The sequence below is a fragment of the Arthrobacter sp. NPDC056886 genome (genome assembly GCF_042788715.1).
GTDB lineage: Bacteria > Actinomycetota > Actinomycetes > Actinomycetales > Micrococcaceae > Arthrobacter.
The window spans coordinates 350567-462391 of record NZ_JBHUBT010000001.1 but is presented as its reverse complement, the minus strand read 5'-3'; the positions used below and the strand labels follow the sequence as shown (position 1 = coordinate 462391).

Genomic DNA, 111825 nt, shown 5'->3' with positions numbered 1-111825 from the left:
TGGCGGTCTGCAGTTCCTGATGGCGGCTACCATCGATGACCTCATGACCGTGGACGGGATCGGTGACCAGCGCGCCAGGACCGTCAGGGAAGGACTGAGCCGCATGGCCGAGGCCAGCCTGCTGGACCGGTTCCTCTAGCCCTCCACCCCCTCCAACACCCCTCGATTGCTCCCACCAACCCCCTCGTCCCGCAATCTCGGCCAGGGAATCCCCGTCGATTGCTCCGTAGGTGCCCTTTTGAGCGCCCAAAAGGGCACTTACGGAGCAATCGACGGGGTTTAGTGGGGATTCCGGGGATTAGTTGAGTTGGAACACGGCCTTGGGGCTGGTTTTGTTCGCCAGCCGGGCGGTGAAGACATAGTAGGCGCCGCCGGCTCCGGGCTTGGCGTCGACGGGTTCGCAGCCCTGCACCGTGCGGTTGCGCTGCCACGGGAAGTTCGCTGTCTCGCTCTTGCCCGGAGCAATGGTTTTCGTCAGGTCCGTGCTCTCCGCCTGGCAGTCCTTGGAGGAGAAGATCCGGTCCGAGCCGCTGGTGATCATGTACTCCATCTGCGATGTGCCGATGTTGACCTCGCAGGGCACCTTGTTGTTGTTGGTCACCGTGAGGCTTAGCAGCGGCTTCTCACCGGCGGCATAGAACTGTTTGTCGGTGGCAGCCGTAACGGCCACCAGATTCTGCTCGCAGCCATCGCCCGAGGTGGCCGTGGGTGAGGCCGAGGGATCCCCGGACGCCGTACGGCTCACCGAGGCGGACGCAGTCGGCTGGCCCGCCGGCGCTGCGGCCCCTGAAGGCTGGCCGCCGCCGGATGGCTGGCCCCCACTCATGGCGCTCGAGAGGGCGACGAAGCCGCCGAAAGCCACGGCGAGAACGAGCAGCAGGACCACGCCGGCAATCAGCCGGCGGCGGCGGTACACCGGGCGGAGCGGGGGCCGCCCGGATTTCCGCCCGGATCGTCCTGGGGGCGAACCTTTCGGCCGCGAACCACCCGTTCCTGAATTGCCTTGCCTGACCATTCTTCTAGCCTAGAGAACCGCGCGGGCTATGCCGCACGACCACGCCGCAGGACCTGCCGCCGTCCCGATCCGTTGCCCCGATCTATTACGCTGAATGGATCGAAACTTTAACCCCAACGTCCCCAGTATCCGCCGCGATGCAGCGGGAGCCCCTGCCCGCCGGGCAGGGCGCGCGCGCCGCGGATCTTCCCGCGCTCCATGCCGCCCTGGACGACTGGTTCGCACTTAATGCGAGGGAACTGCCGTGGCGGGCCGCGGAGTGCACCCCCTGGGGCGTGCTGGTTAGCGAGGTCATGCTCCAGCAGACGCCGGTGGTCCGGGTCCTGCCGGTTTGGGAGGAGTGGCTGCGCCGCTGGCCGGAACCGTCCGCGCTGGCCAACGAACCCGCCGGGGAAGCCGTCCGGTCCTGGGGCCGGCTGGGGTATCCCCGGCGCGCCCTGCGCCTGCATGCGGCCGCCGTCGCCATCAGGGACAGCCACGGCGGGACCGTCCCTGGCGCCTACACCGAGCTCTTGGATCTCCCCGGCGTGGGCAGCTACACGGCCGCGGCCGTCGCGGCGTTCGCCTATGGACGCCGGGAAACGGTGGTGGACACCAACATCCGCCGGGTCCACGCCCGGCTGGTCTCCGGTTCTGCCCTGCCGGCGCAGGCCCTGACCGCTGCCGAAATGCGGCTGGCGGCGTCCCTGCTCCCCGACGACGACGGCGCCTCGGTGCGCTGGAACGCCTCAGTCATGGAACTCGGCGCCCTGGTCTGCACGGCGCGTGCCCCCAAGTGCGGCCAGTGCCCTGTCAGGGAGTCCTGCGCCTGGCTGGCGGCCGGGGAGCCGGCGCCAACGTACACGCCCAAGGGACAGGCCTGGCACGGCACAGACCGCCAGGTCCGCGGCGCCGTAATGGCCGTCCTGCGGGTAGCCGAGGATCCCGTGGCGCCGGTACTGTTCCATCAGGCTGCCGCGGACCTGGGCTTCGAACCGCAGGGAATCGGGATCCCGCTCGCGGCCCTGCACCGGCTCAACGCCGCTCCCGAGCAGCTGGAGCGGGCACTGGCCGGCCTGCTGGACGATGGCCTCGCGGAACAGCACCAGGGCGGCTTCCGGCTTCCGGGCTGAGCATCTACGCTGAAGCATGCGCAAGCTGGCGGCCGCGGCCGCTCTGGCCCTCACTGCCGTCCTGGTAGCCTCGTGTCGGGCGGAGGCCGCCTGCCCGGCGATCGGCCAGGCGCCTGTTCTGGTCTTCACCGTCGCCCGGGAGTATGCCCCCTCAGTGCGGGCCATCCACCTACGGGCCTGCCAGGACGGGCGTTGCAAGGAAGCGGACCTGGAACTCGTGCCCGGGAGCACGGCCGTGGACCAGGGCTGTGAACCGGTTCGCTACGGCGGCGACGGCGTCTGCTCAGCCACTTCTTCGCCCGACGGCACCCTGACCGGCATGCTGATGATGGAGACGCTGACGGCCAGCCGCATGGAGGTGACGGCCACGGGCACGGATAGCGCCGGCAACCCGCTGCCGGCACGGACCGCGGCCTTCACACCCCGGTCGGCCCAGCCGTTTGGCGAGCAGTGCGGAACCTTCATCACGGCCGGCGTGGTGCTGGACGCGGCCGGCCTCCGGCAGGCACCCTAGCCCCGGCCGCCTGCCAGTCACGCGAGGCCCGCCCCTCCGGACTGGCTTCGAAAATTCGGGCCCCGCCTACGGTTCCCCGAACCCCGAGCCGACCAGGCGCTCCAGGTAGCCGACCGCTTTGGCGGCGTCCGGGCCGCTGGCTTCCACATGCAGGATGGTTCCCTTGCCGGCGGCAAGCATCATGAGCTCCGTCATGGAGGCGCCATCGGCGCCGTTGACGGTCACGTCCGCGTCCATGGCGGACAGGCCGCCGGCTATCTTCGCCGCCGGCCGGGCGTGCATGCCGGCCTGGTTGACGAGCTCGAAGTCCCCTGTGGCGTCCGGCGGCTGTTGGTGCACATGCTCGGCCTCCGCGGGGTGGGCCGGGGGCCGGTAGACGGCCTCGGCTGCGTCCTTCACCGCAGCCGCTTCGGCTCCGGCCTGGGCAGCCACCGCTGCCGCCACCAGTCCTTCCACCAGGGGCGCGTCCGCGAGCAGCACGGATTCCGGATCGGCTGCGAACTCCGCTGCGGACTCGGCCGTCATCACCGCCGATCCGAGGTCGGCGAGCACCACCACCCCGTCACCGGCGGCCTGCTCCAGCGCCGCCATGACCTTCTCCAGGCTCGTGCCGATGCGGCCGTCGTCGGTGCCACCGGCGGGGAGGATCAGGACATCAGGGGCCATCTGGGCGGCGAGCTCGGCGGCGCCGTCGGCGATCTTGGCGCTGTGCGAGACCACCACCAGCCGGACTGTCATTCGGTCGCTCCGGCCGCGGCGCGCAGGATCAGTGCGCTGGAGACGGCTCCGGGGTCGCGGTGGCCGATGCTGCGCTCCCCCAGATAGCTGGCGCGGCCCTTGCGGGCGAGCATCGGATCGGTGGACACTGCGCCGGCTTCGGCGGCCTCCGCCGCGGCGAGCAGCACCTTCCGGACGTCGCCGTCGCCAGCCGCGGCAGCGGCTGCCTCGATCGCGGGCGTCCAGGCGTCCACCATCGTTTTGTCCCCCGGCTCGGCCTTTCCGCGGACGACGATCCCGTCGCGGGCGGCCTGCAGCGCGGCAGCCAGGGTGGCGGCGTCGACGTCGGAGGTGTCACCGAGTGCCGTGGCGGCCCGCAGGAACGCTGTGCCGTACAGCGGGCCGGCCGCGCCGCCCACCTTGGACATCAGCGTCATGGCCGTCAGTTTCAGGGCCGCCCCCGGGGTTTCCGGCGGCGCCTCGGAAAGCTTGTCCATCACGGCCTTGAAGCCGCGGTCCATGTTCTCGCCGTGGTCCGAGTCCCCGATGGGCCGGTCCAGCTCGATTAGCTCCACCCGGTGTTCCGCCATGGCCTGTGCTGAAAGGGTCAGCCAGCGCACGGCCCAGCCGACGTCCAGCCCCACGGTCAGACGCCCCAGCGGAGGGCAGGAGTGTGCACGGGAGCGTCCCAGAGTGTCGCCATTTCATCGTCGAGGCGCAGGACAGTGATGGAGCAGCCCTGCATCTCCAGGGAGGTTATGTAATTGCCCACCAGGGACCGTGCCACGGTGACGCCTTGCTCGGCCAGTTTCTGCGCGGCCCGGCGGTACACGATGTACAGCTCGCTGGCCGGGGTGCCCCCCATGCCGTTGACGAACAGGAGAACCTGGTCCCCGGAGCTAAGTCCGAGGTCGCTGGCCACCGGGTCCAGGAGGCGGTCGGTGATGCCGTCGGCGTTTTCCATGGGAATTTTCTGCCGGCCCGGCTCGCCGTGGATGCCGATCCCGATCTCGATCTCGTTTTCCTCGAGATCAAAGCTGGGGACCCCCGCGTGCGGAACGGTGCAGGCGGACAACGCCACGCCCATGCTGCGCACGTTCTGGTTGACGCGGTCACCGATCGCGGCGACGGCGTCCAGGTTGTCGCCGCGTTCGGCGGCCGCACCGGCGATCTTCTCGACCAGGACCGTTCCGCCAACGCCCCGGCGGCCGGCCGTGTACAGCGAATCCTGCACGGCGACGTCGTCGTTGACCAGTACCGTGCGGACCTCAACGCCTTCGGCCTGCGCGAGTTCGGCGGCGGTCTCGAAGTTCAGGACGTCGCCGGTGTAGTTCTTCACGATGTGTACGACGCCGGCGCCGGAGTTCACGGCGAGCGTTGCCGGCAGGATCTGGTCCGGGGTGGGCGAGGTGAACACGGCGCCCGGAACGGCGGCGTCGAGCATGCCCAGGCCCACGTACCCGCCGTGCAGGGGCTCATGTCCGCTGCCGCCGCCGGAGACGAGTCCGACTTTCCCTGCCACCGGGGCGTCCTTCCGCACGATGTATTTCGGGTCCGGAAAAACGGTCACGAGGTCGGCGTGTGCAAGCCCGAACCCTTCCACTGACTCGTCGACCACGGCTTTGGGATCATTGATGAGTTTCTTCATGGCGGTGCTCCCTGGATGGTGTCCTGGCTGCTTGCTTAGACCCTACTACCGGGGCACGGCCGGCGGTAGGCTCCCGATTCCCTCTGCCCGGGGCTCCCTGGCGGGGCCGGAAATCCCGGACCGGCGGATTGTTGCGGTGCGTTCCCTGGTCCTGCGGATGCTTCAGGCTTGTTTGTCGGCCCACGCCGGGAAGTGCGGCCAGGCGTCGACGCCCAGCCAGGAGAACGGCGGCGCGGCGAGCCGGCCAATACGGGTGCGGGACGTGGCCGGCGGCCCTGCCGCGGCCGGCCCAGCGTTTTGTCCGGCCACGGGAATAGCCGTGCCGGGCGACGAGCGGTTGGTGGATTCTGCCGGTGGCGCTTCCAGCGGCTGGACCGGCGGCACTGCCGGAGCGCTGGCGATTGTCATTTGGAAAGCTGAGAAATCGGGAAAAATCACGGCTTTATGCAATTTTCTGCCTCCGAAAGTATGGCGGCCCACCCCCTGGACCGGGATCAGTTTATCCACCAAATTTATTGAAGGGAAGCCCCGGGCGGGCGGGGAAGTCCTGGCCGCTGCCGGTGCGGGCCGGAACCCGCCGGCCGCCCCCGGACCGGGCGCAGCCGGCGGGCGCTACAGCTCTTTGATCATCCTGGTGTTGCCCAGCGTGTTCGGCTTGACCCGCGCCAGGTCCAGGAACTCGGCCACGCCTTCGTCATGCGAGCGCAGGAGCTCGGAATACACCACGGGGTCGACGGCGGTCTGGTCAGCCATGACCTCAAAGCCGTGCTTCTTGAAGAAATCCACTTCGAACGTCAGGCAGAAGACGCGCGAGACGCCCAGCGCGCGGGCATCCTCCAGCAGACGCTCCACCAGCACGTGGCCCACGCCCTTGCCGCGCCAGGCGTCCGAGGCCGCGAGGGTGCGCACCTCGGCCAGGTCCTCCCACATGACGTGCAGCGCTCCGCAGCCGATCACCTCGCCGTCTTCCGTTTCGGCGATCCGGAATTCCTGCAGGCTCTCGTAGTAGGCCACGGTTTCTTTGGCCATGAGGATCCGCTGGTCGGCCAGCGGCGCCACGAGCGTCTTGATGGCGCCAACGTCGCTGGTACGGGCAGGGCGGATGCGGATCGAGTCAGTCACAGCCCAATCCTACGGGGGCCCCGGGCCGGGCCGGCTCGCGGACGGGCCCGGGGCCGCCCTGTCAGAGACCCAGTTCGTCGGGGACAGGAATGTCCTTGTCCAGCAGGTTCCGGGCCAGGAAGTGCTCCACCACGCCGTACCAGACCTTGGCGTGCTGCGGCTGCAGGATCCAGTGGTTCTCGTCCGGGAAGTACAGGAAACGGTGGTTCGTTTCGCCGTTCGCGTCGGCCGCCAGCTGTGACTTGGCAAGCAGTTCGTACCAGAGCCGGAGCCCCTCGCCGATCGGCACGCGGTAGTCCTTGTCGCCGTGGATGACCAGCATGGGAGTCCGGATGTTTTCCACGTGCAGATGCGGGGAGTTCTCCAGCGCCATCTCGGCGGTCATCTCCTTGAGCCAGTACTGCGCGGCGTCCGTGGTGGGACCGAACTGGTCGAGGGCCCAGAGGCTGGCGTGCGTAACTATTGCCTTGAAGCGGTCCGTGTGGCCGGCCACCCAGTTGGCCATGTATCCGCCGAAGGAGCCGCCCATGGCGGCGGTGCGCGTCTCGTCGATGTCCGGGCGCTGCACGACGGCGTCGGTAATGGCCATCAGGTCCGTGAATGGAGCCTTGCCCCATTCCCCCCAGCCGCGCTGGATGTGCTCCTGGCCGTAGCCGGTGGAGAGGGCAGGGTCCGGGAGCAGCACCGCGTACCCGCGGGCCACCAACAGCCACGGGTTCCAGCGCCAGGTCCAGGCGTTCCATGAGCCCAGCGGGCCGCCGTGGATCCAGAGCAGCAGCGGGGCCGGGCTCGCGGCAGACGCGCCCTCGGGCAGGGCCAGGTACGCGGGCACACGGGCGCCGTCGGACGCCGTCGTCTCCACGCGCTCCAGCGTTCCCTTGAAGTGGGGGCGCTCCGCGGGCGAGGGCAGGCGGACGACGCCGCGGTCGGCGAGGTCGATCCGTACAGGTTCGGCGGGGAATTCGTAGGAGCTGCGCAGGGCGTAGGCGCTGCGTCCGTCCGGCGCGACGACGACGTCGGTGTACGCGGCGGCGTCGTCCGTCAGGCGGAGCACCTGGCCAGCCTGGTCCCCGGCGGCACCGATCCGGAACACCGGCGAGGCGCCGTCCTCGTCGGCGGTGACCAGCAGCGCCGATCCGTCCGGCAGCCACGCTGCCGGGCGGGCCCAGCGGTCCCAGTCGTGGGCGAGCGGCGTCAGCGCATCCGCCCCTGCTGCCGGGCCGGCGACGTCGAGGAGGTGCAGCAAGACCCGCGGGGCCTCCAGCGGCGTGGTGTCGCTTTCACTGAGCACCACCAGGCTCCGGCCGTCCGGACTGACCGGGCCCGGGAAGTAGCTCAGGCCTTCCGTGTCCATCAGAACCGTCCGGGTGCCGGTGGCGACATCGATGCCGACCAGCACGTAACGTGAATCGGCATTCGCGAGGGGCTTGGCGAAGCTGCTATAAATCATCGTGCCGTCGGGGCTGACCACCGATTCGGTGTCTCTGAGCCGGGTGCCGGCGTCGGGCGTCAGGTTGCGGAGCTTCAGTGGCGGCGCGGCGTCGACGGTGGTCGGCTTGCCGGCCTCCAGCGGCCCACCGGATTCGACGGCGAACAGCCGCGGCTGCCCCGGACCCAGGTCCGCGTCCCAGTAGCGGACGGGGTAGCCGCTGTGCAGAATGGCCGCGACCTTGTTGTCCTTGCGCGCCTTGCGGCGTTCCTCGTCATTTTCCTCGTCCGTGGAGCCAGCCAGCACCGAGGCCGCGACCACCACGGTGTCGGCGTCCTTGGCGGCATGGACCCCGCCGATTCCGCCGGCGCGGGACAGCGCCACCCGGGCTTCGCCGCCGTCGGACGGGAGGATCCAGAGGGCGCTGACGGGGTCAGCCTCGGGGCTCTCGGGATCGGGGCGGGCAGAGGTGAAGTAGAGGTCGCCGTTGGCGGCGAACACCGCACCCGCCTCGCCTTTGGCGCTGCGCGTGATCCGGCGGGCCTGTTTGACCCCGCCCGGGTCCACCTCCCACAGCGCAGTGCAGTATTCCGTGCCCTTCGCGCCGAGTGTCGCCACGGTAGTGACCAGGCGGGTCCCATCCGGGCTCAGCGTCAAACCGCTCACTTTGGGGATGGCGAGGTAATAGTCCAGATCGTGGAAGGGGGTCTCGGGTTGTTCGCTCAGGGTCTCTGAGTCCTTGGCAGCCATGCACCGATTCAACACCGTATGTGGCATCGATCACAGGAAGTTCACTGAGAGTGAAACACTGCTTTCAGATACGGAGGGTCGCCGAGCTGGATGCCGGGGGCAAACGCAAAGGCCCCGCCGTCCCTTTCGGGACAGCGGGGCCTTGGTCGTGATGCCTAGACGCTCGGAGCGATCTCCGGGATGCGCGGCTTGGCGTTGCCGGCGAAGGTGAACTTCGCGTTGTCGCCTTCGCCTTCCACATCCACCACCACGATGTCGCCGGAGTGCAGTTCGCCGAAGAGGATCTTCTCGGAGAGCTGGTCCTCGATCTCGCGCTGGATGGTGCGGCGCAGCGGCCGGGCACCCATGGCGGGGTCGTAGCCGCGGGTCGCCAGGAGCACCTTGGCCGCGGACGTGAGCTCGATGCCCATGTCCTTGTCCTTGAGGCGCTTCTCGAGGCGGCCGACGAACATGTCCACGATCTCGATGATCTCGTCCTGGGTCAGCTGCGGGAAGACCACAACATCGTCAACACGGTTCAGGAACTCGGGGCGGAAGTGCTGCTTGAGCTCCTCCGTGACCCGGGCGCGCATCCGGTTGTAGCCGGTCTGCGTGTCCGTGCCGGACTGGAAGCCGGTGGCGACACTCTTGGAGATGTCCCGGGTGCCGAGGTTCGTGGTCATGATGATCACGGTGTTCTTGAAGTCCACCACGCGGCCCTGGGAGTCAGTCAGGCGGCCGTCTTCCAGGATCTGCAGCAGCGAGTTGAAGAGATCGGCGTGCGCCTTCTCCACTTCGTCGAACAGGACCACGGAGAACGGACGACGGCGGACCTTCTCGGTCAGCTGGCCGCCCTCCTCGTAGCCCACGTAGCCCGGAGGGGCGCCGAAGAGCCGCGAAACCGTGTGCTTCTCCGAGTACTCGGACATGTCCAGGGTGATCAGCGCGTCCTCTTCGCCGAACAGGAACTCGGCGAGGGCCTTGGCCAGTTCGGTCTTGCCGACGCCGGTGGGGCCGGCGAAGATGAACGAGCCGCCCGGACGCTTGGGGTCCTTGAGGCCTGCACGCGTGCGCCGGATCGCCTGGGACAGGGCCCGGATGGCCTCGTCCTGGCCGACAACGCGCTTGTGGAGTTCGTCTTCCATCTTCAGCAGGCGCGAGGACTCTTCCTCGGTCAGCTTGAAGACCGGGATGCCGGTGGAGTTCGCCAGCACTTCGGCGATGAGGTCCTCATCAACTTCGGAGATGTCGTCCATGCCGCCGGTCTTCCACTGGCGTTCCTTCTCGGCGCGCTCGGCAATGAGCTTCTGCTCCTTGTCGCGCAGCGATGCGGCGCCTTCGAAGTCCTGCGCGTCGATCGCGGATTCCTTCTCCAGCTTCATGGCGGCGATCTTCTCGTCCATGACCTTGAGCTCGGGCGGCGCGGTCATGCGGCGGATGCGCAGCCGCGCGCCGGCCTCGTCGATCAGGTCGATCGCCTTGTCCGGCAGGAAACGGTCCGAGATGTACCGCTCGGAGAGGCTAGCCGCCGAGGCGAGGGCGCCGTCGGTGATGGTGACGCGGTGGTGTGCCTCATACCGGTCGCGGAGGCCCTTCAGGATCTCGATCGCGTGCGCAACGGAGGGTTCCTTGACCTGGATCGGCTGGAAGCGGCGCTCCAGCGCGGCATCCTTCTCGATGTGCTTGCGGTATTCGTCCAGCGTGGTGGCACCGATGGTCTGGAGTTCGCCGCGGGCCAGCATGGGCTTCAGAATCGAGGCCGCATCGATGGCGCCTTCGGCGGCTCCGGCACCCACCAGGGTGTGGATCTCATCGATGAACAAGATGATGTCGCCGCGGGTGCGGATCTCCTTGAGGACCTTCTTCAGGCGCTCTTCGAAGTCACCGCGGTAGCGGGAGCCGGCCACGAGGGACCCGAGGTCCAGCGTGTACAGCTGCTTGTCCTTGATGGTTTCCGGGACATCCCCACGGACGATCGCCTGGGCAAGGCCCTCGACGACGGCGGTCTTGCCGACGCCCGGTTCACCGATCAGCACGGGGTTGTTCTTGGTGCGCCGGGAAAGGACCTGCATGACGCGTTCCATTTCCTGCTCGCGGCCGATCACGGGGTCCAGTTTGTTCTCGCGCGCCGCCTGGGTGAGGTTGCGGCCGAACTGGTCCAGGACGACGGAACCCGCAGGGGTACCCTCGGCCTGCCCGGGGCCGACGCCGGCGCCCGTGGTTTCCTTGCCCTGGTAGCCCGAGAGCAGCTGGATGACCTGCTGGCGGACCCGGTTCAGGTCGGCGCCGAGCTTGACGAGCACCTGGGCGGCAACGCCCTCGCCCTCCCGGATGAGGCCGAGGAGGATGTGCTCGGTACCGATGTAGTTGTGGCCCAGCTGCAGGGCCTCGCGGAGCGAGAGCTCCAGGACCTTCTTGGCACGAGGGGTAAAGGGGATGTGGCCGGAAGGTGCCTGTTGGCCCTGGCCGATGATCTCCTGGACCTGCTCGCGGACACCGTCGAGCGAAATGCTCAAGGATTCAAGGGCTTTGGCGGCAACACCTTCACCCTCATGGATCAGACCCAAGAGGATGTGTTCGGTACCAATGTAATTGTGGTTCAGCATGCGTGCCTCTTCTTGGGCAAGCACAACTACGCGACGGGCACGGTCCGTAAATCGCTCAAACATTTCGCCACACTCCTAGCTACGACGTACTTTGATGCTACGTGGCCCGGTTCCAGATTTGGGGCTTGTTCGCCACAGGGGAAACCGGAGGGTTGCGCATCACCGCCCGGACGCCTCTTCCGGCGGGGGCGGGAGGGGCCGTAACGCTTCCCGTGCGGGGCAACCTGCGGGGCCAGACGACTCCTTCCGGCGCTTACGGGCGGCCAAGCGGCCGGGCCGGGCGGCTCTTTCCGGCGCTTAATGGCGGAGCGGGTGCGGGTCCGGCCCGGCAGGCGTGCCGGCGTAGGCATGGCAATGCCCCCGCTACTTAACGGGGGCATTGGCATTTGACGACGGCGTCATTGCGACTTCACCGCGAATGCACTGCGACTTCATTGCGACGTGATTGCGGCCTGATGACTTGATGAGACTTGATTGCCTCTTGAAGTCTCATGAACCCGGGCCCGTGATACTGCCCCGCTCTGAGCGAGTCCCTGGCTAGGAATTCGCCTTTTGGTAGGCTTCCTGAATTTCGGCCTGGATACGTCCCCGACTGTTTACCGCATAGCCGTTGTCCCGTGCCCACTGACGGATCTGGGCAGAGTCCTGATTCCGTCCGCTGGAAACTTTCGTGCGCGTGGCGCGTCCGCTTGACGTCTTGCGTGCGTGCGACACAAATCGCTCCACAGCAGAGCGCAGTTCTGAAGCATTGCTTGACGACAAGTCAATTTCGTAGCTGACGCCGTCAAGGCCAAACCGGACAGTTTCGTCCGCGGATCCCCCATCCAGATCATCAACGAGGATGATTTTTACTTTCTGTGCCATAAAGGACTCTCTTTCCAAAGATCGAGCGTTAAGAAAAGCAGGATGTATCTGGAATAAGTATCCTCCGCGTTACAGCAGGGAGTCAAAGCGTAAAACTTCTGTTCAAAGGAAAACCACAGGCGGCAATAGGGAACTATTACTTCGTTCTGGGTAATTAGCCCCCGAGGGCCCCGGAATCCTGCTCCCGGTTTTGCGCTTCCGCCCGGGCTTCCGCTTCTGCATGGGCGCGGGCTTCTGCCTGCCGCTCCGATTTATCGGCATTGAATATGGATTTCATGGCAAACCAGAAAAGCAGGCCCACCACGATGGGGGGCAGCAATACGGCGATATAGTCCATGTTCAGTGTCCTTCGGGCTTCAACAGGGGGAAGAGGATCGTTTCGCGGATGCCGGCGCCCGTGAAGAGCATCACGAGGCGGTCGATGCCCAGGCCGATTCCGCCCATGGGCGGCGCGCCGTACTCGAGCGCACGGAGGAAGTCTTCGTCCAGCTGCATAGCCTCCACGTCGCCCGCGGCGGACCGGCGCGACTGTTCGGTGAGGCGTTCGCGCTGGATCACCGGGTCAATCAGTTCGGAGAACGCGGTGCCCCGCTCCATGCCGCCGATGATGAGGTCCCAGGCCTCGATCAGGCGGCCGTCTTCGCGGTGCTGGCGGGCCAGCGGCTGGGCGGACGGCGGATAGTCGTAGACGAACGTGGGGTTGATCAGGGTGGGCTCCACCAGTTCGCCGAAGAGTTCGACGACGAGCTTCTCGGCGTCCCAGCCGGCGTCGACCTTGACCTCATGCTTGGCGGCCAGTTCCAGCAGTTCGGCAACCGGGGTGTCCGGCGTGACTTCCTGGCCTACGAATTCGGACAGCCCCGGGTAGACCGCCAGCCAGGTCCAGTCGCCGTCGAGGTTGATCTCCCCGGCCTCGGTCTGCAGCACGCGGCCCACACCGGCGGCGTCGGCGGCGTCCAGGATGATCTCCTTGATCCGGTCCGCCATGACGAACTGGTCCGCCCACGCCTCGTAGGACTCCAAGGTGGTGAACTCGGGGCTGTGCGTGGAGTCCACCCCTTCGTTGCGGAAGACCCGGCCCATGTCGTAGACGCGGTCGATCCCGCCGACCACCGTGCGCTTGAGGTAGAGCTCGGTGGCGATGCGCAGCGTCATTTTCTGGTCGAAGGCGTTCATGTGCGTCTCGAAGGGACGGGCCGTGGCGCCGCCGTGAACCAGCTGCAGCATGGGGGTTTCCACCTCGACGTAGCCCTGGCGGTGCAGGGTTTCGCGGATGGAGCGGGTGATCGCGGCGCGGGTGTAAACCATCTCGCGGGCTTCGTCGCGGACAATGAGGTCCACGTAGCGCTGGCGGACGCGCGTTTCTTCGTTCAGGTCGGCGTGCAGCACGGGCAGCGGGCGCAGCGCCTTCGAGGCCATGGTCCAGGAATCCGCCATGACGGACAGCTCACCGCGCCGCGAGGAGATGACCTCGCCCTTGACGAAGACGTGGTCGCCGAGGTCCACGAGGGACTTCCACTCCGCGAGCGCCTCCTCACCGATGTTGGCCAGGCTCAGCATGACCTGCAGCCGCACGGCCTTGCCGTCCACACCGCCCTCTTGGAGGGTGGCGAAGCAGAGCTTGCCCGTATTGCGGATGAAGACAATGCGGCCGGTCACGCCGACCGTGTCGCCGGTGGTTTCATCGGCCTGCAGGTAGGCGTATTTCTCGCGGATTTCCGTGAGCGAGTGTGTGCGTTCGACACCCACCGGATATGCCTCGACGCCGCGTTCAATCAGCTTGGCGCGCTTCTCCATGCGGATGCGGGTCTGCTCGCTGGCATCGTGCGGCTCGGCGGCGGTGTTCGGGGCGGGGGTGTTTTGGGAAGTCACAATCCCCAAGTTTACCGTCGATTTGCGCCCGGGCAGGTTCCGGGCCGGTTCTGCCGGGCGCAGCCGGGCGGACAGGGCGCGGGAATAGACTCGGAGCTGTGGAGACATGGACTGTGAGGACCGACGACGGCGAGGGGCACCTCGAGCTGCACACAATCCGTCCTGCGGCGCGGGCGCCGGGCGGGCCGGGCGCATCCGGCACCGCCGCTGCGGCGCAATCTCCAAAACCGCGCGGCGAAGGGTCCGGCGTCGTCATCGTGCACGGGACGCTGATCACCGATCAGCTCTACCGGTCGTTTGCAAGGAAGCTCGTCCGGCTGCTGGGCAGCCCGGTGCACTGCTACAACCGGCGCGGGCGCGCCGGTTCCTCGCCCCAGCCCGCCGACTATTCTGCCGCCACGGAGGTGGCAGACCTGGCCACAGTGCTCCGCGTGACCGGCGCCAGCGACGTCGTGGCCCACAGTTATGGCGGGTTTGTGGCCCTGCAGGCCGCCCGTAGCCTGCCGATCCGCCGGATGGTGACCTACGACGCGGCCGTCAGCCTTTCCGGGAACCTCAGCCAGCGCTGGCGGCCGGAGCTTGAACGTTCCGTGGCCTCCGGCCAGCTTGACGACGCCTGGGCGCATTTGGTGCAGGGCCTGGAGACAGCGGGGCCGGTGTCCCGGCTGCCCCTGGGCGCGCTGCGCATGCTGAGCATCCTCTCCGCCCGGACCAACCTGGGGGCGGAAATGCGGGAACTGCTGCCCACGGCTGTCGCGGAGATGCGGGCCGTGCTTGCCGCCGACGCCGAACTCGGCGAGTTTGCCGCCATCACCACGCCCACGCTCATGCTCAGCGGCGGCTGGAGCCCTCCCTACTTCGCCGAGACGGGCCGCCAGCTCGCCGAGGCCGTCCCGGCCCTCAGCTTCGCAGTGGTTCCCGGGCAGCTCCACGAGGGCCCCATCCGGCCGGGGAACCGGCTGGCCCTCCGCGCGGCGCGGTTCCTGCTCGGCGGGTCCGGCGCTAAAACGCCGCCCTCTGGCAGCCTGGTTGGCAGCCTGACGGCCGGGGGCATGGCCGGTATCGCCGGACGCGTGCCGGCCCGGTGGCGGCGGACCGGGGGCGGCGGCTGACGGCAGCGCAGCGGCCGACCGCTAGAATCGGGGGCGACCCTTTCGAAAGGACCCCCTTGGCCAAGCTCTACTTCCGTTTCGGCGCCATGAACTCCGGCAAATCTACGGGGCTGCTGCAGGCGGCGTTCAACTACGAGGAACGCGGGCAGCGGGTTCTGCTGGCCAAGCCGGACGTGGACACCAAAGGCGACTCCGACGTAGTGTCCCGCCTGGGCATGACCCGTTCGGTGGACTTCCTGATCCCCGCCGGCGCATCGGCCCGCAAGCTTTTCACCGCCCAGGCCCACGGAGACGATCCCGACGCCCTTTTACAGCACGTGGACACCGCGCCGGTGGCGTGCCTGCTGGTTGACGAGGCCCAGTTCCTGGAACCGGAGCAGGTGGACGATCTTTTCCGCATCGCGGTCCTGGACAACGTCCCCGTACTCGCCTACGGCATCCGCACCGATTTCCGGACCCGTGCCTTCCCCGGTTCCCTTCGGCTCCTGGAGATTGCGCACACCGTCGAAGAACTCAAGACCATCTGCCGCTGCGGCCGGAAGGCTATCTTCAACACCCGCCGGATCGGGGACCAAGTGGTCTTCGACGGGAACCAGGTTGCGATCGACGGCCAGGACGTCTGGTACGAGTCGCTCTGCGGCGCCTGCTATCTCGAGGTCTCCGGAGGCCGGCTGGGCAACTAGCCGCACTGCGCCGGGCAGTGCCGTGCCCGATTGAACTGTGCCGTACGGAACTGCGGCCTAGTGAGTTGTGGCTTACTGCAGTGGGGCGCGGCCTCGGCTAGGCTCGGAGCATGACCCGCGAGAACATCAGAACCCCCGACGGCGGAACGATCGAGCTTTTCAGCACGGGCGCCGAGCTCGCCTCGGCGGGTTCGGGTATCGTCGTCGTGCCGGCCTCGATGGTGACGGCCGCCGATTACACACGTTTCGCGCAGAAACTCAGCGCATCACTGGGCCGGCCGGTGCACACGTTCAACCGTCGCGGCCGCGGCTCGTCCTCCCCGCAGCCGGAGGACTACACCCTGGACGTGGACATCCACGATCTCGACGCCGTCATGAAGCAAACGTCCAGCACGGACGTCTTCGGCCACAGCTTCGGCGGGGCGGTGGCCCTGCACGCGGCCCGCACCCTGCCGGTGGAAAGGCTGGCTGTGTACGACCCCGCCGTGTCCGTCAACCACAGCGTAACGGCGGACTGGACACCCGAATACGAGCGGGCCACCGCGGCCGGCGACGACGACCGCGCCCTCGCCGTCCTGCTCAGGGGCCTGGAGACCGGCAGCGCCCTGTCCCGGATGCCGCTGTCAATGCTGACGCTGGCGAACAAGCTTTCGGCGGGCACCCCGATGGGCAAGCAGCTGCGCGACCTCATGCAGACCGGTGTCCGCGAGATTAAGGCGATCATCGCCGCGGACATGCCGGCCGAACCGTTCCTGGAACTTCCGCTGGAGACGCTGATCATTGTGGGCGAGAAGAGCCCGGCATACTTCGGCGTGGCCTGTGCCCAGATCCACGATGTCCTCTCCGGTTCCAGCTACACCATCCTGCCCGGCATGGGCCACGACGGTGTCAACAAGGCGCCGGACAAACTGATCGCCGAGCTCAGCGCGTTTTACGCGGGCTGACCCGCAACAAAGCAACGCGAATCAAACAACGCGGGTCACGTCCCGCTCCCCTCCGGCTGAGGACAGGGGCGCGACGTGACCGGCTTTTTTCTGTAGTGGCGTTGCTCTTAGTGTGCGGGCTGGGCCGCGCCTGCGGTCTTGCGCATCATGGCGGACAGCACGACGGCGGCGAGGGCTATGACGGCCGCCGTCAGGAATGCGGCGTGCATGCCGGCCACCATTCCCGAGGACTCGGCCACGAAAGCGTAGATCGAGACCAGCAGCGCCGTGCCGGCGGCGCCGGCCACCTGCTGCAGTGTGCTCATGATGGCCGAGCCGTGGGAGTACAGGTGCGGCGGCAGCGGGTTCAGGCCCGTGGTGAACGCGGGGGTGAACAGCAGGGCCAGGCCCAGGCTCAGCGCCACGTGCAGGGCAATGATCCACCCCACGGGTGAGCCGGCATCCAGCATGGAGAACTGCCAGAGGGACAGCACCATCATCACCGAGCCCGTCACTGTCAGCGGCAGCGGCCCGACCCTGTCGAACACGCGTCCGATGAACGGCCCCAGCAGGCCCATGGCCAGGCCGCCCGGAAGCAGCACCAGGCCGGTCTCGAGTGACTTCAGGCCGCGGATCTCCTGCAGGTACAACGGCAGCAGGATCACCGCGCCGAACAACGCGATCATGGCCACGACCAGCAGCAGCACGGACACCGTGAACATCCGGAATGTGAAGGCGCGCAGGTCCAGCAGGGGGCCGTCGCTCTTCTGCAGCTTCAGCTGGCGCAGGACGAACGCGGCCAGGGCAACCACACCGATGGCCAGGGCCACCACGGCCGGGGTGCGGGAGCCGGCCTGGCCGCCGCCGATCTGGCTCAGGCCGTACACCAGGCCGCCGAATGCGGGGACGGTCAGCACCACTGAGAGGGCATCAAGCTTGGTCTTCTCGGATGTGCCAATGTTGGTCAGATATTTGGCCCCGATGGCCAGCGCGGCAAGGGCGATCGGCAGCACGAAGACGAACATGAACCGCCAGGAAAAGTGCTCGAGGATCAGGCCGGAAACCGTGGGGCCCATTGCCGGCGCAACCGAAATGGCGATGCTGACGTTACCCATGACGGCGCCGCGGCGTTCCAGCGGCACGAGCGTGAGGATGGTGGTCATCAGGAGCGGCAGCATGATGGCGGTGCCGCCGGCCTGGACGATGCGGGCCAGCAGCAGGACTTCGAAGCCCGGCGCGAGGGCGGCCAGCAGCGTGCCGCCGGAGAACAGCCCCATGGCCAGCATGAACACGGCACGGGTGGACAGCCGCTGCAGGATGAACCCGGTGGTGGGAATCACCACAGCCATAGTGAGCATGAAACCGGTGGAGAGCCACTGCACGGTGGGCGCATCGATCTTCAGGTCCACCATCAGCCGCTGCAGGGCCACGTTCATGATGGTCTCGTTGAGGATCACCACGAACGTGGCCACCAGCAGCGTGACGATAATGGTTACGGACTCCCGGGACATCTTCGCCGGCGCGGTTGGCGCGGTCGGCACGTTCCGTGCGGGGATGGTGGGGGCAGCGCCCGGTGCGGGATCGCCAGAGGCGTTGGACGAGACGTCTGTTGACATGGGAATTCCCTCAGGGAGTTTGGTGTGGGTCCGGCGAGCGTCGGCGCTGCTGCAGGTTCCAACAGTCTAAGGCCCGGAGGCATTCCCATTGCCGGAAAGCAAAGCGGGCTCAGTTACTGCCCGTGGAGGTCCGCCCTTTGGGCCGTAGACCCCGTACCGGTTTTAGGAGTTCAGGGGCGCGTTGTCGATGAGGCGGACAGGGCCCACCTTGGCGGCGATGATCGCCAGCCCCTCGCCGCGGAACGGGGTGTCCCGGCAGTTCTCCGCGAGAGGCTCGAGGGTGCGCGGATCCACCACCTCGAGATAGTCCAGTTCCACCAGCGGCTGGGACCGGACCAGGGCCTGCGCGGATTCGATGTCCAGCGGCTCGTGCGCGTTGGCACGGTCCTCGATGAACCGCAGCGCTCGGGAAAGCACCAGGGCGGCCTCGCGCTGGTCCTCGGAGAGGAAGCGGTTGCGGCTGGACAGTGCCAGGCCGTCGGCCGATCGGACAATGGGTACTGGCACGATTTCCACGGGGAAATTCAGGTCCGCCACCATGCGCTGGACCAGCGCCAGTTGCTGGGCATCCTTCTGGCCGAAATAGGCGCGGTAGGCCGGCAGGCCTCCGCCCGGCAGCCCGGCCCCAGGGATGCCGTAGTGGAGCAGTTTCGCGACGACGGTCAGCGCGCCGTCGAAGTGTCCGGGCCGGGAGGCGCCCTCCCACTTTTCACCCAGGGGTCCCGCCGTGATCCGCACCAGGGGTGACCCGCCGGGGTAGACCTCCTCAACGCTCGGCGCGAACGCCAGGTCCACGCCCTCGGCGTCGAGCAGCGCGAGGTCCGCTTCGAGCGTCCGGGGGTAGCGGTCCAGATCCGCGGCCTCGCCAAACTGCAGCGGGTTCACGAAGATGGTGGCCACCACGACGTCGTTCTGGGCGACGGCCGCCCGGGCCAGCTGGGCATGCCCCTCGTGCAGGGCACCCATGGTGGGCACGAGCCCCTGGGACGTGCCGCCCTTCTGCGCCAGCAGCCGGGCGCTTGCCGCGCGGAGTTGGGCAGCGGTGGTGACGAGTTGGATTGCCATATCAGGGTCCTTCCGGGGCGGGCGTCCCGTTCTGGCCGGGGCCGCCGAGCGCCTGTTCGATGCCGTCGAGTTGTTCCGGCTTCAGGAGCCCGCGGCTTCCCGCCCGGCGGGCTGTCGCCCGGGCCATGGCCAGGTACGCCTCAAGAATATCGCCGGCGGCGCCGTCGTCGTACTCGCGGAGGGCGCCCGCGTGGGCGGCAACTGTACCTGTGTCGCCGCGGGCGACAGGCCCGGTCAGGGCCGATTCGCCGGAGGCGAGGGCGTTTTCGAGGGTGGCGCGCAGCAGCGGGCCCAGCATCCGGTCCGGGGCGTCGACGCCGACGTCGCGGAGCAGCTGGGAGGCCTGCGCCACGAGCGTGACCAGGTGGTTGGAGCCGTGCGCGAGGGCAGCGTGGTACAGGACGCGGTCCGCCTCGGCGATAGCGACGGGCTCGGCGCCCATTTCGACGACGAGTGCCTGGGCGATCGGCAGCATCGCGGCGTCGGCGGTGACGCCAAAGGTGCAGTCAAGGAGCCTCGTGAGGTCCAGGCTCATGCCCGTGAACGTCATGGCCGGGTGGAGCGCGAGCGGCACGGCACCGGCGGCACGGACCGGGTGCAGGATCCCGACGCCGAAGCGGCCGGAGGTGTGCGCCACGAGCTGGCCGGGCTGCCAGGCGCCGAGCTTGGCCAGGCCGTTCACAAGCGGGCCCAGGGCATCGTCCGGGACGGCGAGCAGAACCAGCTCGGCGCGCTCCACGATGTCCTGCACGTCCAGGATCGGGACGCCGGGCAGGAGTGTTTCGACGCGGTCGCGGCTGGCGTCCGAAACGGCGGACGCCCCGATGACGGCGTGCTCGGCTCCGCGCAGCGCCGCCCCCAGGACGGCGCCGACCTTCCCCGCGCCAATGATTCCGACGCCGAGGCGTCCTGGTTTAGCCATGATGCGGGCCTTCCTGAGGGTGGTCTGCGGGTGGTGCGGCCGGCTGGGCCGCCGGCTCCATCCAGTGCTCGCTCTTCTGGCGCTTGCGCGCGGCGCGGGCACGGGCGGACTGGGCATCGAACAGGGCCCGGGCTTCGTCGAGGCCGGCCTGGATGAGCCTCGGTGCCACCGGACCTGCCGTGGTGTGCAGGACCAAATCCGCCACCCGGAATCTGCGGGCGAGGGGGCCTTGTTGCAGCGCCATGGACTGGGTGCGCTGGTGCGGCACCACCACCAGGTTCCGCCACCACCGGCCCGATCTTAGGAGCAGGGCGGTCTCGGTTGCCGTGAAGCCGTTGCGCCGCCAGCCCAGCGGCGCCAGGAACCGGGCCCGGCGCGGGCTGGTGACGAAGCCGCCGTCGGTGTCCTGCCCGCCTCCGCGCTCTGGAGTCCCGGCGGCGTCCGCGAGTCCGGTGATCCCTGCGGTGAACACACCCAGCGGATCCGGGGTTCCGGGATCCGGGAGCACCAGGGAGAGGATTTCCAGGACGTCGGCGAAGGATCCGACCGGAAGCAGCGTGGTGCGGGCCGTTCCCTCGCCGGCACTGGCGGCCACGCCGTAGCCGGCCACGTTGACCTGGATGCGGTACCAGCCGAAAATCCGCCACAGCGGCGGTTGGCTGACCTTCAGCGCCTGGATCCTGCCCGGCGGCACGGTCTGCGCCTGCGTGTCCAGCAGGCCGTACCGCAGCCGGATGCCGTCCGGGGAAACAGCTGCCGTGAAGTTGTAACCCTTGTTGAACGAGGACCAATAGGAGGCAACGATTCCGATCGCGGCGGGGATCAGGAAGACCGCGAAGCTCCGGTTTTCGGTGACGGCAGAGAGCAGCACGGAAGCGATGCCGCCGGCCACGATCATGACGCTTTGTTCGCTCAGGAGCAGCGAGCCCACCAGTCGTGGCGGCGGCACGGTCAGCACCACCTGTTCCGGGGCCTCCACGGCGGCGGTCGCCAGCTCTCCTGTCGACGGGTCTCCCGGCTCCTGCGACGGCGACAGCGACAGTGTCCCGCCGGAGGCACCGGACGCGCCGGCCAGGATTGTCGCGCGGAGCTGCCGGGCCTCGTCCGCGCGCAGGTACGAGAGGCGCACGGCGGATTCGCCGGCGTCGGCGACTTCGAACCTCAGTTCAGCGAGTCCGAAGATCCGGGCCAGCAGGGGCTGCACGACGTCGATTGCCTGCACCCGGTCCAGCCGGGCCTGCCGCTGCTGTTTGAAGAGGAAGCCGGTGTTGACGCGCACGTAGCCGCCCGCCACCTGGTAGCGGGTGAAGTACCAGCTCAGGACGTAGCCGAGGACGGTCAGCAGCAGCAGGGTGCCGCCGCCGAGCAGCAGCCACGGCGCCCGTCCGGCCAGCCGCTCGTCAAAGAGCGGGCCGCCCTGGAGCAGGCGTTCAAAACTGTCGCGGCCGAAAAAGAACAACAGTGCGGCCAGGGCCACCCAGCCACGGACAAAGGGCGAGGCCGGGTGCACGCGCAACCAGCCGGCGTCGGCATTTCCTGCGTTGCCAGCCGCGTCGGCACCGGCGCGTCCGGCACCCTCCGGTGTCAGCGCCATCGCGTCACGCTCTTCCCGTCACAGCCCGGCCAGCCGGGCTTCGCCGCGGGCGGACAGCTGTTCGCGGAGCCGGGCCCCTTCGCTGGCGGGCAGCCCGGGAATCTCGGCGCTGGTCGCGGCGGCGGCGGTGTGAAGCTTGAGCGTGCACAGGCCCAGCGGACGCTCGACCGGGCCCACCGCGATGTCCACGTACTGCATCCGACCGTACGGGACCACGAGGGTGCGTTGGAAGAAGATGCCGCGCCGGATCAGGAGGTCGTCCTCCCGCTCGGCATAGCCGATCGAGCGCACCTGCCGCGGAATCAGCAGGAGCCGCCACAACGCCAGAATCAGCCAGGCGGCGGGAACGGCGACGCCCAGCCAGACCGGCGGCCAGGTCCACACGCCGGTTAGCACCAGGACCAGGGGAAGCGACAGCAGGGACACCGCAATCAGGTTTCCCAGCGCCCACCCTGCGAGGCGCACCTTGACGTACTTCGGTGACACCCTGAGCCAGTCGATGCCCGGAGGATCAATCGCTTCGGTACGCATATTCGCCTTCCGACGAGGGCTTGCTGCGCTTTCCCTGCACGCCGGGCCGGGATTCGGCGTCGCCGTCCTCGGGCGGAATCCGGCAGAACCGCTCGACGACGAGCCCCACGATCACCATGATCAGCCCGCCCCCGGCCATCGCCAGCGCCTGCCAGGTGAGGTCCTGGTTGCTGCGCAGGTTCCACAGCCGCAGTTGCTCCACCACGACTCCCGCATGCCAGCCCAGCAGGACCGCGCCAGTGTAGGCGCAGGCCTGGGCGAGGACCAGCGTCCAGGCCGCCAGGATGGGGTTGAGGATTTTCTTCTTCTTGCCGTTGCGCCACCGCAGCACGCGGATGCCCAGCACCAGGGTGAGTGCCACGATCACACCCATGGTCAGCAGCCCCGTCAGCGGCAGCACCGGGGTGGCCAGGCTGTAGCGGCCCGAGAGCATGGTGGCAGACCAGCCGGCCACGGCCACGACCACGCAAATGGCCAGCAGGAGCAGGGGGCTGGTCAGCTTCACGGCCGCTCCGCCGCGCCGGACACGCCGGTGCGCCCTGTGGCTGTGACATCGGCTGCGCCGTGGGTCTGGAAGCCGTCAAATGTCGCGAGGTCGCCCATATCGGCGGCCTTCGCGGCGAGGTCACCCACGCGTTCGCCGTTGAGCTCCGCCGCGGGTTCGATCAGCGACCACGGGTAGAGCACAAAGGCCCGTTCCGCGGCCCGGGGGTGGGGCAGGGTGAGCTCGGGGTCGGAGCTCACCACGTCCCCGTAGGTGATGATGTCCACATCCAGGGTCCGCGGTCCCCACCGGACCTCGCGCACCCGCAAATGCTTCTGCTCCACGGCGTGGCAATGCTCCAGCAGTTCGTGCGGCGGCAGGGACGTCTCGACCGCAATCACCATGTTCAGGAAGTCAGGCTGGCCCGGCGGGCCGCCCACGGCCTTCGTCTGGACGATCGGCGAGATGGCCAGCAGGCGCACCTCCGGCGGGTCAACGAGGTCCGCGACGGCGGCTGACAGCGTGTCGCTGCGCTCCCCCAGGTTGCTGCCGAGCGCGATCACGGCGCGGGTGTAGAGCGGGCTCACGGCCGGCTCCGGTGCACGCTGACGGAGACGTCGCCGAAGTCGACTTCGATCGGGGCCTTGGGCTTGTGCACGGTGATGTCCACGGCGGCCACCGGGAATTTCTGCAGCACGTCCTCGGCGATCCGCACGGCAAGGGCCTCGATCAGGTTCAGCGGTCCGCCGGTGATCCAGTCGCGGATGCAGTCGGCCACTTCGCCGTAGTGCGCGGTGTCCAGGACGTCATCCGAAGCCGCGGCCTTGCTGAAATCCAGGTGCAGCACAGCGTCGACAACGAACGGCTGGCCGTCGCGGCGCTCGAAATCGAACACACCGTGATGGCCGACGGCGGTGACGCCGCTCAGCGTGATCTGGTCCATGGCGCCCGCCGGATCAGTTAGTGCCGGCGGCGGCAGCCGTTGCCGGGCGCGTCGGGGGGACCATGCGGGCGGCCACCTTGACGGCGTCGAGGCTCGCGCCGACGTCGTGCACGCGCACAGCCCAGGCGCCGCGGAACGCGCTGATGGCGGTCACGGCGGCGGTGGCGGCGTCGCGTTCCACCGGCTGGGCGGCCTTGCCGGCCACGGTCAGGAGGCTGCCGAGGAAACGCTTGCGTGAGCCGGCGACGAGGACCTTGTGGCCCATGGCCTGCAGCACATCCAGGCGCTGCAGGAGCTCCCAGTTCTGGACGTCGTTCTTGGCGAAGCCCAGTCCCGGGTCCACGATGATCTGCTCCGGGGCGACGCCGGCGGAGTACAGCTTGTCGCGGACGCCGGCGAGTTCCGTCACGACTTCCCCGGCCACGTCGCGGTAGTCCGCCAGGGAATTCATGGTGCTGGCGTCACCGCGGCGGTGCGTCAGGATGTACGGGACCTTGGTCTGGGCAGCCAGTTCCGCCATTTCCGGCTCCATGCTCAGGCCCGAAACGTCGTTGATGATCGCGGCGCCGGCCTTCAGGGCCGCAGCCGCCGTCACGGCGTGCGTGGTGTCGATGCTGACGAGGGCGCCGGCCTTGACCAGGGCCTCGATGACCGGCAGGACCCGGCGCAGTTCCTCGTCAACGCCGACCGCCGTGGCACCCGGCCGGGTGGATTCGCCGCCGACGTCGATGATGTCCGCCCCGGCGTAGAACATCCGCAGCCCGGCCGCGATCGCCGTGTCCGGCGTCGGGTGCGCTCCGCCGTCGCTGAAGGAGTCCGGGGTGACGTTGAGGATTCCCATCACGAGTGTCCGGTCCGTGGGCAGGTCCTGGAACTTCGCCGCCGGGCGCGGTTTGCGCAGGATCGGCAAGGGCGAGGTGGCGGGGCCGGTCCCCGGGGCTGCAGCTAGGGAGTCCATAGTCTGTGTTCTTACCTTCCGAGTATGAGGCTCATGGCTTCGGCACGGGTGGCCGGGTCATGCAGTTGCCCGCGCACTGCGCTGGTGACGGTCTTGGCGCCGGGCTTGCGGATTCCCCGCATGGACATGCACAGGTGTTCACATTCGACGACGACGATCGCGCCGCGCGGTTTGAGGTGCGTGACGAGGGCCTCGACGATCTGGGTGGTCAGGCGTTCCTGGACCTGCGGGCGCTTGGCGAACATGTCCACCAGCCGGGCCAGCTTGCTCAGGCCTGTGACCTTGCCGTCGTGGGACGGGATGTAGCCCACGTGCGCCACCCCGTGGAACGGCACCAGGTGGTGCTCGCACGTGGAGTAGAACGGGATGTCCTTGACCAGCACGAGTTCCTCGTGGTCCAGGTCGAAGGTGGTGGCCAGGATCTCGGCCGGGTCATGGTGCAGGCCGGCGAACATTTCCGTATAGGCCTTGGCCACCCGCTTCGGGGTGTCCAGGAGCCCGCCGCGGTCCGGGTCCTCGCCGATGGCCAGCAGGATTTCCCGCACGGCGGCTTCGATCCTGGGGCGGTCCACCTTGGTCTTTGAATGCGGGGCTTCCCCGTCCCCCGCCGAAACAGCGGGGGCGGGAACGTCGTCGTCGAAGTTAGAAGTCACAGAAGAAGCCTAGCCGGGATGGCCATCAGTCCCGATATCCGTAGCACCGCCCTGGAAGGACTCCTGCCCACCGACGCCCTGGGCATGCGGGGGCTGGGCGTCCAGGGGCTCTTCGAGCCGGGCCTGGGTGGCTTCCTCCTGCGCTTCACGCTCCGCCTTTTCGCGGCGCGACTCCACCGGGCCGGCGGTCTGGAGCGTCCGGGTCTCCTTGGAGAGCCAGACGTCGCGGAAGTCGCGCTTGCGGATGTTGGTGAAGATCTGCGCGATTTCGGCCTGGTTCAGCGTCTCGCGTTCGAGCAGTTCCAGCGCGAGCTCGTCCAGGACGTCCCGGTTCTCGGTCAGGATGGCGTAGGCCTCGTCATGCGCGCCGTCGATGAGGCGGCGCACCTCCTCGTCAACGATGTACGCGATCTGGTCCGAGTAGTTGCGCTCGTGGCCGGCATCGCGGCCCAGGAACGGCTCGCCGCCGCCCTGGCCGAGGCGCACCGACCCGACTCGTTCGCTCATGCCGAACTCGGTGACCATCCTCCGGGCGATCCCGGTGGCTTTCTCGATGTCGTTGGACGCACCCGTGGACGGATCGTGGAAGACGAGTTCCTCGGCGACGCGGCCGCCCATGGCGTAAGCCATCTGGTCGAGCAGCTCGTTGCGGGTGATGGAGTACTTGTCGTTTTCCGGGACCACCATGGTGTAGCCGAGGGCACGGCCGCGGGGCAGGATGGTGATTTTGGTGACCGGGGCGGAGTTCCGCAGGGCAGCCGCGACGAGGGCGTGGCCGCCTTCGTGGTACGCGGTGACCTTGCGTTCGTGTTCCTTCATGACCCGGCTGCGCTTCTGCGGGCCGGCCATGACGCGGTCGATCGCCTCATCGAGGGCGCGGTCATCGATCAGGTTGGCGTTGGAGCGGGCCGTCAGCAGGGCGGCCTCGTTCAGGACGTTGGCCAGGTCCGCGCCGGTGTAGCCGGGGGTCTTCTTGGCAACAGCCTTGAGGTCGACGCCGGCAGCCATCGGCTTGCCCTTGGCGTGCACCTGCAGGATCTGGTCGCGGCCGATCAAGTCGGGGGCCTCGACCCCGATCTGCCGGTCGAAGCGGCCCGGACGCAGCAGTGCCGGGTCCAGGACGTCGGGGCGGTTGGTGGCGGCAATCAAGATGACGTTGGTCTTGACGTCAAAGCCGTCCATTTCCACCAGCAGCTGGTTCAGGGTCTGCTCGCGCTCGTCGTTGCCGCCGCCGATGCCGGCGCCGCGGTGCCGGCCGACGGCGTCGATCTCATCGACAAAGATGATTGCCGGCGCGTTGGACTTGGCCTGCTCAAAGAGGTCGCGGACGCGGGAGGCGCCGACACCGACGAACATTTCCACGAAGTCGGAACCGGAGATGGAGAAGAAGGGAACGCCGGCCTCGCCGGCAACCGCGCGGGCCAGGAGGGTCTTGCCGGTGCCCGGAGGGCCGTAGAGCAGCACACCCTTGGGGATTTTGGCGCCGACGGCCTGGAACTTGGCCGGCTCCTGCAGGAATTCCTTGATCTCCTCGAGTTCCTCGACAGCCTCATCGGCGCCGGCGACATCGCTGAAGGTCACCTGGGGCATGTCCTTGTTGACGAGCTTGGCCTTGGACTTGCCGAACTGCATGACCTTGGACCCGCCGCCCTGCATCCGGGAGAGCAGGAACCAGAACAGGACGCCGAGCAACAGCACAGGCACCAGCAGGGAGAAGAGTCCGGAGAACCAGTTGTTTTCGATCGGCTGGTCGGTGAAGCCGCCCGACGGTTTGGCGTCGGTGACTGCCTTGACGACGTCCTGGGCGCGGGCGTTGACGAAGTAGAACTGGACGTTCTTCCCCTTGTCTTGCCCGTCGACCTGCAGGTTGTCCTTCAGCACCAGGTCCACACGGTTTTCGGCGTCGAAAATCTTGGCCTGTTCAACCTTGCCGCCGGCGCTCAGCAGTTCAAGGCCCTTGTCGGTGTCGATTCGGCTCGCGCCGCCCGGCGCCAGAGTGGCAAATGCCAGCAGCAGCATCGCCACCACGACGACAATCCAGATGCCGGGGCCCTTGAAGAAACTCTTAGCTTTCATCTGTTCGGGGCTGGCCCCGTCCCTCCTGGTAGTGCTGCACGGCGACCGTTCTGCGCGCGTGTGGGTGCTGCGTCAGGTTCTAGCTATACACCGTCGCACTAACTCACGCACGGCGGAGGGCAAAAGTTCCCTGTGGGCGTAGCGCGGACGGGCCTCCCCGGCGCCCGGGTCCCGGGCGGGGGGTGCCTCTGCGTGAACGATTTACTCGTAGACGTGGGGGGCCAGGGTGCCGACGAAGTCCAGGTTGCGGTACTTCTCGGCGTAGTCCAAGCCGTAGCCTACGACGAATTCGTTGGGAATGTCGTAGCCGACGTATTTGACGTCGATCTTGACCTTGGCGGCCGTCGGCTTGCGGAACGCGGTGCAGATTTCCACCGACGCCGTGCCGCGGGATTCCAGGTTCGTTTTGAGCCAGGACAGCGTGAGGCCGGAATCGATGATGTCCTCGACGATCAGGACATCCTTGCCCATGAGGTCGGTGTCGAGGTCCTTCAGGATGCGGACCACGCCTGAGGACTGCGTGCCGGACCCGTACGAGGAGACGGCCATCCAGTCCATGGAGACGTGGCTGTGCAGTGCACGGGCCAGGTCCGCCATGACCATGACGGCGCCCTTGAGCACGCCGACGATCAGGAGGTCGCGGCCCGCGTAGTCCTCGTCGATCTGCGCCGCGAGTTCGGTGATCCGTTGCTGGATCTGTTCCTTGGTGTAGAGAACGTGTTTGAGGTCTGCCTGGACGTCGTTTGAATCCACCAATGGCTCCTGTGTAGATGCGGGGTGCGACTAATTTCGGGGCGGCTGTTGAGGCCGGAATACAAGCTTCCCACAGCGGGCGGCTTCGCGGGGAACACCGGCGGCGGCGGTCTGTTCCGCAGCAAGGAGCTGCGCGAGCGAGAGCCGGTAGACACTGACCGCGCCGGGAAGCTCCACCGGGCCTGCCGATCCCTGCCGGCGCAGCAGTGCTTCGGCCGCGAGCAGGCGCTGATAGCTGGGCTGCTGACCTCCGACGGCGGCTGCGGCCTTGGCGATCACCCGGAACCTCACGGCCGGGGCAAGGTCGCGCAGCTCGGCCTCCGGGAGGCTGATCTCGTCCCCGGTCTGCTGGCGCAGCCGGAGGAAGGTGTCATTCGCCACCTCCTCCAGGTAGTCGGCGTCCAGCTGCAGGATCGCGGCCGTGCGGGCGAGGGATTCGGCCACGCCGGGCCCGAGCTTGTCCTCAAGCAGGGGCAGCACTTCAACCCGGGTCCGGGAACGCGCGTACACCGGATCCGTGTTGGACGGGTCGTGCCAGGGTTCCAGGCCCTCCACCCGGCAGATCTCCAGGGTGTCCGCGCGTCGCAGGCCCAGGAACGGGCGCAGCAGCCGGCCCCGGGAGGGCCGCATCCCGGCCAGGGACCGGGTGCCCGACCCCCGCGCCAGGCCCAGCAGCACTTGCTCGGCCTGGTCATCGAGGGTGTGGCCGAGCAGGATCGCGTCCGCACCTGCCTCGCCCGCGGCGGCCTCGAGGGCCGCATGGCGGGCGTCCCGGGCAGCCGCCTCGGGGCCCACGCCGGTGGAGGCGACGTCGACAGTCCTGATCTGCACGGGCGAGAGCCCGAGGTCCGCGAGGGTCCGGGCGGTGCTTGCGGCGACCCCGGCCGAGCCGGGCTGCAGCTGGTGGTCCACGACCACGGCGCCAATGGACACCGGGTGGCCGTCCACGTGACCGCGGCGGGCGAAGTAGGCGGCGACGGCGGCGAGGGCCAGTGAGTCCGGCCCGCCGCTGCAGGCGACCAGGACGCGGTCCGGGTAGCCGGCCCCGGCCAGGGCGTCCTGCAGCATTTTTCGCGCCGTGCCGACCACCGGCGCGAGGCGGCCGGGCCGGCGTCGTCCGCTGGAAACCGAGGCGGAACCGGCGTTGCGGGCAGTCATGGCGGCTAGAGGCCCATCCGGTCGAGCCAGAGCTTGGAGTCGTGGATCTCGGGTTCGCTGGGGAGATTCCCGGCGGACTCCCACACCCTGTTGAAGCCTGCCATGCCGGCGGCGTCCACCACTTCCCGTACGAACTTGGCTCCGTCACTGTACTGGCGCATCTTGGCGTCGAGGCCAAGCAGGTTGCGGATGAATTTCTCGATCACGCCGCGGTCCTGGCCGCGGGCGTTGAAACGCTGCCGGATGGTCTTCACCGACGGGACGATGCTGGCGTCCACGGCGTCCATGACCACATTGGCGTGCCCCTCGAGCAGGCTCATCAGGGCCGTCAGGCGGGACAGGGCCGCCTTTTCCTCCGGGTTCTGGAGCAGGTCCAGGATGGCGCCGCGCCCGGGCGCGGCACCGGGTGCCGTGCGGTCCTTCAGCGACTTCGCGGCCGCGGAGGCCCGTTCCATCAGGGAATCGACGTTGCCCAGCAGCAGCCCGCTGAGGTTTTCGATCTCCTGGAGCATGTGGTGCCGCAGCCACGGGGCGGCGGCGAACTGCACCCGGTGGGTCTGTTCGTGGAGGCAGACCCAGAGCCTGAAGTCCGCGGGCTCGACGTTCAATTCGCGTTCCACGGAGATGATGTTCGGCGCTACAAGCAGCAGGCGGCCGGACGCGGGGGCGGTGGAGTTCTCGGCCAACGCGGAGAAAGGATCGTACTGGCCCAGGACCTTGCTGGAAAGGAAGGCAAGGATGGCGCCGAGCTGGCTGCCGGTGATGGCCGCGCTGACCCCGGCAGCTCCGGGGCTGAGGGATCCGCGGCCCTCCAGCAGCTTTTCCATGGCGGGCTTGAGCATGACGGCGAAGCTCTGGGTGTTGGCCTTGGCCCATGAGGCCCTGTCCACCACGAGGACCTCGGAGTCACGCAGGTCCCGGGCGGCGTCCAGGCCGGTGATGTGGTGCACGTGCGGCACGGAAATGTCCGCCATGAGCCGCAGGTTTTCGACGGCGGCGCCGATCTCGGCAGCGCCCAGGACAGGGCCGGCCGGCGTCAGGCGGGCGGCCGTGGACGCGGCGAGCTCCCAGTTGATGAGGCCCTGGGCCTGGACCGATGCCTCACTTGTTGTCCCGCCCGGAGTCTTAGGTGATGGATGGCTTGATGTCTCGCGTGCAGAGGGCTCCATGGGATCCATCAGACCACAGGGGCCCGACAATCCGCCTTAATTTTCGCTGACCGGCGAACCGGCCCGGACCACGTCCCAGCCGGCGCACCGAGTCCAGCAGGCCCCGGGTTCCCGGCGGGCCGACCCGTCAGCGGCAGCCGCAGCCGGCGAGGACGGCGGCGGAGCGGTCCAGCGCGGCCTTGTTGGCGGCGCCGGGGGTCAACCCGTTGCCGACGAAGGAAAAGACCAGGAGCCGGCCGTCGGCGTCGACGACGTAACCGCTGAGCGCAATGACCGTGTTCAGCGTGCCCGTCTTGGCGCGGACCAGCCCGGCGCCCGCTGCCGAACCCGCGTCCATATACCGGTCCCCCAGGGTGCCGGTAAGCCCGGCGACCGGGAACCCGGTCAGGGCAGCCCGCAGCCTGGCGTCCGTCCCCGAGGTCATGGCCCGGACCACGTCCGTGAGCTGCCGGGCCGAGACCCGGTTGGCCAGGGCCAGGCCGGAGACATCCGCGGCCCGGAGCCCGTCAGTGGGAACGCCCATGTCCTTGACCTGCGCCAGCACGGCGGTAATGGCGTCGTCGCTGCTGCCGGTCCGGCCGGCGCCGAGGGCTGTCATCCGTCCCATCACCTCGGCGAGGTAGTTGTCCGAGGTCTGCAGCATGAAGTCCACCTGCTGCCCCACCGTGGCGGACTGCACCTCGGCCAGGACCTTGGCGTGTGCGCTGTCGACTGCGCTGGCGGGTTTGACCCGGGCCACCCCGGGGGCCACGGACAGTCCCCTGTCCGCCGCGGCCGCTGTGAGCCGCGCGGCGAACGCTTTGGCGGCAGTCATGGCGGCGTCCTGCGGGCGGGGTCCGGTGGTCTTGGCGGGATCGAACCTTGCGGAGTTCAGTGCCAGCGGGTACAGCGGGGCCATCTCCCCGGCGGCGACGTCCTCGGGGTTCCACGCCTGGCTGAGCGACGGGCCGGTGAAGAGGGAGTCATCGAGCAGGAGGCTCACGGTGCCGGTCACGCCGCCGGCCTTGAGCGCATCGGCGGTGGCCTCGGCGAGCGTGGCGAGCCCGGCGCGGCCCAGAACGGCTCCGGGGGCGGATTCTCCGGCGCCCAGGAGGACGTCGCCCCCGCCTGTGAGGACCACCGAGCCGGGGGTGGGCCCCGCCAGCACCCGGGTGCTGAAGCGGCGGTCCGGGCCCAGGACGCGCAGGGCCGCGCCGGCTGTGAGGAGCTTCATGTTCGACGCCGGAATGCGGGCCTTGTCGGCGCCGCGGTCAAAGAGCACCTTCCCCGTCGTGGCGTCCTGGACGATCCCGGTGAAGGTGCCGGCGCCGTCGGGCTTAAGGGTTCCATTGAGCTGCGCCGCGAGGGCGGCGCCGGCTGGGAGTGGCGCAGTGCCGCTGAGGGGCCCGATTCCACCGCCGCTGCCGCCAGGGTCGCTCAACGTGGCAGGGATCTGCTGCCACGGCAGTGCTGTCTGCGAGGCTTCGGAGGGCCGGTCCGGGCCGAGGAATGCCGGGGCGACGGCGATGCCTGCCGGCACTGCCACGGCCGCCACCAGGAGGGTCTGTAGCAGCAGTGCGGGGATGCCGCGAAGCCTGCCCGGCGCCTGTTCGGGGCCCTCGCGGCTGGTTCTCGGTTTCATGCTGCTGCTGGTCCTTAGTCCTGAAATGTCCCCACTAGTTCCTGAAACCAGCGCCTCTCGCTATATCCTCAATAGTAGTCGGCGGCACCGACAGCCCTTATGCACGTGCCGCGCACCCCTGAATTCGTCAAGGAGCATTCCATGAAGCATGACGTGACCATCGAGATCCCCAAGGGATCGCGCGTCAAGTACGAAGTCGACCACGAGACCGGCCGCGTCCGCCTGGACCGCGTCCTGTTCACGTCGATGCAGTACCCCACCCACTACGGTTTCTTCGATAACACCCTGGGTGAGGATGGGGATCCGCTGGACGCGCTGGTGCTCCTGCAGGACTTCGACCTCTACCCCGGCGTGATCGTCGAGTCCCGCCCGATCGGCGTTTTCAACATGACCGACGACGGCGGCGGAGACGCCAAGGTCCTGTGCGTCCCGACCGATGCCCGGTTCGACCACATCAAAGAGATCAGCGATGTCAGCGAGTTCCTGATCAAGGAAATCGAGCACTTCTTTACCCGCTACAAGGACCTGGAGCCGGGCAAGTGGGTCAAGGCCGAGGGCTGGGGCGACCGCGCCGCCGCCGAAGCCGAACTGGCTGCTTCCATCAAGCGCTACGTGCCGGCAGCCGGTCACTGACCGTTCCTGCACTCCAACGCGGGGTTATTCTCCGCCCATCCGGACCTCCGGAACGGGCGGGGAGTGACCCCGCGTTTTTTCGTTTGGCGTTTTTTCGGGTGGCGGGAGCCCGGCGATGAGGACCCTCGGCGTCGACCTCGCTGCCGCCGCGAAGAAGACGGCGGTGGCCGTCATCGATTGGGCCGACGGCGCGGCGCGCCTGGCGCAGCTGTCCCTGGACGTGGGCGACCAGGAGATCCTGCGCCTCTTCGGCACCAGCGACATGACGGGCATCGACTGCCCCTTGGGTTGGCCGGACGCGTTTCTTCCCTTTATCGCCGGGCACCTGAACTTCGACGCCCGTCCGGTGCTGGACCATGACGGGATCGAAGGCCGCCGGCTGCTGGCCTACCGGGACACAGACAGATTCGTCACCGGTCAAACAGGCCTGATTCCGCTCAGTGTCTCCGCGGACCGGCTGGCCCACCCGGCGATGCGTTGTGCCGTCATCCAGGCAAAGATCGCCCGGGAATACGGGCCGCAGGCCAGGGACGGCAGCGGCCGGCTGGCCGAGGTGTACCCGGCCGCGTCGCTGAAATTGTGGGGACTGCCGACCCGCGGCTACAAGGGGCGGGGCGCACCGGAAACGGAGCGGCTGGCGGTGGCCCTGGACGCGCTGTCGGCCGCCGCACCGTGGCTGGACCTGGCCGGACACGATAATGGGCTGGCCGCCTCCGATGACATGTTCGACGCCCTCATCGCGTCCCTGACCGGGCGCGCAGTGGCCCTGGGCAGGACGCTGCGGCCCGATGACGGCCATCCCGCCGCCGCCCTGACCGAGGGCTGGATCCACCTCCCCCAGGGGCGACTGCAAGAGCTCGCTGGCTAGCTGTGCTCTGCCAGGGCATTGGGGCGAGTCAATTCACAGCGACCAGTCACGGATCTCGGCGGGGTCCTCGCCGTGCTCCCGGGTGTGGTCCCGGGCGCGCATGCGGCTGTCCTGCAGGGACTGGCGCAGCAGCGAGTGCTTCTCGGACAGCCCGGGGACCCGGTCGATCGCGTCAATGGCCAGCTGGAACCGGTCGATCCCGTTCAGCATGGCCATGTCGAAGGGGGTGGTGGTGGTGCCTTCCTCCTTGTAGCCGCGCACGTGCAGGCCCTCCCGGTTGGTGCGCCGGTACGTGAGCCGGTGGATCAGGGCCGGATAGCCGTGGTAGGCGAAGATCACCGGTTTGTCGGCCGTGAAAATGCCGTCGTAGTCCCGGGACGTCAGCCCGTGCGGGTGCTCGCTGGAGTCCTGGAGCCGCATGAGGTCCACCACGTTGACCACCCGCACTTTCAGCCCGGGCGCCCCCTGCTTCAGAAGCTCGGCCGCGGCAACGGTTTCGACCGTGGGGACATCACCTGCACACGCCAGGACGACGTCGGGCTCCTCACCGCTGACTTCGGAGCCGGCGAACTCCCAGATGCCCAGGCCGCGGCGGCAATGGTGTGAGGCTTCGTCCGGACCGAGCCAGGTTGGCGAGGGCTGCTTTCCGCTGACCACGATGTTGACGTAGTCACGGGAGTCCAGGCAGTGCTCCATCACGGCCAGCAGTGTGTTGGCGTCCGGCGGCAGGTAGACCCGGATGATCTCCGCCTTCTTGTTGACGGCGTGGTCGATGAAGCCGGGGTCCTGGTGGGAAAAACCGTTGTGGTCCTGCTGCCACACATGGGAGGACAGCAGGTAGTTCAGGGAGGCCACCGGCTGGCGCCACGGCAGCTGCCGGTGGACCTTGAGCCATTTGGCGTGCTGGTTGAACATCGAGTCGACAATGTGGATGAACGCCTCATAGCAGTTGAACACCCCGTGCCGGCCGGTCAGCAGGTACCCCTCCAGCCAGCCCTGGCAGAGGTGTTCGCTGAGGACCTCCATCACCCGTCCTGCCCGGGCAATGTGCTCATCCAGCGCATCAATCCTGTACTGCCAGACCTTGTCGGTGGCCTCGTAGACGTCCTGCAGCCGGTTCGACGCGGTCTCGTCGGGGCCGAATAGCCGGAAGGTCTCCGGGTTCAGGGCAATAACGTCCCGCATCCAGGGTCCGAGCGTCATCATCGGGCTGATCCGTTCGACGCCGGGTTCGGCGACGTCGACGGCATGCCGGCGGTAGTCCGGCAGGGTGAGCGGACGGAGCAGGAGCCCGCCGTTGGCATGAGGGGTCGCGCTCATCCGCAGCGGACCGGCCGGGGCGTTCCTGGCCGTCTCCGGCAACAGGCGCCCGCGGCCGTCGAAGAGCTCTTCGGGCCGGTAGGACTCGAGCCACTGCTGCAGCTGGCTCAGGTGCTCAGGGTTGGTGCGGACCTCGTCCAGCGGGACCTGGTGGCTGCGCCAGGTTCCCTCCACCTGCTTCCCGTCCACTTTTTGGGGCCCGGTCCAGCCCTTGGGCGAACGCAGCACGATCATCGGCCACTGCGGGGCGCCGTCCTGTGGGGTGCCGTCCTGCGCAACTCCGTCCAGTTCAGCGCCGCCCGGTTGAGCGCCGTCCTGTTCCGTTCCGCCGTTGCGGTGCTGCTGCTGGATGGTCCGGATCTCGGCCAGGCAGGCGTCCAAAGCAGCTGCGAAATCCCGGTGCGCCGCGGCGGTGTCCGCCGGGTCGGCCACCGAGACGAAATGGGGGACGTGCCCGTAGCCGCGCAGCAGCTGTTCCAGCTGGGCTTCGGGCATGCGGGCCAAAATCGTGGGGTTGGCGATCTTGTAGCCATTCAGGTGCAGGATGGGCAGCACGGCGCCGTCGGCCGCCGGATCCAGGAAGTTGTGTGAATGCCAGCTGGCGGCCAGCGGCCCGGTCTCGGCCTCGCCGTCCCCGATGACGACGGCGGTGATCAGCTCCGGGTTGTCGAAGACGGACCCGTACGCGTGGGCGAGGGAGTAGCCGAGCTCGCCGCCTTCGCTGATCGAGCCGGGAGTCTCAGGGGCAGCGTGGCTTGGGATGCCTCCCGGGTAGGAGAACTGCCGGAACAGCTCGGCCAGGCCGGTTTCGTCGTCGCCGACGTGGCCGTAAATCTCCGAATAGGTGCCCTCCAGCCAGGCGTTGGCCACCAATGCGGGGCCGCCATGGCCGGGGCCCGCAACGAACAGCATCTGCTGGTTGTCCCGGCGGATGGCCCGGTTAAGGTGGGCATAGACGAAATTCAGACCGGGTGTGGTCCCCCAGTGGCCAAGGAGCCGGGACTTTGTGTGTTCTGCGCTGAGGGGAACACGTAGCAGCGGATTGGACCGGAGGTAGATTTGCCCCACTGAGACATAGTTCGCCGCGCGCCACCAGCGGTCCACCAGATCCAGGGCCGCACTGTCCAGGATCGGGCTGTCCGTGTTGTCCGGCATAGAGCCGTCGGCCAGCGTCTGAGTGCGGGTTGTTCCATTGAGGTCACTGCTCACCTCACTGCTCATGTCACGGCTCATGTCACTGCTCACTGGGGGTCCTCGCTTCGCTTGGTCCTGCCTCGGCATATTTCGTCCATCGCAACACGTCCGCCGGACGGACACAACTCCGGTCCACCGGCTACTTGCCCCCCAAGGGCCAGCAGGTAGTGTGTCATCCAGAATGTTCACGCTGACCATCAATCAAACCGACAGCCGGCGCGACGGCGACCGTGTGCCGCAGCTCCTCAAGGACCTGCGGCACATTCCGGCGCGCCTCGATTTCGACCGTTCCGTCGAGGACGAGGTCCAGGGGATTGTGGACTGTCCGCATCAGGCGGTGGAGGCGGCCATGATCGCCCTCCGCAGCGGCAGCTGGTACGTGGGCATTGGTGTGGGGCCCGTCAATGAGCCCCTGCCGAACCAGATAAAGGACGCCTCCGGACACGGGCTGATCTATGCCCGGCGCGCCGTGGACCGTCTCCGGAACGGCAAGGACCGTGTCCGGGTGGCCGTCGAGGGACCGCAGGCCGATATTGCGGCCGAGGCCGAGGCCGTCCTGCGCCTCCTGGGCCATATTGTGCACGACCGGAGCCATGCGGAATGGCGGGTGCTGGACCTGCTCACTCCGGGCGTGCGGGGCCAGCAGAAGGCAGTCGCCGAGGAACTCGGGATCACCACGCAGGCCGTGAGCAAAGCTGTGGCCCGCTCCCAGTGGAACGAAGAGCACGCGGCCCGGCCCGCTGCGGCACGGCTCCTGAGCCTCATACTGGACGTCCGCTAGCTGTACTAGCCCAGCCCACGGTCCCGCCCCGGAACCGCCCGTCTCCAGCGGCGCCTAGAGAAGGCTGCGAAGCACGTGCGCGGCGCCGTCGTCGTAGACCGATTTCGTCACTTCATCCGCGGCGGCAATCACTTCCACGGGGGCCTGGCCCATGGCCACGCCGCGGCGTGCCCAGGTCAGCATCTCGATGTCGTTGCGGCCATCCCCGACGGCGACAGTGCGGTCGGCTTCAATGCTGAGCCGGTCCCGGAGCTGCTCCAGCGCGCTGGCCTTGGTGACACCGGCGGCGGCAATGTCCAGCCACGCCGTCCAGCCCACCGAATACGTCACGCCGGCGAGCCCGATGTGGCGGATCGCGGTGTTGAACTCTTCGGGCGTGTTCTCCGAGCTGAAGACCACCACGCGCACGGCGGTTGCCTCAAGCATGGTCTGGAAGTCGACGCCGACCGCTTCGACGCCGAAGCTGGCGTCCTGGAAGCGTTCGGTGGACAGGAAGTTGCCGTTCTCGTCCTCGAGCGCGTACTTGGCCGTGGGCAGCCGCTTGCGCAGGGCGCGAAGCACGGGCCCGGGGTCAAACGTTGCCTTGTGCAGGATTTCGTAGCCGTCCGGCAGTCCCGAGTCGACGCGCAGGATCACCCCGCCGTTGGAGCACACGGCGTAGCCGTTGTCGATCCCGATGTGTTCGATCACGGGCAACGTGGCGTTGAGGGAGCGGCCGGTGGCGATCATGACGTGGTGGCCGGCGGCCACGACGGCTTGGGCGGCCTCGCGGACAGGAACCGACATGTGCCCGTCGTGGTCCACGAGGGTGCCATCGACGTCCAGGGCGATCAGCATCTTTTCGCCGGCGCCGTTCCGGGCGCTTCTGTTCTTAGCTGACTCGATCGGGGCTGACTTGATCGAGGCTGACTTGATCGGGGCTGCCGTGTTGTTCTCTGCCGTGTTGTTGTCTGTTGTGTTCTGGTTTGTCCTGCGCCGGTCATCGTTGCCGGCGACTGAGGATTCAGTCATGGTTGTCATCTCACAAGTAGAGCAGACACCCCCGACAGCCGCTAGGACACACGCCACAGCAGGGCGTGAACTTGCGGTGAACACCCACACCTTGTCCCCAGTGTGATTGTTTACCCGGCGGCCGCGGGAGGCCTGGCTGGTGGTTAGCGGACAGGCATTTAGAGAACCGGGAAGACCGTCATGCCGCCCAGGTACTTCTGCAGTGCCGCGGGGACGTTGACGGAGCCGTCGGGGTTCTGGTGGTGCTCCAGGATCGCGACGATCCAGCGGGTGGTGGCCAGGGTGCCGTTGAGCGTGGCCACGGACCGCGTGCCCTTGGGCGCGCCGTCCTCGTTCACGACGCGTTCCCGGATGTTCAAGCGGCGCGCCTGGAACGTAGTGCAGTTCGAGGTCGAGGTCAGCTCCCGGTATGCGCCCTGGGTGGGGACCCAGGCCTCACAGTCGAATTTCCGGGCCGCCGAATTGCCCAGATCCCCGGCCGCGGTGTCAATGACGCGGTACGGGAGCTCGCACTTGGCCAGCATCTCCTCTTCCCACGCCAGGAGGCGCGCGTGCTCGGTGGCCGCCTCCTCGACCGTGGTGTAGATGAACATCTCCACCTTGTTGAACTGGTGGACGCGGATGATGCCGCGGGTGTCCTTGCCGTGCGAGCCTGCTTCGCGGCGGTAGCACGAGCTCTGGCCGGCGTAGCGGACGGGGCCGGCCGAAAGGTCCAGGATTTCGTCGGCGTGGTAGCCGGCGAGGGCTACTTCCGAGGTGCCCACCAGGTACAGGTCGTCTTCGGCGAGACGGTAGATCTCAGCGTCGTGCTTGACGTCGAAGCCGGTGCCCTGCATGGTTTCAGGGCGGACCAGAGTCGGCGTGATCATGGGGACGAACCCTGCCTCGATCGCCTGGTCCATCGCCATCTGGAGCAGCGCCATTTCCAGCCGGGCGCCGACGCCGCGCAGGAAGTAGAAGCGGGAACCGGAAACTTTCGCGCCGCGTTCCATGTCGATGGCCCCGATCAGCTCACCGATCTCCAGGTGGTCCTTCGGCTCGAAGTCCGGGAATTCGCGCGGAGTGCCCACCGTCTTGACCACTATGTAGTCGTCCTCGCCGCCGGCCGGGACGCCGTCTTCGATCAGGTTGGGGATGGCGCGGAGCAGTTCCTCCTGGGCCGTCTGGGCGATATCTGCCTCGGCCGATGCGCTCTTGACGGAGGCAGCCAGAACCTTCAGCTCGGCCAGGAGGGCCTGCTTTTCCTCGCCCTTGGCCTGGGCGACTTTCTTGCCGTAGGCATTCTGTTCGGCGCGGAGGTTCTCGAACCGGATCAGCGCCGCACGCCTGGTGGAGTCCGCAGCGATGATCGCGTCCACCACGGATTCGTCGGCACCGCGGGCGCGCTGGCTGGCACGGAACTTGTCCGGATATTCGCTGAGGTCTTTTACGTCGATCACCAGACAAGAGTATCCAATCTAGCCACCGTCCCCGGGCAAGCAGGTCGGGCGGCGCTGGCGGGATACTGTTGGATGACAATGCGCGACTGGCTGCTCTACCTCGTCATCGCTGGGGTCCTGGTCTTCGCCGCCTCCAGTTGGTGGGGGGTGCGCCGGCTAAAGGCCAAGCACACCCGCCTTGCCGTGTGGGAGGAAACCCACAGTCCTGGCCTGGGCAGTCAGACGGTTGCCGTGGTCCTGAACCCCATCAAGGCGAGGTCGGCCGAGGCCCGGGGCCTGATTGAAGCCGCGTGTGCGGACGCCGGCTGGCCGGCGCCGCGGGTCTTTGAAACCACCGCGGAGGACCCCGGCTTCTCGCAGGCGCGGGCGGCGGTGGCCTCCGGGGCCGACGTCGTCCTGGCAGGCGGCGGCGACGGTACCGTGCGTGTCGTGGCGGAAGTCCTCGCCGGAACGGATACCGCGATGGGCCTGATCCCGCTAGGCACCGGGAACCTCCTGGCCCGCAATGTGCATCTGGAGGTGAACGACCTCTCCGGCAACGTGCAGGCGGCCTTGTTCGGGCATCAGCGGTTTATCGATACGGCGCGGCTCACTCTGGAGAATTCGCACACCGGGGAATCCGCGCAGCACACATTCCTGGTGATCGCGGGCATCGGCATGGACGCCGAGGTGGTCACTGACACCCTTGACGGCCTGAAGAACACCGTGGGCTGGCTGGCGTACACGGAGGCCTGGGTCCGGCACCTAGCGGGGCGCCGGAAGAAGGTCTCGATAGCGCTGGATGACCAGCCTGAGCAGGCCCGGAAGATCCGCAGCGTCTTGTTCGCGAACTGCGGCCTGATCCCCGGGGGAATCGACTTCATCCCGCAGGCCATGATCGACGACGGGATGCTGGACATCGTGGTGATGAGCCCGCGCAGTGCAATCGGCTGGCTGGCCATGTACACAAAGATCGTACTGAAGCACAAGAAGGACCTGCCGGTCATGACCTACTACCGCTCCGGCAAGATCACCATCCGGTGCCCGGAACCTATGCCCACCCAGGTGGACGGCGATCCTTCCGGCAAGGCCACGAAGGTCATCGTGGAGGTGGCCCCGGGGTCCCTGCTGGTCCGTGTCAAGGAGGGCATCGAAGGCGGCTAGGCCGGCGGCGTCGGGAGCGAGGGCTAGGCGCTGGCGGCCTTCTTCGCCTCTGCCGCCTTTTTCGCCTCTGCTGCTGCCTTGGCGGCCCGGGCTTCGGACTGCTCCCGGATCATTGCCTGCTCCTCTTCGAAGCGCAGGCGGTCCGCGCGGTCGGCGTCGTCGCCGTCCCAGTCCTGGTTCTCAGCAGTCGGCTTGGGATTGACGATCATTCCCTGGCCGTCATTTTCTGTGCTGGTGCCTGACATGACCCGCTCCTCCCGTAGGGGATTTCCCCAATGTGGATCAGGCAAGCATACGCACACTTGGGAGGGGGTGGAATAGCGCTATATGGCATTTGCCTACGCTCTGGGCGAAGCCCCCGGCGTATATTCCGGCACAGCAGATGCGCCGCCCAGTATGTCTTTCACCCATGCATGCGCGGCGCGGAATGCCTGGTCCGAGGTATGCGGCGCAACTTTGGTCTGGTGGCCGTCAGCACGCTGGTAGGAACCGAGAAAGCGGGTGGCCGGGCTGATCCGGTGCAGCCCCGCGAGCGCGTCGGCAACCCGGGCGTCGGCCACGTGGCCGTCGGCATCAATGCTGAAAAAGTAGTGGCCCAGGTACTGCCCGGTCGGCCGGGATTCGATCCGGCTCAGGTTTACGCCGCGGGTGGCGAACTGGTCCAGGATCTCCATCAGCGCACCCGGGCGGTCCTCGGGCAACGGCACCACCACGGTGGTCTTGTCCGCGCCGGTGGGGGCAGGCAGTTCGCCCGGACGGCCCACGAGCACGAACCGGGTGACGGCGCCGGGGTTGTCACCGATGTTTTCGGCAAGCACCTTCAGGCCGGGCTGCTCCGCGGCCACTATCGGGGCGCAGATCGCGGCGTCGTAGTGGGCGCCGTCGCCGTCCAAAAGGCCCATGGCGGCAGCGGCAGTGGACGACCCGGGGATATATTCCACATTAGGAATATTAGCGTCCACCCAGAGCCTGCACTGGGCCCAGGCATGACCGTGGGTGGAGACGCGCCGGATGTCCCCGATGGCCACGCCGGGCCTGGCCACAAGGACGAAGCTGATGGGCACCAGGGCCTCCCGGAGGATCCTGAGTTCCTGGCCGGTGGCGATGGCGTCGAGGGTGGCCGTAACGCCGCCCTCGACCGAGTTTTCGATCGGCACCATGGCCGCATCGGCGGAACCGTCCCGCACCTTGTCCAGTGCCGTGTTCACATTCGAGGACGGGATGCGGATGGCCTCCGCCGCGTCCGGGACCTGCATCAGGGCAGCCTCCGTGAAGGTGCCCTCGGGTCCGAGAAATGTGTAGGTGACGGTTGGTGCGGGCATCAGTTCTTCCTTCTTCAGCTACAAAACGACCGGTTTGAGGCCGTTGTCGGACACCAGCGGCATCCCGGTCTCGACCCACTGGTCCATGCCCCCGGCCACATTCACCGCGGAATATCCCATTCCGACGAGCCACTGCGTGGCCCGGAAGGAACGGCCGCCGGTGCGGCAAATGACATAGAGATCCTCGTCCGGGTCAAGCTCCTCGATCCGGACCGGCAGCTGGTCCATGGGTATATGCAGGGCGCCCTCGGCGTGGCCTGCAACCCATTCATAGTCCTCGCGGACGTCCACGATCTTGGCACCATCGGGGATGCCAGACACGCTAACGGTCTGGAAGTCGCTCATGTTCACCCTTTCCGCAGAATTCAAGCTCCAATCCCAGCGTATCCCCGCCACTTCCGGCATGCCCCACGCGGGCGGCAGGTTACGCTTCTGGGGACCCAAAGGAGACCTCATGGCTGTCGAACATCCTGCCGAGCACCCCGCGGAAGAGCCCGCCGTGCGGTCCGCCGTGCGTTACGTCCGCGGCACCCGCCACGGGGCATGCCCTCCCCCGGCCGCGAGCGCTGGGCATGATGCCATTGTGTCCCTCCGCGGCACCCAAGAATGGGCATGTCCCCCGGGGATCCACGTCCCGCAGCCCGGGCAACGGCTGGAGTCCCGCCTCCTTGGCTGAGATCCACGAACTCTCCGCAGTACAGCTCCGCGATGCGCTCAGGTCCGGGGAGCTGTCCGCCAGGCAGGCCACCGATCACTTCCTGGACCGCATCGAAGCCCAAAATCCGCGCCTCGGGGCCTTCATCACGGTCACCGCGGAACAGGCGCGGAAGGACGCCGCGGCAGCGGATCAGTTCCATGCCCTCCGGAGCCGGAACGGCGGCGCTTTGCCCGCGCTGCATGGAATACCTGTCGCCTTCAAAGACCTGACGGATGTGGCAGGGGTCGTCACCACGCATGGAAGTGCCGCCCTGGAGCGCAAACCGGCGCTGGCCGACGGTGCACTCCCCGTTGCGCTCAAGACTGCTGGGGTCATCTCGCTGGGCAAAACACAGGTCCCGGAGTTCGGCCTGACGGCCTATAGCGAGAACCGGGTCGCTCCGCCGTCGCGTAATCCGCATGCACTCAGCCGCAGTTCGGGCGGCTCCTCTGGCGGCAGCGCTGCCGCCGTGGCGGCGGGGATGTTGCCGTTCGCCCCCGGGTCCGACGGCGGCGGCTCAGTGCGGATCCCGGCCGCGGCGTGCGGGCTGGTCGGGCTGAAGCCAGGACGCGGCCTTGTGCCGGCGGGGGAAAGCACCGGCGATCCCGCCCAGCTCGTGGTTGCCGGACCGCTCGCCCGCTCTGCCGCCGATGCCGCCCTGCTACTCGATGCCCTGATGCCCGGCGCGGCCCCGCAAGGTCCGGGCCGCCAGAGTGCGGACAAGCGCGGCGCGGCTGGCCGGGCGCACGCCAGCTATCTCGAACTGACCGCCAGGGAGCCGCGCCGGCTGCGGATCGGGATAAGTCTCGACAGCCCCTGGCAATCGACTTTCCCGTTCATCCCGGACCGGGAGGCGCTCGAGGCGCTGGCCGACGGCGTCGCGCGGCTGGAAGCGGTGGGCCACGAGACCTCGGCGGCCGCGATTCGCTACGACAACCGCTACCCGGACGCCTTCACCACAGCCTGGACCGCCGGGATCGGCAGCGCCCGCATCTCACCCCAGCGCGAGGCGCTCCTCACCCCGCTGACCAGGACTTTCCGCAAGCGGGCGCAGCAGCGCAGCGCGGCCAAACTGAACGAATCCGTCGGGTTCCTCCGGCAGTTCCAACAGGACACGATCGCCCAGTACGCCCAATGGGACCTCATACTGACGCCGGCCCTGGCGCAAACGCCCCGCCCCGTGGGCTGGTTCACGGGCGCGACCCACGGCGGGGGCTACTGGCCGGCCGCAGAATGGGCGGGCGACGCCGACGACGACTACCGCAAACAGTGCGAGTACGCGCCGTGGTCGTCCATGGTGAACGTCTGCGGGCTGCCGGCCATCAGTATCCCGGTGCACTGGACCGGCGGCGCCCCCGGTTCCGGCCTGCCGATGGGCATCCAGCTGATCGGGCCAATGGGCTCCGAGGGGCTGCTGCTGCAGGTGGCCGCGCAGCTGGGGTTCTAGCCAAGGATCCACGGCTCACCCGGGGACATGCCCATTTCTCACAACGCACCCGGGACATATCCAGTGCTCACGGTGGACATGCTCACCCCATGCCACGACCGCTGGACACAATGCCATCATGCCCACCCACGGGCGCAACGAATGAGCATGTCCCCCGGCTTGGGCCAAGAAAATCGACTGGGCCGCGACACGCCCAAATTCCACTGCTGAGGGCATGCCCAGTTCCCACTCCCCCCATGGGACATGTCCAGTGCTCACGGGGGACATGCCCAGTCCTCACTCCGCACCCCGGGACATATCCGGAGGATAGGCCGCCCACGGGAACATGTCCCGTGCTCACGGTGGACATGCTCACCCCATGCCACGACCGCTGGACACAATGCCATCATGCCCACCCACGGGCGCAACGAATGAGCATGTCCCCCGGGCTTGGGCCAAGAAAGCCAACCGGTCCGGCTCCTCCACCAATACTTGTCCGCCACCCGCCGTGCCCCTCCGCCCGGGGTCAGCGCGGCCGCCGTCGGGCAGCCCCAAATGGACGCTGGCCGCACCGGCGGCTATCGTTCACTCAAACCCGACCAGGTCGCGAAAGAGGATCATTGAAGATCACCGGTGCAGTACTTGAGGAAATCGGCCGCCCGCGCCCCTTCGCGGAATCCAGGCCCATCAGCATCTCCGAGCTGGAACTCGCGGCTCCCGGACCCACCGAGATCCTCGTCCGGATGGAGGCCGCCGGGATCTGCCACTCGGACCTGAGCGTCGTCGACGGCAACCGGGTCCGGCCGGTCCCCATGCTGCTGGGCCACGAAGCGGCGGGCCGGATCGTGGAGGTCGGTTCCGATGTCACGGATCTGCAGCCCGGACAGCGCGTGGTCATGTCCTTCCTGCCCCGGTGCGAGAGCTGCGCCAACTGCGCCGAGGACGGCCGGCTGCCCTGCACGGCAGGCTCGCAGAGCAACAACGACGGAACCCTGCTGCACGGATCCAGGCACCTGAGCCGGGACGGCGAGCCCGTCCACCACCATCTGGGCGTCTCAGGCTTCGCGACCCACGCCGTGGTGGACCGCGCTTCCGCGGTACCGGTGGACGACGACATCCCCGCGGACATTGCGGCGGTCCTGGGCTGCGCCGTGCTGACGGGCGGCGGCGCGGTGCTGAACGCGGCCCGGCCCCGCCCGCAGGACAGCATCATGATCGTTGGCCTCGGCGGGGTGGGCATGGCGGCGCTCATCACAGCCGTCTCGCAGGGAATCTCGCGGATCATTGCCGTGGACACGCTGGACCAGAAACTCGATCACGCCCGCCGCCTCGGCGCGCATGAAGCATACACCCCGCAGCAGGTCCTCGATGCCGGAGTCAAGGCCAGGTTCGTGATCGAATGTGCCGGGAATCCGCGCGCGTTCGAAACCGCGTTCGCCGCCACGTCCCCCGGCGGCACCACCGTCACGGCCGGGCTGCCCTCCCCCGGGGCCCGCGCCCAGCTGGCGCCGCTCACTGTCACCGCCGAAGCCAGGACGATCGTGGGCAGCTACCTTGGCTCCGCCGTTCCGTCGCGGGACATCCCGAAATACGCCCAGCTGTGGCGGGACGGGAAACTGCCCGTCGAGGAGCTGATCTCGGACCGCATCGCCCTGGCCGACATCAACCGGGCCATGGACCAGCTGGCAGACGGCCACGCCATCCGGCAGATCATCATGTTCGACGCCGGCGGGACCGCCTAGGAGCCGCCGGCGAGCCGGTCGGCGGCGAGCCGAGGAGCCCGCCAAACACACGGCCGCCCAGCCCGGCACGCCCCGCGGAATCCGCCGAATGAGAGGCAAAAGGGAGGCGAAAGAGAGGCAAAACACTATCGGGGCTGCTTGCCTCGGGCGGGCTCGAATGTGACAATCGCGCGTCACAATGTCACCATTAAGTAAATGAGCACAACTCATTTATCCAATCCCCCCGCTATAACGCCGGGCGATCCCTCGTTACGTCCCCCCACTAAAACGCCGGGCGACACCTCGTTTTTTGGCCACCCAAAGATGCTGGCCAGCCTTTTCTCCGTAGAGATGTGGGAGCGCTTCTCCTTCTACGGAATGCAGGGGATCCTTCTCTACTACATGTACTTCACGGCCGCCCAGGGTGGCCTTGAGATTCCACAGGCCTTGGCGGCCGGCCTCGTCGGCGCCTACGGTGGCGGCGTCTACCTCTCCACAATCCTCGGCGCCTGGCTCGCGGACCGGCTCTTCGGGTCCGAGCGGGTGCTGTTCGGCGCCGCCGTCCTGATTATGGCCGGCCACATCGCGCTGGCACTCGTGCCCGGCGTACCCGGCCTGATCGCCGGACTCGTGCTGGTGGGCGTCGGTTCCGGCGGCCTGAAGGCCAATGCCACCGCCCTCGTCGGCAGCCTGTACGGCGAGAAGGACGAACGCCGCGACGCCGGGTTCTCCATCTTCTACATGGGCATCAACGCGGGTGCACTGATCGGCCCGCTGGTCACCGGCTGGCTGCAGGAAAGCCAGGGCTTCCACTGGGGCTTCGGCGCCGCCGCCGTCGGCATGGCCGTTGGCCTGGTCATTTACTCGCTGGGCCGCAAGAAGCTGCCCGAAGAAGCACACCGCGTACCGAACCCGCTCCCGGCCGACCAGCGCACCCGCTACGGCCTGGTCTTTGCCGGCATCGCCGTGATCATCGCCGCGCTGCTCGTGACCGGCACCGTGAACGCCGAAAACCTGGCCATGTCCATGGCCTACGCCGCAATCGGGGCGTCGGTGCTGTACTTCGCGCTGATCTTCAGCAGCAAGAAGGTCACCCCCACCGAGCGCGGACGGGTGGCGGCGTTCATCCCGCTGTACATCGCCTCGGCCGCGTTCTGGGCCCTGTTCCAGCAGCAGTTCACCTTCATTGCCGTCTACTCGGAGGAGAAGCTGGACCGGAACCTCTTCGGCTGGGAAATGCCTGCCGCCTGGGTCCAGTCCATTAACCCGGTGTTCATCATCATCTTTGCCGGCATCATGGCCGCCCTGTGGACCCGGCTCGGGCGCAAGCAGCCCGGTTCGGCCCTGAAGTTTTCGATCGGCCTCTTCGTGATGGGCCTTGCTTTCTTGGCCTTCATCCCGCTGGCCGGCGGCGGCAAGACCCCCCTGCTGGCTCTGGTTGGAATCCTGCTCCTGTTCACTCTTGCAGAGCTGTTCCTCTCCCCCATCGGCCTGTCGGTGACCACCAAGCTGGCGCCCAAGGCCTTCCACACCCAGATGGTGGCACTGTTCTTCCTTTCAGTGTCGCTGGGCACCACCCTGGCCGGCATCCTATCCGGTCTGTACAACCCGCAGGACGAGCTGCCCTACTTCATCGGCATCGGCGGAACCGCAATGCTGCTGGCTGTGGGTCTGGCCGTCGCCTCGCCGGCGATCAAGAAGCTCATGGGCGGCGTACGCTGACCCGATGAACCCCGCACATCGCGTCCCGGTTGCTTCGCGCGTCTACACCCCGCCCCCGGCGAGGCGTCCGACGTCGAACATATGCCGGCGGGCGACGTCACCGACGGTGTGGTGCGGGTTGGCGGAACCATCCGCCGCCCGCACCAGCCGCAATCCTTCGCCGTGGGCGAGTACCTCGACTGGCTGGACGACGCCGGCTTTGAGGGCTCCCCGCGGTTCCTTGGCCGCGACACCCAGGGCCGGGATGTCCTGACCTTCGTGCCGGGACAATGCGCCGGGGCCTTTCCCGAAGCCTGGGCACAGTCCGAGGACCTCTTGGCCTCCGTGGGCCGGCTGGTCCGCCGCCTGCACACCGCGTCAACGGGCTTTGTGCCGCAGGCCCACCCGTTTCCGCCGCGGCCCGTCCGGCCGAACCCCACCGACGCCGCCGGGCTTATTTGCCATCTGGACATCACTCCGCAGAACGTCGTGGTCCGGAACGGCCTGGCCGCGGGGCTGGTGGATTTCGATCTCGCCGGTCCCGCCACGGCATTCCACGATTCGCTCAATACCGCCATGCACTGGGGGCCGCTCCGCGACCCCTCAGACGCCTGGCCGGGCTGGGAACTCCAGGACCCGTTCCACCGGCTGCGCATCTTCGCCGACGCCTACGGCTGGACCGAGGAGGAACGACGCCGGGTGCCCGGCGCCGGGATCGACGCCGCCGCGCTCAGCTACCAGCGGATGCGGCACAACGCCGCGGCCCTGGGCGGCGGCTGGGCCCGCATGTGGCAGGACGGTGTGGGCGGCCAAATCAACCGCCGGCGTGCCTGGCTTGAGGCCAACGCCGCACCGCTGGTGGCCGCGCTAACACGCTGAGCCGCCTCAGACCTCAGCCCTCAGGGCTCAGGCCTGAGGGCTCAGTGCAAGGCTAGACGCCGTATCCGCTGTTGCGCGCGGTGCCGACGACCAGTCCGAAAATGACCAGCACCAGAAAGGTGACGGCGATCCCCACGTATCCCATCACAAGGCCGGCGATCGCCATGCCCCGGCCGGCCGGTTCGCGCCGCAGGGCCAGGTGTCCCAGGATGACGGCGGCCAACTGCGGGAGCAGGAAGAATCCGAATCCCACCAGCGCGGCGATGCCGCAGCACATGCTGGCGATACTCAGGCTCTTGGGCGCCGCCGGCGCGCCGTAGTATGCGGGCTGGCCGTAAGCGTTGGGGCTGCCCGGCTGAGCGTACGGCGACGGTTGGCCATACGGCGACGCTGGCTGGCCGTAGGCCGGCTGGCCCGCCGCATATGGCGTCCGCCCCGACTCGCTGTACATCGGAGGGTACGGGCTTGAGAACTGGCCATGGTCAGGTGCCGCAGGGCCGGGCTGCTGGCCGACATAGGGCTGCTGGCCCGTGTCTGGCTGCTGGCCGACGTGGGGCTGCTGGGGGGACTCAGGCTGCGCGAACTGCTGCGCCGCCGATTGTCCTTGGTCCTGGCTGGCGGGCGGTGCCTGCTCTGGCGGAACGTCCTGTTGGTGGTCCGGGAGTCGCAAGGTGGGCTGGTAACCCTCCGGGGTCTCGTCTTTGCCTTGTTTTGGCTGTTCAGTCATGGCATGTCCCCTCAAGAAGTCTCTCGATCCAGCGTACCGCCGCAGGGTTGGCTTGGGACCGGGCCGATCGGCGCGTTTTCTTTCGTCATAGGAACGGGTTTGACGCGAAACCGTGTTGCGCTCCCCCCTCGTCTGGCATGCTGGTGCCATGGCTAGCCGCGCGGGCACTGTTGCCCAACCCCAAGACCTTGTTGACCTCACTGCGCTTTTGGATGCGTACTACGACGTTTCGCCGGACCTCTCGGACCCGGGCCAGCGGGTGGCCTTCGGCACCTCCGGGCACCGCGGATCGAGCCTGAAGGCGTCCTTCAACGAACCCCACATCCTCGCCATCACGCAGGCGATCGTGGAATACCGGGCGGGCCAGGGCATCACCGGCCCCCTCTACATGGCGAAGGACACCCATGGCCTGAGCGAGCCCGCACAAAACTCCGCTCTTGAGGTGCTGGCTGCCAACGGCGTGCACGTCCTCATTGACGCCCGCCACGGCTACACGCCCACGCCCGCCCTGAGCCACGCCATCCTGACGCACAACCGGAACGCCGCTCCGGGCGCGCCGCAGGCCGACGGTATCGTGGTGACCCCGAGCCACAACCCGCCGGGGGACGGCGGATTCAAATACAACCCCCCGCACGGCGGCCCCGCGGACACCGACGCCACCGGCTGGATCGCCAACCGCGCCAACGAGCTCCTCGAAAACGGGCTGCGCGGCGTCAAGCGGATCCCGGTGGCCGATGCCCTCGCCGCCGGGACCACGGGCAAGTTCGATTTCCTCAGCAGCTACGTGGACGACCTCCCCTCGGTCCTGGACCTGAATGCGATCCGCGAGGCCGGCGTCCGGATTGGTGCCGACCCCATGGGCGGCGCGTCGGTGGATTACTGGGGCGAGATCGGCGAGCGCCACCACCTGAACCTCACGGTCGTGAACCCGACCGTCGACCCCCAGTGGGCCTTTATGACCCTTGACTGGGACGAGAAGATCCGCATGGATTGCTCCTCACCGTCGGCGATGGCCTCCTTGATTAACCGCATGTCCGACGGCGCCAGGTTCGACGTCGCCACCGGCAACGACGCCGACGCCGACCGCCACGGGATCGTGACTCCGGACGGCGGGCTAATGAACCCGAACCATTACCTCGCCGTCGCGATCGATTACCTGTACCGGCACCGGACCGGCTGGAACCCGCAGTCCGTGATCGGCAAAACCCTGGTCTCTTCCTCGATCATCGACCGCGTGGCTGAAAGCCTGGGCCGCAAGCTCGTGGAGGTTCCCGTGGGCTTCAAGTGGTTCGTCCCCGGGCTGCTGTCCGGAGAAGGCGCCTTCGGTGGCGAGGAATCCGCCGGTGCGTCCTTTAACAAGATGGACGGGAGCGTCTGGACCACCGACAAGGACGGCATCCTCCTGGCCCTGCTGGCCTCGGAGATCACGGCGGTAACGGGCAAGTCACCGTCGCAGCTGTACAAGGGCCTCACCGACCAGTTCGGCGACCCGGTCTACGCCCGGATCGACGCCGCGGCCACCCGGGAGCAGAAGGCGGCCCTCGGCAAGTTGTCGCCGTCGGACGTCACCGCGACCGAGCTGGCCGGCGAGACGATTAAGGCCAAGCTGACCGAGGCGCCGGGCAACGGCGCCGCGATTGGCGGCCTCAAGGTTGTCACCGAAAACGCATGGTTCGCGGCCCGGCCCTCCGGCACGGAGGACGTCTACAAGATCTACGCCGAGTCCTTCAAGGGCGCCGAGCACCTCAAGCAGGTCCAGGCCGAGGCGAAAGCGCTGGTGGACGGGGTTATTTCGTAGTCCCGTTGCCGGTGGCCAACTCGGCGCGGTCCCTGCCAAGCGTCTTTGCCTGGTAGAGGGCCGCGTCGGCCGAAACCACCGCAGCGTCGAGGCCGCCCGGTCCGGAGCCGGTGCACGCGATGCCGTAGCTCACGGTGGGCAGCCGGGGAATGATTGCCGAGCCGGTTCGATGGAGTCGGGCGCTGATGTCGGCCGTGATTTCCTGCGCCCTGTCCGGCGTGACGCCGGGCAGCAAGAGGATGAATTCCTCGCCCCCGTAGCGGCCCACGAGGTCAGTGGAGCGCACGGTGCCGGAGCACGCCCGGGCAAATGCCTGCAGGGCGGAGTCACCGGCCGAGTGGCCGAACTGGTCGTTGATCGTCTTGAAGTGGTCCAGGTCCGCCAGGATGAGCGCCGCCGTGGTCCCGCTCCGGCGCAGGCGGCGCAGTTCGTTTTCCGCGAGATCCAGGAAGGCCGAACGGTTGAGCAGGCCCGTGAGTCCGTCCACAGTGGCCCGTGCCCGCAGGTCCCGGGTCTGCTGTTCGTAGCTCAGCTCGGCCATGGTGAAGGACGCCACCACCAGCGTGACCATCGACAAGACTGTCATGGGGACAGAACCGAAAACTGACGTGAAAACCGCACCGTCCGGTCCCTTGATCAGATAGGCGAACAGGCGGCCCAGGTAGAAAACAGCCAAGATTCCGGCGCCCACCGCGAGGGGACGGTGGACGCGGGAGTAGTCGCGGTCGAGCAGGAACAGCTCCCGGGCTCCCATGCCGATTAACAGGGCCATGAATCCCAGGTACACCGGGCCTCCCGCCCAGACGTTGGTGGCCGGGTGGTCAAGAACCGAGGCGACGGCGGTGGCAGCAGGGCCGGCCGCGAGGAGCCAGGCCCGGGGCGAGGGGGCCCGCAACGACCGTCCGCCGGCCCAGATGCTGGCCGCACCGCCCACCAGCAGGACGCTGCCGGCAGGGTTGGCCCAGACCTGGTGCGCCGTGCCGTCCATCAGGTACGCGGCGTTGCCGGCCAGGAACAGCGAGAGGGCCGTGCACCACCAGCCGCTGTAGGGCGCCCGGGTGCGCCGGAATGTGATGAAGTAGAAAAGCATGAGCAGGGTGAGATCGACCACGGCCAAGGCCACCCGCAGAGTCGCGGTGTCAAGCATCATGTAGTGGTCCCCCCCGTCCGCCGTGATTTGCCCCAAAACGTCACCCCGTCGAATAAACCGTGGAATAAGCCGCCGAAGTTGACCCAAGTATGGCACCCGGTTCGCAGGAATCGACCGCCGGAGTCCCGGATATGACGCCCAGGGCCACTTGTGAGGCCCATCAGGCTTGCGCCGGGCCGTCTGTCCACAGCTTCAGGATGCGGCGGGTGGCGTGTCCGCCGTCGGGCGCCATGTCCACCAGCGCTATCCGATCAAGCGGGAAGGTCTCGCCCTGCCGGAGCCGTTTTCTCCCGTGGTGCGAGACGTGCGGCCGGTACCCTTCCAGGGTGTAGGCGGGCGTGGAGATCCTGCCCGGCAACTGCTCCACAATCCGGACCAGCTCGTTGTGGAGGACCTGGAGCTGTTCGCTGGGTTCAATGAGGTTGACCGGGATCGACCCCGCGCGGCCGAACCCGGCTTCGCCGCCCACGCTGAGCCGGCAGCCCAGGGCAGCGGCCACGGGCTCGGTCATGAGGGTGGCGATCTGTTCGGCGAGCGGATCGGCTGAGGCCGGTGGCGCGCCTGGTTCGCGTCCCGGGCGGGGTTCCTGGCGGGGTTCTTCGACGTCGAATTTGGCGGCGTCGGACTTAGCGACGTCGAATTTAGCGACGTCGAATTTAATTAGGGTGAGGTGCAGCGGCCAGTCATCACGGGGAAACTCGAGCCCCTCGGCTACCGGTTCCACGAAGGCCACCGCGATCAGGTTCCGCATGGGAAAAGTGTGCCACGCCTCGGCGTCCGCGGAACGGGGTGGGCGCCGCAAACAGACAGTGCCGGCGGCGAGGGCACGGACTAAAATGGGAAGTGGCCTCGGATGTGGGCCTTGCGCTGAACCGCAGAATCACGTCCCGCGTGCCTCCGGCCTGTCCCCCATGGTGCCGGAGGCACCTCCGCGGGTGGATGGTGCCGGAGGCACCTCCGCGGGTGGGTGGTGCCGGAGAACGGTGCGGGAGCCCTTAGACGGTACGGACGACGTCCTCGTAGGCGAATTTCGGCTTGGCTGCGCCCCATGCGTCTTCCCCGGGCTGGCCGATGTTGACCACCAGGAAGCTCTTCTGGCTTCCCTCGGGGAAGAAAGCGGCGTCGATTTTGGCGAAGTCGGCACCGGTCATGGGGCCGGCCGCGAGGCCGAGTGAGCGGACCGCAAGGATGAAGTAGCCGGCCTGCAGGTGGGCGTTGTTGTTGCCCGTGGCCGCGGCAAGGTCCGGCGCGGCGTCGTACATGGCCTTGGGGGCGTTGTAGCCGGGAAGGAACGTATCCCACTGTTCCTGCCAGGCGGTGTCGTAGCTCAGGACCGCGACGAGCGGCGCCGAGGCCGTCTTGGCGCGGTTGCCGGCGGAAAGTGCGTCCACGAGCGTGGCCCGGGCTTCGTCGGAGCGCACGTAGGTGACGCGCAGCGGCTGGGAGTTGAAGGCGGTGGGGCCGAACTTGGTCAGTTCGTAGATGGCGCGGGCCTGCTCGTCAGTAACGTCGCCGGTGAAGACGTTGGCCGTGCGGGCTTCGGCAAAGATGGCGTCGACGGCAGCTGCCTCGATTACTGCTTCTTCGTGGGCGATTGTCATTGGCATCCCTTTCGCTGTGCCGGCGCACTCTTGGGTGGCCAGCTTCTACTGCTGTCCATAGTTGCAACTTCAACGGCCGGCGTCTGCTTCCCACTGCTTCCTGTGACGTCCGGCACACGCCGTCAGGCGGGAAGGCAATTGCCGGAGGGAACGGCCGGTAAAACCCCGCGCGGTAAAGTTGCTCGGGAAGATTCCTTCCGCGCCCACCCCACATTCTCTGAAAGGCTCCTGGCATGAGCATGCTCGGCACCAAATGGAAGCTCCACGGCAACGGCAAGTCCGTCCGCCCCGGTGAGGTCGTCAGACCGGATGAGCGGCTCAGCTGGCCCCTGACGGTAGGGATCGGCATGCAGCACGTTGTGGCCATGTTCGGCGCCACCTTCCTGGTCCCGATCATCACGGGCATGCCGCCAGCCACCACCCTGTTCTTCTCCGGCATCGGCACCTTGCTGTTCCTGGTCATCACGCAGGGACGCGTGCCGAGCTACCTCGGTTCGAGCTTCGCGTTCATCGCCCCGATCATGGCTTCCCAGCAGCAGTTCGGCATCCCCGGGGCGCTGGGCGGGGTGGTGCTGGCCGGCGCGACCCTCGCCGTCGTCGGTGCCGTGGTGCAGAAGTTTGGCGCCGGCTGGATCAACCGGGTCATGCCGCCGATCGTGACCGGCGCGATCGTGGCTTTGATCGGCCTGAACCTGGCGCCCGCGGCGAAGAGCAACTTTGACCAGGCCCCGGTGACCGCCTTCATCACGCTGGCCGTCATCATCGTGGTCAGCGTACTGTTCCGCGGCATGCTGGGCCGGCTGAGCATCCTGGTGGGCGTTTTGGTGGGTTACCTTGTTGCGATGATCCGGGGCGAGGTGGACTTCTCCAAGATGGAGGGTGCCGCGTGGGTCGGCCTGCCGCATTTCCAGACCCCCGAGTTCCACCTCGGCGTCGTGGGCCTCTTCGTGCCCGTGGTGCTGGTGCTCGTGGCAGAGAACATCGGCCACGTGAAGTCCGTGTCAGCCATGACAGGGCAGAACCTCGACGGCGTGTCCGGCCGGGCGCTGCTGGCCGACGGCGCCGCCACTGTACTTGCCGGGCTTGGCGGCGGCTCCGGGACCACCACGTACGCCGAGAACATCGGCGTCATGGCTGCCACCAAGGTGTATTCGACGGCGGCGTACTGGGTGGCTGGCGTCTTCGCAGTGATCCTGAGCTTCTCGCCGAAGTTTGGCGAACTTATCGCCACCGTCCCTGCCGGCGTCCTCGGCGGCGCGGCCACGATGCTCTACGGCATGATCGGTGTGCTGGGTGTGAAGATCTGGGTCCAGAACAAGGTGAACTTCTCCAACTCGATCAACCTGACCACTGCCGCCGTCGCCCTGATCGTCGGGATTGCCGACTACACCTGGACCATCGGGGACCTGAAGTTCACCGGGATCGCGCTGGGCTCGGCCGCCGCCCTGGTGATCTACCACGGCATGAAGGCGATCGCGAAGGTCCGCGGAACGGTGGCGGAGCCGGAAACTGAAGACCCCTCGCCGGCTGCTGCCTCGACGGCCGCGGTCAGGGCAGCCACCAAGCGTGCTCCCAAGAAGCGCCGCTAAAGAACGCCACTAAGAAGCACAGCGGGCAACGTACCGCAAACGAAAGAGGCCGGACTCCGCCCACAGGCTGGAGTCCGGCCTCCTTCGCTGTCAAGGCCCGCCCTTGGGGCGGCAGCAGCGACGGCGTCGGGACTAGCCGGCGTCGAAGGAGTCCTTGTCATCGTCGCGGTCCTTCGGTGACTTGCTCTCCGGCAGGTCCGTGCCGGAGCCGTCCGGCAGGCCCGCCGCGTCCTGTCCGGGCTCGGATGAGAAGGGCCGCCCGGCGTCGGGCTTTTCCGTGTTGGCCTCGTCCATCTCCGCCTCCGAGGACGGCACGGCGGCCTCGGAATCCTCTGAGGCGTCGGCGTCGAAGCCGGGGGCTGCGCTGGCGTTTTCTGAACTCATTTGTTCCTCCGTTCCTCCGAAGCGTCCTGCTCCGGGTTCTCCTGCACTGTCTTGGTCTTCGGCACCGAATTGGCTCAGATCCGGCGCGCCGGCCGGATACGTCTCGCCGTCGGGGCTGTCCTGGTTCAGCCCAGCGGCGTCGAAGGCCTCCTCCTCGCGGGGCTGGGCGAAGTTCTTCGCATCAATGTTCTCAGCGCCGCCGCCGGGCATTTCCTGCTCGGCGGTCGGCGTGCCGTAGCCGCCCGCTTCTTCGGTGACGCTCTTGGGATCCTGCTGGTTTTCAGTCATGTCATTCCTCCTGGTGCTGGAAATGGGACTAGCTGGATTGGACGGATCAAAGCGAACTCAGAGGCCTTTGCCTCCGGTGACCGGAAGCACTGCTCCGGAAATGTAGGAACCGTGGTCCGAGGCGAGAAGCACGTAGGCCGCCGCCAGCTCCGCCGGTTGGCCCGCCCGCTGCAGCGGCGTGTCCTGGCCGAAGGAGGGCAGTTTCTCGGGCCACTCGGTGGCCGGAATCAGCGGCGTCCAGATGGGACCCGGGGCCACGGCGTTAACTCTGATTCCCTTGGGTCCAAGCTCCTGAGCTAGGGCCTTGGTGAATGCCACTTGGGCCGCCTTGGTCATGGCGTAGTCGATGAGCCCCGGGGACGGGTTGAACGCCTGAATCGAGGCGGTGGTGATGATGGAGGCGCCGGCGTTCAGGTGCGGGACGGCCGCCCGGGCGGTCCAGAGCAAGGAGTACAGATTGGTTTTGAAGACGCGGTCGAACTCTTCGGTGGGCAGCGTTTCCAGGCTGTCGCGGTTCTTCTGGTAGGCCGCATTCAGCACCAGGACATCGAGGCCCCCGAATTCGGCCAGCGTCGCCTCGACGATGTGCGCCGCGAAGTCCTCACTGCGGCCATCGCCGGAGAGCAGCAGGGCCTTGCGGCCGGCCTTCCGGATCCACTCGGCGGTGTCCTGTGCGTCTTCCTCTTCCTCCGGCAGGTAGGAGATTGCGACGTCGGCTCCCTCGCGGGCGAAGGCGATCGCCACCGCTCTGCCGATTCCGGAGTCACCGCCGGTGATCAGGGCGGCTTTGCCGCTCAGGGCGCCGCTGCCCCGGTAGCTTTCCTCGCCATGGTCCGGTTTGGGCTCCATGGGTGAGGTGAGCCCGGGCTGTTTCTGCACCTGTTCCGGGAACGGGTCCGAGTGGTAGCCGGCGCGGGGATCGCGCGGCTGGTCCTGCTGCTTGCCGCCGCTGGAGGCGCTGGCTGCAGTGCTGCTTGCGTCGTCACTCATAGTCCACCTAACACGTGTCGATTTCCAGGGAAGCTCATCGGCCGGTGCAACCGTGCCCTATGACCCATCCCAGCGAAGTAATCATTTCTACCCTAACCTCAAAAATCGTCAGCAGGCTTACTACCAACTTGTCTTTTGGCAACTTTCAAGCCTAGGTTGAGGGTAGGCCGCACGCTGCGGCAGGTTCACGATTGGTTTCAGGATTGCGCGGAGGAGCACCAATGACAGGCCCAACGGCGCCGAAAGATGACGGCAGGGACGAATCGCGCCTTGAACGGATGGACCGCAACTGGGCCGAACTACTGCAGGAACTGCGGGTTCTCCAGACCGGGGTCCAGGTCCTCGCCGGCTTCCTCCTGACCCTGCCGTTCCAGACGCGCTTCCAGACGCTCGATGACTACCAGACCCGCCTGTACCTCGCCAACGTCATCCTCGCTGCCCTCACCACGTCCACCATCCTGCTGCCCGTAAGCGTGCACCGCCGGCTGTTCCGGCAAGGGCTGAAGGCCACGCTCGTGGCCAGCGCCGACACCATCGCCAAGTTTTCACTGGCCGGCGTGGGGCTCCTGAGCGTGGGCACCACATCCCTGATCTTCGACGTCACCGTAGGCCGGACGGCGGGCTTGGTAGCCGGCGTCGGGCTGCTCGCCGTATTGGTCCTGCTGTTGATCGTTGTTCCCGCACGGCTACAGCGGCAGGGCCGCGAAGAGGAGTCATCATGACAAATGTTTCACATGAGCGGCGCGCCGCAGACACGGGAGGAACCATGGGCAAGTGGGCTAAGGAACACGGACTGCTGCTGGCCAATATCGCGCTGTTCGTCATGTTTTTCGGCGGCATGATCCTCAGTGGAGCCAGCTCCTACAGCGACGAGCAGATGGCCCACGGCGAACCGGCTGTGACCGTTCTGCAGTACCTCGGCACCGGGTCCTTCATGGAGGCGACGTTCGAGAACTGGGAGTCGGAATTCCTGCAGATGGGCATGTATGTCCTCTTGACCGTCTTCCTGTTCCAGAAGGGGTCCTCTGAGTCCAAGCCCATGGGCAGCCCCGCTCCGCAGGACGAGGACCCCCGGCAGGCAAAGCTCAAGCCTTCCACGCCGTGGCCCGTGCGGCGCGGCGGCTGGGTGCTCAAGCTCTACGAACACTCTCTCTCGATCATGTTCCTGCTGCTGTTCCTGGCGTCCTTCATCCTGCACGCGGTTGGAGGCACGGACGACTACAACAGTGACCAGGAGGCGCACGGACAGCCCACCGTGACGGTGCTGGGCTATCTGGCCACGAGCCGGTTCTGGTTCGAGTCCTTCCAGAACTGGCAAAGCGAATTCCTTGCCGTGGCGGTCCTGGTGGGCGCCTCGGTCTACCTGCGTGAGAAGGGCTCCCCCGAGTCCAAACCCGTGGCCGAACCGCACTACGAGACCGGCGCCTAAGTCCGGGCGGCGCTGGCCCGCGGTCGGCACCGCAGCCTGCCAGCAGGTGCGTTAGGCGCCTTCCAGGACCTGGCTGGTGACCCAGGCGAGGTATTTTGCGGCGTTGGCGATGGCGTCCTCCGGGCTGCCGGCGACGTCCAGCAGCTGCGCCGCGGCGACTACTCCGTGCGGGGCGAGGTCCTCCGGGGTGACCAGGATCCGGCCGGCCACCACGATCACCGGAATGCCGAGCGCCTGGGCGGCGTCGGCGAGGGCGATCGGCGCTTTGCCCGTCAGCGATTGGCTGTCCATGGAGCCTTCTCCGGTGATGACCAAGTCAGCCACCGCAAGTTTCGCAGGCAGCCCGGTGAGCCCGGCCACCAGCTCGAAGCCGCCTTCCAGGGCGGCGGTACTGAAGGCCAGGAACGACGCCGGGAAGCCGCCGGCCGCCCCGGCGCCGGGCACATTGACGTCTCGGCCGGTAGCCTGGCGCAGGACCGAGGCCCAGTTGCGCAGGCCGGCGTCGAGCAGCTCCATGGCATCGGCGTCGGCACCTTTTTGCTGACCGAACACGTACGCGGCCCCGTCGCTGCCGTACAGCGGGTTTTGGACGTCGACGGCGATCCTGAACTTCACCCCGGCCAGCCGGGGATCGAGGCCGCTGATATCCACGGACGCGACCTCGGCGAGCGATCCGCCGCCAAGGGGCACAACGTTGCCGGCGGCGTCCAACGGTTTGAGTCCGAGGGCCCGGAGGGCACCGCTGCCGCCGTCGCTCATGGCCGAACCGCCCACGCCCAGCACGATTTCCGTGGCCCCGGCGTCCAGCGCCGCGGCGATCAGCTGGCCGCAGCCATAACTGTGGGCGCGCAGCGAGTTGGCCGGCGTGGGCTCCATGTGAGCCAGCCCGGAGGCCTGAGCCGTTTCAATCACGGCGGTGGCCCCGCCGAAGGCGTCCGCGCGGATGGCCCACGCGGCACCGATCGGGGCCAGGATGGGGCCAACAACTGCGTTGAGCCGTTCCTCGTAGCCGGCTGCGACGGCCGCTTCAAGGGTCCCTTCGCCGCCGTCGGCCACCGGAAACTGGGTGGTCTCGGCGTCCGGGTAGACGCGCAGGGCGCCTTCGGCAATGGCGGCGGCGGCTTCGACGGCGGTCAGGGAGCCCTTGAACTTGTCCGGGGCGATGAGGATGCGCATGGCTCTATCCTGCCAGTCCGGTGGTCCCGGATGTTGCTCGCTCGGCCGGTGAAGCGACAAATCCGCGCCACCGGGAGTAACGTGGCTGCCACACACATTCCGGCCGGGGCCGGGCCGGCAGATGACGGCGCCGGAAACCAACGGACAGGGGGAACGGTGAGCGAGGACGGACACATCCGCAGCGTCACGGGCGTGACTGAGCTGCTGCTGGTACGCCACGGTGAAAGCGAAGGCAACATTGCCGCCACGCTGGCTCAACAGGCTGGCGCGCACGTCATCGATGTCCCCGCCAGGGATGCGGATGTCGGGCTATCGGTCACTGGGCGGGAGCAGGCGCTGGCCCTGGGCAGGCTGCTCGCGGGGTACGCGGACGCCCGGCGCACTCCAGTGTGGTCCTCGCCCTACCTGCGTGCCCGGCAGACCGCAGAACTCGCCGTCCAGACCGGCGGCTGGCAAACGGCGGTGCTGATCGACGAGCGGCTGCGCGATCGCGAGCTAGGAATCCTGGACATGCTCACCACGGCCGGGGTGGAAGCCCGGCTCCCCGAAGAGGCTGGCCGACGGCGGTGGCTCGGCAAGTTCTACTACCGGCCCCCGGGCGGTGAGTCTTGGGCGGATGTGGTGCTGCGGCTCCGGTCGCTGCTCGCCGACCTGGACAACAGGCATCCCGGCGAGGGCGTCCTGCTGGTCTGCCACGACGCCGTGATCCTGCTCATCCGCTACATCCTGGAAGGGCTGTCGGAGCAGCAACTGCTGGACATCGCCGCCACGTCCACCATCCTCAACGCCTCCGTCAGCCGCTTCGTCCGGCCCGACGGCAGGGGGGAATGGCTGCTGGAGACTTTCAATATGGCCGACCACCTCATGAGCGAAGGTGTCCCGGTAACCCAGCACTCGGGGGACGCGGATGTCCACCCCCGCTAAGTCCCGGCAGGCCAAGACACCTCAGGCCGAGGCCGTCACGCCGACCTTGCTGCGGGCCTGGCCGCTTCCTGACGGCGGCTCTGGGAAGGATGACCGCGGCTCCGTGCTGGTCATCGGCGGCGCGCGCAGGACGCCCGGAGCGGCGTTGCTCGCCGGCGTTGCTGCCCTCCGCGCGGGTGCGGGCCGGCTGACCCTGGCCGTGGCGGATTCCGTGGCGGTACCGCTCGCCGTTGCCCTGCCCGAGGCTGGCGTCCTTGGACTGCCGGAAACGACAGCCGGGACCGTTGTCGGTTCCGCCGCCGGGTCCCTGGCCGCCGAGCTGGAAACCGCAGACGCCGTCCTGGTGGGGCCAGGCCTGGACGACAAGGACCAGACCACGGCGCTGCTGCGCGAACTCCTCAAAGCCACCCCGGCCAATCAGCCCTGCTTTGTCCTGGATGCCTTTGCCCTGGCCAGTCTGCCGGAGCTCGACGACGAACTGGCTCCGTGGGCCTGCCGGCTGATCCTGACCCCGAACATCACGGAGGCGGGCATCCTGCTCGGGCGGGACGTCGAGGACCTGCACCGCCAGCTCCCTGAGGTGGCCGACAAATATCAGGCCGTGGTCTCCTGCCAGGGGGTGATCGCAGAACCCCGCAGCAGCGGCAGGGCTGCTGCGTCGGGGACCGGCCTCTGGGAGATCACCACCGGGCATAGCGGACTGGGCACTTCGGGCAGCGGAGATGTCCTCTCCGGCGCCATCACCGGCCTCCGTGCCAGGGGAACGACCGACGCGCAGGCTGCCTGCTGGGGAACGCACCTGCATGCTGCGGCCGGAGACCGGCTTGCCAGCCGGCTGGGCGGCTTGGGTTACCTCGCCCGGGAGCTCAACGAGGAACTGCCGCCACTCATGATGGAACTTTCCGCCTGAGCGCCGGGGCGCCCCCTTTAAGACCAGGCCCCGTTTAGGACCAGGTCCCGCGCTCCTGGAGGACCGCCTTGAGCAGGTCCGCGCGGTCCGTGACGATCCCGTCGACGCCGAGATCCAGCAGCCGGTGCATTTCGGCGGGCTCGTTGACCGTCCACACGTGGACCTGCAGGCCGTGACGGTGTGCCCGCCGGATAAAGCCGGGCGTCACCACTGGCACGGCACCGTAGCGGACCGGGACCTGCAGGGCGTGGACTCCCCGCAGTGCCCGGCTTGCCACGAGCGACATCAGCCGCGCCGGCAGCACGGGGCCCAGCAGGACGAACACGGCATTGGACACGATGCCGGCCGAACTCGCGGCGGGACGGCTCAACTGCTTCAGCACTGCGCGGCGCCGCCGGTCCGAGAAACTGGCCACCAGGACACGGTCGTGCAGTCCGTGGGCCTCGATCGCCGCGGCCAGGGTGGCCACGGAATTCCAGTCCTTGACGTCGACATTGAGCCGGACTTCCGGGAAGGCAGCGATCAGCTCTTCGAACCGCGGGATCGGTTCGGATCCGCCGATCCTGGCCAGGTCCACGGTCGCGGCCGGAAGGTCCGCGATCCGGCCCTGCCCGGCCGTCATCCGGTCCAGGGCTTTGTCGTGGAAGACCACCAACACGCCGTCGGCCGTTGTGTGCACGTCCGTCTCCAGGTGCCGGTACCCGAGGTCGACGGCGGCGCGGAACGCGGCCATCGAGTTCTCCAGCCCGTCCAGTGAGAAGCCCCGGTGGGCCATCGCCAGGGGTGCCCGGGCGCCGGCGGTCCCGGCGGGTCCTGGAGCTCCGGGGGCCCGGGCGGCTGGGTCCTCCGGACCGCCGTCGCGATTGCCGCGAGGGGCAAAGTAGGGGTGCGGGTCAGTCACTCCTGAAGCGTACCCGAGGGTCGATCTGCCGGGGCGGGTGGTGCTGAGCGTGGCTGGCTTTGGCGGGATAGGGCGTCAGGAGTCGTGCTGGCGGATTTCGACGTCGTCGCTGCAGTGCAGCAGCGTGCGGCCGCGGCCGCCGTCGAGGTCCACCCAGACCATGCTGTGATCCGCCGTGACGGCATCCACCAGGCCGCCGGTCTCGAAGCCCGGGCCCAGCCGGACGCTGACGCGGTCGCCCTGGCGCAGCTGCCTCCAGTGCCGGTCCGGCTCCACCCTGTGCAGGGGTTGTTCGTCCGTGTTGTTGATGCGGTATCTGGCCATGATGTCCCCACTATCGGTCAAACGATCTGTCGCGAGCTCCCAGCCTAGGAGGCTAAGGTGAACGCCAGTTGGCCGTCCGCTGGGAATCCGGTGTCCGCGGGGACGTCCGGTTTGCGGCGGAGTGCCGGGGTGTTGGGGCGCAGCGGTGCAGGGGCGCCGGCGGTGTCCGCGCGGACGTGTCCGGGCTCCAGGGTGGCTTTAGGGCAGCCGGACGCCGAGTTCGGCGAGCTTGGCCTCGAGGATCTGGGCGACGCCGTCGTCGTCGAAGTGCGGGGCTTGCTGGCCGGCGGCCCGGATCGCGTCGGGGTGGCCGCTGGCCATCGCGTACCCGTGCCCGGCCCAGCGAAGCATCTCGATGTCGTTGGGCATGTCCCCGAACGCCACCACGTCCGGGGCGCCGATGCCGAGGGACGCCGCATACTCGGCGAGGGTCACGGCCTTGTTCACGCCGGGCAGGGACAGCTCCAGCAGGGCCATGTTCGGCGCCGAGTGGGTCGCGGCGGCCAGATGGGCGACGGCGGGCGTCACCTCGGCCAGGAACTCGTCGGCGGTGCCTTCCCGGACAATGGCCAGGAACTTCGCGATGGAGTCCCCCTCCGTGAGGGTGGTGTGCAGCGGGGCCGGGGTGAATTCCGCGAGCAGTTCGCTCGAGCCGTTCTCGATAAAGCCCGGTTCCAGGTGGAAGCCGGTCAGGGTCTCGGCGGCAAACAGCGCGGACGGACGCAGCCGCTTGATGATGCGGCGGACCTCGAACATGGCGTCGAGGTCCAGGGTCCGCGCCGAGAGCATGCGGTCTGCCTCGAGGTCCCACACGACGGCGCCGTTGGAGCAGATGACCGTTCCGGTGTGCCCCAGCTGGTCCTGCAGGGGGTGCAGCCAGCGCGGCGGCCGTCCCGTGACGAACACCAGTTCCAGCCCGGCGTCTCGGCAGGCGTGGAACGCGCGGACGGTCCTGTCGCTGATTTTGCCGTCATGGCCGAGGATCGTTCCGTCGATGTCACTTGCTACCAGCCGCATAGTGCCAGTCTACGTGCGCCGGGACGGTCGGCCTTCGCGGCTGTCCGCGCGGACGTGTGCGGCGGGATGTGCGCCGAGATCGCCGGAACGCGTCGGGTCCGCCGGAAATTTCCGGCGATCTGGAAAGTTTCCGGCGAGCTCGACGGCGGCGGGCGGGGCGGGCGGGCGGGCGGGGCGGGCGGCAGGCGGGGTGGCGGGCAGCAGGAGGCGGGCGGCTCAGTGCCGTTCGAAGATGCCGGTGAGTGTGCCCCGGCCCAGGGTGTGCCGCGACAGCTTCGCCTCCAGGCTGCCCGGAGAAGTGTGCTCATTTAGCCCGGACGGAGCGATGTCGAGCGCGTGGACAGTGATGACGTACCGGTGCGGCCCGTGCCCGGGAGGCGGCGCGGCGCCCAGGTAGCCGTGGAACCCGCCGTCGTTCCTTAACTGGATGGCGCCCGCGGGAAGGTGCTTACCGCCCTCGGCGCCCGCCCCTGCCGGCAGCGACGTGACGTCGCCGGGGACATCCAGCACGGCCCAGTGCCAGAAGCCGCCGCGGCCCGGGGCGTCGGGGTCGAACATGGTGACGGCATAGCCCTTGGTGCCGGCGGGGGCGCCGCTCCAGCTCAGCTGTGGGGATTCGTCCTGGCCGCCGGCGCGCATTTTGCCGCTGCGCTGGGCAGGCGGGAGCGTCTGGCCCTCGGCGAAGGATTCACTGCGGACGGCGAACTCCGGAAATTCGTGGCGTGTCATGGCTGCCTTTCACTTACTGCAGGGGCTGGGCCCCCATTTCCATCCGTGCCAGCTCCGCGCGCGTGGGCGGGTTGGCGCCGGCGCGGGACACGGTGACTGCCGCTGCCCGGGAGGCATGGGCGAGGAGATCGCGGAGACTTTCGGCGGAGAGTTCGCGCAGGGCCTTGCGGTTTTGTGCCCCGTCCAGGCCCAGGTCCACCACGCCGGACAGCAGCGCCGCCATGAACGAATCCCCCGCCCCGACGGTGTCCGCCACGCTGATCTCCGGTGCGGGGAACTGCGCCGCCCCGGCGGCGTTGACGCCCCATGGGCCCTGGCCACCGCGGGTCACCACCACCATGGCCGGGCCCTCGGAGCCGCCCAGCGCCAGCCAGCGGCGGGCCGAATCCAGCGGGTCAACACCGGGATAGAGCCATTCGAGGTCCTCGTCGGAGGCTTTCACCACGTCAGCGAGGGTCACGAACTTTTCGGCCTGCCCGCGGGCGTAGTCCACGTCCGGGATGATGCTGGGCCGGCAATTGGGGTCAAAGCTGATGGTCGCGGACGGGTGGGCGCGCTCGACGGCGGCCAGCACCTCGGCGGCGCCGGGCGCCAGCATGGTCGCGATGGATCCGGTGTGCAGCAGCGTGGTTCCCTGCAGCAGGAACGGCAGGCGCGCCGCGACGCCGGGAAGCTCCCAGGCGAGGTCGAAAGTGTACGTGGCGGCGCCGGCGTCGTCGATCAGGGCGGCGGCCACGCTGGTGGGCAGCTCGTCGGGTCCCAGCGGGAGCAGCACGGAGCTCGACTTCAGGTGTGCGGCCAGGGCCTCGCCATAGGCATCGCGGCCGTACCGGCCAATGAACTGGACGGGATGGTCCAGCCGCGCCAGCCCCACCGCCACGTTGAGGGGGCTGCCGCCGACATGAGCCTGGACGCCGGAGGACCGCTGGACTACATCAACCAGTCCCTCGCCAATAACTGTGAGCATGACCATACTCTGCCAGAGAATCAGCTCCGGCGCCGTGTGTTGCGCGGTCCCGCCCGCAGCCGCCCCGCTGGGCCCGCTCAGGCCGCGGTCTCAGGCCGCGGCGGCATCCAGGGCGATCCCGGCGGGGGCGGCCTCGGCGAACCTGGCGTCGATGTGAACCACATCCCGGCCTGCCCGCTGGAGGAGGCTGGCGGCAATGCCGGCTCGGTACCCGGTAGCGCAGTGCACCCAGAGCTTCCCGGCGGGGACGTCGCCGAGGCGCAGCAACAGCTCGTGCAGCGGTACGTTGACCGCGCCCAGCACGCGGGCGGCGGTGAATTCGTCGGCCTTGCGCACGTCCAGGACGGTGTCCCCGGGCGCCCGGCCGGTGAGCACGCCGTCCCAGCCCACGCGGGGATAGGAGGCGAGGCCGGCCTGCGGCGCCAGCGCGTGCGGTTCGGTGCCGACGGCGGCGTCCGGGGATTCGATGCCGATCCGGGAGAGGTCCCGGACTGCGCTCTCGATATCTTCCCGCGAGCCCACCAGGGTCAGCGGTTCACCCCACGGCAGCACCCAGCCGAGATACGTGGTGAAACTGGAGCCGGAGCCGTACTCGAAACTGACGCTGCCCTTGAGGTGGCTGTTGGCGAACGCCACCCGCCGACGCAGGTCCACCACCCACTCGCCGTCGTCCAATCGCCGGGTGAGCTCCGCGGCGTCGAGTGATTCGGGAACGGCCAGCTCAGCCGGGGCCGGGCCGCTCAGGTTGGCCGGACTCATGTGGGCGTAGTACGACGGGTGGTCGGTGAGGTTGGCGATGAGCTGGCGGACGAAGTGGTCCTCGTCAGGGTCCGTCAGCGCGTGGTTGGCGGCGAGCTGCTCGCCGATGGTGGAGGACCGGGCACGGGCGGCGGGTCCGGAGGAGCAGAACGACCCGAATCCGTGGGTCGGGAACAGCGCGGCGTCGTGGCCGGCCTCGGCGGCGAGGCGCCGGACCGAGGCGTACTGGTCATGGGTCAAGCCGACCGTGTCCGCCGCGGCAACAAGGTCGGTGCGGCCCACCGAGCCATACAGCAGGCTTCCGCCGGAGAAGACGGCCTGCTTCTCGCCGTCGTCCACGATGAACGACATGTGGGTGTGCGTGTGCCCGGGCGTGGCGACCGCCTTGACCGTGAGCGAGCCCACCCGGACGGTTTGGCCGTCCGTGATGGGCGTGCGCTCGAAGGCGACGGGATCGGCGGCGTTCACGAGGTAGCTGGCGCCGTGGGCGCGGGCCAGGATCAGCCCGCCGGTGATGTAGTCATTGTGCAGGTGGGTCTCGGCCACGTGCGTGATGGCCACGCCGGCGTCGCGGGCAGCGGCCTCGATGCGGTCGGTGTCCCGCTGCGGGTCGACCGCCAGCGCCACGGAGCCGTCGTGGACCAGGTAGCTGCGGTCCCCGAGCTGCGGGGTCTCGATGACGATGACTTCCATGGTCCCTCCGGAAAGGTCAGCGGTCAGCCCCGGTTGACGGGGTGTCCCTCGTCCTGCCACTGCATGATCCCGCCGGTAACGTTGACGGCGTCGTAACCCTGGTCCTCCAAGTACGTGGCGGCCTGGGCGCTGCGGCCCCCGGCCGCGCACATGATGTAGACGGTTCCGCTGGCCGGAACCTCGTCGAGGGACTGCACAAACCGTGAGAGCGGGATGCTCCTGGCGCCGGGAACGCGGACTGCCGCGTATTCGTCTTCCTCGCGGACATCGACGATTTCGGTGGCGTCGCCCAGGGCGGCCAGGTCCTTGACGGAAATGCTCTTCATGCCTGTTCCTTTCGCGGGCGCCGGACGGCCCGGCGCGCGTATTCCAGCTAAACCATGATACCCCTTGGGGTATCACGCATGCTCTGGACGGCACGTCCCTGCCGCACCCCCAAATGTAGTCCGTCAACCTGGCCTGTCCACCCAGCCTGCCGGGCTCCGGCTAGCCTGCGGGACGGTCTTGCTGGTAGACATCCGGGATACCGTCGTGGTCCGAGTCGATCTTTTCTTCCTCCTCCGCCTGGCGGTACTGCTTGTTGCGGACACGGAGCACCGCAGCCGCGAGGAGGGCCGCGATCACTGAGGCCGCGAGGATCCCGACCTTCGCGTGGTCATCGTGGACGGTGCCCTGGCCAAAGCTCAGTTCGGCCACGAGCAGCGAGACCGTGAAACCAATACCGGCAAGGATGGACAACCCAAAGACGTCGATCCACTTGAAGGAACGGTCCAGCCTGGCCCGCGTGGCCTTGGTGATGAGCCAGGTGGTGCCGAGGATTCCGGCCGGTTTTCCGAGCACGAGGGCCAGGACAATACCCACAGCAACGGGGTCCGTCAGGGCGGCACCAAGGCCCTGCCAGCCGCCGACGGCCACCCCGGCCGAAAAGAACGCGAAGACCGGAACCGCGAATCCAGCCGAGATCGGACGGAACCGGTGCTCAAAGATTTCCGCGAGGCCCGGTCCGGCCTCGGGCCCGCCGCTGGCCTGGGAACGCCTAACGGGAACCGCAAAGCCCAGCAGGACCCCGGCCACGGTGGCGTGGATGCCCGAGGCGTGGACCAGCGCCCACGTGGTGGCGCCGAGCGGCAGCAGGATCACCCACGCGGCCAGCGCGTGCAGGCCGAAAAACCGGCGGTATTTCTGTACCAGGAGCGTATACAGGCCCAGCGGGAGCAGGGCCAGCAGGAGCGGCACGGGATGGAGTTCGCTTGTGTAGAAGACCGCGATGATGGTGATGGCCAGAAGGTCGTCCACGACGGCGAGGGTGAGCAGGAAGATCCGCAGTGCACTGGGAAGGTGGGAACCGATGATTGCCAGCACGGCGAGGGCGAAGGCGATGTCAGTGGCGGTGGGGATCGCCCAGCCGTGCAGCGCCTCGGGGCCGGCGAGGTTGACTGCCGCATAGATGAGGGCGGGTACGGCCACGCCGCCCACGGCGGCAGCCACCGGGACCACCGATTTGTTGAATTGGCGGAGGTCCCCGGCGACGAACTCGCGCTTGAGCTCGAGCCCGACCAGGAAGAAGAAGATGGCCAGCAGGCCGTCGGCGGCCCATGCGCCCAGGCTCAGGTCCAGATGCCAGGGCCCGTAGCCGAGGGTGAAGTCGCGCAGCGCGAAGTAACTCTCAGAGGCCGGGGAATTGGCCCAGATCAGGGCGATCGCCGCCGCCGCGACCAGCAGCGCGCCGCCCACGGTTTCCTTGCGGAGGATTTCGCCGATTCGCAGGGCCTCGGCGTAACTGCCGCGGCCGAAAACGGTGAGACGAGGGGGTGCGGGAGTAGGTGGCAGGGCGCTCATGGAGTCCTCAAAATGGGGTCGACGGAACTATGCCGACCAGACTTCCCGGCGCACCTTGGTCCAGTCTATTGGCATTCGCCGGCCCGGTGACGCCTCGCAGGACGCGGACCGGGTGCCAGTCCGGCAGGCCGGCGCGTTCCGGCCGGGCCGGGTTCCAGTCCTCCGGCCGGGCCGGCCGGGTTTCAGACCAGCAGCTGCTGCACGAGTTCACGGCATTTCCGGTAGGCGGGAGCCTTTGGATCAATGAGCGCAAAGTGATCGCCCGGGACCTTCAGCAACTGGACCGGCGCACCGGCCGCCTTGGCTGCGCCGGCGTAGGTCTCGGACTGGCTGACCGGCACACTGTCATCCTCCGTGCCGTGAACGGCATATACGGGCACGCCGAGTGGCACCGCGCTCATGGGGTCTGCAAATTTGTGCCGTTTGGGATACTTCTCCGACGAGCCGCCCAGGAAGTTGCTGACGGCGCCGTTGCTGAGGTTGAGCCGCTCGGCGGCCGCGAGGTTGAGCACCCCCGACTGACTGACGACGCCGGTAAGCTGCACCGCGCCGTCGTCGTCGCCACGGCGCGCGAGCTGGCGGTCCGCGTCCGGGGCTCCGAGCCCGGAGAGCCGGCTGCGTCCCGCCGCCCAGACCGCCAAGTGGCCGCCCGCCGAGTGGCCCAGGGCCACCACCCGGTCCAACCCGAGGCCGTGCTCGTCTGCGAGTTCCCCGAGCTTGTCGATTCCGGACAGGATGTCGGCAAAGGTGTTGGGCCAGCCTCCGCCGTTGCCGGCCCGCCGGTACTCCAGGTTCCAGGCTGCCATGCCGTGCGCGGCGAGGTCCTTGGCAAGCGGCTCCCCCAGTTCTGCGCCGTACTGCGAACGCCAGTACCCGCCATGGATCACCACCACCACGCCCTTGGGCGCGGCGACCTCCGGAAGGAAGAGCTCACCCCACTGGCTGGGGTCCTCGCCATACTGGTACTTCTGCCTCTTCACAGCGTCCTCCTTGGGGCCCGGTGAACAGGCGGCGGAGACTGCCCCCAGAGTCACCGCCGCTGCGGCAGCGATCATATATGCCGCCGCATTTCAGCCATGTGCTGAGCCTACCTTGGGCGCCAAGCGGCCCCGCGCAGGCCGGGCTCCGCACGCCGCCCTTGCACATCGCCCTGGAACACGGCCCGACGGCGGCGGCTGCTGGAGAGCCTGCGGGCCGGTGTCGGCGGTGCGCCGTAAGCTGGATCCATGGCGAGCAACTGGGACCGTTTGGACTTGAGCCTGCGCGATTCCGTGCAGGAGAACGTGGAACTGTACGAGCGGGTCCGGCCTGCCCTGAAGCTGGTCACCCGGGAGGTCCTGCTCACGCTGCGGACCATGCTCAAGGACACCGAGGTCACGCCGTTGTTCGTCACCGGCCGCACCAAGACAGTTGAATCTTTCCGCGAGAAGATTTCCCGCACGGAAGAACCGCTGGAGCCGGGCGGGCCGCCTGTTCTGAAGTTCCCGGACCCGTTCCGGACCCTGAACGACATGGTGGGTATCCGTGTAATCACCAAACTGCCGGCGGAGAACGCGGTGGTGGCCAACCTGATCAAGCGCCAGCGCCAGCTCTTCGACTGCCGCGGGGACCGCGAAAAGGACATCGGCTCGATCGAGTCCGGCACCTACGGCTACTCCAGCCGGCACCTGATCCTGCGGACCATCCAGAACGAGGCCGTCAAGGACTACCAGCTGGCCTTCAATCCGGACGTCCCGCCGAACGGCAGCTACTTCTTCGAGTGCCAGATTCGTACCGTGTTCGCTCATGCCTGGAGCGAGATCGAGCACGACATCCGCTTCAAGGCCGAGGACCCCCGGGCCTGGACCCCGCACTTCGACCGCCAGTTCACCGCCACGGCCGCCATGCTGGAGACCGTGGAAAGTGCGTTCTCCGACCTGCACGAACGCTACGAGGAGGTCCGCGGTTACTGGGATATGGAGGGCGAGGGTGCCGCGCAGCTGACGCCCAACCGGATCCGCGACGTTTGGCGGACCCTGCTGCCGCACGTGGACCGGAAGGTCGACGACGACTGGGGTTGGGCCGCGGAGCTCATGGCCGCCCACGGCCTCAACCAGACCGTGCAGCTCGCCGGGCTGCTCAGCGCCAACCGGATCACCGAGGTCCGCAAGGCTCTGGACCACCGCTACTCCCCCGGCCCGGACCGGCTCCTCGATGACCTGCTGCTGTGGCAGTACGGCACCGAACACATCGAGCTCACCGCCGAGCCGGCCGACGCCGTCCCGCACCCCCGGCGCGACAGCCTCCTCCGGCGGCTCAAGCAGATCGAGCGGTACCGGCTCACCCAGGGCTAGCGCCGGACGGCCTGCGTCCGCGGATGCCCTGCCTGCCTGCCTGCCTGCCTGCCTGCCTGCCTGGATTTTCCCCACTTTTGAATGTGCGACGCCGGGACACTCCGGCGTTTCTGTGCGACACGCCGGGCACCGGCTTCAAAGGTGGGGAAATTCGGCGCCGCCTGCGACCTACTTGTGGGCGTAGGTGAGGCAATCAGCGTTGTCGACGCCCGGTCCCACGTGAACTTCGGACGCCTTGCACATCAGATGGTCGTTGTGGGTGCATTCAGTACGCTGGCAGGCGCCGACGTCGGCCAGCACCTTGGGGAGCCCGCCGTGCACACCGATGTCGATGAAGGTCGCGCAGGAGGCATGGTCTTCAGCGCCGCCGACGGTAATGGCGGCCGCGTTGCAGTGGGAGTGATCATTGAAGGAGCAATTGCTCACGCTGCAGTCGGCTACGTGCGTCGTCATTGGATTTTCCTCCATGCTCCGGCCACCCCGGACGGGCGGCGCCGTGGTTCCACGCTAGGCCGCACCAGGGCAAACAAAAAGACCCAAACGTGTGACCTAATGCCGCCCGGGAGGTGGCCAAAATCTGACATATTTGTCTGACAGGTGGTCACGAAGTAGTCAGTCCGTGGATGCCGGTGGCACCATTCTTGGATGCTTGAGGCAACTAAAACTCCAAATACCGCCCGTGACGCCAGCGCTGCCGCCGATGTACCGGCCAATCCCGCCCTCGCCGCCGAGGCAAAGATCGCCCGGATCGCGGTGACCATCTTCCCGATCCTCGTGGTGGTGGCCGGGCTCGCCGGCTTCCTGCTTCCCGGGGCCTTCAAACCGCTCGCCCCCAGCGTGCCCTTCCTGCTGGGCATCATCATGTTCTGCATGGGTCTGACGCTGACGCCGCCCGATTTCGCCTCGGTGGCCAAGCGCCCCTGGGCCGTGGTCCTGGGAATCGTGGCGCACTACGTCATCATGCCGGGGGCCGGCTGGCTGATCGCAATCGCCCTGAACCTGCCACCCGAGCTGGCTGTAGGTCTGATCCTGGTGGGCTGTGCGCCGTCCGGGACCGCGTCCAACGTGATGGCCTTCCTGGCCAAGGGCGACGTTGCCCTCTCCGTGGCCGTCGCTTCCGTGTCCACCCTGATCGCCCCGATCGTGACACCGCTGCTCGTACTGTTCTTGGCCGGCTCCTACCTGCAGATTGACGCCGGAGCCATGGTCCAGGACATCGTCAAGACCGTCCTCCTGCCCGTCATTGCCGGTCTGCTGGCCCGGCTGTTCCTCAAGAAGCTCGTCGCGAAGGTGCTGCCGGTCCTGCCCTGGGCCTCCGCCGTCGTGATTTCCCTGATCGTCGCGATCGTGGTGGCAGGCAGCGCCAGCAAGATCGTCGCCGCCGGCGGGATCGTGTTCCTCGCCGTGGTGCTGCACAACGGCTTCGGCCTGGGTCTGGGCTATCTGGCCGGCAAGCTGGGGCGCTTGGATGACAAGGCCCGCCGGGCGCTGGCCTTCGAGGTCGGCATGCAAAACTCGGGGCTGGCCGCCACGCTGGCCACGGCGCACTTCAGCCCGCTGACCGCGCTGCCATCCGCCGTGTTCTCGCTCTGGCACAATATCTCCGGCGCGATCGTCGCCGCGTGGCTGGCCCGGCGCCCCCTCCAGCAGGACACAGCACCTGAGGCCGCCGCGCTGAAAGCCTAAGGCGGGGGTCTAGCTCCGGAGCCTGGCGAGCAGCGCCGTGACGGCTCGCTCGGCCAGGACTTGGGGGCTGTCCGTTCCGAGGACCACATCGTAGCCGCCCTGGACACCGGGGCTGCCGGCCCCGGCGTCGTCCGCAATGAGCACCTGGGCCATGCCGCGGGCGGCGAGTTCCGCCATGGTCCCCGAATCGTCGCCGGTCTCCGGCGCGCAGGTGTGGATTACGCCGTCGGCGCCGCCGGAGAGCATGAACTGCCGCCAGGCCCCGCCCAACAGGACGACGGCCTGGTAGCCGTGCTCCGGCAGGATTCCGGCCAGTGCCGTGGCGATGGCCCTGTCCCGCGGCTGTTCGAGGTCCGCGACGGCCACGGCCACCAGTTCCGTCCGACCGCGGCGCATTCCCTGGGCGGCACGGTTGGCCACGTAGCCAAGGTCGCGGACCGCGGAGTGCACCCGGTCCTGGGTGGCCTGGCTGATCCGGGTGGTGCCGCCGGAGCGGCCGGAGAGCACGTAGGAGACGGTGGTCAGGGATACCCCGGCCGTCTCCGCGACGTCGCGGATGGTGGGCTTGGATCCATGCCGCACGTGTTGCTCCCGGGTACTTCGGCGCCGCGAATGCGCGGCGGCTGAGGCGATACTGGCACGGTGCGGAAGTCGCGCCGGCCTGTTCTGCACTCTATCGCCGGGATGGACTCTCTCGCCTCAGCCGCCGGCGTGACCGGCGGGCAGGTCCTTGGTGAATGCCAGCGGTCCGATAGTTTCCGGGTCGGCGGAGAGATCGAACTGGGCCTCGTAGCCGGTGTTCAGGTAGAGGTGCTTCGCCTCCGGCTGCCGGGGGCCGGTGGTCAGATAGACCTTCCGGTAGCCACGGCGGGCGGCGAGCGCCTCCAGTTCGGTGAGGACAAACCGGGCCAGTCCGCGGCGGCGATGGGCCGAATGCGTCCAGATCCGCTTGAACTCGGCGGTCTGCGGGCCGTGCCGCCGGAAGGCGCCGCCCGCCACGGATTCACCGTTCTCGCGCACAATTAACAGGGCCCCGCCAGGCGCCGCGAATTCCTCGGCCGGGTAGCGGTTGAGTTCTTCCGCGGCGGCTCCCCGGCCGAAGAGGTTGCCGTAGCGGGTGTCATATTCGAGCGCGAGCTCATCCAGGAGCGGACGGACCCTGGGATCGCTCATGGGGAGGCTGAGGACCGTCAGCGTGGAGCCGTCCGCGGGTCTGCTTTCGACGGGACGGGTCTCCGCGGGGGTGTGTAGTGGTGATGGGGTCATGACGGGTCCTTTCCGCCGGCGGCGGCCTGGGGTACCGGCTGGCCGGTGTTGGCTGGCTCACTGCCCGCTTGCTGGTTGTTGGCTTGCTCGTTGCTGCCCTGGCCGTTGTTGGGGCCGGCCAGCAGGTTCAGGATGCGCCGGGCCAGGGCGTCGTTTTCGCGGAACGGTGCGGCGTTGGTGCCGGGCCGGGCGAAGGCGCCGGCGCCCCAGCCGGAGGTGCCGGGCCCGACGCCGAACAGCCGCTCGCGCCGCTCCCCCACCGGACTGATCAGCTCGTTGGAGGCGGACACCAGGAGGCGCCCGGTCGCATGTGTGCCGTCTGCGGTCAGAAGCTGCTGCTCGGTGCCAAGCCCGGAGGTGTGCAGCTGGCGCAGCAGCGGGTTCGCGGAGCGGGTCACCGACGGCGCCGGGAGCCGGGCCTCGATCAGTGCCGCCGCTGACACGGTGAGCCCGGACTGGGCCGAGCGGGCGACAAACCGTCCCGAGTACTCCGCGGCCTCGATCTCCAGCCCGGGGCCGATGAACCGCAGCAGCCCGGCCTGGTGGATCGCCAGCATCTCCCGCAGCCTGCGTGGCGGCGGCCCGGAGTCGACGAAGCTGAAGAAGCCGTGCCACCAGCCCTGGACGTCGCGCTGCGACCGCCCGTTCAGCCGCTCCGACGGGACCAGCCGGCCCAGGTCCATGTAGGACTTGAGCAGGGAAATGAACAGGGCCAGCGTCTCCGAATGGTCCGGCCCGGTGCGTAATTCAAGGTCGCGGCCGATGTACCCCGCCACCGCGGCCTGGACATCCGCGTGGCCGGCGAAAACCCGGCCCGCGAAGGGATGGTCCAGCCGTTCGAGGTCCAGGTGGAGCTCAGCGTCCGGGACGGACTCGGCAACCAGGCGCTGGCGGTCCTGGCTGTACCACTCCGCGGCGGCGAACCGCTCGGCGAATTCCGGCCACCCCATCCGGACCCGCCCCGGGTAGCCGGTGAACAGCTCGCGGTAGTACGCGTAGCCGGCATCCTTGGCGATCAGGGGCCACAGCTGGTCGCGGAAGTCCAGCTCGCCGGGCGCGTCCAGCAATGCCGCGACGGCGTCCGCGGTGAAGAACGCAGGCTCTGCCGCCGCGTCACCGCGCAGGGTGGAGGTGATCTTGGAGTGGTAGGGCACGCCGCGGCGGGACCCGGCCCACAACCGTGGCTCGGCACCGGAGGGCAGGTAGCGCAGGCCGCCGTCGGGCAGCTCCTCGAACCTGCCGCCGCGGCCCTCCATGAGCAGGACCAGCAGGTCCACGAACGCCAGGCCCATGCCGGAGACGATCACGTCCTGGCCGGCGGCGAGCGGCGAGTAGTCGACGTCGGTGGTGTAGCTGGGCGCCGCGTGGAACGCGCCGTGCCGGGCGGCAAAAGCGGCCCACGCGGCGGACTCCTCATCCGGCAGCGAATCAGTGTGCCCCAGGGAGGCGACCACGACGTCGGCGTGCAGCACCGCGCCGCCGGCCAGCCGGACACGGTAGCGTTCCGGGCCCTGCGCCGGTACGCCGTGTTGCCTGCCCTGTTCCGGTCCACGCCGTTCGGGTTCGGTCTGTACAGGTTCGACGGCGGACGCCGTGTTCCGGTGCACCGTGACGGTGACGTCCGGCCCGAGGGCGGCGACGGAGCGGCGGAAGAACCATTCAAGGTAGACACTCTGCAGCTGCCGGGTGGGGAAGGTGGTGCCGGTGAGGGCGGCCAGTTGGCGCCGGAGTTCCTGCGCCAGCTCCGGAATGTCCGCGATGGAGCCGTCCAGGACCCCGGCGGCCCAGTCCGCCAGGCCGGGACCTTCGACGGCCGGCCCCTCGCACTGGACCGAGGCATCGGTGAACATCGTGACGTCCGCCGCGGCGGAGTTGAGCATCAGCCCGGGGTGCTGTTCGTAGCGCCAGATCCTGCCGGCGCCCGGGGTGTGCGGTTCCACGACGTGGATCTGGAGCGCGCCGGTGAGCAGCTCCGGCCGGTTGGCGGCAAGGCGTTCCAGCAGCCCGGCCGTGCGCGGGCCGCCGCCGATGAGGACCACGGATGGGGCATTCACTGGCATGACGGTCTCCTGGCTCTGGTGCGGAGCCCTCATGCTAGGCACCGGAAACGGGGCCGGTCGAGGCGCCGGTCACGGCCGTTCACCCCGCGTAACGCGGCGTAAATCGAGGCAAGAATTCGTCGTGTGACGCCGTGCGAACCTGCGTGAACGTATGCAACTTTCCGCCTTGCCGCGCGTTTTCGGCGGCCCCTAGATTGGCAGCCAACCGTACCCCCACAGCAACTGGAAGAAGCGAGGTGGCGCATGAGTTCAACAGCAACCCCGGTGGCGCAGTCCGCCCCGGTGCCGGCGTCCGCCGGCGTCGAATCCGCATCCGAAACCGCACCGCCCGGCACCGCCGGCCCCGCAACCGCGGCCGGCCCCGGAACCACACCCTCCGAAACGGCCGGCTCCGGTTCACCGGGCCGGCAGGCAGCCACCGATTATGCCGACTACCGGCTGGTCCCAGCCCGGCACCCGTGGCGCTGGGTGGGCACCGCCGTCGTCGCCCTGGGCGTGGCGGGCATTGCCTGGTCCCTGGCCACCAACCCGCGCTGGGAGTGGGGCGTGGTGGCGCAGTGGTTCACCGCGCAGTCGATTGTGAACGGACTGCTGGAGACCCTGAAGCTGACGGCGATCTCCGGGGCACTCGGGTTCATCCTGGGGTTCATCCTGGCCCTGATGCGGCTCTCCGCGTCCCCGCTGCTGGTCTCCGTCTCCTGGACCTTCTCCTGGATCTTCCGCTCCACGCCGCTGCTGGTGCAGATGCTGCTCTGGTACAACCTGGGCTACCTCTACGAGAAAATCAGCCTTGGCATTCCGTTCACAGACGTGCGTTTCTTCGAGGCGCAGACCACCACCCTGATCAGCCAGTTCGCCGCGGCGGTCCTCGGCCTGACCCTGAACCAGGCCGCCTACTCCGCCGAGATCATCCGCGGCGGCATCCTCTCCGTGGACCAGGGCCAGCTCGAGGCCGCAACCGCCCTGGGCATTCCGGCGTGGCGGCGCTCCACCAGAATCGTCCTACCCCAGGCCATGCGGGCCATCCTGCCCACCGCCTTCAACGAGGTGATCGGCTTGGTCAAGGGCACCTCGATTGTCTATGTCCTGGCCTACTCCGAGCTGTTCTACACCGTCCAGGTCATCTACAACCGGACCCAGCAGGTCCTGCCGCTGCTGCTCGTGGCCACCCTCTGGTACGTCGTGATCACCTCGGTGCTGAGCGTCTTCCAGTACTACATCGAGCGGCACTACTCCAAGGGCGCCGTCCGCACGCTGCCCCTGACCCCGCTGCAGAAGGCCCGCAAATTCCTTACCACGCATGCGCCCGCACCAAGGGAAACAACCCAGGAAAGGGGCACCCGATGAGCACCGCTGCCACCACCACCCTGCCGGCGCCCGACGCCACTGACGCCGAAACCACGCGCGGCCTCGTCGAGATCACCAAGGTCCGCAAGTCCTTCGGGGCCACGGAAGTCCTCAAGGGCATCACGCTGACGGTCGAGCCCGGCGGCGTGGCCGTGATTGTCGGTCCGTCCGGTTCCGGCAAATCCACCCTCCTGCGCACCATCAACCACCTGGAAAAGGTAGACGCCGGTTTCATCGCGGTCGACGGCACGCTGGTGGGCTACGAGGTCCGTGGGCGCCGGCTCCACGAGCTGCGCGAGAAGGAAATCCTGAAGCAGCGCACCGAGATCGGCATGGTGTTCCAGAACTTCAACCTCTTCCCGCACCTGACCGCGCTGGAAAACGTCACCGAGGCCCCGGTCGTCGCGCCGCGGGCCGGAAAACCCCGGTCGTCCAAGACCGAGGCCCGCGAACGCGGCCTGGAACTGCTGGACCGGGTGGGCTTGAAGGACCGCGCGGGCGCCTACCCTCGCCAGCTGTCCGGCGGCCAGCAACAGCGCGTCGCGATCGCCCGGGCGTTGGCCCTGGACCCCAAGATCCTGCTCTTCGACGAGCCCACCTCGGCCCTGGACCCGGAACTGGTCAACGAGGTCCTGGACGTCATCCGCGAGCTCGCCAAGTCCGGCACCACGCTGATCATCGTCACGCATGAGATGGGCTTCGCCCGCGACGTCGCCGACACGGTGGTGTTCATGGATCAAGGCCAGATCGTCGAGCAAGGCACACCCCAGGAGATTTTCACCAACCCGCAAGAAGAACGCACCCGGAGCTTTTTCTCCAAGGTGATCGAACCCGCTTTCAATATCTAAGGAACACCCATGGCAATCAGCTCCGCCCTCCGCACCGCCCGTCCCAGCACTAGTCCCCGGCGGAAGCGTGCGGCGCTTCCCGCCGTCGTGCTCATCGGCACCCTGTCCGGCACGCTGGCCCTGAGTGCCTGCGCTGATCCCGGCGCCTCCGCGGCCGCCGGCGGGCAGCCGGCGACGACGGCGGCGCGCAACGGCGTCGTCTACAACACCTCGCCGGACCAGCAGCGCATCCGGGCCGAGAAGGATGCGTCCCTGGCCGCGAAGGTCCCAGCGCTGATCGGCAAGGACGGCAAGCTGACCGTGGCCACGACGGCGGGCGCGATTCCGCTGTCCTTCCATGCCACCGACGACAAGACCCCGATCGGCGTCGAGGTGGACCTGGCCCAGCTGGTCGCGGACAAGCTGGGCCTGGCACTGGATGTCCAGGTGACCTCCTGGGAGAACTGGCCGCTGAAAACCCAGTCCGGCGACTTCGAGGCCGTGTTCTCCAATGTGGGCATCAACGCCGCCCGCGTGAAACTCTTCGATTTCTCCAGCTACCGCGCCGCGTACATGGGCTTCGAGGCCAAGAAGAGCTCCAGCTACAACATCAAGGGCTCCGATGACATCTCCGGCCTGAAGATCTCCGTGGGCTCGGGCACCAACCAGGAGAAGATCCTGATCGCCTGGAACAAGGAGCTGGAGGCCAAGGGCAAGGCGCCGGCGGAACTGCAGTACTACTCCTCCGACGCCGACACCATCCTGGCGCTGTCCTCCGGCCGCACGGACCTGAACTTGGCGCCCTACCCGTCCGTCACGTACCGGGAAAACACCCGGGACGACCTCAAGGTGGTGGGCAAGGTCAATGCCGGCTGGCCGTCCGAGACCATGGTCGCGGCCACCACGCTCAAGGGCAACGGCCTTGCCCCGGCCATTACGGACGCACTGAACTCCGCGATCAAGGACGGCTCCTACGCCAAGGTCCTGGACCGCTGGGGACTCTCCGAGGAAGCCCTTCCCGAGTCCACCACCGTCACCGAGGCCAACTTCGGAACCGGCTCCGCAGGGAAAACAAAGTGAGGTTTCAGGTCCTCGACATCATCCCGCACGTGAAAAACCCCGTCACCGGGGCGATCGTCTCCACCGCGGACCGGCTCAACCAGGTGGTGGAGACCGCGCGGCGGGCGGAGGAACTCGGTTATGACAGCTTCTCGGTCGGGGAGCGCCACGCGGGCGAGTTCATCTCCTCCTCCCCCACCACCGTGCTCGCCGCCATCGCCGCCGTGACCACCACGATCCGGCTGCAAAGCGGCGTGACGGTGCTCTCCGTGCTGGACCCGGTGCGGGTCGCGGAGGACTACGCCACGATCGACCAGCTGAGCCGCGGCCGGCTGGAACTGGTGATCGGCAAGGGCAATGAGGTGCTGCAGTACCCGCTGTTCGGCCTGGACCTGGCGGATCAGTGGGAGCTGCTTGCGGAGAAATACGGCCTGCTCCGCCGGCTCTGGACCGAAGAGAACGTCACCTGGTCCGGGACGTTCCGCGCCGCGCTGACAGAGCCCACCACCACGACGCCCCGGCCCTTCGCCGGCGCGCCGCGCGTGTGGCACGGTTCCGCCACGAGCCTGGCCTCGGCGGCCCTGGCGGCGCAGTGGGGCGATCCGCTGTTCACGGCCAATGCGATCCAGCCGCGGGAAAACTACAAGGTGCTCATTGACCACTACCGCGAGGAGTATGCACGGCACGGCCATGATCCCCGGCATCAGTACCTGGGCTCCGGATCCGGCGCCGGCGGGGTGTTCATCGCGGACACCACGCAGGAGGCCAAGCGGCAGTTCGGCCCGGTCTACGAGGCCTTGACGACCGGCAGGAATGTGCCCGGCAACAACTCCCCCTTCCGGGACATCGACCACGCCGTTGCCGAAGGTCCGGCCCTGGTGGGCAGCCCGGAGCAGGTGATCGACAAGATTCTCAGCTACCAGGCGCTCTACGGCCACGACCTGCAGTCCATCTCGCTGCCCACCACGCTGCCCTTCGCCCAGCAGCTGGAAATCCTGGAGCGGTTCGCCCTCGAGGTCATTCCGGCCGTCCGCGCCGCCGCGCCCACCACGCTTTGGGCCGAGGGCGACCCGTACGCCGGCCGCCCGGAAGCCAGCCTCGCCGGCAAGACAGCCGCAGGTACAACAGTCGCCACCGAACTCGACGCCGCCGCCCGCGTCACAGCCGACCACAACAACCACAGGAGCACCCATGTCTACACCCACTGACACCGACGGCCGCTCCCCGGCCGCCCCGGCCCACCGGACGAGTCCCGACGGCCGCGCCGTCGGCGGTCCCGACCGGGAATTCCTGGCCGCCTGGGCGGACTGGCATGCCGCGCACGAGCGCCACCGCGCCGACCCCCACGGCTTCCTCGCCGTCACCCACCTGCACTGGCTCGATTCCTCTCCCGCCCGCCTGGACGGTGCGCCTGGCACGTGGAGCGTGGAGGACGACGCCGTCCGTCTGGTTTTGCGGGCAGGTGAGCGTGTTCTTCGCGATGGGCAGGAACTGAACGCCGACGGCACCGGAGCCACCGTGTTTCTCGGCCCGATTCCCGAACGCGAGGGCCTGAGTCTGCGCGTGGAAGATGCCGGCGCCGGCCATACCGTGATCGAGCTCGCCAAACGCGGCGGCCGCTATGTGGTGAGGCCGCGGCATCCCCTGAATCCGCTGCTCACCGGCTACCGCGGCACACCCGCCTACGCGCCCAACCCTGAATATGCCATTTCAGGAATATTCGTCCCGTTCGCCGAACCGCGGCCCACCACGGTGGGCGCAGCGGTCGAAGGAATCCAGCATGTCTACGAGGCCCCGGGGGAAATCCGTTTCCGGCTCCGGGGTCAGGACCTGAGCCTCACCGCCTTCAACGGCCACACTCCGGGCACACTGTCCGTGCTCTTCACGGACGCGACGTCGGGCAAGAGCACCTACGCGGCCAACCGCTCGCTCACCGTGCCTGCTCCGGGCGCCGGCGGGGCGGTCTCGCTCGACTTCAACCGGGCGGTGAACCTGCCGTGCGCCTACACGGATCTCGCCACCTGTCCGTTGCCGCCGGCCGAGAACCGCCTGCCGGTGGCCATCGAAGCCGGCGAACAGATCCCCTACGAACGACAGGACGCATCATGAGCACCTCTCCCGCGCAAGACGGATCCCTGGGACACGGCCTGCTGCTCCTGGAGCTCGACGGCGCCGGCAGCCACCCAGCCGCGTGGCGGGTTTCCCGCACAGCCCCCACGTCCGTACTGGACCCTGAGCACCTGCGCGGCGCCGTGCTCGCCGCCGAGTCTGCTGGGTTCCACGCGGCGACGTTTTCTGACCCCGGCCTGCAGGACCCCGCGCTGCCGGATCCCGATCACCCGGACCGGGACGCCGCTGCCCGGCTCAACGCCCTGCAGCGCGCCGCGTTCGCGTCTCCCGTGACGCGCACCCTCGCCCTGATCCCGGAAGTGGACACCGTCTACACCGAGCCATTCCACCTCTCAACCCAGCTGGCCAGCCTCGACTACGTCTCGGGCGCGCGGGCCGGCTGGCTGGTGGCCGCCTCATCAAGCGCAGCCGATGCCGCTGCCGTCGGACGGGACACCGTGCGCGGGGAGCGGCTCTCCGGGGAGGCCGCCGATTCCATCGAGGTCAGCCGCCGGCTCTGGGACTCCTGGGAGGACGACGCCGTGATCCGCGATGTCCCCACCGGGCGGTACCTCGATGTCGACAAGCTGCACTACATCGACGTCGAGAACGGCAGCTATTCCGTCAAGGGTCCGTCGATCATTCCGCGACCGCCGCAGGGCCAGCTCCCTGTGCTGGCCCCGGCCGGGCTCCTCACCCCGGAGGCCGTCGCGGCCGGGGCGACCGACGCGCTCCTGGTCTCTGCCCCGACGCCCGAACTCCTGCCCGCCGAGCTCGCGGCGACGCGGGCAGGACTCGCCGCCGGCGGCAGTGGGCCTGCGCTGATTGCCGAGCTCGACGTCGTACTGGACTCCCGTGGCCAGACCGCCACAGAGCGGCTGGCCGGGCTGAACCGCCACACCGGGTGGCAGAGTCCGCGCGCCCGGTTCGTTGGGACGGCGGCTGAACTGACCGAACTGCTCACCGATGTGTTGGCCTGGGCCGACGGCGTCCGCCTGCACCCCGCCGTGCTGGAGACGGATCTTGAGGAACTGTCGCGGTTGGTGCTGCCAGAGCTGCGCCGGCGCGGGCTCCTGGCCCCCAACACTCCGGACGCCACGTTCCGCGAGCAGCTGGGGCTGACGCGGCCCGCCAGCCGCTACGCCACCGCAACCACTGCCGCCGGCGCGGAAAACTAAGGAGCCATCATGAGCCACAGCACCCACCCCGCCACCGACTCCACGCCGTCCGGATTCACGCCGTCCGGGCAGCTCCAGCTGGGCGTCTTCTTCCAGGGCGTCAACTCCGGCACAGTCTGGAAGAGCGCCGAGTCCGGCTCCCAGACCGATTTCGAGTCGTTCCGGCGCATCGCTCAAACCGCCGAGCGCGGCCTGTTCGCGGCGTTCTTCCTCGGCGAGGGCCTGCGGCTGCGCGAGCACCTTGGCCGTCCGCACGCCCTCGACGTCGCCGGCCGTCCCGACGCGCAGACCGCGCTGGCAGCCCTCGCCGCGGTGACGACCAACATCGGCCTGGTCGCCACCCAGAACACCACGTACAACGACCCCGCAGACCTGGCGCACCGGCTCTCCACCCTGGATCTGCTCTCCAACGGCCGCGCGGCCTGGAACATCGTCACCACGGACAACGCCTGGACCGGCGCCAACTTCCGCCGCGGCGGCTACCTGGACCACGCGGACAGGTACACCCACGCGGAGGCCTTCGTGGAAACCGCCAAGCGCATCTGGGACGCGTGGGAGGACGGCGCCATCGCGGCCTCGGCTTCCTCCGCCCGGTGGGCGGCGGAGGGGGCGGTCCGGCGGGTGCGCCACACCGGCAAGCACTACTCCGTGGACGTCACCCCGCGGCTGCCGCGCAGCGCCCAGTACCGGCCGGTGCTGTTCCAGGCCGGGGATTCGCCCGAGGGCCGGGACTTCGCCGCCCGGCAGGCGGACGTCATCTTTTCCGCGCACCCGCAGCTCGACGACGCCCTGGACTTCCGCCGCGACATCGTGGAGCGCACGCTCCGGGCGGGCCGGGGCGCCCAGGACGTGAAGATCATGCCCGCCAGCGAGTTCATCCTGGCCGCCACACCGCAGGAGGCCCTCGAAAAGAAGGCCTGGGTGCGGGAGCTGCAGATCGGCCCGCAGCAGGCCATCGCGTACCTTGAGCAGTTCTGGGGCCGGGAGCTGCAGGGCTACGATCCCGACGGCCCGCTGCCGGACATCGACCCCGTGGTGGAAGAAACCTCCGAAACCCGCGGCAGCGGCTTCCACGGCGCAAAGGCCCGGCAGTTGGCCGACCAGTGGCGGGCCGAGGCCAAGGAGAAGGGCCTGTCCATCCGCCAGTTCGTCTCGGCCAAGACCAGCCGGGGTGACTCCACCTTCACCGGCTCCTACACCGAGGTCGCGGACCGGCTCGCCGAATATGCCCGGACCGGCGCCGTCGACGGCTTCAACATCTCGCCGTGGCTCATCCCCTCCGGGCTCGATGACATCGTCAACCACCTCGTGCCGGAACTCCAGGAGCGCGGCGTGTACCCCACGGAGTACGCGGGCCGCACACTGCGGGAGAACCTCGGCCTGGCCACCCCGGTGCGCGCAGCCGACGACGCCTCAGCCACCGGCGCCCCCGGCCAGGCGGAGGCAGGCGTCGAGGCGGACTCCGTCACGGCACAGGCCTAGCGTCAATCACCATCGGTTGCTCCGTAACCGCCCTATTCGAGGCCTAAAAGGGCCGTTACGGAGCAATCGATGTTCCATTTCCGGCAATCGGAGTTCCAGGCTTGCATCATCAGGCAGACGCAGAGAATCCCCGCCGGAGACATTTCCGGCGGGGATTCCCTGTGTCCGGCACCAGCGGGAACAGGTTGAACTGCATCGATTGCTCCGTAACCGCCCTATTCGAGGCCTAAAAGGGCCGTTACGGAGCAATCGATGTTCCATTCCTGGCAATCGGAGCCCCAGGCATGCAGCACCAAGCAGACGCAGAGAATCCCCGCCGGAGACATTTCCGGCGGGGATTCCCTGTGCTGCATCGATTGCTCCGTAACCGCCCTTTTCGAAGCCCAGAAGGGCCGTTACGGAGCAGTCGGCGCCTCAAGCAATCGGCACTTTCAGGCGGCGGGCTAGCTCTTCGGCAGGCCCGCCGGGTTCAGCTCCGACTTCGCCACGGCCTCCTCGGACAGCCCCCAGCGGTCCAGGATCTTGGCGTAGCTGCCGTCCTGGATCAGGTGGTTCACTCCCGCCTGGGCCGCGGCGGCAAACCCGTTGTCCTTCTTGGTGGTGACCGCGATGCTGGCCTTCAGCGGCCAGCCGCCGTCCACCAGGCCCACCAGCTTGGTCTTGGCGTCGGAAGCAGCTTTATAAGCTGCCGTGGCGTTGGGGCCGAAGGTAAGGTCCGCCCGGCCGGACTGGACGGCCAGCTGGGAGGCGGAGTCGTCGTCGTAATACTGAAACTCCACGGGCTTAAGGCCGTTCTTCTTGTTTTCCTCATCCCAGCGCAGCAGGATCGCCTCCTGGTTGGTGCCGGAGCCCACGATCACGCGCTTGCCGGCGACGTCCGGGGCCGACTCGACCTTGGTAACGCTGCTGTCCGCCTTGGCGTAGAAGCCGAGCTTGTCCTCGCGGTAGCTGGCGAAGTCGAACTTGAGCTTGCGCTCCTCCGTGACGGTGACGTTGGAGAGCACTGCCTCGTACTTGCCAGAATCGACGCCGAGCGGCCAGTCGGCCCACGCGGTCGGGACGATATCCGCCTCCAAGCCCAGCGACTCGGCCAGCGCGACGGCGAGATCCACCTCATTGCCCACCGGGGTCTTGTTGTCCGTGGCGTAAACGGCCAGCGGCGCCGCGAACGGGCTCACTGCCACGGTCAGTTTCCCGTCCTTCTTGATGGCCTCCGGGACCAGCGCGGCGGCCGCGGCATCCGCTGTGACCTTGACGCGGTCCTGCTGCGGAGAGAGGTTGAACTGCTTGACGCCGGAGGACGACGACGGCGCCGCGGACGTGCCGCCGGCAGCGGCGGCGCCCGGATCGGAGCAGGCCGCGAGACCCAGGACGGCTGTGGCCGCCAACGCGACGGCGGCTCCGGACTTGAACGAAAGACTCGACATGGTTTCTCCTTGAAAGAGGTGGTCTGTGGTGCTGGTGCCAGCAACTATCCGGGGCTCGGGAAAGCCGGTCAAAGCGCCCCGAAACCGGATGAAACCAAGGGATATAGGCGGTAATACCCGTTCATCCGGCGTCCGCGGACGCGGCCTGCGGACGCCCGAGTGTTACCGAAGATTGCCCTGCGTGACGTGGCGGGACGGAATTGTTCACGGCCCGCCGCAACTGGCCTAGCCTGCATAGAAGACCTGCAGGGTGACAGCACGACACAGGAGGGGTGAACTTGTCAGTGAGCACGCACCAGAGGACGCACCGGACCACGCACCGGCTCGGCATCAACGCCCCGGCGGACCTTGTCTTCAGCATGCTGCGGGACGCCTCACACTGGCCTTACCTCGACGGCCTGACGGTGTACTCGGAGCGGGTCAGTGGCGACGACGCCGCGCACGAGCTCCGCACGTCCTTGGTGTCCAACGGCTCGCTCAGTTCAAGCCACTGCTGGCGCGTCTTCGATGCCGCCAGCCACCGCGCCGAGTTCCACCAGTTGGATCTCGAATCCCCGCTCCGGGAGCTCGCCGGCGACTGGGAGATCCTGACGGCGGACGGGCTCTCCGTGGTCACCTTGAACCACGAGTTCGAGGTTGACGATGAGCACCTCGCCGAGCGCATCATTGCGATTATCGAGGACTACAGCCGGCGTGAACTGGAGGCGCTCCGGGTCAGCTGCGAACGGTTGTCCGTCCTCCTGCAGCATCACGTCCCGCAGACGCATCCCACCCCGCATCCCCCGCCGCACCCCACAGCAAAGGAGGCCTGAGAATGTCCGAGGTCAGGTTCACAACCGAACGCGACAGCTTCGGCCGGCTTCTCGCGGACCGCGAAGTCTGGCGGCAGGCCACCACCATCGCGGCGGCCGGCGAGCTGACCGCCCGCTGGCTCGAGGGCACCAGCGAATACCAGCCCGGAGTCTTCTCGCCCGGGTTCGACGACGAGACCACGGCCATCGCCGCAGAGCTGGCCCTGCTCAACCGCAACGGGCTGTTCACCAAGGAATCGCAGCCGGGCGTTCAGGCCGGGGGCGTTGCGCAGCGCGCCTATGTGACGGCCTTCTGCAGCGCGGAGACGGCGTCGGCCCTTCTGGCGTTGTCCATGCGTACCGGACTCGTGACGGTTGCGCACGCCCCCGGTGAGACTAGCAGCGCCTCCATCCCGGTGACCCTCCAGGACGGCGACGTGGTGACCGTGCTCGGCAGCAGCGAGGGGCCGGTGGGGGAAGACCAGCTCAGGGACTGGGCAGCAGAGACCAACGAGACGCTGGCCCTGGTTTTGGCGGATGCCTGGTACGTGGAAATTTTCGATCCCGTCTGGGGCCGGAACGATCTCTTGCTGACTTCCGTGTTTGAGGCGCTGCAGGCCGAATAGCCTGCGGGAACGTGCGCCCCCGGACAGTCGGCAGCTACCCGAGGCCGGGAAACTCACATATCGGTCGCGTCCCAGCCGATACTGGCGGCCTCGTCCAAGGTGCGCGACTCGAAATGTTCCAGGATGTCTTTCATTGCCTCGACGCTCTGCTTGAACAGGGCAGAGTCCCGCCACTGCTCAATCTGTTCCAAGGACTCCCAGGGACCGGTGCTGATGAACCGGTTCTTGACGTCGCGGTCGTGCATCAACACCCCTTTGGAATTGGGAAAATCCTCCTTCGTTTTCCTGGCCAGGTCCCGCCAGGCCTGCACAAAATCGTTCTCGCGGCCGGGATGCACCAGCCAGATTCCGAGCGTGTAGACAGACACGTCGATCGCCTCCATTGTACGTACGGGGTTGATACGGCGATTATGTTCCAGTCCCCCGGCCGGCGGTAGGGCCGGATTGCCCGGCGGGCCGGCTCGAGACCCGCTCGGGGCCGCCAAAAGACTGTTGTACGGGCGAAGTGGAAGGCCTAGCATGTGGGCAGGCCCCACTCTGGGACCAGCCCCGGACCTTCCACTATTGGGAGCGGGCACGCTTCGGAGGCCGATGTCCTGGGCGTCACAGGATAGGAAAAACGATGAGCAAATATCTGTTCGAAGCGAACTACGTCGGCGACGGAATCAAGGGCCTCATGCGTGAGGGCGGCACCAAGCGGCGTGACGCGGTGGTCGAAGCCCTCAAATCGGTGGGCGGCACACTGGATAGCTTTTACTACGCCTTCGGGGAAACCGACGTCGTGGGGGTCTTCGATATCCCCGATCAGGCCAACGCCGTCGCGCTGTCGCTGATGATCAATTCCAGCGGTGCCGTGAACCTGCACATGAAGCCGCTCATGACCGCGGAGGATCTCGACGAGGCAACCACGAAGACGCCGTCGTACCGGGCACCGGGGCAATAGATCAAAACAAAGTGCCGCCGGTTTTCGCCGCCTTCGCCGTCGGAGCCAGTAGGCTCGGGGCATGTCACGGGGGAAGTCACAGCGCAAGTCACTCGGCGAGGGAAAACACTGGATGCGCGGCGCCGCGCTGCTGTTGGCGGTGGCCGGCACCGCAGCAGGCCTGGCCGGGTGCGAATACCCCGATGACGTAACAGACCCGACGCCGGCCCCCACCAGGGCCGGTCGGCCGGCACGTTCGCTGCCGCCTCCCCCGCCCGTAGACCCGGGCCTCGCCGATGCCGAGCAGCGCAACCTGGGCGAGCTGGAAGCAGTCCTCGGCGCCCGGCCGGGCGGGCTCGTCCTCGGCGGAACGGGCGGGATCGGCGGCAGCGGATTCCGCATCTCTGCCGCGGCAGTGCCGAAGGGAACCTACACGCTCACCGCCGCCTGCATCGGCGCACCGAACGCGCTCTTGACCGTGTCCCAGGACGGCCTCCGGGGCGGGGGTAGAGCGGAAATGAACCTCGACTGCGGAGCAGCTCAGACAACGCGGGTCGAGCTGAGGGCCGGGCCAGCCCAGATTCAGGGACTCCGTCCCGGCACCGACGCCGCCGGTGCCGAAGTGGCGGGCTTCTGGATGGTCCCGGTCGCACCGGGGTCTTAGCCGGGCACCGGCTGCAGGGCCAACGGCCACGGGCAACGGCTTCGGGGCCAAGGCGAGAAGGCCACCGTCGCCAGGCACCTGGAATGCCGGGCGGGGCCCGTCACCTCATGGGCGGCGGGACCCCGCACCGGCAGTGCCGGAGGATTTAGCCCAGCTGTGCTATGTGGCGCCGTTGTATTCCTCGTCGCTCACGAGGTCACCCTACTCGGAGGCCGCGTCCGCCGGGGCTCAGGTCCCCGGCTCAGCGTCCTAGTTCAGGGTCGCGGTGTCAATCACGAAGCGGTAGCGGACGTCGGAGGCCAGCACGCGCTCGTAGGCGTCGTTGATCTTCGCGGCCGGGATGACCTCGATCTCGGCGCCCAGGCCGTGCTCAGCGCAGAAGTTAAGCATTTCCTGGGTTTCGCGGATGCCGCCGATGGCCGAGCCGGCGAAGGAGCGGCGCCCCATGATCAGGGAGAACACGTTCACCGGGAGCGGCTCCGCGGGCGCGCCAACGTTGACCAGTGCGCCGTCGAGGGACAGCAGCTGCAGGTAAGCGCTGATGTCGATCGCGGCACTGACCGTGTTGATGATCAGATCAAAGGTGCCGGCGAGTTCCGTGAAGGTGTTTTCGTCGCTCGTGGCGTAGTAGTGGTCCGCGCCCAGGCGAAGCCCGTCTTCCTGCTTCTTCAGCGACTGGGACAGTACGGTGACGTCGGCGCCCATAGCGTGGGCGATCTTGACTGCCATGTGGCCCAGTCCGCCCAAACCGACGATCGCCACCTTTTTGCCGGGGCCCGCGCCCCAGTGGTTCAGAGGCGAGTAGGTGGTGATGCCGGCGCACAGCAGCGGTGCGGCGACGTCGAGCTCGATGCCCTCCGGGATGGTGACCACGAAGTCCTCGGCCACCACTACGTGGGTGGAATAGCCGCCCTGGGTGACGGTGCCGTCACGGTCGACGGCGCCGTAGGTTCCGGTCATTCCCTTGAGGCAGTACTGCTCCTCGCCGGCCTGGCAGTTGACGCACTCGCCGCAGGAGTTGACCATGCAGCCGACGCCGACGCGGTCGCCGACGGTGTGCCTGGTCACGGCGGAGCCGATCTCGGTGACGATCCCGGCGATTTCATGGCCGGGAACCAAGGGGTAGGTCTGCGGACCCCAGTCGCCGCGGACGGTGTGGATGTCCGAATGGCAGATCCCGGCGAACTTGATCTCGATCAGGACATCGTGCGGGCCCACGTCGCGGCGCTCGATGGTGGTGAGGGCGAGCGGCTCTGTCGCGGAAGGTGATGCGTAAGCGTTGACGGTAAGCAATGAAACTCCTGCTTGTTGATCGTTGGGGGTTGTTCAACGGAACACCATCCATCAAACCCGTCTTCGCGGCGCTGAGGGAGTCACTGCTGATAGGGGTACTGGCAGGGCCTCCCTCAGGGGGCCGCAAGGCCTAACGTTGATGGCATGGACAATCGAGACGCGACCCGCGAATTCCTTGCCTCGCGCCGGGCGAAGATCACCCCCGAACAGTCGGGGTTGCCGGTCTATGGCGCCAAGCGCCGGGTGCCAGGGCTGCGCCGCGGGGAGGTCGCGATGCTGGCCGGCGTCAGCGTCGAGTATTACACCCGGCTGGAGCGGGGAAACCTCTCCGGCGTTTCGGAGGGTGTGCTGGACGCGGTGGCGAGGGCTCTGCAGCTCGACGACGCCGAGCGGGCCCACCTCTTCGACCTGGCCCGAGCGGCGGCCCCGGGCAGCCGGACCCGCCGTCGTCCCCGTCCCGCGGAGTCCGTCCGACGCAGCGTGCAGCTGACGCTGGACGCCATCACCAACGCGCCCGCCTTTGTTCGGAACGGGCGCATGGACATCGTTGCGGCCAACCCGCTCGGTTACGCCCTGTATTCGGACATGTATGTGGGCCCGGCCCGCCCGGCCAATCATGCCCGCTTCATTTTCCTGGACAGCCGCTCGCGCAGCTTCTATCCGGAGTGGGAGCGTGCTGCGAACGACACCGTTGCGATCCTGCGCACCGAGGCCGGCCGGGACCCCTTCGACCGCGGCTTGACCGACCTTGTGGGCGAGCTATCGACCCGGAGCGAGGAATTCCGCACGCGGTGGGCCGCGCACAACGTGCGGCAGCACTACACCGGGCTCAAGCATTTCCACCACCCGGTGGTCGGGGAACTCCACCTGATGTTCGAGGCCTTGGATGTCTCGGCCGACGCCGGGCTGTCCCTGCTGGTCTACAACGCCGAGCCTGGCTCCGCGTCGGAGGATGCGCTGCGGCTGCTGGCCAGCTGGGCCGCCACCAACCGGAAGCTCAAGGAGGCCGAGGCAGCAACTGCGGTGGACAAAGCCTAACCGCACGGCGCAGGCCGGAACTCTCACGCCCGGGCGGAAATGCCGTCCGCGTATCCGCCCGGCTGGGCGCCGGTGGTGGTGAAGTTGTTCAGCCAGGCCATGGCCGCGTCCCGGGAGGTGAAGAATTCGTGGGGGTAGCGGGTGTGCCGGCTCATTGCGGCCGCAATCACGCGGTCCACAGTGCTGGATCCGAGCACGGCGATCGCCAGAACCCCTGTTGTCTGGGCGAACTCGTACCTGGCGGCCGCGCTGATCTCCACGTCCGTCATCTCGGAGAGCATCGGCATCGGGGTTCCGCCGCTGACCTGCGCTACGGCCCGCATGGCGTCCCTGGCATCGTGGACATCTACGAACGAGCCGGGCTGCCAGATCGATGTGATGATGCCCGCGCTGACGCTCAGCACGTTCTTTCCATCAGCAGCTGCAATCTGTCCTGGCATCATCGAAACCATTGTAGGTCCGGCCCTGCCAGGCCAGGGCTTTGGGGCTCGGTGCGCGTGGCGGACCGCAAACCGTGGCTGGCCGCGCCTGACCCAGGCCCGCCGTCACGCCGGCCCGGGACATGCCCTGTTTTGCTACGTTGCAATGAGCATGTCCCCCACCGCCCGTTTCCGTGTGCTCCCCCGCGCTGGACATGCTCTCCGGTACTGCCCACCCACGAGCATGCCTCCAAAGGCCTGCTTTGAGTGGACATGTCCCGCTCGGGGATTGGACATGGCCCATGGGGCCGCCCAGGGATGGACATAGTGGGCTTATGTCCATCCCTGGGTGCCAAAGGAGGGCATGTCCCCGGAAGAGAAATGCCGGAACCGCCCCACCTCTGACAGCCCCACCTCTGACAGGCCCACCCCTGACCCGCCCAGCCCCTGACCGGACTCCCGGGATCAGGACTCCCGGGATCAGGACTCCAGGACAAGCAACTGGGCCTTGTCCGCGTCCCAGCCCACCCACAGCTCCTCATCCGGCAGGATCCGAGTGCCCTGATCGGAGCTCAGCTCGCGGAGCTGGAGTTCGTGGCCGCCGGCTGTGAGGCGGTGGCGGACCGTGGCGCCCAGGTTCGTGGAGGACACCAGGGTCGCGGCGCATCCGTTGCCGGCCGAAGCCCGGGTCTTGAACTTGAGGTGCTCCGGGCGGATGGAGACGGCGTAGTTCTCGCCGCTGGCCCCGCGGTCCCGGACCTTTGCCAGACCAAGCCCGCCGAGGTCCACAACTGCCTCCTCGCCGTTTCGCTCCACGATGGTGCACGGGATGAGGTTGGTGTCGCCGAGGAAGCTTGCCACCCAGTCCGTGAGGGGGTGGTTGTACACCTCCTCCGGCGGGCCGGACTGCACGATCTTCCCGTCCTTCATCACCACAATCCGGTCGGACATGGCCATGGCCTCGTCCTGGTCGTGCGTCACGAACAGCACCGAGATGCCCAGGCCCTTCTGCAGGGTCTTGATCTCCTCCTGCATCTGCTCGCGGAGGCGCTTGTCCAGGGCTGCCATCGGCTCATCCAGCAGCAGGGCCGCCGGGTTGAAAACCAGCGCCCGGGCCAGCGCCACCCGCTGCTGCTGCCCGCCGGAGAGCTGGCGCGGTTTCCGGCCGCCCATCTTGCCCAGTCCCACCCGGCCGAGGGCTTCCTCCGCGCGCTGGCGCCGTTCCGGGCGCGGCACCTTCCTCATGCGGAGCGCGAACTCCACGTTTTCCAGCGCGCTCATGTGCGGGAACAGGGCATAGTTCTGGAACACCACACCGAGGTTGCGGTCCCGGGGCGGCAGCGAGTCCACGGGCCTGCCGTCAATGAGGACGGTTCCGGCGGTGTGTTCTTCGAAGCCCGCAACCATCATCATGGTGGTCGTCTTGCCTGAGCCGCTGGGGCCCAGCAGGGTCACGAACTCTCCGGGCTGAACCGTCAGGTCCAGCTCGTCCACGGCAACGACGTCGCCGTAGTGCTTGCTGACCTGGCGGAGCTCAATGGCGCCCTGGGCGGCCCTGCCCGTCCCGGGAATTGATTCCGCGGAAATCACTGATGCGGTCATCGACTTTCCTTACGTTTGTGCGGACACGGCCAGCGGCAGCATCCGGGTTGAAGATCGGCGCTTGAGGACAAACATGACCTGGAGCAGCAGCCCGATTGTGGCGACGCTGACCAGCAGGGCCGACGACACGGCGATCTTCGGGGTCAGGTTGAACTGGATATCCGTGAACATCTTCACGGGCAAGGTGGTGGCGCCCGGGGACTGCATGAAGAGGGACATCACCGTCTCATCGATGGAGACCGAGAACGCGAAGAGCGCCCCGGAGATCAGGCCGGGCAGGATGATGGGCAGATATACGTGCCGCAGGACGGAGAGCGGACCGGCCCCCAGGCTCTGCGCCGACCGGACCAGGGCCGGGTTGAGCCCGGCGAGGCTGGCACGGGTGGTCAGGTACACATAGGGGGTGGCGATCACTGCGTGCGCCAGGCCGATGGGCACGATGCTGCCCACCATGCCGATCGAGATGAAGAACTGGTAGAACGCCAGCGCGAGCACCACGGTCGGCACGATCATCGGCGCGAGGATCAGACCCACTACTGCGGGCTGTCCAGGGAACTTGCGCCCGTGCAGGCCGATCGCCGCGGTGGCGCCCAGCAGCACACCGATCACGACGGCGATCCCCGCCGACTGCAGGCTGGCCGTCAGGGCGGAGGTCCAGGCCCGGTCGGCGAAGAACCCGGCCACGGCGGCGAAGGAGATCCCCTCCGGCGGGAAGGTGATGTAGCGGCTGTCATTCAGCGCGACCGGCACCACAATCGCCGTCGGAATGACGAGGAAAAGGAAGGCCGGGATGGAAAGCAGCGCCAGCAGGCGGTGCTGCGGATTAATTGTCTTCATGTTGGCCTCCCGCCTTGAGGACGCGCTGGTAGACGGCAACGAGGATGCTGACCATGACCGTCAGGATGACGGCCAGCGCAGCGGCCCCGGAGAAGTCCGTGAGCTGTCGGGCGTAGTAGTCGATCTGGTTGGCGATCATCATGTCGCCCGGTCCGCCCATCACCACGGGCGTGATGAAGAAGCCCGTGCTGATGATGAAGACCAGCAGCCCGGCGGCGGAGATGCCGGGCATGCTCAGCGGCAGCGTGATCCTGCGGAACACGGATCCCTCCCGGGCGCCAAGCGAGCGGGCCGCCAGGCCCAGCCGGTCATCGATCGATGCCAGCGAGGAGAAAATCGGGAACACCGCGTACGGCAGCAGGCAGTGCACCATGCCCACGATCACGGCGAAACGGTTGTGCAGCAACGGGATCGGCGCACCGGTAAGCCCGATTCCCTGCAGGAAGGCATTGACTATGCCGTTGTCCTGCAGCAGAACCGCCCAGGCGAAGTTCTTCACCAGGATGCCGGTCCAGAACGGCAGGAGTACGACGGCGAACAGGATTACCCGTGTGACTGTTCCGGCCCGCCACAGGACCATGGCAATGATGTAGCCGAGCACCACAGTGACAATGGTGCTCGCCAGGCTGATGGTCAGGGTGTTGACCAGCGCCCGCACTACCAGCGGGTCCTCGAGGACCCGCTGGTAGGCGTTGTCGGCGAAGCTTGCGCCGACCAGCTTGCCCAGCGGCGTCAGGAACAGCACGACGTCGAAGGCAAGGATCGGGGCCAGCAGCAGCCACCAGCCGCTGCGCCGCCGTCGTGGTGCCGTTTCAGCGCCGGGAGGCGCACCGCGGCCCCGCGGCCGCGTCTGTTCCAGAGTTGCGTTGCTCATCTCAGCTGGCCTGCCAGAGCTTGAACTGCTGCTCGGTCTTCTTCAGGTTCTGCGACCACCACTTGTCGTCCCGGACCAGGATCTTGTCCGCCAGGCGGGGGCTGGTGGGAAGCGTGTCCGCGATTTCCTTCGGCAGCTTGGACAGGGCCGGGGTGTTGGCCAGGGTCAGGTTGGTGACCTTGTCGAACGCTGCGCCGGCCTCGGCGTCGTTGGACATGAAGTTCATCAATTTGAAGGCCGCTTCCTTGTTCTTGGCGCCCTTCGGCACCACGAAGTAGTCGCCGGCAAGGACGGCGTTTTCGGCGGAGAAGTTCAGCTTCGCGCCGTCGTTGCGGGCTGCGTTGATGCGGTTGTTGAAGCTGGTGGAGAGGGAGACCTCGCCGGAGGTGAGCTGCTGGATGGGCTCCTGATTGGCGGCGTGGTAAAGCAGCCGGTCCTTGCCCGGGTGCTGGCCCAGGACCCGCAGGGCCCGGTCGACGTCGAGGGGATAGATCTTGTCGAACGGGACACCGTCGGCCAGCAGGGCGGCTTCCAGGACGGAGCTGTCGGAGAGCTGGTTGTAGACCGAGCGCTTGGTGTTGTACTTGCCCTGGTCGAAGAACTGGGCCCAGTCCTTCGGGGCCTGCGCGTCAGAAATGACCTTCTGGTCCCACGCCATGACGAACAGGAAACTCAGGTACTTGATGCCGTACTCGGCCTTCGCGTATCCCGGCAGGCCCTTGTCGCTGATGATGTCGTAGTCGAACTTCTCCAGCAGCCCCTCTGCCACGGCTACTTCGTACTCCGGCGCCGTGATTTCCACGAGGTCCCACTGCACGTCGCCGGACTGGACCTGGGCCTTGAGCGCGGCCAGGCTCGTGTTGGCCAGCAGCGTCGTCTGGATCCCGGACTGCTTGGAGAACGGGTCCAGGATGGTCTGGGTCAGCTGGTCGTTGTAGGAGCCACCGTAGGACGTGACCGTCACCGTCTTGTTCGCGGCGGCACTTTCGGCGGGCTTGGCCGCGCAGCCGGAGAGCGCCAGACCCGCAAACGGCGTCAGTGCTGCCGCCTTGAGGAGCTGCCTGCGGTCAAAGGGAGTGGAACGGAATGCTGTCATGGGGGACAGTGCCTCTCATGTACGCGGGCACGCCGAAAATAGGCGCGCCGGATTGCGGGCGTGGTGGGGGTGCGGTGCGTGTGGTTGCGTGTAGCGCCGTGAAGATTTGGCGCGCTACAGAATTGGCGCGGTGAAGAAAAAGGAAGTGACGGCGGCGGTTCGCGCACGCCATCCCTTCCGCTTGAGATCTCGAGTCCGCCTTCCGGCGGCTTTTCGGTTTCGCAACTCTAACTGTGAAGTTGCTCACTAGTCAACAGTTGTATTGCTTTAAGAAACAGCCGATTTTCCAGGCCGGGCAATCCCGAAGACGCGCTCTCTGAGCCCGCCCCTCCTTCCCAACCGTTGGCCAATCGCTCATCTGTCATACCTGCGGCCATCGGTCCTGGCCCAGCCGCGATTTCCTCAGGATATTCACAGCTTCGGAGGCTATGGCCGATGGTGCCGAAGGACTGACAATGGGAGCGATCTGATAGGAGTATCTGCCGGGCGATGGTGGCCGCGACTTACTGGAGCGTCAGTGGCAAGCGTCTTGACCAATCGAGCCGGAAGCAAGCGAACTGGTTCCGACTACTGATGGGTTGCCCGACATGATCACGCTGCGAAAACACCTACTTCCCTCGGTCCTCGCCCTCGTTCTGCTCTCAACCGCGGCCTGTACGTCCGGGACTCCGTCCGGTTCCCGGTCCGACTCCACGTCGGATTCACCCTCCAGTGCCGCGGCGAGCAAATCTCCCAAACCCGCCAAATCCGCCATCCCCAGCGCTTCGGTGCCCCAGGTGGAGCCTGTCAGCGCGGCGGACGCGCGGACGGTGCTGGCGGCTTTCAAGTCCCGGAACATGGTGGGGCACATGCAGGCGCTGCAGCGCATTGCCGACGCCAATGACGGAAACCGCGCTTCGGGCACCTCCGGATATGAGGAATCTGGCCGCTACGTCGAGGAGCAGCTGCGGGCGGCCGGGTATGCACCGGTGCGGCAGACCTTCACGTTCAGGGGGGATGGCCGGGGCAAGGCGCGGGTGGAGTCCTTCAACATCCTCGCCGACACCGGCGGCGACGCCGGGCACACCGTGGTGGTGGGCGCGCACCTGGACTCCGTGAAGGAAGGCCCGGGCATCAACGACAACGCCAGCGGGGTGGCGGCGGTCCTGGAGACCGCGCGGTGGATGAAGGAGGCCGGGATCACCCCGGCCAACCGGGTCCGGTTCGCGTTCTGGGGCGGGGAAGAGGACGGGCTGTACGGGTCCCAGCACTACGTCGACGAACTCAGCCAGGCCGAGATCGGCCAGACCGCGGCGAACCTGAACGTGGACATGGCAGCCTCGCCCAACGGCGTGCGGTCCGTGCATGACGGGGACGGCACGGATTTCGGCCACGCCGGCCCGGCCGGGTCCAAGGCGATCGAGGACATCCTGTTCCGTTACTTCCAGGAGAACGCGCTGCCCGCCGAGACTACGCCCTTTGACGGCGGCTCCGACTACGATGCCTTCCTCTCGGCCGGCATTCCCGGCGGCGGGCTGTTCACCGGTGATGAGAAGAAGAAGTCCCAGGCCCAGGCGCGGTCCTTTGGCGGGGCGGCCGGCAAGGTCCTCGATCCCTGCTACCACGAGGCCTGCGACACCATCGCCAACACCAACCCGGAACTGCTCCAGGAAATGTCGGGCGCCCTGGCCTACGCCACCGTGGCCTACGCGATGGCCAAGACCGGCTAATCGCCACGTCTGCCGCTCCTGGCGTCCACGCAGGAAGGTCCCCGGCACGGCCGCCTTCTGTTGAGGGGCCGTGCCGGGGACCGGTACTTCTGGGGCCGAATAGCGCCTTAGATCCCGGCCCCGCGCCGCGCCGGGGCTCCTTGGGGCTGCCGCACGGTGGCCGGCGTGAACCGTGCACCGGTGTCGGGGAACCCGGGCACGGCAATGCGCGCGTGGGTGTGGATCTCTTCGACGGAGTCGCGCGTGTGTTGCGCGATGTTCTCCATGGTGGTGACCCACATCCCGTCCATGGATTTGACCCGTTCCATCAGCTGTTCCAGGGCCACGGCCTTGGACGGCCGGCCGGAAATGAAGGGGTGGTTGGTCAGGACGAAGCAACTCCCGGCAGCGTGGTGCGCTTCGGCCTCCAGCGTCCACATTTCGAGGACCTTGGCCGGGCTTTCGATGACCCCGCTGCCGGTGACGCCCGGGTAGAAGGCGTACTGCTCCCAGTCGTCCAGAGCCCAGTCGACGGGGATTTCCACGAGATCGCGGAGGTCCCCCTCGGCAACGCTGAAGCGGTAGGGGGCGTCGCCGTCGAGCAGGCTTGAGTCATAAAGGAAGCCGCGATCGGCCAGGAGGGTTGCCGAATGCCAGTTGAGCTCCCACCACGGTGCACGGTAGCCCGTCGGCCGGACGCCGGCGGCCTTGGCCAGGGCGTCCAGGCCCCGGTCCAGGTACCGCGCCTCGGCGGCGGCGTCGATGCCCTGCATGGGTTCGTGCAGGTAGCCGTGGTGGGCAATCTCGTGGCCGCCGTCGGCAATCCGGCGGACCACGTCCGGATAGCATTCGGCGGTGAATCCAGGGACGAAGAACGTCGCCAGAATGTCCTGGCGCTCAAGGATCTGCAGGATCCGCGGAACGGCGACCTTCGGCCCGTAGGACTGGTGCGTCATGAGTGACATGCGCCTGGTGCTCTGCGGGTCATGGGCGATGGTGCAGGATTCGGCGTCGACGTCGAAGGTGAAGGACGCGGCGGCACGATGCCCTGCGGGCCAGGTGATGGGGTGGGCGGTGTCGGCGAAAGCGGGGAAGTTCACGGGGTTGATCTCCTGCTAAAGGGCGGCGCGGGTGGTGGACGGGACCGGAAGGTCGGCCGCGTGAGGCGTTGCTGGATCTGTGCTCTGTTCGCTGCCGCTGGGGACATCGAGGAACTTCCGGTGGAACCGCGGTCCGAGGACGGCGTAGGCTGCGGCGCTGGAGAGTCCCCCGGCGAGCCAGGACAAATCCCACCCGCCCAGGGCGACCGCGATGGGTCCCTGCATTGCCGGCACCAGCCCGTACATGAAAAGCCAGGTGGCGAAGATGCCGATGATCAGGGAGGCGATGCCTGCCGGGTTTACGCCTGGCAGCCGTTTGGTGCCGACGGCGTCGAAGAGCCTGTCTGGGTTACCGGGCCAGCGTTTCTCGATCCAGAAGTAGTGGACCAGCATGACTCCGCCCCAGGCGGCCACCCAGGCGACCAGCCCAATCAGCCATGCATCCAGTACCGTGGCGAAATCTTCCTGGAAGATGAAGAAGATCACGACAGCAAGGGAGAAGACGCCGACGAAGAGGTTCAACTTGCGCCTGCTGATGGAGATGTCCAGCGCCTGAGTGGCGACGGAAAAGGTGTAGATGTTCAGGATGTTGGTCGCGATCGGGCCGTGCAGCACCATGAGCAGCACGGGCAGGGCCAGTGCGCCGAAGTTCAGGACGATGAGTTTGCCGGGATCGATCTCTCCCGTGTTGGTGGCCAGGCTGGCCCCCAGGATGCCCAGCCAGACGACCGGGATGAACTGGCCCAGCACCGACGCGAGGTAGACCTTGCGCTTGGGCACCGTGGTGCTGACGAAGCGGGAGTAGTCTGCGGCGTAGGTGAACCAGGTGATGCCCCAGCCGATGCCGATCGCCGTCATGACCGCGCTCATCGCGGCGATGCGTTCCGAGCCTTCCAGGATGTGGCCGGCGGGACCAGCGTAGGTCCAGTTGATCTTCATGCCGAACCAGGCCACGGCGGACATCACGGTCAGGATGATGATGGTCGGCGGGACGGTCCATTTCTCGAACGCGGCGATGGCCTTGTAGCCGAACCAGGCAATGGTTACCTGGGCAGCCATGATGAAGGTGGCGATGCCGATCTTCCACGCATAGTTGCGGGCCTCCGGGTCGACCCATCCCAGGGTTCCGAACAGCGCCATGACCAGATCCAGGATGATCCAGGTGTTGACCGCACACCAACCGATCACCAGCAGGGCCTGAATGGCCGCCGGCAGGTAGTTTCCGCGTCGGCCAAAGGCGGCCCGGGCCAGCACCATGCCGGTCGCTCCCGTTTTTTGGCCCAGCAGGACAAAGCACCCAAAGAGCAGCATCCCGATCAGGTTTCCAAGGACAAGAACGGTGACCGTGTCCGCGAACCCCAGGCCGAGCTGGATGCCGAGCGCTCCGAGCACCCAGTTAATCGGGGCGAGGTTGGCGCCAGCCCAGATCCAGAACTGGCCGGACACCTTGCGGGTCCGCTCTGATTCGGGGATGGGGTGAAGCCAAGCCTCGTGGTCTTCACTGGCCACCGGCGCGGTGCCGGCTGGGGCCGCTGGGGATTTTTGACGCATTGGGAGCCTCCGAGGGTGTATGGGATTCCTCAAGATTATGTGTCGTAGGCCACATCCAGCCATATACAATGTGTCTAATTAAACCTAGAGCGACGTGACGGAGTGTAATGTCAACTCGTCTTGACGATGTGCTGAACCATCCGACCCTGGCGGCTGCCGATCCCGTCATCCGGGCCGCGGCCCGGGCTGCCGCCCGGACCCAGCTGCGGTGGATCCACTCCAGTGAAATCATCGACATCGCACCCTTGCTTGCCGGCGGGGAGCTTCTGCTGACTGGCGGCGAAGCCCTGGCCCAGGCCTCTGAGGAGCGGCAGGTCAATTACGTTCGCCAGCTGGCAGAGCGGGGTGTGGCCGCCGTCGCCATCGAAACCGGGGCGGCCCTTCCGTCCCTCCCGTCCGCTATGGTGGCGGCCGCCGAGGAAGCCGGCCTTCCACTGATCGAACTTCGCGGCGTAGTGCCGTTTGTCGGTGTCATGCAGGCCATCAACTCGATGCTGGTCAGCGACTCGGTGTCCCAATTGCGGCGGGCGGACGAGGCCAGTCACGCCATGGCAGTCGAGCTGGCGCACGGCGGCGGACTGGACCGGATCCTCGCCGTGCTGGCCGGCATCATCCATGCCGAGGTGACCCTGACGTCCATATCGGGTGCGACCCTGGCCAGCGCAACCCCGGAGCAGGCAGAGACTACCGACGCCTCCACCCTGGAGCCGCAGGAGCAGGCCCGCCTGATCCACATCGACGTCCCGATCCGCGGCATTCTCGCTGCGCAGCTGCTGCTCCGGGTCCCGGCGGGCGAGGACGAGAACCTGGCCCGGACAGCCGGGAACCGCTCAGTGGACATTCTGGCCCTGGCCCTGCTGCAGCGGATGTCTCCCGGGCTTAAGGAAGTGGCCGGGGCGGCCCTGCTTCGTGCCATAGATTCGGGCAGCCAGGCCTGGCGGCTCCAGCAGCTGGCCTCCGCGGCGGGGATTCCGCCTGCTGCCGCCCTCGTGGCCATCGTGATCCGGTCCGACATGCTTCAACAGCTCCGGGCCCCGGTGGAGCGCCTTCTGACCCGGGGGGCCCAGTCGAGCGCCACCTATGTCGATAACGCCGAGCTCCTGGCGGTGGCCGTCCTGCCGGGCGATAATCCGCGCGAAAGCCGGCACGCGCTGCTGGCCAGCCTGCGGGGGTTGCCCGCGTTGGCAGATACGCTCGTTGCCGTTGGCCCGCTGGCCGCCGGGATATCGGAAGCTCCCTTGTCGCTGTCGGAATCCAGGCTCACGCTGGAACTGGCGGACGCGCTGGAAAGGTCCCCCGCGGCAGCCGAGGGACCGCACTGTCCTGTGATCGATTCGGAGGTATTCGCCGTCGAACGCCTCGCGGTGGGAAGCCTGGATACGGAGCGACGGCGGAACTTCGTGCGCCAGCAGCTGGGCGCACTCCTGGACCATGATGCCCAACGCAATTCGCGGCTGCTCGACACCCTGGCCACCTGGCTGGATTCCGGCTGCAACACCGCCCAGGCGGCCAGGGAGCTGCACGTGGAACGGCAGTCGATGCATCAACGGCTGCAGCGGATCTTCGAACTGTGCGGCGGCGACCCCCGGCGAACGGGCCGGCTCGCGGCCTTACATTTGGCAACGCGGCTGGCCCGGCTGGGCTAAGGCGCATGTGCCGCGCTGGCCGGCCCCGCGCTAGTCGTTGCTGCGGGACGCGCGGCCGCCCAGCCGCCTGGTGATCTTGTCGGCCGCAGCCGCGCACGCTTCACCCAGGTTCTGTAGCCCTTCGCGGGAGACGCGGAACCGGGGCGCCGAGATCAGGACGGCCGCCACGATGTCGCCGCGGTGGTCATGGACGGGGGCGGCCACCCCCACTTCGTCGATGGCGGATTCGCCGTAGTTAATGGCCCAACCACGAGCCGTCACATCCTTGAGCTTGATCAGGTAGCCGTCCAGGCCCGCATCATCGAGTCCCGGGTAGCTGATCGCTCCGCTGCGCAGGAGTGCGCGGACGCGTTCGACGGGTGCGGCGGACAGGAAGACCTGCACGGACGCGCTCATGGCGTCCGTGTACCGGGCTCCCAGCGGGGTGGTGTGCTTGATTTGGTGGCGGCTGGCGATCTGCTCGACGCACATTGATTCGGCGCTGTTCCACACCATGAGGGCACTGGTTTCGCCGGTCTGTTCGGTGAGTTCACGCAGGACCGGGTACGCCACGCGCCGTTCTTCCAGTTCGGCCAGCAGAGGTCCGGCGACGGCGATCAGTCCCAGCCCCAGCCGGAACCGGCGGGTTTCCGGGTCCCGTTCCACCAGGTGTTCTTGTTCGAACGTGGCCAGGATCCGGGAAACGGTGCTCTTGTGCAGGCCCACCCGGTTGGCGATCTCGGTGACCCCGAGCAGCGGTTCGTCGGCCGTGAACGTTCGCAGCACGGCGATGGCGTTGACGATCACGGAGGTGCCCTTGGTGTCGCCGTTTCCGGTGGTTTCGGGAGATTCTGCTGGGGTCATGGTGTCTACCATCATTCCGTATGGGGGCCCGAAAGCGGCGCCACGGTGGACGTGGCGCCGCTCTGCTGGCCGTCCCTTTCAGGAGGTGTGGGTGTCTCAGGCGCCCACGATGTTGTATTCCGGGCCGAACGGGAACTTCGTGATGTTCTCGGCTCCGTCCTCACCGACCACCAGGATGTCGTGCTCCCGGTAGCCGCCGGCGCCGGGCTGGCCGTCCATGACGGTGATCATGGGTTCCATGGAGACCACCATGCCGGGTTCGAGCACGGTGTCGATGTCCTCGCGGAGTTCCAGTCCGGCTTCGCGGCCGTAGTAGTGGCTCAAGACGCCGAACGAGTGCCCGTAGCCGAATGTCCGGTTGGCCAGCAATCCGTGGCCCACGTAGATCTCGTTCAGCTCGGCGGCGATGTCCTTGCAGACCGCTCCGGGCTTGATGAGCTCGAGGCCGCGCTTGTGGACTTCCACGTTGATGTTCCACAGCTCAAGGGAGCGGGCGTCCGGTTCGCCGTAGAACAGGGTGCGCTCCAGTGCGGTGTAGTAGCCGGAGGTCATGGGGAAGCAGTTCAGGGACAGGATGTCGTGCTCCCGGATCTTGCGCGTGGTGGCCCAGTTGTGGGCGCCGTCGGTGTTGATGCCGGACTGGAACCACACCCAGGTGTCACGGATTTCCGAGTCCGGGAAGGTCCGGGCGATTTCGTGGACCATGGCCTCCGTGCCGATCAGGGCGACCTCATATTCGGTGATGCCCGCGGTGATGGCGTTGCGGATGGCTTCGCCGCCGAGGTCGCCGATGCGGGCTCCGTGCTTGATCACCTCGATCTCTTCGGCCGATTTGATCATCCGCTGGCGCATCGCGGCCTGGGCCACGTCCATCAGGGCGGCTCCTGCAAACGCCGCCTGGATCTTGTTCCGGTTGTCCAGCGGGAGCGAATCGTCTTCGACGCCGAGCCGGCGGGGGTTAATGCCGCGGGTGCGCAGCGCCTCCTGGATGGCGAAGATGTAGTTGTCCCGGCGCCAGTCCGTGTACACCACGTTGTCGCCGTAGCTGCGCCGCCACGGCATGCCGGCGTCGATGTTGGCCGTGACAGTCACGGTGTCGTCCTTGGTGACCACCATCGCGTAGGACCGGCCGAAGTAGGTGAAGAGGAAGTCGGAGTAGTACTTGATGGAGTGGTAGCTGGTCAGAACGACGGCGTCCAGGTCCTTCTCCGCCATGATGCGGCGCAGTCCGCCGAGCCGGCGCTCAAATTCGGCGTTGGAAAAGGTCAATTTTTCCTTCTGCCCGTTGTGCAGGACTTTCAATCGCTCCAGTTCGGCGATGGACGAAGCGTTGTTGGAGGTTGCGATGGTCATGGTGGTGCCTTTCTGCAGTGCTGTTCTTGGAGGGGAAAATTGGGGCGCCGGCCGGGGCTAGTCGTGGCGCAGCGGTTCTTTGCTGGTTTCACGGGAAAGCACGACGGCGATCAGGGAGATGGCCGCGGCGCCGGCGAGGTACCAGGCCGGGGCCAGGTCATTGGCCGTCGCGGCGATCAGGAGGGTCGCCATGAACGGCGCAGTGCCGCCGAACAGCGCGTTGGAGAGGTTGAAGCTGACGGCGAAGCCGCTGTAGCGGACACGGGTGGGGAACATTTCCGCCAGGAAGCTCGGGAGCGTGCCGTCATTGAGTGTGAGCATGCCGCCCAGCAGGATCTGGACCAGGACGATCACCAGGAAGTTCCCGGTGCCCAGCAGGGCGAAGGCCGGCACGGTCAGCAGGATGAAGCTCAGGGATGCGGCGATGAGTACCTTTTTCCGGCCGTAGCGGTCCGAGAGCATTCCGGTCAGGAAGATGAACCCGATGTACGTGACCAGGGCGATGGTGGTGGCAAGGAAGGATTCTGCCGCGCCGAGGCCCAGTTCCGAGGACAGGTACGTGGGCATGTAGCTCAGGATCACGTAGAACCCGACGGCGTTGAGCAACACGGCTCCGACGGCCTTCAGCAGCAACCGCCAGTGGTTCCGGAAGAGGCTGGATACCGGAGCCTTGATGGCCTGGTCCTCCTCTGCCAGTTCGCGGAACACCGGGGTGTCTTCCAGCTTGGTGCGGATGTAGCGTCCGATCAGACCCATCGGGGCGGCGAGCAGGAACGGCAGCCGCCACCCCCAGCTGTGCATCGCCTCGGTGCTGAGCAGGATGGTCAGCAGGCCGGCGAGCAGGGAGCCGAGCAGCAGGCCTGCGGCCGTGCTGGCCGGAACCACCGCCGCGTACAGGCCGCGTTTGTTGGCCGGGGCGTACTCCACCAGGAAGGCGGATGCGCCGGCGTATTCGCCCGAGGCGGAGAAGCCCTGGACGACGCGCACCAGCAGGAGAAGGATCGGGGCCCAGATGCCGATGGAGTTGTAGCCCGGGATAAGGGCGATGCAGAAGGTCGCTCCGGACATGATCAGGATTGACAGGGAAAGCGCAGTCCGGCGCCCCACCCGATCGCCGATGTGGCCCCAGACGAAGCCGCCGAGCGGCCGCACCAGGAACGAGATGGCGAACAGGGCGAAAGTCAGCAGCAGCGCGGTCTGAGGATTGGATTCGGGGAAGAAGACCGCGGCGATTGTTGCGGCCAGGTAGCCGTAGACGGCGTAGTCGAACCATTCGACGAAGTTCCCGATGAAGCTTGCGGCGACCACCCGCCGTCGGGTCTCCCTGCTGACGACGGGGTCTTGCCCGCCCGCGGCCGCACGGCCGCTCAACGTGGCGTGTCCGGAGGAAGTACTGCCATGCCCGCTATTCGACTCCGGGCGGATCGACCCCGCAAGTGAGGCCGGGGAGGAATTTTCGTTACTCATGTGTCCACCAAAGTGTTTTTGGGTTGCAATCAGTGCAACGCTGTTGCACCAGATTAGGCGTGACGCATGACACAGTCAATGCTTTTTTGTTTTCCGTCGCACGACGCATTCAGCGGATTCCGCCGAAGCAGCCCAGAAAACACCTGGCAGGTCGCGGAACGTGAGTTGCGCCCAACGAGACAGAGTTGCAAAATTTACGCCGCGCGCGGCAGCTTGTGAAAAGCTTGAGCCGGGAGGTGCCCCGGTTCCGCCCATGCCGACGCGGTGGCACACTTGGTGGACTATCGAGTGGCTGGGGGATCCACGTCAGGAGATCGTCATGGGCATTCTTGTACGCGTGCGCACTTCCGGCCGGACGGCCGGCGAGCCATGATGGCCGGGTGGGCCTATCTCATGGGCGGCATCATGACCGTCGACTCGTTCCTGCTGGGATTGCTCCTGTTATACGTGAAGTGGCCGAAGCGCCGGAAGTAAAGCGGCTAAACGGACGCGCATGCCGTCAGGCGACGCGGCAAATACCTGACGCGGCCGGTATACGGGCGCGGTGGGTATTTTGCGCATCGCCAGGCACGAGGCGCGTCGGGCTAGCCCTCGGCCTGCGCGGCAAGCCGTGCCTTGATCCGGTCCGAGGCGTCGAGAAGTGATGCCGCGTTGATTGCCGCGGCGGCGTCGGCGTCATTGGCCCGGGCACCAGTGATCAATTCCTGCTGATACCGCCACAGGGAGTCATCCCCGGCAGTATCCAGCGAACCCTGGGCGCCGACGATCTTGTAGGCCCGGCAATGCTGCCACAGTGTCTGGATCATCGAAACGAGAACGGGGTTTCCCGCAGCCCTGTAGAGGATCCCCAGCATCGCTTCGTCATGATCCAGCAGCGCAATGACCCTGCGCTCGGCAATGGCCGCGCGCATCAGCTCATACTCCGCCTGCATCTCGTCGCAGTCCTGGGCCGTGATCTGCCGGCTTCCCAGCCGCGCGGCCTCCGTCTCCAACAGCCGGCGGACATCGTAAACGTGGATGAGCTCCTCCAGCGAGAGGGTTTTGACGACGGCACCCTTATGCGGCTCCCGCTCGGCCAGCCCCGCTTCTTCGAGACGCCGGATGGCTTCGCGGACAGGCATGACACTGGTTCCAACCTGCTCGGCAAGATCGCGCACCCTCAACCTGGCGCCGGCCGGGAGGTCGCCATTGAGGATGGCCTCGTGAATCATCGCGTAGACCTGATCGGTCAACAGGGTTGGGACTACACGCTTTGATATGACCACAGATCAAATATATCCCTCCTCAAGAAGTTCGGGTTTTTCTCTTGTGTGATTTGTGATCACATCTTATGGTGGTTTATGTCACACAAGCTCCTGACGGCCCCTACAGGGACTCGGTCGGGAAGGGTTCGCAAGTTCTACGCATACCGGTCGATCGTTGCCAATGACGACTGCGTTCAGGCCGGGATACGGCAAAAATACTCCCCAGGGTCGGCTCAGACCGGTCCATCCCAGTTCCGAAAGGAATGCACATGTCCCATGTAGTTGATGACGCTCCCCTATCGTCTTTTCATAAGAAGTTGGCCCTTTACTCTTCCGGGGGCCCGTTCGTTGACGGGTACATCCTCAGCATTATCGGCGTTGCGATGATCCAGATCACGCCGCAGTTCAACCTCTCGGCCTCGCAGCAGGGAATGATCGGTGCCGCCGCCCTGGTGGGCATCTTCTTCGGCGCCTTCCTGGGCGGCTGGCTGACCGACAAGTTCGGCCGGCACCTGCTCTTCACCGTGGACCTCATCGCCTTGGTGGCGTGCTCCGTCGCCCAGGCCTTCGTCAACGACGCATTCTGGCTGATCATCCTCCGGTTGCTCATCGGCTTTGCCGTCGGCGCGGACTACCCGATCGCCACCTCCCTGCTCGCGGAATTCACGCCGAAAAAGTGGCGCGGTCCGCTGCTCGGGGCCTTTGTCACCATGTGGTTTGTGGGCGCAGCCGTTGCCTACATCGTTGGCCAGTTCCTGCTGACGTTCGAGGACGGGTGGCGTTGGATGCTCGCCAGCTCGGCCGTGCCCGCCCTCATCATCGTCCTGCTGCGCATCGGCACCCCCGAATCTCCCCGCTGGCTGGTCAAGAAGGGCCGCTACGACGAAGCCACCAAGGTGCTCAAGCGCGTCTACGGTCCGGAAGTCACCCTGGCTGACCTGCCCGAAGAGGCCGGCCAGAACGTCAGCGTCGGCCAGCTCCTGAAGTCCGGGTACGGCAAGCGCATGGCCTTCATCACCATCTTCTGGACCTGCTCAATCGTTCCCCTGTTCGCGGTCTACGCCTTCGGGCCGGCCATCCTGGCAGCCCTCAAGCTGGGCGGCGACATGGCACACATCGGCTCCGCCGCCATCACCGTGATGTTTCTCGTTGGATGCCTGGTTGCCGTGTTCCTGGTCAACAGGATGGGCCGGCGGCCCCTGATCATCCACAGCTTCCTCTGGAGCGGCCTGGCGCTTCTGGCCATGGGATTGTTCCCCGACGCCGACTCCTGGATCATCATGACCCTCTTCGCCGCCTACGCCCTCCTCATCGGCGGCACGCAGATCATGCAGTGGGTCTACCCCAACGAACTGTTCCCCACGGAAGTGCGCGGATCCGCCGTCGGGCTGGCCTCCTCCCTGAGCCGGATCGGCGCCGCCGTGGGCACATACCTGGTCCCCTTGGCCCTGACCACCCTCGGCATCGGACCCACCATGATCATTGCCGGGATCATCACGCTGATCGGCATGGCCGTTTCGATCGTCATGGCACCGGAAACCCGGGGCCTGACCTTGGGCGAGGCAGCCGCGCTGCCTGGCAAAATCCCCGCCAAGGCCGTCCTGAGCCAGCGCGCCGTGAACTAAGACGTGAACTAAACCGCCACTACTGCCCAGCAGCCCTCACCACAGAAAGTTCAGATCATGAAAGACGTAGTTATTGTCGGAGGCGGCCTCGCCGGCCTTTCAGCAGCCTGGCGGCTGCGGCACTGGGACTCGGTGGTGCTGGAAGCAGCCGAGCGGGTCGGCGGGCGGATCCGCTCGGAGCGCCGGGGTGCCTACTGGTTGAACTGGGGAGGGCACGTCTTCGCCGGGGAAGGATCGTCCACGGATGCCTTGCTCAAGGAAGTCGGGGTAACAGCCGTTCAGATCCCCGGATCCCTCCAAGCCCTGTCGATGAACGGCAAGTTCATTCGCAAAGGACACATCGCCACCTACCCGTTCCGCATTCCGATGTCCCTGACATCGCGCATCGACACCCTGCGGGCCGGCATGAAGGTGGTCAGCGGCGTGGCCAAGTACACGGGCGTCGTGAGGAAGCGTTCAGAGGAATCCGGTTCAATGCGCCAGCAGCGCATCTATGACTTCGAGAACGACAACTCGTTCCTCGACTTCATTGGAAACCTGTCAGAGGACGCAGCCGCACTGTTCAAGACCACCGTCACACGCTCCTCGGGGGACATGGACGAAATCTCTGCCGGCGCCGGAATCGGATACTTCAGCCTGGTACTGGGTATCGGCCAGGGGCTCAGCCGGGGCATCGTTGGTGGCCCCTCCACCCTGACCGAGTCGATCGCGGCCTCGCTGCGCGACCGCATCCAGCTCGGGGCCACTGTGCAAGAGGTCGTCCACAGGAAGAACTCCGTCGTCGTCCGGTACAGCCAGGGCGGTCTCGACCGTGAAGTAGAGGCCCGCGCCGTCGTCCTTGCGACCACCGCTGATGTGTCGCACAAAATTGGCGTTGACCTTCCTGAGGACCTGCGCGGTGCGCTCGGCCAAATCAAGTACGGCCCGCACGTCAGCACGGCCTTCCTGACCAACGAGACATCCCCAAGGCCCTGGGACGACATCTATGCCATCGCCGCGCCGAAACGCTCGTTCGCGATCGCCCTGAACCAGGCGAGCATCGTCCGCGGTTCCGAGTTCGTGCGCAAGCCCGGCGGCAGCTTCATGACGTTCTCGCCGGCCAGTCTGGGGCGCGCGTTGCTGGACAAGAGCGATGAGGAAGTCATCCAGACCCACCTTGCCGATCTGGACCAGGTTCTCGGTCACGGATTCGCTGACAGTGTGGTCGAGGCCGAGACGGACCGGTGGGAGGTTGCTTCGCCGTACTGCTTCCCCGGCCGGGCCAAGCTCCAGTCGACGCTCATGCGCGGGACGGACCGCGTGTTCCTGGCGGGCGACTTCCTCGGAACCCTCTACACCGAAAGTTCAATCACCACCGGCTTCTCGGCAGCCCAGGAAGCTGCCAGCCTGCTGGCCACGGAGAAGCAAGGCGCCCCGGCACCCACCCTGCGGCTGGCCACGGGCTCCTGATCCGCCACCGGCAAACCTAAGACCCCCCTCTTTCAAGGAGAAAACCAGACATGTCAAAGCAACTCCAAGGCGTCCTCACCGCACTGGCCACCCCGTTCGACCAGGACGGCGCCATCGACGTCGAGACGCTGCGGCGCGTCGTCGACCGTTCCGTCGACGCCGGCGTCGACGGCGTCGTGGCCGCCGGATCAACGGGTGAGGTTGGCGCCTTGTCCTCCGAGGAACGGCTGCTGCTCATCGATACCGTCATCAAGCAGGCGAACGGGCGCGTCCCGGTCATCGCCCAGACCGGGGCAACCTCGACGGCCGAGGCCGTCCGGCTTTCGCAGGCGGCTGAGAAGGCTGGTGCCGACGTGCTCATGCTGATCACGCCGTACTACGAGCCGTTGTCCCTGGAGGAAACAGTCACGTACATCAAGGACGTTGCCAGGTCGGTCAAGCTTCCGGTCATGCTCTACAACATCCCGGCCGTCACCGGCGTCAACCTGGACCCGGCAACCGTCCGTGCGCTGGCCGAAGAGGTGGACAACATCCGGTACATCAAGGACTCGAGCGCCAACTGGGAACAAGCCCTGCAGCTGATCCACCACCACGGCGATGTCATCGGCACCTTCATCGGATGGGATGTCTACCTCTACAGCGCTCTTGTTGAGGGCGCAGCGGGCGTCATGGCCGGTACGGCCAACGTAATACCCGACGAAATCGTTGCCGTCAGCCGGCTGATCGCCGAAGGCGACCTCACGGGTGCCCGTGAACTGTGGAAGCAGCTGTACCCGGTCGTGGACGCACTTCTCTCCGTTCCGTTCATCCCGGCCATCAAAGCCGGCATTTCCTTGCAGGGGCTTTCGGCCGGCTCGCCCCGGCGCCCCACGGCCGACCTCAATGCTGAGGACCTCGCCCGGGTACAACACGCGCTATCCGCCCTTTACCAGAACGTGGGGTAAGGGATGGGCCACGTCGCCGCACAGCAAATCGCTCAGTTCCAGGCAACACCCGCCCAGGGGAGGTAACCCACATGTCCATTTCGGTCAGCAACCCGACGCAGATCCACCGCTCCCATTCACCCGAACAGCTCATCACGCCCGAATTGCTCGCCCCCGGCCAGCACTTCATCGACGGAGCCTTCCGGCCCGGCAATTCCGGACCAATTACCCAGGTCATCGATCCCTGCAGTGGGAAGCCGCTCGCCGCCGTGGCCGACGGCACAGTGGAGGAGGTCGATGCGGCGGTTGCCGCCGCCGTCGCCGCCAAGGCCCAGTGGGGATCCCTGGTGCCCAAAGAACGCTCCGAAATCCTGCACCGGGTCGCCGACCGGCTCGCTGAAAATGCCGAGCCGCTGGCCCGGCTCGAGTCGGCTAACACGGGAAAGCCGTTCATGGTTTCTGAGGACGACGTCGCTGGAACGATCGACACCTTCAGGTTCATGGCAGGCGCCCTCCGGGCCACCACCTCCATGGCCGCCGGCACCTACGCCGCGGACCACCTGTCCCTGGTCCTGCGCGAACCCCTGGGCGTGGTGGGAGTCGTGACGCCCTGGAACTACCCCCTGCTCATGGGCGCCTGGAAGATCGCCCCCATCCTGGCAGCCGGCAACACCTTGGTGCTCAAGCCCTCCGAACAGACACCGCTGACCACACTGAAGTTCGCGGAACTCGTCGCCGACATCCTGCCGCCGGGGGTCTTCAACGTGGTCACCGGCCGCGGCTCGATCGTCGGTGCCCGTCTCTCCGAACACCCGGACGTGGACATGATTGCGCTCACCGGGTCGGTCAACAGCGGCCGCGCCGTTGCCCGCGGAGCCGCGGAATCACTCAAGCGTGTCCACCTCGAGCTCGGCGGCAAGGCCCCGGTGGTGATCTTCGCCGACGCCGACCTGGCGGCAGCCGCGACGTCCCTGCGGGCCGCCGGCTACTGGAATTCAGGCCAGGAATGCGGAGCAGCCTGCCGGGTGCTGGTCCACGAATCCGTGGCCGAACAGTTTACGGATCTGCTGGTCCAGGAGGTCAGTACGCTGAAGGTGGGCGAACCCGGCGCCGGGCCGGATATCGAGATCGGGCCGCTGACGTCCAAGGGACACTTTGACCGCGTCCTCGGCTACCTCGAGCGTGCACAGCGCGCCGGCATCCGGGCCGCCGTCGGCGGCTCTGCTCTTGAGGGTGCGGGGTACTTTGTCGCCCCAACGGTTTTGGTCGACGTGCCCGACGGCGCCGAGTGCTCCCGTGAGGAGATCTTCGGACCCGTCGTCACCATCGAGACCTTTGCCAGCGAAGAAGAAGCCATCGCCCGCGCAAACGACGTGCCGTTCGGCCTGGCCGCCTCTGTCTGGACCGAGGACGCGCGGCGCAGCCATGACGCGGCCTCCAGGATCGACGCCGGCACCGTCTGGGTGAACTCGCATCTGGTACTGGCCAATGAAGTTCCCTGGGGCGGATTCAAGGGTTCCGGCTACGGACGCGATCTGTCGATCTACGCCCTGGACGACTACTCCAGAACCAAGCACGTCATGCACAACCGCGGCCGGTAACCTGCGGAGAACGACGGCGGCAGCCTCCCGCCGTCGTCCACGTCGCCGGAAACGTGCGGGGTCGCCGGAAACTTGCGGGGTCGCCGGAAACGTGGGGGGGGGGGGGGGAAGTTCGGGGGCCCCCCCCCACAACCACCCATTATGGGCGGGAGTGGGGGGGGGGCGGCCCCGGGCGGGGCG

Annotated in this window: 107 protein-coding genes (1 of these 107 running past the window's edge); 41 read left to right on the top strand and 66 right to left on the bottom strand. The window is 67.6% G+C overall.

Translation table 11 applies throughout. The features are described 5' to 3' along the window. On the top strand, positions 1-139 hold the 3' portion of the coding sequence (disA, locus tag ACFRJ8_RS02235) for a DNA integrity scanning diadenylate cyclase DisA (RefSeq protein WP_018774911.1). Its footprint begins 938 nt before the window's first position; 139 of the gene's 1077 nt are visible here — the last part of the coding sequence; its start codon lies off the left edge, out of view; its stop codon occupies positions 137-139. A 159-nt stretch (positions 140-298) separates the two neighbouring features. On the opposite strand, the gene ACFRJ8_RS02230 is transcribed toward disA, so the two are convergent. After that, a complete protein-coding gene (locus tag ACFRJ8_RS02230) occupies positions 299-1015 on the bottom strand; it encodes a hypothetical protein (RefSeq protein ID WP_377984512.1) in 717 nt (238 codons plus the stop codon). Positions 1016-1152: 137 nt separating this feature from the next. Here ACFRJ8_RS02230 and ACFRJ8_RS02225 point away from each other — a divergent pair, with 137 nt between their 5' ends. Both ACFRJ8_RS02225 and ACFRJ8_RS02220 read left to right on the top strand, forming a co-directional pair. Beyond that, positions 1153-2127 (top strand): A/G-specific adenine glycosylase, encoded by a 975-nt coding sequence (locus tag ACFRJ8_RS02225; RefSeq protein ID WP_377984511.1) that lies wholly within the window; start codon positions 1153-1155, stop codon positions 2125-2127. A 16-nt stretch (positions 2128-2143) separates the two neighbouring features. After that, entirely contained in the window at positions 2144-2641 is a 498-nt protein-coding gene (locus tag ACFRJ8_RS02220; RefSeq protein ID WP_377984510.1) for a hypothetical protein, read from the top strand. A 66-nt stretch (positions 2642-2707) separates the two neighbouring features. On the opposite strand, the gene dhaM is transcribed toward ACFRJ8_RS02220, so the two are convergent. From dhaM to lysS, 10 genes are all read right to left on the bottom strand, one after another. Further along, entirely contained in the window at positions 2708-3379 is a 672-nt protein-coding gene (dhaM, locus tag ACFRJ8_RS02215) for a dihydroxyacetone kinase phosphoryl donor subunit DhaM (RefSeq protein ID WP_377984509.1), read from the bottom strand. Next, a complete protein-coding gene (gene dhaL, locus ACFRJ8_RS02210) occupies positions 3376-4002 on the bottom strand; it encodes a dihydroxyacetone kinase subunit DhaL (RefSeq protein ID WP_377984508.1) in 627 nt (208 codons plus the stop codon). The genes dhaM and dhaL overlap by 4 nt, the downstream gene beginning before the upstream one ends. 2 nt (positions 4003-4004) lie before the next feature. Beyond that, positions 4005-5006 carry a dihydroxyacetone kinase subunit DhaK gene (gene dhaK, locus ACFRJ8_RS02205; RefSeq protein WP_377984507.1) on the bottom strand — a complete coding sequence of 334 codons (1002 nt, stop codon included), beginning with the start codon at positions 5004-5006 and terminating at the stop codon, positions 4005-4007. A 162-nt stretch (positions 5007-5168) separates the two neighbouring features. Continuing rightward, positions 5169-5414, bottom strand: a complete 246-nt coding sequence (locus ACFRJ8_RS02200; protein ID WP_377984506.1) for a hypothetical protein — start codon at positions 5412-5414, stop codon at positions 5169-5171. Positions 5415-5618: 204 nt separating this feature from the next. Beyond that, positions 5619-6128, bottom strand: coding sequence for an amino-acid N-acetyltransferase (locus ACFRJ8_RS02195; RefSeq protein ID WP_377984505.1), 510 nt, complete (start codon positions 6126-6128; stop codon positions 5619-5621). A 61-nt stretch (positions 6129-6189) separates the two neighbouring features. Further along, positions 6190-8307: a prolyl oligopeptidase family serine peptidase gene (locus tag ACFRJ8_RS02190; RefSeq protein ID WP_377984504.1), complete on the bottom strand. Its 2118-nt coding sequence runs from the start codon at positions 8305-8307 to the stop codon at positions 6190-6192. A gap of 155 nt (positions 8308-8462) precedes the next feature. Beyond that, positions 8463-10955 (bottom strand): ATP-dependent Clp protease ATP-binding subunit, encoded by a 2493-nt coding sequence (locus tag ACFRJ8_RS02185; RefSeq protein WP_377984503.1) that lies wholly within the window; start codon positions 10953-10955, stop codon positions 8463-8465. A 474-nt stretch (positions 10956-11429) separates the two neighbouring features. Continuing rightward, the gene (locus ACFRJ8_RS02180; protein ID WP_351385338.1) at positions 11430-11756 is read right to left on the bottom strand and encodes an Lsr2 family protein; all 327 of its coding nucleotides are present in this window, start codon (positions 11754-11756) and stop codon (positions 11430-11432) included. A gap of 154 nt (positions 11757-11910) precedes the next feature. Next, the gene (locus tag ACFRJ8_RS02175; RefSeq protein ID WP_277525310.1) at positions 11911-12093 is read right to left on the bottom strand and encodes a hypothetical protein; all 183 of its coding nucleotides are present in this window, start codon (positions 12091-12093) and stop codon (positions 11911-11913) included. Positions 12094-12095: 2 nt separating this feature from the next. Then, complete coding sequence (gene lysS / locus ACFRJ8_RS02170; RefSeq protein ID WP_377984502.1) at positions 12096-13628, bottom strand: lysine--tRNA ligase; 1533 nt, start codon at positions 13626-13628, stop codon at positions 12096-12098. Between the two features lie 98 nt (positions 13629-13726). Here lysS and ACFRJ8_RS02165 point away from each other — a divergent pair, with 98 nt between their 5' ends. The 3 genes from ACFRJ8_RS02165 to ACFRJ8_RS02155 all read left to right on the top strand — a co-directional run bounded on the left by ACFRJ8_RS02165 (position 13727) and on the right by ACFRJ8_RS02155 (position 16367). Then, positions 13727-14740 carry an alpha/beta fold hydrolase gene (locus ACFRJ8_RS02165; RefSeq protein ID WP_377984501.1) on the top strand — a complete coding sequence of 338 codons (1014 nt, stop codon included), beginning with the start codon at positions 13727-13729 and terminating at the stop codon, positions 14738-14740. Positions 14741-14796: 56 nt separating this feature from the next. Beyond that, positions 14797-15423 (top strand): thymidine kinase, encoded by a 627-nt coding sequence (locus tag ACFRJ8_RS02160; protein ID WP_377984500.1) that lies wholly within the window; start codon positions 14797-14799, stop codon positions 15421-15423. A gap of 110 nt (positions 15424-15533) precedes the next feature. After that, on the top strand, positions 15534-16367 hold the full coding sequence (locus tag ACFRJ8_RS02155) for an alpha/beta fold hydrolase (protein WP_377984499.1): 834 nt from the start codon (positions 15534-15536) through the stop codon (positions 16365-16367). A gap of 107 nt (positions 16368-16474) precedes the next feature. Here ACFRJ8_RS02155 and ACFRJ8_RS02150 read toward each other — a convergent pair whose 3' ends face one another. The 15 genes from ACFRJ8_RS02150 to dacB all read right to left on the bottom strand — a co-directional run bounded on the left by ACFRJ8_RS02150 (position 16475) and on the right by dacB (position 31889). After that, complete coding sequence (locus tag ACFRJ8_RS02150) at positions 16475-17962, bottom strand: DHA2 family efflux MFS transporter permease subunit (protein ID WP_377984498.1); 1488 nt, start codon at positions 17960-17962, stop codon at positions 16475-16477. 162 nt (positions 17963-18124) lie between these two features. Further along, entirely contained in the window at positions 18125-19027 is a 903-nt protein-coding gene (panC, locus tag ACFRJ8_RS02145; RefSeq protein WP_377984497.1) for a pantoate--beta-alanine ligase, read from the bottom strand. Between the two features lies 1 nt (position 19028). After that, positions 19029-19949: a Rossmann-like and DUF2520 domain-containing protein gene (locus tag ACFRJ8_RS02140; protein WP_377984496.1), complete on the bottom strand. Its 921-nt coding sequence runs from the start codon at positions 19947-19949 to the stop codon at positions 19029-19031. Further along, entirely contained in the window at positions 19942-21543 is a 1602-nt protein-coding gene (locus ACFRJ8_RS02135) for a PH domain-containing protein (protein ID WP_377984495.1), read from the bottom strand. Before ACFRJ8_RS02135 ends, ACFRJ8_RS02140 begins: the two co-directional genes overlap by 8 nt. An 18-nt stretch (positions 21544-21561) precedes the next feature. Then, entirely contained in the window at positions 21562-22074 is a 513-nt protein-coding gene (locus ACFRJ8_RS02130; protein ID WP_377984494.1) for a PH domain-containing protein, read from the bottom strand. After that, on the bottom strand, positions 22055-22579 hold the full coding sequence (locus ACFRJ8_RS02125) for a DUF3180 domain-containing protein (RefSeq protein WP_377984493.1): 525 nt from the start codon (positions 22577-22579) through the stop codon (positions 22055-22057). The genes ACFRJ8_RS02130 and ACFRJ8_RS02125 overlap by 20 nt, the downstream gene beginning before the upstream one ends. Further along, on the bottom strand, positions 22576-23145 hold the full coding sequence (folK, locus tag ACFRJ8_RS02120; RefSeq protein WP_377984492.1) for a 2-amino-4-hydroxy-6-hydroxymethyldihydropteridine diphosphokinase: 570 nt from the start codon (positions 23143-23145) through the stop codon (positions 22576-22578). The genes ACFRJ8_RS02125 and folK overlap by 4 nt, the downstream gene beginning before the upstream one ends. After that, positions 23142-23501, bottom strand: a complete 360-nt coding sequence (gene folB / locus ACFRJ8_RS02115; RefSeq protein ID WP_377984491.1) for a dihydroneopterin aldolase — start codon at positions 23499-23501, stop codon at positions 23142-23144. Before folB ends, folK begins: the two co-directional genes overlap by 4 nt. A gap of 13 nt (positions 23502-23514) precedes the next feature. Then, positions 23515-24459, bottom strand: a complete 945-nt coding sequence (gene folP, locus ACFRJ8_RS02110) for a dihydropteroate synthase (protein WP_377984490.1) — start codon at positions 24457-24459, stop codon at positions 23515-23517. Positions 24460-24470: 11 nt separating this feature from the next. Beyond that, positions 24471-25112 (bottom strand): GTP cyclohydrolase I FolE, encoded by a 642-nt coding sequence (gene folE / locus ACFRJ8_RS02105; RefSeq protein ID WP_377984489.1) that lies wholly within the window; start codon positions 25110-25112, stop codon positions 24471-24473. Positions 25113-25121: 9 nt separating this feature from the next. Beyond that, positions 25122-27188 carry an ATP-dependent zinc metalloprotease FtsH gene (gene ftsH, locus ACFRJ8_RS02100; protein WP_377984488.1) on the bottom strand — a complete coding sequence of 689 codons (2067 nt, stop codon included), beginning with the start codon at positions 27186-27188 and terminating at the stop codon, positions 25122-25124. Between the two features lie 201 nt (positions 27189-27389). Further along, complete coding sequence (hpt, locus tag ACFRJ8_RS02095) at positions 27390-27941, bottom strand: hypoxanthine phosphoribosyltransferase (RefSeq protein WP_277525279.1); 552 nt, start codon at positions 27939-27941, stop codon at positions 27390-27392. Between the two features lie 30 nt (positions 27942-27971). Next, on the bottom strand, positions 27972-29009 hold the full coding sequence (gene tilS, locus ACFRJ8_RS02090) for a tRNA lysidine(34) synthetase TilS (RefSeq protein WP_377984683.1): 1038 nt from the start codon (positions 29007-29009) through the stop codon (positions 27972-27974). Positions 29010-29104: 95 nt separating this feature from the next. Continuing rightward, entirely contained in the window at positions 29105-30268 is a 1164-nt protein-coding gene (locus ACFRJ8_RS02085) for a zinc-dependent metalloprotease (protein ID WP_377984487.1), read from the bottom strand. A gap of 127 nt (positions 30269-30395) precedes the next feature. Continuing rightward, positions 30396-31889 carry a D-alanyl-D-alanine carboxypeptidase/D-alanyl-D-alanine-endopeptidase gene (gene dacB / locus ACFRJ8_RS02080; protein WP_377984486.1) on the bottom strand — a complete coding sequence of 498 codons (1494 nt, stop codon included), beginning with the start codon at positions 31887-31889 and terminating at the stop codon, positions 30396-30398. A 141-nt stretch (positions 31890-32030) separates the two neighbouring features. Here dacB and ACFRJ8_RS02075 point away from each other — a divergent pair, with 141 nt between their 5' ends. Then, positions 32031-32522: an inorganic diphosphatase gene (locus tag ACFRJ8_RS02075; RefSeq protein WP_377984485.1), complete on the top strand. Its 492-nt coding sequence runs from the start codon at positions 32031-32033 to the stop codon at positions 32520-32522. A gap of 115 nt (positions 32523-32637) precedes the next feature. After that, complete coding sequence (locus tag ACFRJ8_RS02070) at positions 32638-33390, top strand: DUF429 domain-containing protein (RefSeq protein WP_377984484.1); 753 nt, start codon at positions 32638-32640, stop codon at positions 33388-33390. 33 nt (positions 33391-33423) lie between these two features. Here ACFRJ8_RS02070 and ACFRJ8_RS02065 read toward each other — a convergent pair whose 3' ends face one another. Then, entirely contained in the window at positions 33424-35865 is a 2442-nt protein-coding gene (locus ACFRJ8_RS02065) for a phosphoketolase (RefSeq protein ID WP_377984682.1), read from the bottom strand. Between the two features lie 220 nt (positions 35866-36085). Between ACFRJ8_RS02065 and ACFRJ8_RS02060 the strand changes: the two genes are divergently transcribed. After that, positions 36086-36685 carry a hypothetical protein gene (locus tag ACFRJ8_RS02060; RefSeq protein WP_377984483.1) on the top strand — a complete coding sequence of 200 codons (600 nt, stop codon included), beginning with the start codon at positions 36086-36088 and terminating at the stop codon, positions 36683-36685. A gap of 54 nt (positions 36686-36739) precedes the next feature. Here the strand turns inward: ACFRJ8_RS02060 and ACFRJ8_RS02055 are convergent, their stop codons facing one another. Both ACFRJ8_RS02055 and serS read right to left on the bottom strand, forming a co-directional pair. After that, positions 36740-37705: an HAD family hydrolase gene (locus ACFRJ8_RS02055; RefSeq protein ID WP_377984482.1), complete on the bottom strand. Its 966-nt coding sequence runs from the start codon at positions 37703-37705 to the stop codon at positions 36740-36742. 149 nt (positions 37706-37854) lie between these two features. After that, positions 37855-39135 carry a serine--tRNA ligase gene (gene serS / locus ACFRJ8_RS02050; RefSeq protein WP_377984481.1) on the bottom strand — a complete coding sequence of 427 codons (1281 nt, stop codon included), beginning with the start codon at positions 39133-39135 and terminating at the stop codon, positions 37855-37857. A gap of 78 nt (positions 39136-39213) precedes the next feature. On the opposite strand from serS, the gene ACFRJ8_RS02045 reads away from it, so the two are divergent. Next, entirely contained in the window at positions 39214-40278 is a 1065-nt protein-coding gene (locus tag ACFRJ8_RS02045; protein ID WP_377984681.1) for a diacylglycerol/lipid kinase family protein, read from the top strand. A gap of 23 nt (positions 40279-40301) precedes the next feature. Here the strand turns inward: ACFRJ8_RS02045 and ACFRJ8_RS02040 are convergent, their stop codons facing one another. From ACFRJ8_RS02040 to ACFRJ8_RS02030, 3 genes are all read right to left on the bottom strand, one after another. Next, entirely contained in the window at positions 40302-40523 is a 222-nt protein-coding gene (locus tag ACFRJ8_RS02040; RefSeq protein ID WP_018774949.1) for a hypothetical protein, read from the bottom strand. A 93-nt stretch (positions 40524-40616) separates the two neighbouring features. Beyond that, positions 40617-41600, bottom strand: a complete 984-nt coding sequence (pheA, locus tag ACFRJ8_RS02035; protein ID WP_377984480.1) for a prephenate dehydratase — start codon at positions 41598-41600, stop codon at positions 40617-40619. Between the two features lie 18 nt (positions 41601-41618). Further along, a complete protein-coding gene (locus ACFRJ8_RS02030) occupies positions 41619-41945 on the bottom strand; it encodes a rhodanese-like domain-containing protein (RefSeq protein WP_377984479.1) in 327 nt (108 codons plus the stop codon). Positions 41946-42054: 109 nt separating this feature from the next. Between ACFRJ8_RS02030 and ACFRJ8_RS02025 the strand changes: the two genes are divergently transcribed. The 5 genes from ACFRJ8_RS02025 to ACFRJ8_RS02005 all read left to right on the top strand — a co-directional run bounded on the left by ACFRJ8_RS02025 (position 42055) and on the right by ACFRJ8_RS02005 (position 48024). Next, a complete protein-coding gene (locus ACFRJ8_RS02025; protein WP_377984478.1) occupies positions 42055-42276 on the top strand; it encodes a hypothetical protein in 222 nt (73 codons plus the stop codon). Next, positions 42269-43744 carry an amidase gene (locus tag ACFRJ8_RS02020; RefSeq protein WP_377984477.1) on the top strand — a complete coding sequence of 492 codons (1476 nt, stop codon included), beginning with the start codon at positions 42269-42271 and terminating at the stop codon, positions 43742-43744. Before ACFRJ8_RS02025 ends, ACFRJ8_RS02020 begins: the two co-directional genes overlap by 8 nt. A 599-nt stretch (positions 43745-44343) precedes the next feature. Further along, positions 44344-45465 carry an alcohol dehydrogenase catalytic domain-containing protein gene (locus ACFRJ8_RS02015; protein WP_377984476.1) on the top strand — a complete coding sequence of 374 codons (1122 nt, stop codon included), beginning with the start codon at positions 44344-44346 and terminating at the stop codon, positions 45463-45465. A 303-nt stretch (positions 45466-45768) separates the two neighbouring features. Next, positions 45769-47166, top strand: coding sequence for a peptide MFS transporter (locus ACFRJ8_RS02010; protein WP_377984475.1), 1398 nt, complete (start codon positions 45769-45771; stop codon positions 47164-47166). An 81-nt stretch (positions 47167-47247) separates the two neighbouring features. Next, complete coding sequence (locus ACFRJ8_RS02005; RefSeq protein ID WP_377984474.1) at positions 47248-48024, top strand: phosphotransferase; 777 nt, start codon at positions 47248-47250, stop codon at positions 48022-48024. Between the two features lie 52 nt (positions 48025-48076). Here ACFRJ8_RS02005 and ACFRJ8_RS02000 read toward each other — a convergent pair whose 3' ends face one another. Then, positions 48077-48751: a DUF4190 domain-containing protein gene (locus ACFRJ8_RS02000; protein WP_377984473.1), complete on the bottom strand. Its 675-nt coding sequence runs from the start codon at positions 48749-48751 to the stop codon at positions 48077-48079. A gap of 148 nt (positions 48752-48899) precedes the next feature. On the opposite strand from ACFRJ8_RS02000, the gene pgm reads away from it, so the two are divergent. Continuing rightward, positions 48900-50549: a phosphoglucomutase (alpha-D-glucose-1,6-bisphosphate-dependent) gene (gene pgm / locus ACFRJ8_RS01995; protein ID WP_377984472.1), complete on the top strand. Its 1650-nt coding sequence runs from the start codon at positions 48900-48902 to the stop codon at positions 50547-50549. On the opposite strand, the gene ACFRJ8_RS01990 is transcribed toward pgm, so the two are convergent. From ACFRJ8_RS01990 to ACFRJ8_RS01980, 3 genes are all read right to left on the bottom strand, one after another. Next, positions 50539-51699: a GGDEF domain-containing protein gene (locus tag ACFRJ8_RS01990; RefSeq protein ID WP_377984471.1), complete on the bottom strand. Its 1161-nt coding sequence runs from the start codon at positions 51697-51699 to the stop codon at positions 50539-50541. The genes pgm and ACFRJ8_RS01990 overlap by 11 nt on opposite strands. 160 nt (positions 51700-51859) lie before the next feature. Continuing rightward, entirely contained in the window at positions 51860-52450 is a 591-nt protein-coding gene (locus ACFRJ8_RS01985) for a hypothetical protein (RefSeq protein WP_377984470.1), read from the bottom strand. Between the two features lie 244 nt (positions 52451-52694). Then, entirely contained in the window at positions 52695-53300 is a 606-nt protein-coding gene (locus tag ACFRJ8_RS01980; protein WP_377984469.1) for a malonic semialdehyde reductase, read from the bottom strand. 233 nt (positions 53301-53533) lie between these two features. On the opposite strand from ACFRJ8_RS01980, the gene ACFRJ8_RS01975 reads away from it, so the two are divergent. Beyond that, positions 53534-54889 (top strand): uracil-xanthine permease family protein, encoded by a 1356-nt coding sequence (locus ACFRJ8_RS01975; protein ID WP_377984468.1) that lies wholly within the window; start codon positions 53534-53536, stop codon positions 54887-54889. A gap of 132 nt (positions 54890-55021) precedes the next feature. Here the strand turns inward: ACFRJ8_RS01975 and ACFRJ8_RS01970 are convergent, their stop codons facing one another. Beyond that, entirely contained in the window at positions 55022-55561 is a 540-nt protein-coding gene (locus tag ACFRJ8_RS01970; RefSeq protein ID WP_377984467.1) for a hypothetical protein, read from the bottom strand. Between the two features lie 57 nt (positions 55562-55618). Beyond that, a complete protein-coding gene (locus tag ACFRJ8_RS01965; RefSeq protein ID WP_377984466.1) occupies positions 55619-56551 on the bottom strand; it encodes an SDR family oxidoreductase in 933 nt (310 codons plus the stop codon). Between the two features lie 221 nt (positions 56552-56772). On the opposite strand from ACFRJ8_RS01965, the gene ACFRJ8_RS01960 reads away from it, so the two are divergent. Together ACFRJ8_RS01960 and ACFRJ8_RS01955 are read left to right on the top strand one after the other, a co-directional pair. Next, on the top strand, positions 56773-57273 hold the full coding sequence (locus tag ACFRJ8_RS01960) for a DUF6328 family protein (protein WP_377984465.1): 501 nt from the start codon (positions 56773-56775) through the stop codon (positions 57271-57273). Then, positions 57270-57980: a DUF6766 family protein gene (locus tag ACFRJ8_RS01955; protein ID WP_377984464.1), complete on the top strand. Its 711-nt coding sequence runs from the start codon at positions 57270-57272 to the stop codon at positions 57978-57980. The genes ACFRJ8_RS01960 and ACFRJ8_RS01955 overlap by 4 nt, the downstream gene beginning before the upstream one ends. 51 nt (positions 57981-58031) lie before the next feature. Here the strand turns inward: ACFRJ8_RS01955 and ACFRJ8_RS01950 are convergent, their stop codons facing one another. Further along, a complete protein-coding gene (locus tag ACFRJ8_RS01950) occupies positions 58032-59156 on the bottom strand; it encodes a glycerate kinase (RefSeq protein WP_377984463.1) in 1125 nt (374 codons plus the stop codon). A gap of 156 nt (positions 59157-59312) precedes the next feature. Here ACFRJ8_RS01950 and ACFRJ8_RS01945 point away from each other — a divergent pair, with 156 nt between their 5' ends. After that, positions 59313-60080, top strand: coding sequence for a histidine phosphatase family protein (locus ACFRJ8_RS01945; RefSeq protein ID WP_377984462.1), 768 nt, complete (start codon positions 59313-59315; stop codon positions 60078-60080). Beyond that, the gene (locus ACFRJ8_RS01940; protein WP_377984461.1) at positions 60064-60990 is read left to right on the top strand and encodes an NAD(P)H-hydrate dehydratase; all 927 of its coding nucleotides are present in this window, start codon (positions 60064-60066) and stop codon (positions 60988-60990) included. The genes ACFRJ8_RS01945 and ACFRJ8_RS01940 overlap by 17 nt, the downstream gene beginning before the upstream one ends. A 34-nt stretch (positions 60991-61024) precedes the next feature. On the opposite strand, the gene ACFRJ8_RS01935 is transcribed toward ACFRJ8_RS01940, so the two are convergent. The 9 genes from ACFRJ8_RS01935 to ACFRJ8_RS01895 all read right to left on the bottom strand — a co-directional run bounded on the left by ACFRJ8_RS01935 (position 61025) and on the right by ACFRJ8_RS01895 (position 69199). Next, positions 61025-61891, bottom strand: coding sequence for a glycerophosphodiester phosphodiesterase (locus tag ACFRJ8_RS01935; RefSeq protein ID WP_377984460.1), 867 nt, complete (start codon positions 61889-61891; stop codon positions 61025-61027). Positions 61892-61966: 75 nt separating this feature from the next. After that, entirely contained in the window at positions 61967-62215 is a 249-nt protein-coding gene (locus ACFRJ8_RS01930) for a hypothetical protein (RefSeq protein WP_377984459.1), read from the bottom strand. 198 nt (positions 62216-62413) lie between these two features. Beyond that, entirely contained in the window at positions 62414-63232 is an 819-nt protein-coding gene (locus ACFRJ8_RS01925; RefSeq protein WP_377984458.1) for an HAD family hydrolase, read from the bottom strand. Positions 63233-63448: 216 nt separating this feature from the next. Beyond that, positions 63449-63961 carry a YbhB/YbcL family Raf kinase inhibitor-like protein gene (locus tag ACFRJ8_RS01920; protein WP_377984457.1) on the bottom strand — a complete coding sequence of 171 codons (513 nt, stop codon included), beginning with the start codon at positions 63959-63961 and terminating at the stop codon, positions 63449-63451. Positions 63962-63974: 13 nt separating this feature from the next. Further along, positions 63975-64928: a carbohydrate kinase gene (locus ACFRJ8_RS01915; protein WP_377984456.1), complete on the bottom strand. Its 954-nt coding sequence runs from the start codon at positions 64926-64928 to the stop codon at positions 63975-63977. A 90-nt stretch (positions 64929-65018) separates the two neighbouring features. Continuing rightward, positions 65019-66380 (bottom strand): rhodanese-like domain-containing protein, encoded by a 1362-nt coding sequence (locus ACFRJ8_RS01910; RefSeq protein ID WP_377984455.1) that lies wholly within the window; start codon positions 66378-66380, stop codon positions 65019-65021. Positions 66381-66403: 23 nt separating this feature from the next. Further along, positions 66404-66706 carry a rhodanese-like domain-containing protein gene (locus ACFRJ8_RS01905; protein ID WP_377984454.1) on the bottom strand — a complete coding sequence of 101 codons (303 nt, stop codon included), beginning with the start codon at positions 66704-66706 and terminating at the stop codon, positions 66404-66406. A 160-nt stretch (positions 66707-66866) separates the two neighbouring features. Further along, positions 66867-68219: a Na+/H+ antiporter NhaA gene (gene nhaA / locus ACFRJ8_RS01900; protein WP_377984453.1), complete on the bottom strand. Its 1353-nt coding sequence runs from the start codon at positions 68217-68219 to the stop codon at positions 66867-66869. 182 nt (positions 68220-68401) lie between these two features. Next, positions 68402-69199, bottom strand: coding sequence for an alpha/beta hydrolase (locus ACFRJ8_RS01895; RefSeq protein ID WP_377984452.1), 798 nt, complete (start codon positions 69197-69199; stop codon positions 68402-68404). Positions 69200-69445: 246 nt separating this feature from the next. Between ACFRJ8_RS01895 and ACFRJ8_RS01890 the strand changes: the two genes are divergently transcribed. After that, complete coding sequence (locus ACFRJ8_RS01890; RefSeq protein ID WP_377984451.1) at positions 69446-70552, top strand: GTP pyrophosphokinase family protein; 1107 nt, start codon at positions 69446-69448, stop codon at positions 70550-70552. 168 nt (positions 70553-70720) lie between these two features. On the opposite strand, the gene ACFRJ8_RS01885 is transcribed toward ACFRJ8_RS01890, so the two are convergent. Continuing rightward, positions 70721-71005, bottom strand: coding sequence for a DUF1540 domain-containing protein (locus ACFRJ8_RS01885; protein ID WP_377984450.1), 285 nt, complete (start codon positions 71003-71005; stop codon positions 70721-70723). A 192-nt stretch (positions 71006-71197) separates the two neighbouring features. On the opposite strand from ACFRJ8_RS01885, the gene ACFRJ8_RS01880 reads away from it, so the two are divergent. Beyond that, the gene (locus tag ACFRJ8_RS01880) at positions 71198-72238 is read left to right on the top strand and encodes a bile acid:sodium symporter family protein (protein ID WP_377984449.1); all 1041 of its coding nucleotides are present in this window, start codon (positions 71198-71200) and stop codon (positions 72236-72238) included. 9 nt (positions 72239-72247) lie between these two features. On the opposite strand, the gene ACFRJ8_RS01875 is transcribed toward ACFRJ8_RS01880, so the two are convergent. The 3 genes from ACFRJ8_RS01875 to ACFRJ8_RS01865 form a co-directional block, all read right to left on the bottom strand. Beyond that, positions 72248-72820, bottom strand: a complete 573-nt coding sequence (locus ACFRJ8_RS01875) for a LacI family DNA-binding transcriptional regulator (protein WP_377984448.1) — start codon at positions 72818-72820, stop codon at positions 72248-72250. A 117-nt stretch (positions 72821-72937) separates the two neighbouring features. After that, positions 72938-73504 carry a GNAT family N-acetyltransferase gene (locus tag ACFRJ8_RS01870; RefSeq protein WP_377984447.1) on the bottom strand — a complete coding sequence of 189 codons (567 nt, stop codon included), beginning with the start codon at positions 73502-73504 and terminating at the stop codon, positions 72938-72940. After that, positions 73501-75564, bottom strand: coding sequence for an FAD/NAD(P)-binding protein (locus ACFRJ8_RS01865; protein WP_377984446.1), 2064 nt, complete (start codon positions 75562-75564; stop codon positions 73501-73503). Before ACFRJ8_RS01865 ends, ACFRJ8_RS01870 begins: the two co-directional genes overlap by 4 nt. A gap of 243 nt (positions 75565-75807) precedes the next feature. On the opposite strand from ACFRJ8_RS01865, the gene ACFRJ8_RS01860 reads away from it, so the two are divergent. The 7 genes from ACFRJ8_RS01860 to ACFRJ8_RS01830 are packed head-to-tail and all read left to right on the top strand — an operon-like array spanning position 75808 to position 83566. Next, positions 75808-76911 (top strand): ABC transporter permease subunit, encoded by a 1104-nt coding sequence (locus ACFRJ8_RS01860; protein ID WP_377984445.1) that lies wholly within the window; start codon positions 75808-75810, stop codon positions 76909-76911. Beyond that, positions 76908-77759, top strand: a complete 852-nt coding sequence (locus ACFRJ8_RS01855) for an amino acid ABC transporter ATP-binding protein (protein WP_377984444.1) — start codon at positions 76908-76910, stop codon at positions 77757-77759. Before ACFRJ8_RS01860 ends, ACFRJ8_RS01855 begins: the two co-directional genes overlap by 4 nt. Positions 77760-77768: 9 nt before the next feature. Further along, positions 77769-78818 (top strand): ABC transporter substrate-binding protein, encoded by a 1050-nt coding sequence (locus tag ACFRJ8_RS01850; protein ID WP_377984443.1) that lies wholly within the window; start codon positions 77769-77771, stop codon positions 78816-78818. Then, positions 78815-80005, top strand: coding sequence for an LLM class flavin-dependent oxidoreductase (locus ACFRJ8_RS01845; protein ID WP_377984442.1), 1191 nt, complete (start codon positions 78815-78817; stop codon positions 80003-80005). The genes ACFRJ8_RS01850 and ACFRJ8_RS01845 overlap by 4 nt, the downstream gene beginning before the upstream one ends. Further along, a complete protein-coding gene (locus tag ACFRJ8_RS01840; RefSeq protein WP_377984441.1) occupies positions 79989-80906 on the top strand; it encodes a DUF1684 domain-containing protein in 918 nt (305 codons plus the stop codon). The genes ACFRJ8_RS01845 and ACFRJ8_RS01840 overlap by 17 nt, the downstream gene beginning before the upstream one ends. Beyond that, a complete protein-coding gene (locus ACFRJ8_RS01835) occupies positions 80903-82084 on the top strand; it encodes an LLM class flavin-dependent oxidoreductase (RefSeq protein ID WP_377984440.1) in 1182 nt (393 codons plus the stop codon). Before ACFRJ8_RS01840 ends, ACFRJ8_RS01835 begins: the two co-directional genes overlap by 4 nt. Before the next feature lie 9 nt (positions 82085-82093). Continuing rightward, complete coding sequence (locus ACFRJ8_RS01830) at positions 82094-83566, top strand: NtaA/DmoA family FMN-dependent monooxygenase (protein ID WP_377984439.1); 1473 nt, start codon at positions 82094-82096, stop codon at positions 83564-83566. 443 nt (positions 83567-84009) lie between these two features. On the opposite strand, the gene ACFRJ8_RS01825 is transcribed toward ACFRJ8_RS01830, so the two are convergent. Continuing rightward, positions 84010-84993, bottom strand: coding sequence for an ABC transporter substrate-binding protein (locus ACFRJ8_RS01825; RefSeq protein ID WP_377984438.1), 984 nt, complete (start codon positions 84991-84993; stop codon positions 84010-84012). Positions 84994-85277: 284 nt separating this feature from the next. Between ACFRJ8_RS01825 and ACFRJ8_RS01820 the strand changes: the two genes are divergently transcribed. Both ACFRJ8_RS01820 and ACFRJ8_RS01815 read left to right on the top strand, forming a co-directional pair. Continuing rightward, on the top strand, positions 85278-85805 hold the full coding sequence (locus ACFRJ8_RS01820) for a hypothetical protein (RefSeq protein ID WP_377984437.1): 528 nt from the start codon (positions 85278-85280) through the stop codon (positions 85803-85805). Positions 85806-85807: 2 nt separating this feature from the next. After that, positions 85808-86410 carry a DUF6919 domain-containing protein gene (locus ACFRJ8_RS01815; protein ID WP_377984436.1) on the top strand — a complete coding sequence of 201 codons (603 nt, stop codon included), beginning with the start codon at positions 85808-85810 and terminating at the stop codon, positions 86408-86410. 53 nt (positions 86411-86463) lie between these two features. Here ACFRJ8_RS01815 and ACFRJ8_RS01810 read toward each other — a convergent pair whose 3' ends face one another. Further along, the gene (locus ACFRJ8_RS01810) at positions 86464-86793 is read right to left on the bottom strand and encodes an antibiotic biosynthesis monooxygenase family protein (protein WP_377984435.1); all 330 of its coding nucleotides are present in this window, start codon (positions 86791-86793) and stop codon (positions 86464-86466) included. A gap of 239 nt (positions 86794-87032) precedes the next feature. Here ACFRJ8_RS01810 and ACFRJ8_RS01805 point away from each other — a divergent pair, with 239 nt between their 5' ends. Together ACFRJ8_RS01805 and ACFRJ8_RS01800 are read left to right on the top strand one after the other, a co-directional pair. Then, positions 87033-87353, top strand: coding sequence for a GYD domain-containing protein (locus ACFRJ8_RS01805; protein ID WP_377984434.1), 321 nt, complete (start codon positions 87033-87035; stop codon positions 87351-87353). Between the two features lie 61 nt (positions 87354-87414). Next, entirely contained in the window at positions 87415-87996 is a 582-nt protein-coding gene (locus tag ACFRJ8_RS01800; protein WP_377984433.1) for a hypothetical protein, read from the top strand. 249 nt (positions 87997-88245) lie between these two features. Here the strand turns inward: ACFRJ8_RS01800 and ACFRJ8_RS01795 are convergent, their stop codons facing one another. Next, on the bottom strand, positions 88246-89289 hold the full coding sequence (locus ACFRJ8_RS01795; protein WP_377984432.1) for an NAD(P)-dependent alcohol dehydrogenase: 1044 nt from the start codon (positions 89287-89289) through the stop codon (positions 88246-88248). Positions 89290-89433: 144 nt separating this feature from the next. On the opposite strand from ACFRJ8_RS01795, the gene ACFRJ8_RS01790 reads away from it, so the two are divergent. Continuing rightward, positions 89434-90327, top strand: a complete 894-nt coding sequence (locus ACFRJ8_RS01790; protein ID WP_377984431.1) for a helix-turn-helix transcriptional regulator — start codon at positions 89434-89436, stop codon at positions 90325-90327. Between the two features lie 23 nt (positions 90328-90350). Here the strand turns inward: ACFRJ8_RS01790 and ACFRJ8_RS01785 are convergent, their stop codons facing one another. From ACFRJ8_RS01785 to ACFRJ8_RS01765, 5 genes are all read right to left on the bottom strand, one after another. Next, positions 90351-90770, bottom strand: coding sequence for an STAS/SEC14 domain-containing protein (locus ACFRJ8_RS01785; protein WP_377984430.1), 420 nt, complete (start codon positions 90768-90770; stop codon positions 90351-90353). Between the two features lie 456 nt (positions 90771-91226). Continuing rightward, entirely contained in the window at positions 91227-92348 is a 1122-nt protein-coding gene (locus ACFRJ8_RS01780; RefSeq protein WP_377984429.1) for an ABC transporter ATP-binding protein, read from the bottom strand. Between the two features lie 9 nt (positions 92349-92357). Beyond that, positions 92358-93185: an ABC transporter permease gene (locus tag ACFRJ8_RS01775; protein ID WP_377984428.1), complete on the bottom strand. Its 828-nt coding sequence runs from the start codon at positions 93183-93185 to the stop codon at positions 92358-92360. After that, complete coding sequence (locus ACFRJ8_RS01770) at positions 93172-94059, bottom strand: ABC transporter permease (RefSeq protein WP_377984427.1); 888 nt, start codon at positions 94057-94059, stop codon at positions 93172-93174. The genes ACFRJ8_RS01775 and ACFRJ8_RS01770 overlap by 14 nt, the downstream gene beginning before the upstream one ends. A gap of 1 nt (position 94060) precedes the next feature. Then, positions 94061-95155, bottom strand: coding sequence for an extracellular solute-binding protein (locus tag ACFRJ8_RS01765; RefSeq protein WP_018775012.1), 1095 nt, complete (start codon positions 95153-95155; stop codon positions 94061-94063). 587 nt (positions 95156-95742) lie between these two features. On the opposite strand from ACFRJ8_RS01765, the gene ACFRJ8_RS01760 reads away from it, so the two are divergent. Beyond that, the gene (locus tag ACFRJ8_RS01760) at positions 95743-96864 is read left to right on the top strand and encodes a M20/M25/M40 family metallo-hydrolase (RefSeq protein WP_377984426.1); all 1122 of its coding nucleotides are present in this window, start codon (positions 95743-95745) and stop codon (positions 96862-96864) included. A 107-nt stretch (positions 96865-96971) separates the two neighbouring features. Here the strand turns inward: ACFRJ8_RS01760 and ACFRJ8_RS01755 are convergent, their stop codons facing one another. Continuing rightward, complete coding sequence (locus tag ACFRJ8_RS01755) at positions 96972-97943, bottom strand: polysaccharide deacetylase (protein WP_377984425.1); 972 nt, start codon at positions 97941-97943, stop codon at positions 96972-96974. A 15-nt stretch (positions 97944-97958) separates the two neighbouring features. Further along, positions 97959-99494, bottom strand: coding sequence for a purine-cytosine permease family protein (locus tag ACFRJ8_RS01750; protein ID WP_377984424.1), 1536 nt, complete (start codon positions 99492-99494; stop codon positions 97959-97961). Positions 99495-99601: 107 nt separating this feature from the next. Here ACFRJ8_RS01750 and ACFRJ8_RS01745 point away from each other — a divergent pair, with 107 nt between their 5' ends. After that, a complete protein-coding gene (locus ACFRJ8_RS01745) occupies positions 99602-101140 on the top strand; it encodes a PucR family transcriptional regulator (RefSeq protein WP_377984423.1) in 1539 nt (512 codons plus the stop codon). A 30-nt stretch (positions 101141-101170) separates the two neighbouring features. On the opposite strand, the gene ACFRJ8_RS01740 is transcribed toward ACFRJ8_RS01745, so the two are convergent. The 4 genes from ACFRJ8_RS01740 to ACFRJ8_RS01725 form a co-directional block, all read right to left on the bottom strand. After that, the gene (locus ACFRJ8_RS01740) at positions 101171-101983 is read right to left on the bottom strand and encodes an IclR family transcriptional regulator (protein ID WP_377984422.1); all 813 of its coding nucleotides are present in this window, start codon (positions 101981-101983) and stop codon (positions 101171-101173) included. A gap of 96 nt (positions 101984-102079) precedes the next feature. Continuing rightward, positions 102080-103336 (bottom strand): aminopeptidase P family protein, encoded by a 1257-nt coding sequence (locus tag ACFRJ8_RS01735; RefSeq protein WP_377984421.1) that lies wholly within the window; start codon positions 103334-103336, stop codon positions 102080-102082. 57 nt (positions 103337-103393) lie between these two features. Beyond that, positions 103394-104803, bottom strand: a complete 1410-nt coding sequence (locus ACFRJ8_RS01730; protein WP_377984420.1) for an MFS transporter — start codon at positions 104801-104803, stop codon at positions 103394-103396. A 584-nt stretch (positions 104804-105387) separates the two neighbouring features. Continuing rightward, entirely contained in the window at positions 105388-106068 is a 681-nt protein-coding gene (locus ACFRJ8_RS01725; protein ID WP_377984419.1) for a GntR family transcriptional regulator, read from the bottom strand. Between the two features lie 248 nt (positions 106069-106316). Here ACFRJ8_RS01725 and ACFRJ8_RS01720 point away from each other — a divergent pair, with 248 nt between their 5' ends. The 4 genes from ACFRJ8_RS01720 to ACFRJ8_RS01705 all read left to right on the top strand — a co-directional run bounded on the left by ACFRJ8_RS01720 (position 106317) and on the right by ACFRJ8_RS01705 (position 111645). Continuing rightward, the gene (locus tag ACFRJ8_RS01720) at positions 106317-107672 is read left to right on the top strand and encodes an MFS transporter (RefSeq protein WP_377984418.1); all 1356 of its coding nucleotides are present in this window, start codon (positions 106317-106319) and stop codon (positions 107670-107672) included. A 57-nt stretch (positions 107673-107729) separates the two neighbouring features. After that, positions 107730-109121 carry a protoporphyrinogen/coproporphyrinogen oxidase gene (locus ACFRJ8_RS01715; RefSeq protein ID WP_377984417.1) on the top strand — a complete coding sequence of 464 codons (1392 nt, stop codon included), beginning with the start codon at positions 107730-107732 and terminating at the stop codon, positions 109119-109121. Positions 109122-109171: 50 nt separating this feature from the next. Further along, complete coding sequence (gene dapA / locus ACFRJ8_RS01710) at positions 109172-110065, top strand: 4-hydroxy-tetrahydrodipicolinate synthase (RefSeq protein WP_377984416.1); 894 nt, start codon at positions 109172-109174, stop codon at positions 110063-110065. Positions 110066-110136: 71 nt separating this feature from the next. Beyond that, positions 110137-111645, top strand: a complete 1509-nt coding sequence (locus tag ACFRJ8_RS01705) for an aldehyde dehydrogenase family protein (protein ID WP_377984415.1) — start codon at positions 110137-110139, stop codon at positions 111643-111645. Positions 111646-111825: the final 180 nt, after the last annotated feature.

Excerpts from the sequence above, each read along its gene's own strand:
- ACFRJ8_RS02230 (WP_377984512.1), bottom strand. The coding sequence starts at position 1,015 with ATGGTCAGGCAAGGCAATTCAGGAACGGGTGGTTCGCGGCCGAAAGGT.
- ACFRJ8_RS02225 (WP_377984511.1), top strand. The coding sequence starts at position 1,153 with ATGCAGCGGGAGCCCCTGCCCGCCGGGCAGGGCGCGCGCGCCGCGGAT.
- ACFRJ8_RS02220 (WP_377984510.1), top strand. The coding sequence starts at position 2,144 with ATGCGCAAGCTGGCGGCCGCGGCCGCTCTGGCCCTCACTGCCGTCCTG.
- dhaM (WP_377984509.1), bottom strand. The coding sequence starts at position 3,379 with ATGACAGTCCGGCTGGTGGTGGTCTCGCACAGCGCCAAGATCGCCGAC.
- dhaK (WP_377984507.1), bottom strand. The coding sequence starts at position 5,006 with ATGAAGAAACTCATCAATGATCCCAAAGCCGTGGTCGACGAGTCAGTG.
- ACFRJ8_RS02200 (WP_377984506.1), bottom strand. The coding sequence starts at position 5,414 with ATGACAATCGCCAGCGCTCCGGCAGTGCCGCCGGTCCAGCCGCTGGAA.
- ACFRJ8_RS02190 (WP_377984504.1), bottom strand. The coding sequence starts at position 8,307 with ATGGCTGCCAAGGACTCAGAGACCCTGAGCGAACAACCCGAGACCCCC.
- ACFRJ8_RS02185 (WP_377984503.1), bottom strand. The coding sequence starts at position 10,955 with ATGTTTGAGCGATTTACGGACCGTGCCCGTCGCGTAGTTGTGCTTGCC.
- ACFRJ8_RS02180 (WP_351385338.1), bottom strand. The coding sequence starts at position 11,756 with ATGGCACAGAAAGTAAAAATCATCCTCGTTGATGATCTGGATGGGGGA.
- ACFRJ8_RS02175 (WP_277525310.1), bottom strand. The coding sequence starts at position 12,093 with ATGGACTATATCGCCGTATTGCTGCCCCCCATCGTGGTGGGCCTGCTT.
- ACFRJ8_RS02155 (WP_377984499.1), top strand. The coding sequence starts at position 15,534 with ATGACCCGCGAGAACATCAGAACCCCCGACGGCGGAACGATCGAGCTT.
- ACFRJ8_RS02150 (WP_377984498.1), bottom strand. The coding sequence starts at position 17,962 with ATGTCAACAGACGTCTCGTCCAACGCCTCTGGCGATCCCGCACCGGGC.
- panC (WP_377984497.1), bottom strand. The coding sequence starts at position 19,027 with ATGGCAATCCAACTCGTCACCACCGCTGCCCAACTCCGCGCGGCAAGC.
- ACFRJ8_RS02140 (WP_377984496.1), bottom strand. The coding sequence starts at position 19,949 with ATGGCTAAACCAGGACGCCTCGGCGTCGGAATCATTGGCGCGGGGAAG.
- ACFRJ8_RS02135 (WP_377984495.1), bottom strand. The coding sequence starts at position 21,543 with ATGGCGCTGACACCGGAGGGTGCCGGACGCGCCGGTGCCGACGCGGCT.
- ACFRJ8_RS02130 (WP_377984494.1), bottom strand. The coding sequence starts at position 22,074 with ATGCGTACCGAAGCGATTGATCCTCCGGGCATCGACTGGCTCAGGGTG.
- folB (WP_377984491.1), bottom strand. The coding sequence starts at position 23,501 with ATGGACCAGATCACGCTGAGCGGCGTCACCGCCGTCGGCCATCACGGT.
- folP (WP_377984490.1), bottom strand. The coding sequence starts at position 24,459 with ATGGACTCCCTAGCTGCAGCCCCGGGGACCGGCCCCGCCACCTCGCCC.
- ftsH (WP_377984488.1), bottom strand. The coding sequence starts at position 27,188 with ATGAAAGCTAAGAGTTTCTTCAAGGGCCCCGGCATCTGGATTGTCGTC.
- tilS (WP_377984683.1), bottom strand. The coding sequence starts at position 29,009 with ATGCTGCAGGACGCCCTGGCCGGGGCCGGCTACCCGGACCGCGTCCTG.
- ACFRJ8_RS02085 (WP_377984487.1), bottom strand. The coding sequence starts at position 30,268 with ATGGAGCCCTCTGCACGCGAGACATCAAGCCATCCATCACCTAAGACT.
- dacB (WP_377984486.1), bottom strand. The coding sequence starts at position 31,889 with ATGAAACCGAGAACCAGCCGCGAGGGCCCCGAACAGGCGCCGGGCAGG.
- ACFRJ8_RS02075 (WP_377984485.1), top strand. The coding sequence starts at position 32,031 with ATGAAGCATGACGTGACCATCGAGATCCCCAAGGGATCGCGCGTCAAG.
- ACFRJ8_RS02070 (WP_377984484.1), top strand. The coding sequence starts at position 32,638 with ATGAGGACCCTCGGCGTCGACCTCGCTGCCGCCGCGAAGAAGACGGCG.
- ACFRJ8_RS02065 (WP_377984682.1), bottom strand. The coding sequence starts at position 35,865 with ATGCCGGACAACACGGACAGCCCGATCCTGGACAGTGCGGCCCTGGAT.
- ACFRJ8_RS02060 (WP_377984483.1), top strand. The coding sequence starts at position 36,086 with ATGTTCACGCTGACCATCAATCAAACCGACAGCCGGCGCGACGGCGAC.
- ACFRJ8_RS02055 (WP_377984482.1), bottom strand. The coding sequence starts at position 37,705 with ATGACAACCATGACTGAATCCTCAGTCGCCGGCAACGATGACCGGCGC.
- ACFRJ8_RS02045 (WP_377984681.1), top strand. The coding sequence starts at position 39,214 with ATGCGCGACTGGCTGCTCTACCTCGTCATCGCTGGGGTCCTGGTCTTC.
- ACFRJ8_RS02040 (WP_018774949.1), bottom strand. The coding sequence starts at position 40,523 with ATGTCAGGCACCAGCACAGAAAATGACGGCCAGGGAATGATCGTCAAT.
- pheA (WP_377984480.1), bottom strand. The coding sequence starts at position 41,600 with ATGCCCGCACCAACCGTCACCTACACATTTCTCGGACCCGAGGGCACC.
- ACFRJ8_RS02030 (WP_377984479.1), bottom strand. The coding sequence starts at position 41,945 with ATGAGCGACTTCCAGACCGTTAGCGTGTCTGGCATCCCCGATGGTGCC.
- ACFRJ8_RS02025 (WP_377984478.1), top strand. The coding sequence starts at position 42,055 with ATGGCTGTCGAACATCCTGCCGAGCACCCCGCGGAAGAGCCCGCCGTG.
- ACFRJ8_RS02010 (WP_377984475.1), top strand. The coding sequence starts at position 45,769 with ATGCTGGCCAGCCTTTTCTCCGTAGAGATGTGGGAGCGCTTCTCCTTC.
- ACFRJ8_RS02005 (WP_377984474.1), top strand. The coding sequence starts at position 47,248 with ATGCCGGCGGGCGACGTCACCGACGGTGTGGTGCGGGTTGGCGGAACC.
- ACFRJ8_RS02000 (WP_377984473.1), bottom strand. The coding sequence starts at position 48,751 with ATGACTGAACAGCCAAAACAAGGCAAAGACGAGACCCCGGAGGGTTAC.
- pgm (WP_377984472.1), top strand. The coding sequence starts at position 48,900 with ATGGCTAGCCGCGCGGGCACTGTTGCCCAACCCCAAGACCTTGTTGAC.
- ACFRJ8_RS01990 (WP_377984471.1), bottom strand. The coding sequence starts at position 51,699 with ATGATGCTTGACACCGCGACTCTGCGGGTGGCCTTGGCCGTGGTCGAT.
- ACFRJ8_RS01985 (WP_377984470.1), bottom strand. The coding sequence starts at position 52,450 with ATGCGGAACCTGATCGCGGTGGCCTTCGTGGAACCGGTAGCCGAGGGG.
- ACFRJ8_RS01980 (WP_377984469.1), bottom strand. The coding sequence starts at position 53,300 with ATGACAATCGCCCACGAAGAAGCAGTAATCGAGGCAGCTGCCGTCGAC.
- ACFRJ8_RS01975 (WP_377984468.1), top strand. The coding sequence starts at position 53,534 with ATGAGCATGCTCGGCACCAAATGGAAGCTCCACGGCAACGGCAAGTCC.
- ACFRJ8_RS01970 (WP_377984467.1), bottom strand. The coding sequence starts at position 55,561 with ATGACTGAAAACCAGCAGGATCCCAAGAGCGTCACCGAAGAAGCGGGC.
- ACFRJ8_RS01965 (WP_377984466.1), bottom strand. The coding sequence starts at position 56,551 with ATGAGTGACGACGCAAGCAGCACTGCAGCCAGCGCCTCCAGCGGCGGC.
- ACFRJ8_RS01960 (WP_377984465.1), top strand. The coding sequence starts at position 56,773 with ATGACAGGCCCAACGGCGCCGAAAGATGACGGCAGGGACGAATCGCGC.
- ACFRJ8_RS01955 (WP_377984464.1), top strand. The coding sequence starts at position 57,270 with ATGACAAATGTTTCACATGAGCGGCGCGCCGCAGACACGGGAGGAACC.
- ACFRJ8_RS01950 (WP_377984463.1), bottom strand. The coding sequence starts at position 59,156 with ATGCGCATCCTCATCGCCCCGGACAAGTTCAAGGGCTCCCTGACCGCC.
- ACFRJ8_RS01940 (WP_377984461.1), top strand. The coding sequence starts at position 60,064 with ATGTCCACCCCCGCTAAGTCCCGGCAGGCCAAGACACCTCAGGCCGAG.
- ACFRJ8_RS01930 (WP_377984459.1), bottom strand. The coding sequence starts at position 62,215 with ATGGCCAGATACCGCATCAACAACACGGACGAACAACCCCTGCACAGG.
- ACFRJ8_RS01925 (WP_377984458.1), bottom strand. The coding sequence starts at position 63,232 with ATGCGGCTGGTAGCAAGTGACATCGACGGAACGATCCTCGGCCATGAC.
- ACFRJ8_RS01920 (WP_377984457.1), bottom strand. The coding sequence starts at position 63,961 with ATGACACGCCACGAATTTCCGGAGTTCGCCGTCCGCAGTGAATCCTTC.
- ACFRJ8_RS01915 (WP_377984456.1), bottom strand. The coding sequence starts at position 64,928 with ATGCTCACAGTTATTGGCGAGGGACTGGTTGATGTAGTCCAGCGGTCC.
- ACFRJ8_RS01910 (WP_377984455.1), bottom strand. The coding sequence starts at position 66,380 with ATGGAAGTCATCGTCATCGAGACCCCGCAGCTCGGGGACCGCAGCTAC.
- ACFRJ8_RS01905 (WP_377984454.1), bottom strand. The coding sequence starts at position 66,706 with ATGAAGAGCATTTCCGTCAAGGACCTGGCCGCCCTGGGCGACGCCACC.
- nhaA (WP_377984453.1), bottom strand. The coding sequence starts at position 68,219 with ATGAGCGCCCTGCCACCTACTCCCGCACCCCCTCGTCTCACCGTTTTC.
- ACFRJ8_RS01890 (WP_377984451.1), top strand. The coding sequence starts at position 69,446 with ATGGCGAGCAACTGGGACCGTTTGGACTTGAGCCTGCGCGATTCCGTG.
- ACFRJ8_RS01885 (WP_377984450.1), bottom strand. The coding sequence starts at position 71,005 with ATGACGACGCACGTAGCCGACTGCAGCGTGAGCAATTGCTCCTTCAAT.
- ACFRJ8_RS01880 (WP_377984449.1), top strand. The coding sequence starts at position 71,198 with ATGCTTGAGGCAACTAAAACTCCAAATACCGCCCGTGACGCCAGCGCT.
- ACFRJ8_RS01870 (WP_377984447.1), bottom strand. The coding sequence starts at position 73,504 with ATGACCCCATCACCACTACACACCCCCGCGGAGACCCGTCCCGTCGAA.
- ACFRJ8_RS01865 (WP_377984446.1), bottom strand. The coding sequence starts at position 75,564 with ATGCCAGTGAATGCCCCATCCGTGGTCCTCATCGGCGGCGGCCCGCGC.
- ACFRJ8_RS01860 (WP_377984445.1), top strand. The coding sequence starts at position 75,808 with ATGAGTTCAACAGCAACCCCGGTGGCGCAGTCCGCCCCGGTGCCGGCG.
- ACFRJ8_RS01855 (WP_377984444.1), top strand. The coding sequence starts at position 76,908 with ATGAGCACCGCTGCCACCACCACCCTGCCGGCGCCCGACGCCACTGAC.
- ACFRJ8_RS01850 (WP_377984443.1), top strand. The coding sequence starts at position 77,769 with ATGGCAATCAGCTCCGCCCTCCGCACCGCCCGTCCCAGCACTAGTCCC.
- ACFRJ8_RS01840 (WP_377984441.1), top strand. The coding sequence starts at position 79,989 with ATGTCTACACCCACTGACACCGACGGCCGCTCCCCGGCCGCCCCGGCC.
- ACFRJ8_RS01835 (WP_377984440.1), top strand. The coding sequence starts at position 80,903 with ATGAGCACCTCTCCCGCGCAAGACGGATCCCTGGGACACGGCCTGCTG.
- ACFRJ8_RS01830 (WP_377984439.1), top strand. The coding sequence starts at position 82,094 with ATGAGCCACAGCACCCACCCCGCCACCGACTCCACGCCGTCCGGATTC.
- ACFRJ8_RS01825 (WP_377984438.1), bottom strand. The coding sequence starts at position 84,993 with ATGTCGAGTCTTTCGTTCAAGTCCGGAGCCGCCGTCGCGTTGGCGGCC.
- ACFRJ8_RS01815 (WP_377984436.1), top strand. The coding sequence starts at position 85,808 with ATGTCCGAGGTCAGGTTCACAACCGAACGCGACAGCTTCGGCCGGCTT.
- ACFRJ8_RS01810 (WP_377984435.1), bottom strand. The coding sequence starts at position 86,793 with ATGGAGGCGATCGACGTGTCTGTCTACACGCTCGGAATCTGGCTGGTG.
- ACFRJ8_RS01805 (WP_377984434.1), top strand. The coding sequence starts at position 87,033 with ATGAGCAAATATCTGTTCGAAGCGAACTACGTCGGCGACGGAATCAAG.
- ACFRJ8_RS01800 (WP_377984433.1), top strand. The coding sequence starts at position 87,415 with ATGTCACGGGGGAAGTCACAGCGCAAGTCACTCGGCGAGGGAAAACAC.
- ACFRJ8_RS01790 (WP_377984431.1), top strand. The coding sequence starts at position 89,434 with ATGGACAATCGAGACGCGACCCGCGAATTCCTTGCCTCGCGCCGGGCG.
- ACFRJ8_RS01785 (WP_377984430.1), bottom strand. The coding sequence starts at position 90,770 with ATGATGCCAGGACAGATTGCAGCTGCTGATGGAAAGAACGTGCTGAGC.
- ACFRJ8_RS01780 (WP_377984429.1), bottom strand. The coding sequence starts at position 92,348 with ATGACCGCATCAGTGATTTCCGCGGAATCAATTCCCGGGACGGGCAGG.
- ACFRJ8_RS01775 (WP_377984428.1), bottom strand. The coding sequence starts at position 93,185 with ATGAAGACAATTAATCCGCAGCACCGCCTGCTGGCGCTGCTTTCCATC.
- ACFRJ8_RS01770 (WP_377984427.1), bottom strand. The coding sequence starts at position 94,059 with ATGAGCAACGCAACTCTGGAACAGACGCGGCCGCGGGGCCGCGGTGCG.
- ACFRJ8_RS01765 (WP_018775012.1), bottom strand. The coding sequence starts at position 95,155 with ATGACAGCATTCCGTTCCACTCCCTTTGACCGCAGGCAGCTCCTCAAG.
- ACFRJ8_RS01760 (WP_377984426.1), top strand. The coding sequence starts at position 95,743 with ATGATCACGCTGCGAAAACACCTACTTCCCTCGGTCCTCGCCCTCGTT.
- ACFRJ8_RS01750 (WP_377984424.1), bottom strand. The coding sequence starts at position 99,494 with ATGCGTCAAAAATCCCCAGCGGCCCCAGCCGGCACCGCGCCGGTGGCC.
- ACFRJ8_RS01745 (WP_377984423.1), top strand. The coding sequence starts at position 99,602 with ATGTCAACTCGTCTTGACGATGTGCTGAACCATCCGACCCTGGCGGCT.
- ACFRJ8_RS01740 (WP_377984422.1), bottom strand. The coding sequence starts at position 101,983 with ATGACCCCAGCAGAATCTCCCGAAACCACCGGAAACGGCGACACCAAG.
- ACFRJ8_RS01735 (WP_377984421.1), bottom strand. The coding sequence starts at position 103,336 with ATGACCATCGCAACCTCCAACAACGCTTCGTCCATCGCCGAACTGGAG.
- ACFRJ8_RS01730 (WP_377984420.1), bottom strand. The coding sequence starts at position 104,803 with ATGAGTAACGAAAATTCCTCCCCGGCCTCACTTGCGGGGTCGATCCGC.
- ACFRJ8_RS01720 (WP_377984418.1), top strand. The coding sequence starts at position 106,317 with ATGTCCCATGTAGTTGATGACGCTCCCCTATCGTCTTTTCATAAGAAG.
- ACFRJ8_RS01715 (WP_377984417.1), top strand. The coding sequence starts at position 107,730 with ATGAAAGACGTAGTTATTGTCGGAGGCGGCCTCGCCGGCCTTTCAGCA.
- dapA (WP_377984416.1), top strand. The coding sequence starts at position 109,172 with ATGTCAAAGCAACTCCAAGGCGTCCTCACCGCACTGGCCACCCCGTTC.
- ACFRJ8_RS01705 (WP_377984415.1), top strand. The coding sequence starts at position 110,137 with ATGTCCATTTCGGTCAGCAACCCGACGCAGATCCACCGCTCCCATTCA.